Origin of the sequence: Micromonospora sagamiensis (assembly GCF_014680085.1) — a bacterium.
GTDB classification, from domain to species: Bacteria; Actinomycetota; Actinomycetes; order Mycobacteriales; family Micromonosporaceae; genus Micromonospora; species Micromonospora inyonensis.
In genome coordinates this window covers 6,302,910-6,416,808 of sequence record NZ_AP023438.1, presented here as the reverse complement: position 1 = coordinate 6,416,808, position 113,899 = coordinate 6,302,910, and the positions used below count along the sequence as shown (strand labels likewise).

Here is a 113,899-nt window from a genome sequence, read left to right as displayed (position 1 = left end):
GGATTCGATCTGCCCGTCGCGCCGTCGCCGGCTCTGCTCATGCGCTTCACCGCACCACCCGGGCTGGTCCGCACACTGGTCGCCACCCCGCACCTCGAAGTGCGTGAGGCGGCCGACGGTCATTTGCTGGTTGCCGCCGGATACAGCGGGGAGATCGACCACGACGATCTCCGGCGCGCGGGCGAGATGATGCTGCACCGGCTCACCGCCACCTTCGACGCACCGGACATCGAACTGGTCAGCGTGAGGCTCGGAACGCGGCCCATGCCTGCGGACGAACTGCCGATCATAGGTCCCGTCCCAGGCGTGGGAGGGGTCTACATCGCCGTGATGCACTCCGGCGTCACCTTGGCCCCCACCGCCGGGCGGCTCATCGCCTCGGAGATCGTGCACGGCGTGGAGGCCGGGCAACTCGCGGGCCTGCGACCAGCCCGGTTCCGCTCACGCGCCGAGTGGCGACCGCAGCGGCGGGCCGACGCATGACAACAGCCGGGCTGTTCGCGCCATCGTGACCTGGATCGAACGGACCTGCCGCCGCCGACGGCAACGATCCCTCGTCCGGTTGACCCCGTTGAGTTCGAGACCATCATGACCCCACCGGCCAGTCAGGCCGCGTGGCTGCACCTGTCACCCATCGGTGCAGCAGACCCTTTGGTACCTGGGCATGGCGAGATTGAGCGCCTCAATCGGTTGAGACTGGATCGGTCGTGGAGGGTGGCCGTTCCGGTCCCCGGCCAGCGCGGTGATCGAAGGCGGCGGGAGCGCTGGCCAACTCGGTGAGTGAGTCGAGCTGCGCCGGTTCGAGCTCGACGTCGGCTGCTGTGGCATTGGCCCGCAGTTCGTCGAGGGTCTCAGCGCCGACGATGGCGGAGGCGACGGCCGGACGGGACAGCAGCCAGGCCAGCGAGACCTGGTACGGCGCCAGTCCCCAGGCACGGCCGAGCCGGTCGACCTCCCGGCCAACGGCGATCTCGGCCTCGGTGAACCCCGCCGCGCCGAAGCGTTGGTCGCCGGCGACGTCGCGGTCGAGAACGCCGAGGTCGGCAAGCAGGCCGCCGTGCAGTGGCGCGTACGGGACGAGGGACAGCCCGAACTGCTGGCAGGCGGGCGCGAGTTCCCGCTCGGCGGCCCGATCGATGAGGTTGTATTTCACCTGGGCGGCGACGGGTGCCTGCTGACGCCGGTCGTCGGCGATCCACAAGGCATGTGTGACCTGCCAGGCGGGATGGTTGGACAAGCCGACATAGCGAATCTTCCCCTGCCGGATGAGATCGTCATACGCCGCCAGGGTCTGCTCCAGCGGCGTGTCCGGGTCGGGATCGTGCGCGTAGTAGAGGTCGATGTAGTCGGTCTCCAAGCGGCGCAGGCTCGTCTCGACCTGGCGGATGATGTGGCGACGTGACAGGCCACGGTCGTTGATGTCGAGCCCGACGATCCCGTTGGACTTGGTGGCGATCACCATCTGGTCGCGGCGACCGCGCAGGGCGCGGCCGAGGATCTGCTCGGCGGGTTCACGGTCGGCGGCGGCTGGGGCACCGGGCCGGTCGAAGACCGGCATGTTGCCGTACACGTCGGCGGTGTCGACGAAGTTGATGCCCAGGTCGACAGCCCCGCCGACGACCCGGTCGGCGTCCTGCGCGGTGGGAGCGACTCCAAACGTCGCGGTGCCCAGACAGATCCGGGACACCTTGACGCCGGTCGCACCGAGGACGGAGTACTGCATCAGCGTTTCCTTGTCTTCCGTGTGGCGGGCGGCAGCACTGGCAGAAGGCGGGAATCGGCGGGCGGCGTAGCCGCCGTCGACGGGAGGAAGACGCCGATGACGAAGGCGGCGTCGGTCGTCTGCTGCTGCCAGGCGAGGGTGTTCGCGTCGAGGGCGGCGTGGTCGAGACTGCCGCCGAGGAGGCCCGCACGTGCTCATCGGCCTGCCGGCCACGATCCCTCCCCCGACGATGAACTGTAACCGAGTGGTAGGCTTTGGTCAACGGAGCATGAGAGGGTGAGGAAGATGTCGGGCAGCACAGGGACCACCGCCCGCGGTCCCTACCGCACCGGGATCCGGCGGCGGGAACAGATCGTCGCCACCGCCATCACGGTTTTCGGCGAGTACGGCTTCGCGGGCGGATCGATCCGCACCATCGCTGACCGGGTCGGCGTCTCCCACGCCACCCTGCTGCAGCACTTCGGCAGCAAAGAAGGGCTCCTGACGGCAGTGCTGCAGGAATGGGACCGCCGAACCGTGGAAGCCAGTCTTACCGATGTCGCCGGGCTGGATTACTTCCGCCGGCTACCCGAGGTCATGACCGCACACCTGAACAACCGGGGCCTGCTCGAATTGTTCACCACGATCGCGGCAGAGGCATCCAGCCCGGCACACCCGGCCCACGCCTTCATTCAGCGCCGTTACACCGACAACCTAGCCACCCTCGCCACCCACCTGCAGCAGGCAGTCGATGCCGGCGAGGTGGCACCACTCACTCCAGCCGAAATCGAGATAGAAGTACGCCTGGTCACCGCCGTGCTGGACGGGATCGGGCTGCAATGGCTGCTCGACTCCTCCACCGACGTCACCGCCAGCGTCGAGACCTACATCAACCGAACCATCGCGGCCTGGAGCAGTGGCCACCGATAGAACCACGAAAGGGCGCGGGCGATGTCCTACGGATGAAAGTACGGTCGCACTCTGATCGGCGCGTGGGGCCAGAAGCCCGGATGGCCGCAGACCGTGCAGAGTGCCGTGGTGGCGGTCAGTCCAACGAGATGACATCCTCACCCACACGGACGAGGAGATCCGCCGCAACGTCGAGACCAACTTCCTCGGCCCGCTCTTCCTCGCCCGCGCGTTCACACCGATCCTGTCAGCGAAGGGCGGGAACACGGCGATCAAGGCTGGCCTCAGCGCCCCGCTCGAGGCCGTCTACCCGCAGCTCGCCACCACGAAGTAGCCCCTGCACAGCGATCGCCGCGGCCTCTCCGTTCCATCTGGACGTGCCCGCCGTGCTGCTGCGGCAGGACGGCCACGTGGCCTGGGCCGGCGACGACCAGGCGGATCTCCTCGCCCAGATGCCACGGTGGTTCGGCACCGCCGTCAGCGGTACGCGCAGGTTGCGGACGGCACCAGCCGGGACCCGCGCCCGCGCCGGTGCCGGCCCACAACCGTACGGAGGAGTCCGCCGGCCTGTCGCGCCTGCCCGCGTGCCGCTACCCGGAAGGCAACCCGACAGTCCCGCCTACGCTTTCCGTCAGGCGTCGTGGTGTCGCAGATAGGTGTCGAGCGCGGCCGCGCCGGCCAGCATGGCCCGACCCCGCGCCGTCAGCCGGTCACGCCACTGGCGCAGGGTCGCCCGCAGCGGCTCCGGCCCGCCCGCCGCCCGCACCTGCTCCAGCACCCGCGCGATCTGCTCGAGCCCGTGCCCGCCACGCCGGAGCTGGTGGGCCAGCAGCGTGTCGCGTACGTCGGCGGCGGTGTAGACGCGGTAGCCGGTGCGCGGGTCGCGTCGGGGCACGACCACGCCGGCCCGCTGCCACGTGCGCAAGGTCGCGGGCCGGATGCCGAGCCGGCGCGCCAGCGGCCCGATGAACGTCACACCCGGTTCCCCGGCACGGGGTGGCTCCAGGTCACGCAGTGCCCGTTCCACGGCCTCCAGGGTGCGCCGGTCGTCGGCCAACTGCGCGTGACCGTCGTCGATCAGCCGTAGCGCGTCCTCGACGGCGCCGCCGTTCACGGCGCGCATGATCGCCCCGGCGGTCGCGTGGCCGTGGGCGGGGATCAGGGTCAGGAACGTCCGCAGGGCGGCCGCGTGGTGCGGAGCGTAGACGCGGTAGCCGTGCGGCGAGCGCTCGGCGGGCGGCAGGATCCCCGCCTCCTCGTAGTTGCGCACCGCCTGCGTGGACAGGCCGTGTTCGCGTGCCAGATCGATGGGCCGCAACCGCATTTTGAGGGTATGTCCTCGTCCGCCGCTGGATATGTCGCAAAAGTTTACACCGTCAGTTCAACGATAAGGTCGAAGGGATGACGGACCTGATCCGGGGCGCCACCCGCGACGGGTGTCGGGAGCGGCGGCTTCGAGGTCGGCGATACTGCCCGACATGATCGTCCGCACGTGCGCGGTGATGTGCTCCGTGGGCCAGTCCCACCAGGCCACTGCCAGCAGCCGGGCGATGTCCTCGTCGCGGTGGCGGGTGCGGATGACACGGGCCGGGTTGCCGCCGACGATGGCGTAGGGGGGAACGTCGGCGGTGACCACGGCGCCCGCGCCGACGATCGCGCCGTGTCCGATCCGTACGCCGGGCATCACCGTCGTGTCGTAGCCGAACCAGACGACGTCGTTGCCGACGACGGTGTCACCGCGATTCGGCAGGCCGGTCAGCAGGTCGGCGTGGTCGGACCACGAGCCGCCCAGGGCGGGGAAAGGGAAGGTCGACGGGCCGTCCATGCGGTGGTTGGCGCCGTTCATGACGAACCGCACCCCGGTGCCCAGGGCGCAGAACCTGCCGATGACGAGCTTCTCCGGCCCGTAGTGGTCGAGGACGTTGCGGGTCTCGAACGCGCTCGGGTCGTCCGGGTCGTCGTAGTAGGTGTACTCCCCGACCTCGATCAACGGGGACGTCACCTCCCATGGTCGCGGTACCGCGCCGGCCAGCACACCCGACCCCAGCGCGGACACCAGCCGCACAGTAGGCACGGGTGGACCTGTCACGCCAGAAGGACGCGCCAGCGGTCGGCCGACTCGATGCCGTCCAGGCTGACCCGTTCCAGGAACGCCCCTGCCCTGGCCAGCCGCTGCCCCACGGGGCTGTCGGGCCCGGACGTCTCCGCCGCGGCCAACGCGGCCTGCGCCGCCTCGAGCGTCTGCCGCGCGCCGATCACGACGGACTGGTACCAGGCCTCGTCGTCGACCACGTAGACGTCGCGACGCCGCTGCGGATCACGCTCGCGCCGGACGTACCCGCTGCGGACCAGGTAGTTCACCGCCACGGAGACGGAGGCCGGGCTGACCCGGAGCCGGCGGGCCAGCTCGGCGGCGGTGCGCCTGCCGTCTTCGGACAGCAACAGGTCGACGTGCACGCGCGCGGTCATCCTCGGCAGTCCCGTCCGGACCGCCAGCTCGACGATCTCGTCTCCCGCCGTGCCGCCCGTCGGTCCGGCCGCGCGCGGGGGCGCCGGTGTGCCGCGCCGCGCGCGCTGGGCCGTCACCCGGTGCGCCTGCTGGGGGTGGTAGCCGCCGGGGCCGCCGTTGCGTCCGACCTCCCGGCTGATCGTCGAGGTCGGACGGTCGAGCCGCCGCGCGATCTCGGCGTAGGAGAGCCTGGCGGCGAGTCCGGCCGCGATGCGCTGGCGGTCCTGCTGGGTCAACCGTCCTCCTGGCATCCCGCGAGTATTGCCTTCGCCGCCATCCATTGCAACGCGGTATTGCGTTAGGGGACAGCGTCATTGCATCAGTTTTCGGCTGTTGACCTGCGCGAACGCTCTTTTGCCGATTGACATTCATTCCGAATGAAACGTAGCTTTCGACCATCGCTGAACAGTCACCATCGCGAGATGAGGAATGGTCATGGGTGAATCCCTGCACACCGTCCGGACGATGCCGACGGCACGTCAGCCCGGCTGTCCGTTCGACCCGCCGGCAGAACTGATCGACGCACGCCGACACGGCCCCATCAGCCGCTACACCTTCCCCGGCGGAAGAGCCGGCTGGCTGATCACCGGATACGACCTGGTCAGGTCGGTCCTGGCCGACTCCCGGTTCAGCTCACGCAAGGAGCTCATGCTCCACCCGACCATCGACTACGGAGACATCACGATCCCCCCGGCGCCGCCCGGCGAGTTCCTCCTCATGGACGAGCCCCAGCACAGCCGCTACCGAAAACCGCTGATGGGCAAGTTCACCGTACGACGGATGCGGCTGCTCACCGAACGCGTCGAGCAGATCACCACCGAACACCTGGACGCCATGGAGAAGACCGGTCCTCCGACGGACCTGGTGACCGCGTTCGCCAAGCCCATCCCCGCCATCATGATCTGTGAGCTGCTGGGGGTGCCCTACCAGGACCGGGGTTCCTTCCAGGAGCAGGTCGACTCGTTCATGAACGGGGAGACCAGCGACGAGGACCTGTTCGCCGCCTACACCGCGACCCAGGACTACCTGACGGAACTGGTGGCCACCAAACGCGCCAACCCCACCGACGACGTGCTCAGCGACCTCACCGACACCGATCTGACCGATGAGGAGCTGAAGGGGATCGCCCTGATCCTGTTGGCGGCCGGGCTCGACACCACCGCGAACATGCTGGCGCTGGGCACCTTCGCGCTGCTGCGCAACCCGGAGCAGTTGGCCGCGCTGCGCGCCGATCCCACACTCGCCGACCGGGCCGTGGAGGAGCTGCTGCGGTACCTCAGCGTCGCCAAGACGTTCATGCGGACGGCGCTGGAGGATGTCGAGGTGGGCGGCCAGACCATCAGGGCCGGCTCGCCGGTGATCCTGTCGTACCACACCGCCAACCGCGACCCCGAGCGCTTCACCGATCCCCACGTGCTCGACCTCCGCCGGCGCGACGGCGGGCACCTGGCCTTCGGTCACGGCATCCACCAGTGCCTGGGTCAGCAACTGGCCCGCGTCGAGATGCGGATCGCGTTCCCCGCGCTGGTCACCCGCTTCCCCACGCTGCGCCTGGCCGTACCGCCCGACGAGGTTGCCCTGCGCCCGGAGACCGCCGACATCTACGGGGTGAAGAGCCTCCCGGTCACCTGGGACGCGTGACCGGTGCGGATCACTGTGGACGCGGAGCGGTGCGTCGGCTCCGGGATGTGCGTGCTGACCGTCGGCGAGGTGTTCGACCAGCAGGACGACGGCAGGGCGGTCGTCCTGCGACCTGAGCCGCCGGCGGGAACGTGGGACGCGGTTCGCGAGGCCGTCGACCTGTGCCCGGCCGCAGCGATCGTCCTGTCGACCGAACGCCGACCCTGACGTGAGTCGGGACGGACCTCGCCGGAACCGGTCCTAACCGGCTCCGGTCAGCCTGCGCACGATCCCGGCGGTCGGGCCCGGCCGGGCCTCGGCATGCGCCGTGCCCGCCCACAGGTTGATCGCCTCCGGATCCTCACGGCGGGCCGCCGCTGCCCGGACCGGTGCGGTCAGGTGATGGACGGCGGGATACCCGAGCGGTGCGGTCGACGAGTACGTGTCGGTGAACCGGTTGCGCAGCGCCCGCGCCGGTTGGCCGGTGAACGCCCGGGTCACCACCGTCTCGGTGAACCGCCCCGACAGCATCGCGTCGCGCTGCACCGCCCGGGTCCCGGCCTCGTCGGCGAGCAGGAACACGGTGCCCGCCCGGACGTCCCGGGCGGTTCCGGTACCGCCCGCGCCGATGACGGGCAGACCCACGGCGGCGCGGACGTCGCGGACCACCTGCGGCGCCGTGGACGAGCCGTCGTAGTCAGCAGGTGACGTCGTGGCCGAATGACCACCGGCCGACCCTGCCTGCGCGATCAGCGCGTCCGGCCCCACAGCCGCCGCGCGTCGGGCCTCCTCGGCGTCGGTCACCGTCACCAGCACCGTGCAGCCGGCACGCCGCAGCTCCGTGACGACCGACGCCTCCGGAACCCCGAAGGTGAAACTCACCCAGGGCACCGCCGCGCCCACCGCGATCCGCACCTTGGCGGCGAAACCGTCGTCGTCGGCCAGCCGAAGCCGAGGCAGCTCGACCTCGTACCGCTCCGCCTCTGGTCGGAGAGCCTGCCGGTACTCCCGCAGTGCTCCCACGTCGACCGGTGGCGGTGACGGCAGGAAGATGTTCAACCCGTACGGCAACCGGCTGGCCCGCAACTCGGCGACCTCCCGGGCCACCAGGTCGGCCGACTTGTACCCGGCCGCCAGAAAGCCCAGCGCACCGGCGGCCGCGGCCGCCGTCACCAGGCCCGGCGTCGATGGTCCCCCGGCCATCGGCGCCACCACGACCGGGCTCCCGAACTCCCACACCATGACCCCATCCTGCCTCGCCGGCACGCCACCACGCTCGATCCCCGGACGTGACGGGCGTGGTCGGGGCCCGGCGGCCACCCCTCGCCGTCGCCCGCCAGTCAGGGCCGGGGCGTGCGGCGCCACCAGCGACGTCGCCGCGTGGGCCGAACCGCTGCGGCGGCAGGGGGGTCGCCGGCCGGCACCGGCCCGGAGCGGGCCGCCCGCCACTGCCGCACCACCGCGTCGACGTCGACCGGCCGGACCACCACCCGAGGCCCGGTCGGCGTCCGCAGCCACGCCACGATCTGCGTGTTCAGCTCCTGCGCGCACGCCCGCACCGCCGCCTCGGTGGGCAGCTCCCGGACCTCGTCGGGCAGCCGCTCGACGCGCCTGCGCAGCAGCAGGGGGGTGGGCAGGAGCGCCTCGGTGGGGATCTTCTCCCGCTCCAACAGTCCCTTGATCCACCACTGTTCGTCGTACGGCAGGTCCCGGCCGGGGATGGGCCGGCCCGCGCCGGGCAGGTTGTCGAACTCGCCGCGTTCCACGGCGGCGCGGATCTGCGCCTCGGCCGCCGCCTCCCACGCGTAGGTCATGCCGGAACCTCCCCGTGTCGTCGGCACCCGCCACCAGGATGCCCCACCGGGCGGGGACGTTCCCACCCCGGCGGGCCGCACACCGGCCGGGGGCCGCCGCGCGGTGCCCTAGACTTCGCCCTCGATGGACGACCAGGCCACCCCCGTCGACACCCGCCCCTGCGCGCACTGCGGCCGGGACGTGCCGCAACGCGCCGGCGCGGGCCGTCCTTTCCGGTACTGCCGTGACAACGACGGCGCCTGCCAACGCGCGTCGCGCAACAGCCGGATGCGCCACCGCAACGCCCCCGGCCTCGCCGGGCAGGTGGCCCGGACCTGGGAGGCGGTGGACCGCCTCGACCAGCTCGTGGACTCCCTGACCGAGACGCTGCACGCCGAGCTGTCCCCGGTGGGGGTGGAACGGCAGCTCGCCCAGGTCCGCGCGGAGGCGGCCGGGCAGGTGGCGCAGGCCCACACCGAGCGCGACGAGGCACGCCGCGCCGCCGAGGACGCGCGGGCCGCCGAGGTGGCCGCCCGCCGGGCCGCCGAGGACGCCGTCGCCCAGCGGGACGCCGCGCGCGCGGACGCGACCCGGCACGCCGAGGACGCCGCGCGGGCCGCGGACCGGGCCGCGGACGCCGAGACGGCCCGCGACGCCGCGCAACGGACGGCCAGCGCCGCGGAGGCGCTGCGGGTGCAGGCCGAACGGGACCGGGACGCGGCCCGCCACGACCTGCGGACCGTCCGCGCGGAACGGGACACCGAACGCCGTCGGGTCGCCGAGTTGACCGCCGAGCGGGACACCGCCCGCGCCGACGCCGACCGGGCCGCCTCGGCCGCCGCCGACGCGGTCGCCCGCGCCGACCGGGCGCAGGCCGACGCCGCCGCCGCCGGTCGGGACGCCGACGCGCACCGCGCCGCCGCCGACCGGGCCCGCGCCGAGGCGGAGGCCGCCCGCCGGGAGGCCGCCGAGGCGACCCGGTCGGCGGAAGCGGCCCGCGTCGACGCCGACGCCGCCCGCGCCGAGAGCGCCGCCACGGCGCAACGGGCCCGGGAGGAGATCGCTGCCCTCGCCGCCCACCGGGACCGGCTCACCACCGACGTGGCCGACGCCCGGCAGGCGGCAGCCACCGCCGAGGTCCGCCTGGCGGAGCTGACCGTACGGCTGCGCACGGCCGAAACCGACCGGGACGCGGCGGTGACCCGCGCGGCCCAGCTGGCCGACCAGGTCAGCGACCTGGCCACGGCACTGGCCCGGCTGGGGTCGCCGACACCGCGCTGACCAGCCCCGGCCGGCCCGCGCATCGGTCACCGTCGAGGGACACCGGAACGGGCCGGGTACCATACAGGTGACAGCCAGCACACTCCACCGTTTCCCACCCGGCCGGCGGTGCCCGCCGGGGGTCCGGCCAGGCCCGCCCGCCGGGCGTGGCCTCGTCACCGGGGAATGCCCCGGCGACGGCGGGCCGTTACACCGAGAAGACCAGCACCACCAACGAGGGGAAGTCGAACATGGGCGAGCGTATGCTGCGTGGTAGCCGTCTGGGCGCGGTCAGCTACGAGTCCGACCGCAACACGGAGCTCGCGCCGCGTCAGACCCGCGAGTACCTCTGCGCCAAGGGCCACCAGTTCGAGGTGCCGTTCGCCGTCGACGCCGAGGTCCCGACCACCTGGGAGTGCAAGTTCGACGGCAGCGTCGCCCGGCTGGTCGACGGCAGCGAGCCCGAGCAGAAGAAGGCCAAGCCGCCGCGCACCCACTGGGACATGCTGCTGGAGCGGCGGTCGATCGCCGAGCTGGAGGACATCCTCGCCGAGCGGCTCCAGGAGGTCCGCACCCGCCGCGGTCGCGCCTGACCATCCACGACGAGCCCCCGGGACGGATCGCCGTCCCGGGGGCTCGTCGTGTTGTCACGGGGCTTCACCGGCCCGGTTCGACGATCTCTCCCTCGATCGCGGCGGCCGGGTCGGCGCCCGGCCGGGACGGGCCCGGTTCGGTCGGCGGCGTCGCACCCCGGTACACCCGCACCCGGCGGGGACCAAACAGGTCACCGGCGACCATCGACGACACCCGCCGCTCCGTGGCCCGCTGCACGCCCGCGCCGGCGAGCCGGCGCAGCGGCGGCACCAGCAACGCCACCCCCACCACACCGCTGACCAGGCCCGGCACGGCCAGCAGCAACGCACCGGCCAGGCCGACGAGCCCGTCGGTCAACTGCCGGCCGGGCGGCTGGTGCGACTCGACGCTGGCCCGGAAGCCCCGCCAGGCGCGCATGCCCTCCCGGCGTAGCAGCAGCAGACCCACCAGCGACACGGCGAACACCACCAGCACCGCCGAGGCGAACCCGATCGCCTCGCCGACCAGCACGAACACCGCGACCTCGGCGGCCAGCCCGGCCAGCAACCCCAGCGGTACGAACCTCCACGTCCGGCGCATCACACCTCATCCGACGTCGGCGACGCTCTCCCGGTCAAGGATGCCACGGGCACCGGTCACGGCCACCGGCCCGCGACCGGCCGCCGCCGTCCCCGCCGCCGGTCCTGCAACCCCCACAGGGTGATCCGCCACAACGCCTCCAGCACGATCCACGGGCTCATCTTGCTCGATCCGCGTTCCCGCTCGGCGAACGTGATCGGCACCTCCACCATCCGCGCTCCGGCCCGGTGCAGCAGCCGCGACAGCTCCACCTGGAACGAGTAGCCCCGCGAACACACCCGGTCCAGGTCGACGGCGGCGAGGGCGCGCAGCCGGTACACCCGGTAGCCGCCGGTCGCGTCGGAGACGGGCACCCCGAGGGCCCACCGGGCGTACCAGTTCCCGCCGCGCGACAGCAGTAGCCGCCGCCACGGCCAGTTCAGGACCCGCGCGCCGCGTTGCCACCGGGACCCGATGACGACGTCCGCGTCGCGGGCGGCGTCCAGCAGCGTCGGCAGGTCCTCCGGGGCGTGCGACCCGTCGGCGTCCATCTCCACGACCGCGTCGTAGCCGCGCCGCCGTGCCCACGCGAATCCCGCCAGGTACGCCGCGCCGAGTCCTGCCTTGCCCTCGCGGTGCAGGACGTGCACCCGGGGGTCGACGCGGGCCAGCCCGTCGGCGAGCGCCCCCGTGCCGTCGGGGCTGTTGTCGTCGGCGACCAGCACGTCCACGCCGGGCGCGTGCCGGTGGACCCGGTCGACGATCCCGGCGAGGTTGTCGGCTTCGTTGTAGGTGGGCACCACCACCAGCACCCGCCCCACGTCCGGACGTCCGACCGTCCGGCCGGTCTGCTCGCCCACCTGGACCTCCCCCGGTCGCGCCGGCCCGTCCGGGCCGGTCGTCGTGCGGTTCTACCCGGGCGGCACCGGCCGGCGTCGCCGCACGGCCGCGCCGGCCAGGACGAGACCGGCGGCCACCAGCAGCGCCACCTCCGGCCACACGCCCATCCACGTGGCCGGGGTCGACCCGGTACCGAGCCGCATCTGCCGGACCACCACCGCGCCGGTGTTGAACCCGGTGGCCCCGTCTACCCGCCCGTCGGGGGACACGAACCCGGACACCCCGACCGTGGAGGCCATCAACGCGTCCCGGCCGTGCTCGACGGCCCGCAACCGGACCATCGCCATCTGCTGCAACGCCTCGGCTTCGTCGAACGTCGCGTTGTTGGTCTGCACCACCAGCAGCTCCGCGCCGCCGGTGACCGTGTCGCGGACCAGCCCGTCGTAGGCGACCTCGAAGCAGATCACGTCACCGAGGACCGCGTCGCCGGTGCGCAGCACACCCGGCGTGGCGCCGGGCACGAAGTCCGCCCGGATCCGGTCGACCTGCTTGCTGACCATCCGCGCCAGGTCCCGCATGGGCACGTACTCGGCGAACGGCACCGGGTGACGTTTGGTGTACAGCTGCCCGGTGTCGGGGCCGCTGCCGGGCCGCCACAGCAGTCCCGCGTTGCGCACCTGCCCCTGGCCGGGGCCGCGCAGCACCGCCCCGACGAGGATGGGCGCACCGATCGTGTCGGCGGCCCGGGAGATCCGCGCCCCCGCCGTGGTGTCGCGCAGCGGGTCGATGTCGCTGGAGTTCTCCGGCCACACCACCAGGTCGGGTCGGCGGGCCTGCCCGGCGGTGACCTGCCGGGCCAGGTCGAGGGTGGCCTCGACGTGGTTGTCGAGCACCGCCTGCCGTTGGGCGTTGAAGTCCAACCCGAGGCGGGGCACGTTGCCCTGCACGATCGCCACGGTGACCTGCTCGCCGCCGCCACGCACCCCCACCGGGACGGCCAGGGCGGCGGCGACGACGGCGACCAGGCCCACGGCCGGCGCGACGGTGTGCGGGCGGGGCCGCCGCCACGACCGCCACGACAGGGTCACCAGCAGCCCACCGGCGAGCGCGACGGCGACGGTGACCAGCGGGGCGCCGCCGAGCGCGGCCAGCCGCAGCAGCGGCGAGTCGCCCTGGCTGAACGCCAGCCGCCCCCACGGGAACCCACCGAACGGGGTGCGGTCGCGCAGCGCCTCCTGCCCCACCCACAGCAGCGCCGTGGCCACCGGCCACAGCGCCCGCCGCCGGTCGACCAGCGGGGACACGTAGGCGGTGGCCGCGCCGAGCAACGCCACGTAGGCGGCCTGGGACAGGCTCAGCAGCACCCACGGCAGGTAGCCGGTGTGCAGGTTCGTCCAGGCCAGCAGCGGCGCGAACAGGGTCACCCCGGTGAGGAACCCCAGGGCCGCGCCGGCGCGGACCCGCCGCCGGTGCGTCGCCGCGGCGACGGCCGCCACCCCGACCGCCGCGAGGGGCCACCACCCGTACGGGGGAAACGCCGCCAGCAGCGCCAGCCCGGCCACCACCGCCAGCGCCACGGCCGCCGCCAGGGGCAGCGGACGCGGCGACGGCGGCGTGCCGGCGGCGGCGGGGCGTACCTCGTTGAGCGTCGTCACCGGCACCTCACCCTCGATCACACCGCCGAAGGTTACCCGCCGGCCGCCGCGACGCCTCAGGGCAGCCGGTGGGCGACGAGGACGGCGTCGTGGACGGTGACGTCCCGACCGTCGGGGTCCACGGCGGCTCGCGGCCGGGCCTGCGCGACGCGGACCCGCCAGCGGGCCTCATCGAGCAGGTCGGCGGCCTGTTCGGCGGTGAACATCAACTCGGGGAAGTGCATCCGCCGGGCCGTGGTACGCAGGTCCAGGGGGTGGTGACCGACGACGAGCAGGGTGCCGCCCGGGGCCACCGCGTCGGCCAGCCGGGCCACCAGGTCCCGCCACTGCCCGGCCGGCAGGTGCATGAACTGCGCCGACACCAGCTGGTAGGCGCCCGCCTCGGGCGCCTCGACGCGCAGGTCCGCCTGGCGGGCGGTGACCCGGTCGGCGACGCGCGCGTCGGCGGCGTGCGCGGCGGTGCGGTCCACCGCGGTGGGGGCGATGTCCACGGCGGTGACCTGCCACCCCCGGCGGGCCAGCCACACCGCGTCGGCGCCCTCCCCGCAGCCGACGTCCAGGGCCCGCCCCGGTGGCAGGTCGGCGGCCTCGGCGACCAGCTGCGGGTTCGGGTTGCCGCTCCACACCGCCGGCCGGGACCGGTACCGCTCCTCCCAGGCGTCCTGCTCGAACATGGTCGCCAGGTCGTGCCGGTACGCCTCGACGGCCCGGGCGGTGTCCTCGGCGACCAGGTCGGCGTTGATCGCCCCGGCGGCGGTCACCCCCTGCGCGGCGGAGACCACGACCGTCGCGGTGACGGCGGCCGCGTTCCCGGCCACCCACACCCCGGGCACGTCGGTGGCCCCGAACGCGTCGGCGGGGATCCGGGTGCCGACGCGTTGCCCCTCGTGGTCGACGTCGACCGGGAACAGGCCGAGCGGGGCGAGCGCGTCGGCGTGGGCGGCCACCCGGGTCGCCACCACCAGCGCGTCGACGCGCACCAGCCCACCGTCGGCGAGGCGGACCCCGGTGAGCCGGTCGTCGTCGACGACCAGTCCGGTGACCGGCCCGTCGACGACGGTGACGCCCCGGGCGGCCAACTGCTCGGCCTGCGTCGGGTCGGGCGCGTCGCCGTGGTGACGCAGCAGCAGCACGTGCGGGGTCCACTGCCGCCACAGCAGCGCCTGCCGCACCCCCACCGGCCCGTCGGCGAGGACCCCGACCCGCCGGTCGCGGACCTCCCACCCGTGGCAGTACGGGCAGTGCAGCACGTCGCGTCCCCACCGGCCGGCCAGGCCGGGCACGTCCGGCAGCGCGTCGACGCCACCGGTGGCCACCAGCAGCCGCCGTGCCCGCGTCCGCCGCCCGTCGGCGAGGGCGACCGCGAACCCGTCGTCGTCCCGGTCGACGGCGGTGACCGTCGCGTCGACGACGTGCCCGCCGTAGCCGGTGACGTCGGCGCGCCCCGACGCGAGCAGCTCCGCCGGGGGGACGCCCTCCCGGCCGAGGTGGTTGTGCACCCCGCCGGCCGGGGCGTTGCGGGGCCGGCCCGCGTCGACCACCAGCACCGACCGGCGGGCCCGGGCCAGGGCCACCGCCCCGGCGAGCCCGGCCGCGCCGCCACCGATGACCACCACGTCGTACCTGTCGTCCATCACGCACCCCTGTCCGTCGTCGTCGACCGCCACGGTGCGCCCACCCGACCCCAGACGGCAACTATTGTTGCCGGTATGGCAAACGACGACGAGGCGGCGGTCCTGGCCGGCGTCGGCGCCCGGCTCCGAGCCCTGCGCACCCGACGCGGCACCACCCTGACCCAACTGGCACAGACCACCGGCATCTCCGTCAGCACCCTGTCCCGGCTGGAGTCCGGTCAGCGCCGCCCCACCCTGGAACTGCTGCTCCCCCTGGCCCGCGCCCACCAGGTACCCCTCGACGACCTCGTCGGCGCGCCCCCCACCACCGACCCGCGCGTACACCCCCGCCCGATCGTGCGCCACGGCATGACGTTCCTGCCGCTGACCCGCCGCCCCGGCGGCCTCCAGGCGTTCAAACAGATCATCCCACCGCACACCCCCGCCGACCCGCAGCCGAAGACCCACGAGGGCTACGAGTGGCTGTACGTGCTCTCCGGTCGCATCCGGCTGATCCTCGGCGACCACGACCTGATCCTCACCCCCGGAGAGGTCGCCGAGTTCGACACCCGGGTGCCGCACGCCGTCGCCAACCCCGACCCGCAGCCGGCGGAGATCCTCAACCTGTTCGGGCCGCAGGGCGAACGGCTGCACGTGCGCGCCCACCCCACCACGTCCCGCTGACCCCGGGCACGAAAATCGGGGCGCGGCAACTGCCGCGCCCCGATGCTCCCAGGCCCTCCCCGGCCGGTGGGGCGAAGATCAGGCACGCCGACCTTCGGACCGACCGGACGGTGGACTGGCTGCCCCCGTCGGGCCGTTGTCTACTGGCCGTGCACCTCACCCTGCCCGTACACCGGTAACCGCGGCCGGTTCGCGCCGCCCCGCCGACCCCCGCCCGCTGGACCTGGCCGCCGCAACCCATCCTGGTCACTCGGCCAGCGGACGAAGGGACGAAGCGAACAACAGCCGCTTCCCCGTAGTAGGACTCAAAGACGGTACGTGCCACCCCCCGGGGACTGTCAACCCGCCCCGGCCAGTCGCCCGGCGTGTCGCCCCGGCGAGTCGCCGTTTCCCCGACGTTCACCGGCCACCCGACCGGTCAGTCCACGATCAGATGCCGACCCAGCACCGCCCGCGCCACCTGCGGATGCTCACCGGCCAGCAACCCGGCGGCAGCCAGCACGTACGCCCCGTCCACCACCGCCCGCGCCGCCCGCGGCACCGCCCACCCACCCGCGTGGTCGGTCAGCACCGCCGCCAGCACCCCGGCCGCCTCCCCCGCCGCCGCATGCCGCAACACCCCACCCGAACCGACCAGCAGCCGCACGTCCCGCAGATCCCGCCCGGCCCGCTCCCCGGTCGCCGCGCCCCGCGCGTGCCGACGCACCGCCACCGTCGCCGCCAGGGCCGCGATCCGCCCCTCGGCCGCCCGCTGGGCCCCCGTGGACGGCAGGAACCCCGGATCGGCGGCCCGCACCGCCGCGGCCGCCGACAGCTCCTCCGCACCGACCCCGTCGAGCAGCCGCTCCTCCACGGCCGCCCGCACCACCCCCGGGGCGCTCCACCGCATCCCCAGGTCCCCCTCCACGGTCCGCGCCCGCCACAACGACCCCGCCACCTCCCGAGCCGGCCCGTCGGCCCGCTCGTCCGGCGTCAACACCGAATACACGTCCGTGGTGGCCCCACCGACGTCCACCACCACCAGGTCACCGCCGACCGTGTCGGCGAGCACCTCCACCCCCGTCAACACCGCGTCCGGCGTCGCCGCCCGCACCAACCGCGCGAACCGCGGCCCCCGCGACAGGCGCTTCCCGCCGATCACATGCCGCAGGAACACCTCCCGGATCGCCGCCCGCGCCGACGACGGCGCCAACACCCCGATCCGCGGCAGGACGTTCTCCGCCGCCGTCACCGGCACCCCCGCCCCGGCCAGCAGCGCCCGCACCCCGTCGCGCACGTCGGCGTTCCCGGCCAGCACCACCGGCACCCGCCAGCGGGCCCGCGCCAGCCGCGTCGCGTTGTGGGTCAACGTGTCCGCGTCCCCACCGTCGGTGCCCCCCACCAGCAGCACCACATCCGGGCGGGCCGCCCGCAACGCCGAAACATCCGCCCCACCGAGCCGCCCCGCCGCCACGTGCACCACGTGCGCCCCCGCCGACAACCCGACCCGCCGGCCCGCCTGCGCCGTGACGAGCGGCTCGTAGCCGACCACCGCCAGCCGCAACCCACCACCGGCCGACGAACACACGTACCACGGCACGTCCCCGCCACCGCCGACACCGGCGGTCGCCGCCGCCACCGCCGCGTCCAAGCCGTGCAGCACGTCCGTACCCACCGTCGTCGGCGCCGCCGCCGACCCCACCAACAGCCCACCGTCGAGATCCACCACCGCGACCTTCGTCCACGTGGACCCCACGTCGGCGCAGACGGCCAGACTCACGCCGCCGCCGGCACGACCACCGTGCCCGTCGCCGTCACCGCCACCACCGGCTCCGCCAGCACCTCCGCCGCCGACTCACCCCGATCCGGCCGCCCCCGACACACCACCCGCGCCTCGAAGTCGATCGTCCGGCTACGCGTACCCACCCGGGTCACCGTCGCCGACACCTCCAACACGTCCCCCGCCCGCATCGGACTACGGAACTGCACGTCCGAGTACGAGGCGAACAACCCCTCGTCGCCGTCCGTACGGATACACACCTCCGTGGCCACATCCCCGAACAACCCCAACGCGTACGCCCCGTCCACCAGGTTCCCCGCATAGTGGGCATGCGAGTACGGCACGTACCGGCGGTGCGTCACCGTCAACCCGACCCGCGAATCACTCATGCTCTCGCCCTCTTGTCCGTCACCAACGCGTGCACCAGAAAACTCGCCACCTCACCCGGCGTGGTGCCCCGACCGAAGATCCGGTCCACCCCCAACTCGGCGGCCATCGACTCGTCGAACCGCGGCCCACCCACCACCAGCAGCGGACGCCGACCCGCCGGCATCGCCTCCCGGAACGCCGCCGACATCTCCCGCGTGTTGTGCAGATGCGCGTCCCGCTGCGTCACCACCTGCGACACCAGCACCGCGTCCGCCCGCTCCACCCGGGCCGCCTCCACCAGCTCCGGCACACTCACCTGCGCACCCAGATTCGTGACCTTCAACTCCCGGTAGTACTCCAGGCCCTTCTCCCCCGCGATGCCCTTCACGTTCAGGATCGCGTCGATGCCCACCGTGTGCGCGTCCGTGCCGATACACGCCCCCACCACCGACAACTTCCGCCGCAACCGCCGCTTCACCACCGCGTTGACCTCCCGCGCCGACAGCAACGGGAAATCCCGCTCCACCACCTGCACCGCCGAGACGTCCACCAGATGGTTCACCCGCCCGTACACCACGAAGAAGGTGAACCCGTCACCCATCTGCTTCGCGTGCACCAGCATCGCCGGATCGATACCCATCTTGTTCGCCAACTGGATCGCCGCGCCCTCGGCCCGCTTGTCATGCGGCACCGGCAACGTGAACGACACCTGCACCATCCCGTCACCGGTGGTGTCCCCGTACGGCCGCACGACCGTCTTCCCGCTCATACCGGCTGCTCCAGGATGTCCGTCGCCGGGTTGTAGTAGTCCGCCTCGTGCACGGCCACCCCATCGAGACCCTTACCCCGGTCCGCGGGACGCTTCATGATGCCGAACGTGCCCTCGGCGATCGCCGTCAACAACGACTGCTCACCGATCCGCTCCAACAACTCCACCGCCTCCGCCAGGACCCGGTGCGCCCGCTGCTGGATGAACCCACCCGACGCCGGCACGAAATCCTCGCGCAAACCGCCCGCCGCACCCAACACGTACCGCACGTTCTGCAACGCGATGTCCCGATCCGACAACCACGGCGTCACCACCGCCTCGGTCATCATCCCCACCAACAGGATCCCCTGCCCCGTCAGCGTCCCCACCAGATTGAAGAACCCGTCCAACAGGTTCCCCCGGAACACGTCCCCGGTCATGTGCTTCGTCGGCGGCATCCATTTCAACGGCGCGTCCGGGAACAACTCCCGCGCCAACAACGCGTGCGCCAACTCCAACCGCAACGACTCCGGCACATCCGGATTGATCTCGAACGCGTGCCCCAGACCCAACTGCCAGTCCGCCAGACCCGCCTCGTGCGCGAAGAACTCGTTCAACAACTGCGACACCGTCACCGTGTGCGCCTCGTCCACCGCGTCCGCAGTGGTCAGATAATTGTCCTCACCCGTGTTGATGATGATCCCCGCCCGCGCGTGCACCTGCCGCGAGAACCGCTGATCCACGAACGTCCGCACCGGATTGATGTCCCGGAACAGAATCCCGTACATCGAATCGTTGAGCATCATGTCCAGACGCTCCAGACCCGCCAGGGTCGCCATCTCCGGCATACACAAACCCGACGCGTAGTTCGTCAACCGGATGTACCGACCCAACTCCCGCGACGACTCATCCAACGCCGCCCGCATCAACCGGAAGTTCTCCTGCGTCGCGTACGTCCCCGCGAACCCCTCCCGCGTCGCCCCCTCCGGCACGTAGTCCAACAACGACTGCCCCGTCGACCGGATCACCGCGATCACGTCCGCACCCGCCCGCGCCGCCGCCTGCGCCTGCGGAATGTCCTCGTAGATGTCCCCCGTCGCCACGATCAGATAGATCCACGGCCGACGCGCCGGATCCCCGTACCGCCCGACCAACCGCTCCCGCTCCACGCGCCGCCGGTCGATCCGCCGGATCCCCGCCGCCACCGCCCGCCGCGCCGCCCGCCGCGCCACCGTCGCCGCCCGCCCCGACGGCACCACGAACCGCACCGAACCCGCCGCCGCCTTCTGCGCCAGCAACGTCACATCCGCGATCTGCTCCCGGACCAGGGCATCGAACACCGGCACCGCCACCCCGTGCCCCAACCCCACATCCGCCACCACCGCGTCCACCAGACGGTTCACCCACGGAATACCATCCGGATCCGCACCGGACACCCCCGCCAGCCGCAACACCGCCCGCTCCACCGACACCGTCGTGTGGCTCCGCGCCAACTCCACCACCGGCTGCCCGGCACGCCGCGCCAACTCCCGCGCCCGCGCCACCAACCGCGGATCGAGGTCAAGCTTCCCTGTCAAGACGACCCTTCCTCGAAAATCACCTGACCACGCAGCACCGTGCGCCGACACACCGGCAACGGCGTCGGATCCCCCGGCCCCCGCAACTCCGGATCCTCCGCCTGCACCACCGGCAACCCACGCTCCACACCCGCCGGCGTCGACCACACCGCGAACGTCGCCGGCGCACCCAACGCCAACACACCCTCGCTGTCCAGACCCACCGCCCGCCAACCACCCCGCGTATGCGCCGCGAACGCCGCCCGCACACTCATCCGCTGCGCCGGATTGTGATGCGCCGCCGCCGCCCGCACCGACCCCCACGGATCCAACGGCGTCACCGGCGAATCCGACCCGAACGCCAACGCCACCCCCACCGAATGCATCGCCCCCATCGGATTCGACGCCAACGACCGGTCCACACCCAACCGCGACTCGTACATCCGCCCCACGCCACCCCACAACCGGTCGAACGCCGGCTGCATCGACGCCACGATCCCGAACTCCACGAACCCGGCGATCAACCGCCGACTCATGATCTCCGCGTGCTCCACCCGATGCCGGGCCGCCCGCAACCGATCCACACCCAGCCGCTCCGCCGCCCCCGCGAACCCCGCCAACACCGTGCCGATCGCCGCGTCACCGATCGCGTGGAACCCGCCCTGCACCCCATGCGCCGCACAGTCCAACAAATGGTCACGCACCTGCTCCGCCGTCAGATACCCGTGCCCACACGACCCCGACCGCGAATCCCGGTACGGCTCCGACACGTGCGCCGTCCGCGACCCCAACGCCCCGTCCGCGAACAGGTCACCCCCGGCACCCACCGCCCCCAACTCCCGGGCCCGCGCCGCACCCAGCAACTCACCCCAGTACCCGTACACCTCCGGCACCCCGACACCCGACAGCGCCAGCAGACCCGTGAAATCCTCCTCGTCGGAAATCTCCGGACCACCACACTCGTGCACCGCCGCGATCCCCAACGACGCCGCATGCCCCAACGCCGCCCGCTGCGCCGCCACCCGCTGCGCCCGCGACACCGACGCGAACGCCGCCGCCCGCACCACATGATGCGCGTCCCGACGCACCCAACCCGACGCGTCGAACCCGGCCGCCGACACCACCTCCGGACACGCCGCCAGCATCGCCCGGGACACCAACGCCGAATGGATCGACGCCTGCGACAGATACACCCGCCGCCCCCCGGCCGCCCGATCCAACGCCGCCGCGTCCGGCAGCACCGCGTCCACCCAGCCCGACTCGTCCCAGCCGTGCCCCAACACCACCGCGTCACCCGGCAACCCCGCGGCGAACGACGCCACCGCGTCCAACACCGCACCCGCCGACCGCGCCCCGGACAGATCCAACCCCGACAACACCAGACCCGTGTCCGTCGCATGCACGTGCGCGTCCACGAACGCCGGCGTCACCAACGCCCCGTCCAGATCCACCACCCGATCCGCCGACGGCGCATCCACCGCCGACCCCAACCAGGCGATCCGACCATCCCGCACCAGCAGCGCCGACGCGCCCGGATCCGCCGGACAGTGCAACACACCACCGCGGTACAACGTCGAGGGGTTCGTCATGGCCCTATCCTGCCGCCAACCGCGCCGCGAACAGCCCCCGCACCCCCGGCTCCGACCGCACCAGATCCAACGCCAACTCCGCGTGACCCGGCACGTACCCGTTGCCCACCAGCATCGTCACGTCCGCCGCCAGACCCTCCGCCCCCAACGCCGCCGCCGCGAAACTCGTCGCCATCGAGAAGAAGACCACCGTCCCGCCGTCCGCCGTCGCCAGGATCGCCCCGTGCTCACACCCCGGCACGTCCACGCACACCACCGTCACGTCCGCCGGCACCCCCAGCGCCGTGGTCACCGCCGACGACAACGCCACCGGATCACGCGCGTCCGCCAACACCACCTCCGTGGCCAACCCCGCCGCCACCAACGCGTCCCGCTCCGCCACCACCGGCACCACCCCGACCGTACGACCGGCACCCGCCCGCCGCGCCGCCGCCAGCGACAACGAACCGCTCTTCCCCGCGCCACCGACCACCGCCACCGTCACCGGCCGCGGATCCCCGTCCCGCTCCCGCCGCGCCACCTGCTCGGCCACCACCCGCGCCGTCAACGCCGGCGCGCCACACACGTCCAGCACGGCGAGGGACAACTCCGGATCCAGGTCCACCGGCAACACCGCCGCGATCGACCGCGCGAACAGGATCGCCCACCCGTCACACGGCACCTGCTCACTCCGCCCGTCCCACCGGGCCAGACCATCGGTCACCACCAGCGGCGTCAACGTCAACGACACCAACGTCGCCACCCGGTCACCCGACCGCAACCCCAACGGCGACCGCCGCCCCGCCTCCTCGACCGTGCCGATCAACATCCCACCCGACCCGGTCACCGGGTTCTGCATCTTCCCCCGCTGGGAAATGATCTCCAGCACCTCGGCGCGCACCTTCTCGCCGTCCCCACCGTGCTTCTCCGACAACTGTCGGAAACTCGCCGCGTCCAGATTCAGCCGCTCCACCCGGATCCGCACCTCGTTCGGCGCGATCTCCCGCGCGGCGTCCAACCGCCACGCCGCCTGCGGCAGCACCCCCACCGGCTCCACGACGCGATGCAGACCCACCGGTGACGTCACGGCAACCCTCCCCCTGTCCAGCCGCCCGAACCCCCGGCCAGGGACTCGCGTCGCGGGAAAACTTACGGCAGACTAATTTCTCCACCGCAGATTTTCCAGTAGCCTTCGAGGTCGCTGGCAGCACCAACCGCACCGAGGAGGGTTCGTGACACCGACACAACCGCTGGCGACGGCCACCCGTCCCAACCCGGTCGCGCCACCTTCCGCCGGCCAGCCCTACGAATACCGCCGCGCCCCACTCGTCGAACCCGACTGGACCCGCTTCCCCGGCTGGCGCCACATCACCCGCGACCAGTGGGAATCCGCCCAGTGGCAACGCGTCAACTGCGTCAAGAACATCAAGCAGCTCCGCACCGTCCTCGGCGACACCGTCGGCGAGAGCTTCTACGCCGACCTCACCGCCGACCAGCACGCCCTGGCCACCATGTCCATGCTGGTGCCACCCCAGATGCTCAACACCATGGTCCCGTTCGCCCCGATGACCACCGAGGCGTTCCTCGCCGACCCCATCCGGCGCTACATGATCCCCGTCGCATCCGACCGGCGCACCGACTGGCCCTCCCACCCCTACGCCAGCCGCGACTCACTCCACGAACACGACATGTGGGTCGCCGAGGGCCTCACCCACCGCTACCCCACCAAGGTCCTCGCCGAACTGCTCTCCACCTGCCCGCAGTACTGCGGGCACTGCACCCGCATGGACCTCGTCGGCAACTCCACCCCCGCCGTCGACAAACTCAAGCTCACCCTCAAGCCCGTCGACCGGTACGACGCCCACATCAGCTACCTCAAGGCCCACCCCGGCGTCCGCGACGTCGTCGTCTCCGGCGGTGACGTCGCCAACGTCCCCTGGCGCAACCTCGAGTCCTACCTCATGCGCCTGCTGGAGATCGAGACCATCCGCGACATCCGGCTCGCCACCAAGGCCCTCATGGGCCTACCCCAGCACTGGCTCCAGCCCGACGTCGTCGAAGGCCTCGAACGGGTCGCCCGCACCGCCGCCCGGCGCGGCGTCAACCTCGCCATCCACACCCACGTCAACCACGCCCAGTCGCTCACCCCGCTGGTCGCGAAGGCCGCCCAGACCGCCCTCGACGTCGGCGTCCGCGACGTCCGCAACCAGGGCGTCCTCATGCGCGGCGTCAACGCCACCGCACCCGACCTGCTCGACCTCTGCTTCGCCCTCCAGGGCGAGGCCGGGATCCTGCCGTACTACTTCTACATGTGCGACATGATCCCCAACGCCGAGCACTGGCGGGTCCCGGTCTGGCACGCCCAGCAGCTCCAGCACGACATCATGGGCTACCTGCCCGGCTACGCCACCCCGCGGATCGTCTGCGACGTCCCCTTCGTCGGCAAGCGCTGGGTGCACATGCTCACCGAGTACGACCGCGAACGCGGCATCTCGTACTGGACGAAGAACTACCGCACGTCCATCGAGCAGGCCGATCTGGAGGCCCTGGACAAGCGCTACGCCTACTACGACCCGATCGACACCCTGCCCGAGTCCGGGCAGCACTGGTGGACCACCCACCGCGTCGACGACTGAACCCCACCACGTCGAAGGGCCCCGGCGATTGCCGGGGCCCTTCGACGTACGGCGTGGTCACTTCGTGAACGCGTCCCGCACGTCCCGACCCGCGTCCTTGACGTGCTCACCGGCCTGACGGGCCCGCGCGTCGGTCTGCTGCGCGGTCCCCTCGGCCCGTAGGCGCTCGTTGTTCGTGGCGTCGCCGATGCGTTCCTTCGCGGCACCGGTCAGTTCGTCGGCCTTGTTCTTCGCCTTGTCGGTGAAGCTCACGTCCACCACTCCCTCCGGCTGCTCCCGGCCCGTTCGTCGGGCCTGTCCATGGACTTGCCCCGTGGTCGTCGTGGGAAACGTGCTCTGTGGCGGGCCCCACAACCCGTAAGGGCGTCCTAGGAAGATAGGTTGAGAGCGGAGAACACACTCGGATGGTTGACTGGCCGGATGGGAGAGATCCTGCTGATCCGACACGGCGAGACCGCCTGGAGCGCCAGCCGCCGGCACACCTCGTACACCGACCTGGAGCTGACCCCGGACGGCGAGCGACAGGCCACCGCGCTGCGCGACCGGCTCGCCGGCCGCCACTTCGTCACCGTGCTGGCCAGCCCCCGGCGACGGGCGCTGCGCACCGCCGAACTCGCCGGTCTCACCGTCAACGACATCGACGACGACCTGACCGAGTGGCACTACGGCGCCTACGAGGGCCGCACCACCGCCGAGATCCGCGCCGAGCGCCCGGACTGGGTCATCTGGCAGGACGGCTGCCCGGACGGCGAGTCGCCCGAACAGGTGGGCGCACGCCTCGACCGGGTGCTCGACCGGGTCACTCCCCTGCTCGACTCCGGCGACGTCGCCCTCGTCGCCCACGCGCACGCCCTGCGGGTGCTCGGCGCCCGGTGGATCGGGCTGCCACCCGCCGTCGGCGGTCGGCTGCGCCTGGACACCGCCAGTGTCAGCGCACTCGGCCACGAGCACGGACGACCGGTCATCCTGACCTGGAACGGGCGCTGAGCCCGGCTCGGCCCGCCGGGCCCACGGACCCCCGTCCCTAGATGCGCGGCGACCGCTTCTCGTACGGGGTGGAGAGCACCACCGTCGTCCGGGTGGTGACGTTCGCCGCGGTCCGGATCTCCTGCAACAGGCGCTCCAGGTCGGCTGGACCGGCCACCCGCACCAGGAGCAGGTAGAAGTCCTCCCCCGCCACCGAGTAGCAGGAGTCGATCTCCGGCAGGTGGGCCAGCCGCTCCGGGGCGTCGTCCGGCTGGGACGGGTCGAACGGACGGATCGCCACGAACGCGGTCAACGGCAGGTCGAGCGCCTCGAACGAGACCTGCGCGGCGTACCCCTTGATCACGCCGCGTTGCTCCAGCCGCCGCACCCGCTGGTGCACGGCGGACACCGACAGCCCCACCCGTTCGGCGAGGTCGGTGTACGACAGCCGGCCGTCGACGGTCAGGGCGGCGACGATGGCGCGATCGGTCTCCTCCACGCTGGGCAACCTACCGGGAAAACCCTCTCCGGGCGACGACGTCCCACCACGGCGTCCCGCGCGTCACATTCCGACCGCGGGACGCCACAGTGGACGGCCGGGTCAGCCCTTGGCCAGGGCGCGGGAGATCACCAGGCGCTGGATCTGGTTGGTGCCCTCCACGATCTGGAGCACCTTGGCCTCGCGCAGGTACCGCTCCACCGGGTGGTCGGCGACGTAGCCGGCACCGCCGAGCACCTGGACCGCGTCGGTGGTCACCCGCATCGCCACGTCCGTGGCGAACAGCTTCGCCTTGGCCGCCTCGATCGAGTACGGCCGGCCGGCGTCGCGCAGCCGGGCCGCCGCCAGGGTCAACGCCCGGGCCGCCGAGATCTGGGTGGCCAGGTCCGCCAGCATGAACCCCAACCCCTGGAAGTCGACGATCGCCCGGCCGAACTGCTGCCGCTCGCGGGCGTAGCCGACCGCGTAGTCCAGTGCCCCCTGGGCCAGCCCCACCGCGCAGGCGGCGATGCCCAGCCGGCCGGAGTCCAGCGCGGACATCGCGATGGTGAAGCCGGTGCCCTCCCCACCGACCAGGCGCTCCGCCGGCACCCGGGCGTCGTCGAAGGCGATCTGCGCCACCGGCGAGGACCGCAGCCCCATGGTCTTCTCGGTGGCCTGCGGCGTGATTCCCGGCGTGCCCGCGTCGGCCAGCAGGCAGGAGATGCCCTTCGCGCCCGGCCCGCCGGTGCGGCAGAAGACGTTGTAGAAGTCGGCGCTGTGCGCGTGGGTGATCCACGCCTTGGTCCCGGAGACGACGTACTCGTCGCCGTCGCGGACCGCCCGGGTGGTCAGCGACGCCGCGTCCGACCCGCCCTGCGGCTCGGAGAGGCAGTACGCGCCGAGCAGCTCCCCGCCGAGCATGTCGGGCAGCCGCTTACGCAGCTCGTCGCTGCCGTACTGGGCGACCGGGTAGCAGGCCAGGGTGTGCACGCTTACCGCTTCGGCCACCGCGAGCCAGCGGCTGGCCAGGATCTCCAGCACCTGGAGGTAGACCTCGTACGGCTGGGCGGCCCCGCCGTACTCCTCGGGGTAGGGCAGGCCGAGCAGGCCGGCCCGGCCGAGGGTGCGCAGCACCTCCCGGGGGAACTCGGCGCGGGCCTCGAAGTCGGCGGCCCGGGGCGCGAGTTCCCGGTCGGCGAGTTCGGTGGCGAGCTCCAACAGGTCGTGGGCCTCGTCGGTGGGGAGGATCCGGTCGACAGTCATCGTGCGGTGCGCTCCGTGGGGGTGGTGGTGAGCCGGGACGCGCCAACCGGCGGGCGGGCGCGCGGGTCGCGGACCAGCGTGAGCGCGCCCGACCCGTGCGGAGCCGGGACGCGGCGCGCGTTGGACCGCCGCTTCGGCGGATGTCCCTCGCGCGTGCCCACCCCGTCAGCTTAACGGTCGTTCGGGCCGCTCGGGTCGGTCGGTCGTCCGGCCGACCCCGGCACGGTGGCCGCCGAACCCGGCCCGTCCCCCGGTCCCCCGCCCGCTGGTTGGCCACCCGGGTCAACCCGGGATGGAGCGGGCAAGGCGGAACCCCAGGTCGTCGATCCGAAGGGTCGGATGGCTGCGGCGGCGGACCGAGGCACGGCAGCTCCAGGGTTCGTCGAACCAACCCCCGCCACGCAGTACGCGGTAGTCGCCGTAGACCTCGGCGTCGTAGACGTCCCAGCACCACTCCCAGACATTGCCCAACATGTCGTGCAGGCCCCACGCGTTCGGCTGCTTGCCGCCGACGGAATGCGGCCGCTCGTCCGAATTGCCGCGGTGTCAGGCGATCTCGTCCAACGGGCCGTACCGCGGGCCGGTCGTACCGGCCCGGCACGCGTTCTCCCACTCCGCCTCGGTCGGTAGCCGGTACCCGTCGACGTTCGCGTCGCACTCCACGCCAGCGCCGTCGCGGCGATACACGGGCGGCAGACCCTCTTGGCGGGACAGGGCGTTGCAGAACCGGACCGCGTCCAGCCACGACACGCTCTCCACGGGCAGCCTGTCACCCCGCGCGGCGCTCGGTCGCTCCCCGGCGACCTGGGCGTAGAGCGCCTGGGTCACCGGGACCACGCCGAGCTGGTACGGCGCGAACTCGACCGACCAGCTCGACCGTGTCCGTCGGTCCGACAGGATCACCGCGCCCGCTGGGATGGCAATCATGGCAAGTCTAGTGTCGGCGTTCACCGACGGGTGATCCTACCGGCGGCTCGTCCGCGCCCCTGATCTCGTGCCAGTTCCTCCAACGAGACCAACGGCTGGTCGCTCGTTTCTCGTCGCGGGAGACTACGGCTGGGCCGCGTACGCACGGGTGACCGTGGCCCGGTCGAACACCCGCCACGTCGCCGCCGTCACCAGCACCGCCACCACGAACCCCACCCAGTACGGGGCGGTCAGCCCGAACCGCGCGGCGAGCACCCCGCCGAGCAGCGCGCCGACGCAGTTGCCCCCGGCCGCGACGAACAGGTTGGCGCTGCCGACCCGCCCCAGCAGGTCCGGCGGGGTCAGCCGCTGGCGCAGCGAACTGGCGACGATCCCCCACAGGGCGCTGTGCACCCCGAACAGCGCCAGCCCGGCGCCGACGACGTACGCGTCGGACGAGACGGCCAGCGTCAGATGCAGCGCGACCTCGGTGAGCAGCCCGATCCGGATGGTCCAGGTCGCGCTGACCGCCGCGATGAGCCGGTCACCCACCAGCGCGCCGGCCAGGCTACCGACGGCCATGCAGGTGAGCAGGACGCCGTAGCCGACCGAGCCGAGGCCGAGCCGGTCCCGCGCGAGGAGAACCAGCAGGGCGAACGCGGCGGTAAGGGTGACGTTGAGCAGCCCGATCAGCAGCGCCATGGTGCGCAGCAGCCGGTGCGCGGCCAGCCACCGGAGACCCTCGACGAGGTCCGCCCGGACCGAGCGGGTGCCGGCTGCGGGATTCGCGCGGTACGTCCCGGCGATGCCGGCCAGGAGCACCGCGCCCACCGCGTACGTGGCGGCGTTGACCAGGAACGGAACGCTTGCCGCCAGGACGAACAGCACCCCGCCGAGCGGATTGGCGACCATGCCCTGAGCCACCGTCGTGCCCCCGGCGAGCCAGCCGTTCGCCCGTTCGAGGCGGTCCCGGGGCACCACCGCCGGGACCATCGCCTGACTGGCCGACCGGACGACGATCTCGCCGGTGTTCAGCAGGAACAGCACGGCGTAGAGCAGGGCCACGGTCACCAGGCCCACGCCGACGCACACCCCGAGCAGCACCAACGCGGCTACCCGCAGCCAGTCGACGACGATCATCAACCGGCGGCGGTCGACCCGGTCGACGAGGACCCCGCCGGGGAGCGCGAACAGCAGCCAGGGCAGCCACGCCGTCGCGAACGCCCCGGACACCACCACCGGGTCGTCGGTGAGCGAGGAGACCAGCAGTGGCGCGGCGACCGTGCTCAGTCCACTGCCGAGCGCCGAGGTCGTCGCCGCCGCCCACAACCGGCCGAACCGTCCGTCGAGTCGTTCCCCCACCCGTTGCGTCACCGCGGGACGCTAGCAACAGGGTCCGGGACCGGCCACGGCTTTTCCGCTGCCCCGCCGGAGGGCGCGGTAACCGTACGGTCCGGCTACCGCGCTTCCGCCATGTCACGACCGGCGGCCGACCGGCCACCGTTTCTCTGTCACCCGGTCGTGCCGCCTCCGTGACCATCGATGCCTAACCTCCGGCGTATGCGATCCCGCGCGGCTGTGGTGACGGCCACCCTCCTGTCCGTGCTGCTGGGTCTGGCCGTGCTTCTCGGCTGCCTCTTCAGCCTGGTGACCTTCGTGCCCTCGGCACCGTGTCCGAACGACACCATCGACTCGTTCCGACGGGCGATGACCATCCGGACCCTGCTCAGCGCCCTGATGACGGTGACGGCGCTCCTGTCCATCGCCGTCGCCCGGTGGGGGGTGTCGCGCCACCGCAGGAACCCCTGGCCCTGGTTGGCCGCCTCGATGCTGGGATTGGTCATCGCCGCTGCCCTGGTGGTACCGATCGATCGGTTGGGTTCCTGTTGACATGTGCGGGTCACCGGCTGCCAATCGTGGACAGTCACCGTCGCGTGGGATCGGTGACTGTCCACGATTCGCAACGGGCGGACGAAGCGGTCAGCCCTTGACGCAGACCACCTGCTTGAGGTGGGCGACCACCTCGACCAGGTCCTCCTGCTTCGCCATCACCTCGACGATGTCCTTGTAGGCGCCGGGGATCTCGTCGACCACCCCCGGGTCCTTGCGGCACTCCACCCCGGCGGTCTGGGCGGCCAGATCCTCGGTGGTGAAGGTCCGCTTGGCCTGCCCCCGCGACATCCGCCGGCCCGCGCCGTGCGACGCCGAGCAGTACGCGTCCGGGTTCCCCCGCCCACGCACGATGTACGAGCCGGTGCCCATCGACCCCGGGATGATGCCGAGGTCACCCACGCCGGCCCGGATGGCGCCCTTCCGGGTGACCAGCACCTCCACGCCGTCGTAGGTCTCCTCGGCCACGTAGTTGTGGTGGCAGGAGATCGGCTCGTCGTAACGCACCTGCGGCAGCTGCCCGCGTACCACGTCGCAGAGCAGCGCCAACATGACCGCCCGGTTGCGGCGCGCGTACTCCTGGGCCCACCAGAGGTCCCGTCGGTAGGCGTCCATCTCGGGGGTGCCGGCGAGGAAGACCGCCAGGTCGCGGTCGGGCAGGTCGGCGTTGTGCGGCAGCCGCCGGGCCACCGCCATGTGCCGCTCGGCCAGTTCCTTGCCGATGTTGCGGGACCCGGAGTGCAGCATCAGCCAGACCCGGCCGTCGTCGGCGCCGCCCTGCTCCAGGCAGACCTCGATGAAGTGGTTGCCGCCGCCGAGGGTGCCCATCTGGTGCTGCGCCCGGTCCTTCAGCTGGTGCACCCGCCGGTCGAGGTCGTCGAAGCCCCGCCAGAACCGGTCCCAGCCGCCCTGCTCCAGCCCCCGCACCCGGCGCGGGTCGACCATCCGGTCGTGCTTGGCGAACCCGACCGGGATGGCCGCCTCGATCGCGCCGCGCAGCGGGGCGAGGTCGTCGGGCAGGTCGGCCGCGGTCAGCGAGGTCCGTACCGCGGACATGCCGCAGCCGATGTCCACCCCGACGGCCGCCGGCGAGACCGCCTGGCGCATCGCGATCACCGAGCCGACCGTCGCCCCCTTGCCGAAGTGCACGTCGGGCATCACCGCGACGCCCTGCACCCAGGGCAGCGCGCCGATGTTGCGCAGCTGCCGCAGGGCCTGCTCCTCGATGGCGTACGGATCGGTCCAGACCCGGACCGGGGCCCGGGTGCCGTGCAGCGGGGTGAAGCTCATGGTGTCTCCTGTGGGTCGGCTGGCAGAGAGAGAAGCCACCGGCCGGGCACGAAAAAGCCGCCCGACCCGGCTGGGGTGGGCGGCGGACGTGCCGTCACACGGGCGTTGTCACGCGCCGCCACCCCGGGAACGTTGCGGATACCACGCGACGCGGACACGACGGACCCGCGCGGGCACCACGACCGGTCCACGCCGGCAGGGGCGTGGATTGCCGGTACGGGCCAGGCGGGTCACGGTGGCTCCTCGGAGGTCGTCGGTGGACGGTGTCGTTCACGGTAGGGGCGCACCCGGCGCGCCCGCAACACATATCGCCGGGGCGGGACCGGTCCGGTCCCGCCCCGGCGGAACTCAGTGCCGACGGACCGCCCGGTCGATGTCGACCGGCACGGCGGGCGCGCCGTCGACCGGGGCGGGATCCTCGACCGTCGGCGCGATCCCGGCGGCGGCGATCCGGTCCAGGGTGGCCAGTCCGGCCGGCTCGATCGCGCCGAAGACGGTGTAGTTCGGCCGCAGCGCCGAGTCGGACTGGACCAGGAAGAACTGGCTGCCGTTGGTGTCCGGGCCGGCGTTGGCCATGGCCAGGGTGCCCCGGGCGTAGAGCCGGCGTACGCCGGTCGGATCGGTGGGGGCCGGCGGCAGGTCGGTGGGGAGTTCGTCGGCGTACCGGTAGCCGGGGCCGCCCGAGCCGGTGCCGGACGGGTCGCCGCACTGCAACACCTTCAGCGTGGGGTACGCGGTGAGCCGGTGGCAGGAGGTGTCGTCGTAGAAGCGGTGCCGGACGAGGTGCAGGAAGCTCTGCACGGTGCAGGGTGCCTGCTCCCGGTCGAGGACCAGCGGGATCGGGCCCTGGTTGGTGTCCAGCGTGACCCGGACCGTCCCCTCGTCGGGGGTGCGTCGCGGATCCGGGGGCAGCGGCACCTTCCGGGCGGCCGGGTCGTCGGGGGTGGCGGTGTACCCGCACGGGCCGGGCGTGGTCCGGGCCGGCTCGGCCGCAGCGGCCGGCACGGTGGCGCCGGTGGCGCCGAGCAGCGCCCCGGCGACCAGGACGCCGCCGAGGAGCCGGGCCCGGACGGGGGCGGCGGATGGTGGTCGGGGTGTGCGCGACACGGGTCCTCCTGCACGACGATGGGCGAAAGATCGCAGTCTATGGACTCGGTTCGGGCTTGTCGATGCGGCCGACCACCGCGCCGGGGCGCCCACCCCGGCACGTCCGGTGACGGATAACCGACACCCGGCGGGCGTGGTGGCCGGCGCGCCCGGCGACGCAGAATCAGCCCGCCGGACGGGGACGGACGGGAGCGACCAGCGGATGCCGACACCGAGCCAACGCATGATCGAGCTGGGCATCGCCCAGGAGGGCGCGGCGGTCCTGGCCCGGCCGGCGACGACCTTCACGCTGCCCGCCGAGACGCCGGAGGCGCGGCAGGTCGTCGCCCGCCTGCGCGCCACGATGTCCCGGGTCGCCTCGGTGCACCCGTTCGCCAAGGGGATGGGGCTGGCCGCGCCGCAGATCGGCGTCGGCCGCGCCGTCGCGGTCGTCCGGACACCGGACGGCACGGAGCTGGTGCTGGTCAACCCCCGGGTGGTCGGCCAGTCCCCGGAGTCCGACGAGCAGTTCGAGGGGTGCCTGAGCTTCTTCGACGTCCGGGGGCTGGTCCGGCGGCCGACCCGGATCGAGGTGGCCCACCAGGACGTCGACGGCCGGTCGGTGGTCGCCGCGTTCCGGGACGGACTGGCCCGGCTGGTGGCACACGAGATCGACCACCTCGAGGGGCGTCTGTACCGGGAGCGGATGCCGCCGGGGGTCGAGGTGATCCCGGTGTCGGTGTACCGGGGCACCGGGAGCGACTGGTCGTACGGGGCCGCCGGACGAGCCGCCGACCAGCGGGCCGGTGATTGCCGCGCCGGACCGGCCGGCAGTGGGCCGGGCTCGGCTCCAGCGATCCAGTGATGTCCGTGGTGGGGAGATGCCGAAGTCGCACCCCGCTGCGGGACGCTCACCTTCCGCAACCTTCAGCGGAGTCGTCAGGGGAACCACGCTCACACAACCATCGAGGGAGGCAGATATGAGCAGCTGCCCGAAGTGTCGCCGGTCAAAGGACTACCCGGGCGAGTGCATGTACTGCTGGGGCCGGGAGGCGGGAGATGACATAAACGCAGGGACAGCTTTTCGACTTCCGAACTCTGATTCGAGGCACGACCTGCAGACCGGGCAGACCTACCACCCGAAGAACTCCGGTTGCCTCGTGCTCGCCGTGCTCGCACTGTCGCTGTCCGGGCTCATCCCTGGCGTGCTGCTGATGTGGCATCTGGCGATCTGACCCCCACTGCGGGCTTGGGGTCGTGCTCGTCGACGGGCGACCCCGGTCGCAGCCCGTCACGGCGACCGGGGTGCCGGGACCGTCGCCCCGGCCAGCCCCCGGGACCGGAGGTAGTCGTACAGGGCCGCCGAGGCGCCCAGTCGGGCCAGGCTGCGCCGGTGCAGCTCCTGCTCCCGCCGGGCCAGTTCGGCCCGCACCCGCTGCGGGCTCCCGGTCGTCCGCAGTTCGTCGAGCACCGACGCGACGATGTCGAACGGGTAGCCACCCCGGCGCAGCAGCGCCACGACCTGGGCCGCCCGCAGTTCGGCCTCGTCGTAGAGCCGGTACTTCGTGCCCCCTTCCCGGACCGGCCGCAGCAGTCCACGCCGCTCCCAGAGCCGCAGCAGGGACGTCCGGACCCCGACCAGGTCGGCGACCTCGCCGATCCGTACGCCCCGGCGGCGGGCCGGCACGGCCACCGTCGGGCCGGTCAGCACCGTGTCGAACGCACCGAGCACCCGCCGGATCTCGGCCCGCTCCCGGTCCAGTTCGGCGTGTCCCCGGTCCAGCGCCGCCAGGGCCGCGCCCAGGTCGCCGAGATGCACCGCGGCCATGACCTCCCGGGTGCGGGCCCACCCGTGTCCCTCGGCCATCCGCCGGACGACCACCAGCGCCTCGGCGTGTGCGGCGGTGAAGACCCGGTAGCCGGCGGGGGTACGGGTCACCGGCGGGAGCACCCCGAGGTCGACGTAGTTGCGGACCTGCTGCACCGAGATCCCGACGCTCGCCGCGAGGTCGACGGCACGCAGCCGACGCGGTTCCACCACCGGATCACCCTACCGTCTCCCCCCTGGTTGAGACTTTTCCGGACGTTCTGTCGGCGATCACCGGGGTTCGCCCGCGAAACCCTCTACGAGCTGGTCAATGGGAGAATGTAATCCCGCCAGCTCATCGCGTAGCTCGGGCGGGACGCACCCTGCCCGGAAAGGGTGACCATGCAGCAGCCGACCCACGCCGCCGACAGCCACGACATGATCGAGGTACGCGGCGCCCGGGAGAACAACCTCGCCTCGGTCTCGGTCGACATCCCCAAACGCCGGTTCACCGTCTTCACCGGGGTCTCCGGGTCCGGCAAGAGTTCGCTGGTCTTCGGGACCATCGCCGCCGAGTCACAGCGGCTGATCAACGAGACGTACACCGCCTTCCTCCAGTCCTTCATGCCGAGCATCGGCCGGCCGGACGTGGACGCGCTGCGCAACCTCAGCGCCGCGATCGTCATCGACCAGGAGCGGATGGGGGTCAACTCCCGCTCCACCGTGGGCACCGCCACCGACGCGTACGCGATGCTGCGGATCCTGTTCAGCCGACTCGGCACCCCGTACGTGGGCACGGCGAGCGCGTTCAGCTTCAACACGCCGGACGGCATGTGCCCGGCCTGCGAGGGGCTGGGCCGGGTGACCGACGTGGACGTGCACCAGCTCGTCGACGTGGAGCGCTCGCTCAACGACGGGGCGATCACCGTGCCGAACTTCGGCGTCGACTCGTGGTACTGGCGGGTCTTCGTGCAGTCCGGGCTGGTCGACCCGGATCTCAAGGTGCAGGACTACCCGCCGCAGATGTGGCAGGACTTCCTCTACCGGGAACCCACCAAGGTCAAGGTGGGCGGCAGCACGCTGAGCTACGAGGGGCTCGTGGTCAAGGTGCGCCGGCTCTACCTGGCCAAGGACCGGGAGTCGATGCAACCGCACATCCGGTCGTTCGTGGACCGGGCGGTCACGTTCACCACCTGCCCGGACTGCGCGGGCAGCCGGTTGAACGCCGCCGCCCGTTCGGCGCGGGTGGCCGGACGCACCATCGCCGACTGCTCGTCGATGCAGATCAACGACCTGGCGGCGTTCGTCCGGGCGCTCGACGAGCCGTCCGTCGCGCCGCTGGTGGCCACCCTGCGGGAGACCCTCGACTCACTGGTGGAGATCGGGCTGGGCTACCTCAGCCTGGACCGGGAGTCGGCCACGCTCTCCGGCGGCGAGGCGCAGCGGGTCAAGATGGTGCGCCACCTCGGCTCCAGCCTCAGCGACGTCACGTACGTCTTCGACGAACCGACCGTCGGGCTGCACCCGCACGACATCGACCGGATGAACGACCTGCTGCTGCGGCTGCGCGACAAGGGCAACACCGTGCTGGTGGTCGAGCACAAGCCCGAGACCATCGCCGTCGCCGACCACGTGGTCGACCTCGGGCCGGGCGCGGGACCGGGCGGTGGGCGGGTCTGCTATGCCGGCGACGTCGCCGGGCTGCGCCGCTCGGACACGCTCACCGGGCGACACCTCGACCACCGGGTCACCCTGCGCGAGCGGGTCCGCCCGCACCGGGGTCGGCTGGAGATCCGCGGCGCGGACCTGCACAACCTGCGCGACGTCGACGTCGACGTCCCGCTCGGCGTGCTGACGGTGGTCACCGGGGTCGCCGGGTCGGGCAAGAGTTCCCTGATCCACGGCTCGCTGTCCGGCCGCGACGGGGTGGTGGTGGTCGACCAGTCGCCGATCCGGGGCTCCCGGCGCAGCAACCCGGCGACGTACACCGGCCTGCTCGACCCGGTCCGGACCGCGTTCGCCAAGGCCAACGGGGTACGCGCCGCGCTGTTCAGCGCCAACTCCGAGGGTGCCTGCCCGGCCTGCAAGGGCATCGGCCTGATCTGGACGGACCTGGCGATGATGGCCGGGGTGGCGTCGCTCTGCGAGCAGTGCGAGGGCCGGCGGTTCACGCGGGAGGTGCTGACCTACCGGTTACGCGGCAAGAACATCAGCGAGGTCCTCGCGATGTCGGTCAGCGAGGCCCGGGACTTCTTTCCCTCCGGGCCCGCCCGGGTCGTCCTCGACCGGCTCGCCCACGTCGGTCTTGGCTACCTCGGTCTCGGCCAGCCGTTGACCACCCTCTCCGGGGGCGAGCGGCAGCGTCTCAAGCTGGCCATCCACATGGCCGAGCGGTCGAGTGTCTACGTGCTCGACGAGCCCACCACCGGCCTGCACCTGGCCGACGTCGACCAGCTGCTGGCCCTGCTGGACCGGCTGGTCGACGCCGGCAACACGGTGATCGTCATCGAGCACCACCAGGCGGTGATGGCGCACGCCGACTGGCTGATCGACGTCGGACCGGGAGCCGGACACGACGGGGGCCGGGTGGTGTTCACCGGCACTCCCACCGACCTGGTCAGCCGGGGCGACACGTTGACCGCCCGGCACCTGCGGGCGTACCTCGGCCGCTGACCGCCTCGCCGGACGGCCTCGCCCCGCCGGACCGTGCGGTCCGGCGGGGCGAGGCCGTCCGGGTGTCTCAGCTCGTGGCACCCGTACCGACGCGGTTGCGCCGCCGCAGCGCGAACGTCGTCAGCAGCAGTACCGCACCCACACCGACCAGACCGCCACCGACCTTGAGCGGGGTCTCCATGCTGCTGCCGGTCACCGGCAGCGGGCCCTTGCCGTGGTCGTAGGGCTTGAGGACGGTCAGGACCACGCTGGCGGTGCGACCGGAGGTCAGGCCCCGGGCCGTGAAGGTGATCTTCCCCGGGTGGCGCGCACGGAAGGCGAACTCGAAGAAGCCGTCCACGTCGGCGCGGATCCAGAACACCTGACGTGCCCCGTTGTGGGAGCCGTCCCACGGGCCCTTGCTGGGCACGTGCTCGGGCGGGTTCCCCCCGCCGGGCTGCGGCTGCTCGTCGGCGCGGAACGCCACCGGGGCCAGCGCCACGGTGCTGCCGTCGCTGCGCCGGGCGCTCTGTCCGGGCACCCCGGCGGCCAGCGGACCGGTGGTGATGGTGATCTCCACCAACTCGCGGGAGCCGAAGCCCCGGCCGGTCACCGTGGCGATCTCCCCGACGTCCACCGTGCTCGGCGAGACGGTCAGGCTCGGTACCGGCGGCTGGTACGGCGGCGGCTGCGGCTGGGACAGTGCCGCCCCCGCCGCGCCCGGGGTGGCCGCCACGGCCAGACCGACCGCGATGGTCGTGATGATGCGGGATAGCCGCATGATGGGTCCTTCCTACTGGTTACAGCGTGACGCGGTTTGGATGTGGGTGGTCCACGGAGTGGCGGTGGGGGTGAGCCGCAGCTCGGCCCCACCGGTGCCGCTCCGGTCGGTCAGCAGGTCGACCTCGAGGCTCCGGGTCTTCCCGGGGCCGGCCTCGACGGTGGCGATGGCGACCTGGCGGCGCCGTTCGGTCCCGCTGCCCAGCGCCACCTCCACGCCGTCCAGCCGGGCCCGCAGCACCGCACCGCCCGCCGGGCTGAAGACGTAGACCAGGGTCCGGACGACGTACGGGTCGCCCGTCCGGCCGACCCCCAGCACCGAGGGCGTGAGTCCCGACGTCGGTGCCGAGGAGTGCAGCGACATCCTCAGCCGGAGCTCGCGGCGACCGTCCGGTCGGCACGTGCCGACCGTCAGCTCCGCGCTCGGTTTCAGGTAGTAGCCGAGCTTCGCGCCGCTGCCGTCGTTGAGGAACACGCCGACACTCGGCTCGGTCTCCCGCTCCGGGAGCACCCCGGCCAGTCGGCTCTCGCCGAGAGTTCGCTGTTCCTCCGGGTGGGCACTCCAGAACAATATCCGGCTTTCATCAACAGATCGGTCAAATGCCGACAAAAGCTCCCTAGGTGGGACGGGCCTGGCCAGGAGCGTCTCGAACACCGTCGCCGCCGACCGGGCGAAGAACTCGTCCTGGCGGCGCAGGTCGAGCGTCAGGTAGCTCTCCGACAGCAGCGAGCGGACAGCGTTCCCGCTGCTCAGGAGCCCGAATCCGGGCACCTCGACCGGTCCGGTGACCGCCAGCAGGTACGACAGTGCGACCGGGTCGGTGGCCAGGACGCCGTCGACGGTCTCGCCGGTGCGGCGGCGGTACATCTCGTGGTAGAGCGCAGCGGCGGTCGGGAAGTGCGGAGTCAGGTTCACGTCCGCCGGCCAGATGCCGGGCAGGTCGGTGTAGAGGCCGCGCATCTCGCGGCTGACCCCCGGCAGCGGGGGCAGGAAGTGGCCCAGCTGGCCCGCCGTGCCCTGCCGGACGAGCCGGACCCTCCCCTGCTCGGCGCGGACGACCGCGTACGCGCCGAACATGCCGCCGGTGGCGCGCAGTTCGGCGAGGTTCTGGGAGACCAGCAGGTACTCCCGCCCGTCGGCGACGCCCAGCAACGGGGGCAGCAGCGCGGCCCCCCGGCTCACCGCGCCGGTGAGCCCGGCCAACCGGTCGACCTCGCCGCGCAGTTCGCCCACCGCCGCACCGACCTGCCTGGTCAGGCCGCCGGTGGGCACCGCGCCCAGCCGGGTCTGGGCCTGCCGGACGACCTCGTCGGCGGCAGCCAGCTCCCGCTCCGCCGCGCGCAGACCGGCCAGGTCGAGCCGACCCTGTCGGGGCAGGAGTGTGTCGAGGTCGACGTCGAGCAGCCGGGGGAACGCCCGCCGGGCCAGGTCGTCGACCGCGACCGCCACCTGCCGGACCGCGCTCAGGTCGTCGCCGGCGACGGGCACCCGCCGGCCGAGCGCCCAGCCGGGATCGGCGGTGGCCCGCCGGGCGGCGGCGGCCCGCTCCTGGAGGGCCGTCAGGGTGCCCCGGGCGCGGTCGACGTCCCCACCGGCGACCTGGGTGCTCAACTCGCGTGCCAACTCGGCGGCGCCGAGCAGGTGGTCCCGGGCCTGCCAGCCCCGAAAGGCGACCCATCCGACGGCGGCCAGCGACAGTGAGAGGGCCAGCAGGCCGGCGACCGCCGCCCGGCGCAGCCGCGACCGGGCGCGCCGCCGCCACCACGGCGCTTCGCGTGTGGTCACTCGACCCCCAGAAAGAGAAAAGGACGAAAAGCGCTTCCTTGTCAGCTTTCTACCCTGTCTGGGCGTCCTGTGCCGGTCTTTGCAGCGAATCACCGTTTGGGGGTTTGGTGAGACGCGTTCGGAGTCAGCGCCCGCCGTGCGCGGCCGGCGGCGACGTCGTAGAGCATCTGTTCGATCCGGTCCACACCGGCCCGCAGCGACATGTGCCGCTGGTACGCCTCCCGGCCCCGCTGCCCCATCCCGGTGCGCGCCTCGACGCCGATGGCGGCGGCCAGCCAGAACCGGTCCGCCAGCGCCGTCGGGTCCTCCGGCGGGCAGGACAGACCCGCCCGGGCCCGCTCCACCATCGTCGCCGTGTCGCCGGCCGCGGCGGCGATGACCGGCACGGCACAGGAGAACGCGGCGGGCAGCGTCGCGGGCACCACACCGCGCAGTTCGGGCAGGTCCCGCAGCGCCACCAGCTGGTAGTCGGCGGCGGCGTAGAGGTCGGCCATCGCCACGGGTGACGCCCCGTCGACGAAGCGGACGTTCCGCACGCCCCAGTCGGCCACCAGCCCCCGGATGCGCGGCTCGTCCGCGCCGGAGCCGACGAGGACCAAATCCATCCGGTCCGGCACCGCGGCGGCCGCCCGGACGGCGGTCTCCAGCCGTTGCCGTTCGCCGACGGCGTCCGCGTGCATCACCACGCAGCGCCCGGTGCCGCCGACCAGCCGGCGGGCGGCGGGGCTCGGCCGGACCGGTCGGAAGATCCGCTCGTCGGTCCACGGCAGCACCAGCCGCGCCCGGGGCGCGTCGGCACCGGCAGCGCTCACCAGGTCCCGCATCGACGGGGCACTCACCGCGACCGCGTCGGCGCCGCGCAGGAGCCGGCGCAGGACAGCGGCGGTCCCCTCGCCGCCCGGTTCCCCGGTCAGTTCCCCGCGCGGCCGGATGTCCTGCACGTGCAGCACGACCGGCACCCCGGGCAACGCCCGCCGCAGGGCCGCGGCGGCGAGCGTCACCGCCGGCTGTTGGCAGACGTGCAGGACGTCGATCCCGGCCAGGAACCGACGTCCGGCCAGCGCGGCGGCGGTGGCGAAGGTGAGCTGGCCGGCCAGCCGGGCCCGGGGCGAGGCGTCCGCGGCGTACCGGGGCACCCGCCGCACGGTCAGTCGCTCGCTGTGGGTCTCGTACCACCAGCGCTGGCGCCACCCCGGGTGGATCCGGCCGCCCGGATGGTGCGGGAAACCCGTCAGCACCCGCACCTCGTGCCCCCGGGCGGCCAGCTCCTCGGCCAGGCTGCCGGGCAGGAACGCCGGCTCCGGCGGGAAGTGGTACGTCAGGACACCGATCCGCACCGGAGCACCTCCGCCCTGCCCGTCGGCGCGGCACCCGGGCACGCCGGAGGGCGTACCGCATACGATGCCGTCATCCCCTCACCCGACCGCCGGCCGCCGCCTGGCGCGGCCGGCTCCAGGACGTGCCGTACACGAGGGGTCCCCATGACCGAACAGGTGCTGTTCGTCTGCCATGCCAACCTGTGCCGGTCGCCGATGGCCGAGTACATCGCCCGGCGGGCGCTGGAGCGGTGGCCGGTGGCCGTGACGAGCGCCGGCACCGACGCCGTCGAGGGCCGGCCGATCCACCCGTACGCGGCGGTCATCACCGCCGCCCGGGGAATCGACGCCAGCGGGTTCCGTAGCCGGCCGCTGCGGACCGACCACCTCACCGAGGCCACGCTGGTGCTGACCGCCACCCGGCGGCAGCGCGCGGTCTGCGTCGGACTCGCCCCGGCGACGGTGCACCGGACGTTCACGCTGCGACAGTTCGCCCGGCTCGCCGCGGTGGCCGACCCACCGCGGCGAGCGGCGGGCCGGCCGGTGCGGGCGGCGGTGGAGGCCGCCGTCCGGGCGCGGAGCCGGCTGCAACCGATGCCGGGCACGGACGACCTGGTGGACCCGATCGGCGGTACCGCAGCCGACTTCCAGCGGTGCGCCGAGGAGATCGAACGGTCGATCGCGCCGATCGGCGTACTCATCGCGGCAGCCGGGTGAGTTCCGGCGCGGCCTGGCCGGCGCCGGACCGGTTGCCCGCACCGTGCCGGGCGGTGGCCCGGTCGGTCGGCACGTTCCGGCGGTCCGCGGCCACCCGGTACGCCTCGTACTGGTACGCGTCGGCCTTGGCCACCCGGGCCATGTTGAGCACACAGCCGAGCGTGCGCACCGAGACCGAGTGCAGCGCCTTGGCCGCCCGGGCCACCTGGTTACGGGACGTGCGACCCTGCTGGCTGACCATCAGCGCCCCGTCGGCCTGCACGGCCACCACGACTCCGTCGGTCACCGCGAGCAGCGGCGCGGTGTCGATGATGACGATGTCCGCCGACTCGCGCAGCGTCAGCAGCAGATCGGCCATCGCCTTGGAGCCGAGCAGCTCGCTGGGGTTGGGCGGGTTCGAGCCACTGGGCAGCACCAGCAGCGAACGGTCCCCCCACCGCTGGACCACGTCGCCGACCTCGACGTCGCCGAGCAACACGTCGGTCAGGCCGACACCCCGCTCCAGGCCCAGGTAGTCGGCCACCCGGGGACGGCGCAGATCGGCGTCCACCAGCAGCACCCGCCACCCCGCCTCGGCCAGCGTGATGGCCAGGTTGCAGGAGAGCGTGGTCTTTCCCTCCCCCTGCAACGCGCTGGTGACGGCGATGATCCGGGCTGGTTCGTGCACGTCGACGAAGCGCAGGTTGGTACGGAGCTTGCGGACCGCCTCGGCGCGCGCCGAGGTCGCCGCGTCGCCGACGACCAGTGGCTCGGTCCGGGCATCCGGATCGAAGGGGATCTCGCCGAGCAGCGGGCTGCCGGTGGCGCGCTGAAGGGTGTCCCCGTCGCGCAGCCGCGTGTCGACCAGGCCCCGCAGCACTGCCAACCCGATTCCGGCGAGCAGTCCGAGCAGCCCGCCGAGCAGCAGGTTGCGGTCCATGCGCGGGGAGACGGGGTCGGTGCCGACGCGGGGGCCGCTGACCACCTCCATCTTGACCGAGGAGCGCCCCTCCGGCGGGGTCTCGACCATTCTCACCAGGTCGGCGAATTTCACCGACACCGCCTCGGCGAGCCGCAGCGCCCGGGTCCGGTCGGTGTCGGTGACGGTCGCCTCGATCAGCACCGTGCCGTTCTGGAGGGAGGCGTCCAGCCGGCTCTGCACCCCCTCGGGGGTCAGTCCCAGGGCGGAGTCGGCGGCGACGGTACGCGCCAGCCGGTCGCTGCGCAGCAGGTCGGCGTAGGACTTCACCCGCTGCTGGAGCCAGAGACTGCCCTGGTAGGCGTCGGTGACGCCCTGGGTCGGCGTGGTGACGAAGAAGGTCACCGACGCCATGTAACGCGGCTCGGCCCGGACGGTGAGCCACCCGCCCGCGCCCAGTGCGACCAGGACCGTGACCAGCACGATCCACCACTGACGGCGGACCAGCTGGAGGTAGGTACGGAGGTCCATCAGGCGCGCCTCCGCTGCCCGACCAGTACGTGGATGAACTGCACGAAAAGCCCCCAAACTGGATATAAGCCGTGACAGGATGAAGACCGCTCACCGGCCGTAGGAGTCACCTCGCCGAATGTAGTTGATGAATCGGCGCAATAAGTCGCATTCCCCTCAATGGGGCACTGACCACTACTCACCGATCTTTGAGGGCATAAGATGGACCATGCTTCTCCCACCGGACCGGAACGTCCCGTGCCACACCGGGACTGGGTGACCCGACGCACCGCGACCCTCTCCCTGATCACGTTCGACGTCCTGGCGTGGGTGGCCGGCTTCATGGCCGCCGCGTGGACCCGGTTCGAGTTCGACCTCACCGCCCCGTACACCGGTCTGGTGCTGGCCAGCGCGCTGGTCTGCGCCGTGGTCCACACCGGGATCAGTCAGCTCTGGCTCACCGTCGGCGGGCGACACCCGGTCGGCAGCGCCGACGAGGCGCGCTGCCTGGCGGCGACGGTCACCCTGGCCACCGCCGCGATGCTGGCCTGCCTGCTGCCGATGGCGGTCCGTCCCGTACCGGCGACCACCCCGTTGCTCGGCGGCGCGGTCGCCCTGCTGCTCATGGTCGCGGCCCGGGCCGGCTACCGGCACCACCGCGACCGCCGCGACCGCCCGGTCCGGTCGGCCAGCCGGACCCTCGTCTACGGCGTCGACGCGGCGAGCGAACGACTGGTACGCGCCCTGCTCAGCGACCCACGCAGCCGGTACCTGCCGGTCGGCCTGCTCGACGACGACCCCGACCGCCGGCCGCTGCGCCTGCACGGTCTGCGGGTGCTCGGCGGTCGGGCCGACATCCGACAGGTCATCCGCCGCACCCGTGCCACCACCGTGATCTTCTCGATGGCCGGCACCGACGCCGACCTGCTGCGCGACGTGCGCAGCCGGACGCTGGAGACCGGGGCCGCGTTCAAGGTGCTGCCCCCGGTCCGCGAACTGCTGGAACGGCCGGTGGCGGTCACCGACGTCCGGGACCTGCAACTGACCGACCTGCTCGGCCGGGCGCACCGGGCCGCCGAACTGACCGTCGAGGCCAGCGGGCTCGCCGGACGGCGGGTGCTGGTGACCGGGGCCGGCGGCTCGATCGGCTCCGAACTCTGCCGGCAGATCGCCCGCTACGAGCCGGGTGAGCTGATGATGCTCGACCGGGACGAGTCCGCGCTGCACGCGCTCCAGATGTCCCTGCACGGGCGGGCCCTGCTCGACGGGCCGGAGCTGATCCTGGCCGACATCCGCGACGCCGAGGGCATCGCCCGGATCATGGCCGACCGCCGGCCGGACGTGGTGTTCCACGCCGCCGCCCTGAAACACCTGACCCTGCTGCAACGGCATCCCGGCGAGGCGGTGAAGACCAACGTCCTCGGCACCCTGAACGTGCTGGAGGCGTGCCGGGACGTGGCACGGTTCGTCAACATCTCCACCGACAAGGCGGCCCGGCCGGTCAGCGTGCTCGGCTACTCCAAGCGGGTGACCGAACGGCTCACCGCACACCACGCCCAACAGCTGGGGGCCACGTTCCTGAGCGTCCGGTTCGGCAACGTGCTCAGCAGCCGGGGCTCCGTGCTCAACGCCTTCCGGGCCCAGATCGAGGCGGGCCGGCCGATCACCGTCACCCACCCGGACGTGACCCGGTACTTCATGACCGTGCAGGAGGCGGTGCACCTGGTCCTGCAGGCCGCGAGCATCGGCGGGGGCGGCGAGGCGCTCGTGCTGGACATGGGGGAACCGGTCCGGATCGCCGACGTGGCGCGCCGGCTCGCCGCCGAGGCTCCGCACCCGACCGAGATCGTCTTCACCGGGCTGCGGCCCGGCGAGAAGTTGCACGAGGACCTCTTCGGCCCCGGTGAGGCCGACAGCCGTCCGCTGCACCCGCTCGTCTCGCACGTACCGGTGCCGGCGCTGGCACCGGAGGAGCTGCACGCCCTCGACCCGTACGCGGATCCGGAGGAGCTGGTGAAGCGCCTCGACGCGCTCTGCGCCCGGACCGGCGCGGACGCGGCGCTCCCGCTGCGCCGGTGAGTCGGCCTCCCGGGGTCGGCACCCCGGCGCCCCGGGCCGGGTGAGCTTCCGGACGCTGCTCACCCGGCCCGGTGAGCAGCGTCCCAGCGCCAGCGCTCGCCCGTTCCGGTCCTGGTCGGTAAGGTCGGAGCCGGTGTGCCGGGAAGTCTGGTCGGCGATGGGCCCTGCCGACCCCAGACCCCGAGACGAGTCACGCCGATGAGCCACCGCATCCCCCCGCACCCGGACGACGAGCGCCGCCTCTTCACCCGTAGTTCCTCCTGGCCGGAGACCCGTTTCCTCGGTGACGTCCTGCGCACCGAGACGGTCGGCGGCGGGTTACTGCTGTTCGGTGCGGTGCTCGCCCTGATCTGGGCGAACTCCCCCTGGGCGGACGCCTACACCTCGCTCGGTGCGTGGGTGCCCTGGTCCGGCGGGACGACGCTGCACCTCGACCTGAGCCTGGCCGCCTGGGCGGCCGACGGCCTGCTGGCCGTCTTCTTCTTCGTGGTCGGCCTGGAACTCAAACGGGAGTTCGTCGCCGGTGAGCTGCGCGACCCCCGGCGGGCCGCGCTGCCGGTGGTGGCCGCCATGGGCGGCATGCTGGTGCCGGCGCTGTTCTACGTCGGGGTCATGCTGGTCACCGGCACCGACGGGCTACGCGGCTGGGCCATCCCGGTGGCCACCGACATCGCCTTCGCCCTGGCCGTCCTGGCGGTCATCGGCTCCCACCTGCCGCAGGGGCTGCGGGCGTTCCTCCTGACCCTGGCCGTGGTCGACGACCTCCTCGCGATCATCATCATCGCGATCTTCTACACCTCCGGCTTCAGCCCTCTGCCGCTGCTCGCGGCGCTGCTGCCGATCGCCGCCTTCGCCCTGCTGGTCCAGCGACGCAGAACCTGGTGGTGGGCGCTGATCCCGCTCGCGGTGACCACCTGGGCACTGGTGCACGCCTCCGGGGTGCACGCCACCATCGCCGGAGTGCTGCTCGGCTTCACCGTCCCGGTGCTCGGCGGAGGCACCGGCCCCGGCCTGGCCGAGCACCTGGAACACCGGTGGCGGCCGGTCTCGGCCGGCTTCGCGGTGCCGGTGTTCGCGTTCTTCGCCGCCGGGGTCTCGCTACGCGGCACCGACCTGGGCGGCCTTTTCACCGACCCGATCGTGCTCGGCATCGCGGTCGGGCTGGTGTTCGGCAAGGCGATCGGGGTGTTCGGCTCGACCTGGCTGGTCGCCCGGTTCACCCGCGCCGAACTCGACCGCGAGCTGAGCTGGTCCGACCTGCTCGGCGTCGCGTGCCTCGCCGGGATCGGCTTCACCGTGTCGCTGCTCATCGGCGAGCTGGCCTTCGGCGCGGGCACCGACGCCGAGGACAAGGTCAAGACCGGTGTGCTGGCCGGCTCCCTGATCGCCGCCGTGGTCGCCTCGGTCCTGCTGATCCGGCGCAACAAGGTCTACCGGCGCATCGACGAGCGGGACCGGCGCGACGCCGACCGCGACGGCGTCCCGGACGTCTACCAGCAGCGGCCGGCCTCCCCGAACTAACCGGCCGTCGTCGGCGTCCGGTTGTCGTTGACAGCATCCGCGCCGGCTTGTGGGGGGTGGTAGCAGGGGACCCTTGTTACCGCTTTCTGTCGTGCAGGGGACCCCTGCTGCCACCCCACCGGCGAGGAGCCCGGCCCCGTCAGCACCGGTGGGCCGGGGTCGGGGCACGCCGGTCCTCCGGTGCCCCGCCGACGGTCGGCTCGGCGACGGCCAGGGCCGCCCAGAGCAGGCGGCGCAGCGCCACGATCGCCGCCACCGCGGCGAGCGCGCCCCACCCTTGTGCCCCGCCCAGCCGCAGCAGCCCGGCAGCGGTCAACAGGTCCAGCAGGATCCGCAGGGCGGCACGCCACGATCCGGACGTCAGCAGCACCACCACGGCACAGACCGACGCAGCCACGCCGAGCGCGGTGACCGCGACGCGGATCATCGGTCGGTCCGGCCGGCGCCACCGACCTGCTGCTGCTCCTGCGCGATCTCCCGACGCAGGAAGTAGTTCAACGCGGTCCGGATGGCGGCGATCGCCGCGAGCTGCCCGATCTGGGGGAACGTCGGGGAGATCGCCGTACGCAGGATGTCGGCCGCGAGCTGGAACTCCAGCCCCAGGGTGAGGAAGCGGCCCAGAGAGAGCCGGATCGGGGTGAACACGGCGGCGCTGCGGTGCCGCGTCCCCTCGACCACGAACCGCACCGCCGCCCAGCACGCGCCGACGAAGATGACCACCGCTCCGGCGACCTCCACCAGGGCGACCAGGATCTGGTCGCCCACGCGCAGGATCTCCTCCGGGCCCACCGGCCACCGTTACCCGCCGCCGGCCCCCGTAGTCGCCGCCCGCCACCGGACCACGTCCGGAGGGCGGCCGGTCAGCTGGGCATCCTGGCCCGAAGGCGGGCCAGGGACCGCGTCAGCAGCCGCGACACGTGCATCTGCGACAAGCCGACCTCGTCGGCGATCTGCTCCTGGGTCAGGTGGCCGTGGAACCGCATGGCGAGGATCCGACGTTCGCGCTGCGGCAGGGCCGCGACGAGCAGGGAGAGCGCGAGGCGGTCGTCGACCCGGGCGAATCCGGGGTCGACCGCCCCGATGCGGTCCACCACCGTGAGGTCGTCGGTTCCGGGCCGCGGCGCGTCCAGGGACACCAGGCGGTACGCCTGCGCGGCGGTGACGGCGGCCAAGACCTCCTCGACACCCACCTCCAGGTGGTCGGCGAGTTCCACGGCGCTGGGATGGTGACCGTTCCGTTGCGTCAACTCACCCGTCGCGGCGCGAACGCTGCTGTTCAACTCCTGAACCCTGCGCGGTACCCGGATCGCCCAGGTGGAATCGCGGAAGTGTCTGCGGAGGGCGCCGAGGATGGTCGGGACCGCATAGCTGGAGAACGGCGACCCTCGGCTGGCGTCGAACCCGTCCACCGCTCTGACCAGGGCGAGAGCCGCGACCTGCGCCAGGTCGTCGTAGGGCTCGCCGCGTCCGGTGTACCGGCGGGCGAGTCGGCTGGCCAGCGGCAGACGGTCCTCGATGATCCGGTCCCGAAGCCCCGCGCGGCGGGGGTCGTCGCCGTCCAGCGCGGCAAGCTGGTGCAACAGCGGTTCCCGGGGGCCCGGTGTGTCCGGCAGCAGCGGAAGGCGGGGAGCGGTCGGGAGGGGGATGGCCATCGTGGTACGCCCCTTTGGGCTGGCAGCGGCGGAGACGGACAGCCACCGGGGGCCAGGGCGACAGCACCACCGTACGCCCTGCGGCGCGACAAGGCTCTCCGACGGCGCCTACGTGTCCGACCGCACCGCCCTGATCCGGCGGTCAGCCGACCGCCACGGCCGCCTCGCCGGTCACGAACTGCTCCGAGCCGTCGACGACGGCGCGAGCCAGGTCGGACAGTCGCCGGTTTCGACGGCGCGCCTCGGCGCGCAACAGGGTGAACGCCGCACCGACGTCCACCTGGAGGCGCTCGGCGAGCACCCCCTTCGCCTGTTCGATCAGGACCCGGCTGGTGAGCGCGGTCTGCAGCTGTTCGGTGAGGATGTCGCGGCGGTGGACGGCCCGCTGCTGGAGCAACCCGATGGTGGCCACGTCGGCCAGGGCCTGGCCGACGCGGAGCCTGTCTGCGTCGAGCGCGCCCGACTGGACGTCGAAGAGGCTCAGCGCGCCGATCACCTCGGAGCGCAGGCGCATGGGCAGGGCGTGGACCGCGGCGAAACCGACCTCGGCGGCGGCGGCCGTGAACCGGGGCCACCGACCGGCGGCGGGCAGGTCGGTCACCGACACGGGTCGACCGGTACGGAAGCAGTCCAGACAGGGACCCTGGTCGGTCTGCAGCTCGAACAGCTCCAGCAACCTGGTACGTCCGGAGGAGGCGGCCACCACCCGCAGCGTGTCCTGCTGGTCGGTCAGCAGCAGCCCGGCCGCCGAGACGCCGAGCAGCTGGACGCACCGCTCGGTCAGCACGTGCAGGAACTCGAGTACGTCGAAGTCGTCGACGAGGGTGTCGGCCGTCTCCACGAACACGTCGGACATCGCGATCTCGATCATGTCAGTCATCCTCGTCTGGACATCCAGCACGGCGGGACGGATCCCACCGCTCCGGAGGCGGCGTGAGCGCCGCGTGGGCCCCGGCGGGCACCGCCGGGGCGAACACCGGCCAGCGGGCCGGTCCGTGCGGGGCGGTCGACCGCCCCGTTCGGGCCGTCGACTCGCGGCCACACGATCGGCGCGTTGAGGGTCGGGATCAGCTCTCCGGTTCGGCTGGTCGCTGGGCGCGCGGGAACCGGTGCCCGCGAACGGAGCCCGGGTCGGGATCACCGTACTCCGGGATCACGCTTCCCGCGCGGTTCGGCCGGCGGCCGCCGACGGAATCGCCGGCCGGTGTCCGGGGGCGTACGATGGCAGTTGTCGCTCGGGACCCCGGTGGCTGACAGTCCGCCGCTGACGGACGCGACCCATCGATCGAGGTCCCCCTGCCGGCCCAGTCCGCGCACCACGCCAACCGGTCACGTCACCCCCCCCCGGGGGCCACCGGTCTCCGTAGCGACGCCTCCGGACCGCGGCGCCACGTCACCCGCCAGCAACGCTCGCATCGTCCAGCACCAGGAGAGGTGACCCATGACCGGCACCGTGCTCGTTCCGTCGTCGCTTTCACACACTCGACTGGTCCTCGCTCCCACCCGGGACCGGACCGTCCTGGACGGCGGGTGGTGGCCGCGTTCCTGGGACCCGGCGGCGGAACTCCCCGGCTTCGTCCGCGCCCTCTCGGAACGGTACGGCCGGATCCGTCACCTCATGCTGAACATCCACACCTGGGACAGCCGGATCCATCGGTTGACCGTCGGGCCGGACGTCGTCCGGATCGGCTGGTTCGACTCCCTCGACCCCGCCCTGCTGGTCGCCACCACCGCCAGCGACGACCAGGTCGACCTGCTCGTCGTGCCACCCGCGACGGCGCCTGCGGCAGCCGAGCGGGCCCTGGCCGCCGCCGCCGACCCGGCCAACCTCAGGCACGCACCGGCTCTCCTCCTCGTCGGAACGACCACGTCGGACGGGCCACCGACGACCGGCTCCGCGGCGCACGCGGTGTGGGACAACGAGGGCGGCAGCGCCGCGATCCGCTTCGCGAGGTCGTCGTCGGACTCCGGACCCGACACGACGTAGCGGGTGAACGACACCTACACCTGCCGTCCACCCCGGGGTGACGCGGGTTCGACCATCGCCGCGACGAGCGCGGCCACCGGCACGGTGGCGAACCCGACCCGGGCGTCGCTGGCCCCGTACGGCAGCCACAGCTCGTCGGCGTGGACGAGCCCACCGCAGGAGTAGAGGACGTTCGGCACGTACCCGTCGCGTTCGACCGGGTCGGGTGCCAGGAGCGCGCCGGGGAGTTCGGCGATGACCTGTTCCGGTCGGTGCAGGTCGAGCAGGATGGCGCCGATGGCGTAGCGACGCATGGGACCGACGCCGTGGGTGAGCACGAGCCACCCGGCGTCGGTTTCCAGGGGCGAGCCGCAGTTGCCGACCTGGATCAGTTCCCAGCTGTGCCGGGGAGCGTGCAGTCGCACCGGCGTCTGCCACCGGTTGTCGTCGTCCAGACAGCTGAGGCCGATGGTCTCACCGTCGGTGCGGCACAGGGCGAGCTGGCGTCCCCCGACGGCACGGGGGAACAGCGCGACGCCCTTGTTGCGGACACCCGGGCCGCGCATCGGGGTGACCTCGAAGCGCCGCAGGTCCCGGCTGGCCAGTGCCCGGGTGGCGACGCGCCGACCGTCGTAGGCGGTATAGGTGGCCCGGTACACCGGCCCGGAGTCGTCGACGAACCTGACGAACCGGGCGTCCTCCATGCCGTTGCTCTCCGCCGGGATGCCCGGCCAGAGCACCCGTTGGTGCAGCCGGCTGTCGGCGGGAAACGCCACGGCGTAGCTGGCGGCGTTGGCTCGGCGCAGTTGTTCGACGGTGCCGGAGGCGGTGCTGCGGGAAAGCAGGTCGGGCGGCAGCCCGGCGATGATCTGTTCGAAGGTGGCCTCGTCGTACCGCTCGGGCAGGGCGTCCAGCACGGTGGCGGAGACCTCGTCGTCGCAGTCGTCCTCGGCCAGCCCGGCGATGAGCAGGTCACGGCGGTGTCGTACGGCGGTCCGCTGCCCGACGACCAGCGGGCCGGACCGGCCGGTGACGGCGAGGCGGCGGCCGGGCCCGAGGACGGCACTGGCGAACCCGATCGACGACAGGTGGCCCTCGCCGATCTGGCGCAGGCTGATCGCGACCCGCAGTTGGCCCGGTTCCAGGTCGGCCTGGTCGGGGTGGACCACCATCGACGGGTTGCACAGCGCGGCGGCCTCGACCGCGTACTCGTGGCTGAAGTAGGCGCCGACCAGGAGACGGGTGGTGGGGGCGAGGTCGCGTGGCCGGGCGGCTCGGTGCCGGACGAGGTCGTAGTGATGATGGAAGGTCCCGACCAGGTCCCGGTGCCGGTCGCCGAAGCGGCGGAAGGTGTCCCGCAGCAGCCGGCCGGTTCCCTCCTCGTCGAGGTGCGCTACGCGGTCGACGAGCGCCTGGGCGCGGGAGTGGGCCACGGCGTCGTCCTCGCCGGGCACGAAGAGCTTGACGATGACCCGACGTGGGTCCGGACTGAGCGTGAGGTCGTGCCGGACGGCCAGGTTCCCGGTCACGACCACCGCCGGGCGTGTTGCAGGGTGGAGATCAGCGCGAGGGTCGACTCGGCACCCTGGTTGAGGTTGGGCCCGTGCGGGGTCAACCCGTCGTAGCCGCCCCCGGTGGCCGGGTCCCACATCGGCGTGCCGACGTCGTTGTCGCCGAGGAACCACCCGACAGCCTGCCGTACCCCGGTGTCCCAGCCGGGATCACCGGTGACGGTGGCGGCCGTGGCACAGGCGTCGGCGAAGGCGGCGACCTCGATCGGCTGCTGGTCGTGGCGCAGCCGCGCCGTACCCCGTTCCCACCCGGCGGCCGGGACGACGGACAGCCGCCCGTCGCGCAGTTGGACGTCCCGCAGCCAGGCCAGCATCCGCAGGCCGCCGTCGAGTAGTGGACCGTCGTGGCGCAGCTGGCTGGCGACGATGACGACCTCGGCGAGGGCCGCGCTGGCGTAGGTCAGGCGCCGCTGCGGCCAGGGCCAGCGCGGGTCCGTCGCCGGAGCACCGATCGTGGCGGCCGCATCGGCGAGCAGCACGGCAGCGGCGGCATGGGTGGGATGGCGGCGCAGGACCTCGCGGGCACCGAGCCCGGCGAAGGCCATGGCGTGTGGGGACGGGCTGCGGCGTACGGCACCCGCGCTGAAGGCGACCAGCGCCTCCTCCCGGATCCAGGCGGCGGGGCTCCGGGCGACGGCGGTGCCCAGGCCCCAGAGCGCCCGCCCCCACCAGTCGCCGAGACCGGGCTCGTCGGCCCAGCGCCGGTCGAAGCCGAGACGGTTGTGGAAGGCGCCGCGCGCATCCTGCGCGTGGGTCAGAAAGGCGAGGTAGGACTCCGCGAGCCGGAGCAGCGCGCCGCTCGGCTCCGGTTCCCGGCACGTGACCACCAGACCGCGCGCGACGTCGTCGGTGCAGTAGCCGTGTTCGCGGCGGACGACGGCGCGTCGGGCGTGTTCGAAGAGACCGGTGTCATCGCTCAGCCGCGACAGGTGGGCGAAGCTCGGCGGGGGCGCGTCCAGGCGGTGGCCGGTGACCGGACCATCTGCGCTGGCGGGACGGCCCGCGGTCGTGGTCACGCCGGCACCGCGCTGACCGCGAACCTGCCGGTGGCGGTGAGCCGTTCCGCGAGGACGCCGTATTGGGCGGCCACCGCCGGCCACCGCAGCTCCGCGGCCACCGGCCGGACCCGGTCGGCAGCACCGGGTTCGGCCAGGATCCGCCGGATCGCCGCGGCCAGCGCCGCCGGATCGTGATGCGGTACGACCAGACCGGAGCCGTCGGTGAGCAGCTCGACGGCGTGCGGGAAGGGCGTGGCCACGACGGGAACCCCGGCGGCCACCGCCTCGACGAGAACGCCGGACGTCACCTGCTCACGGGAGTCGTAGGGCAGCAGGACCACGTCGGCGGAGCGGATCAGCGCGCCGAGCGCGGCCGGATCGTGGTAGACCGGCTGATAGTCCACGGCATGTGTGACGCCCAACCGCGCACCGAGCTGGTGCAGGCCCGACCGGTAGGTCTCCCCCTGGTGTGCGAGCACCTTCGGGTGGGTCCGGCCCGCGACGGTGAAAGTGGGTGCCGGATCGAGGTCCTGCAACCGCGCGAGCGCCCGTAACGACCACTCGATGCCCTTGCCGGGGCCGAGCAGCCCCCAGGTGAGCAGGTGTGGACGGGCACGACGTGGGGCTGGTACGCCGACCTGATCGGCGACGCCGTGCGGGATGACCGAGACCTTCCCCGGGTCCGCGGTGTAACCGGCCAGCAGCCGGTCACGAGCCGTGTCGGTCATCGTGACGACCGCCCCGGCCGCGGCGACGATCTGCTCCAGCAGGGACTTCTGCCGGGCGCTGGGGTGGCTCAGCACGGTGTGCAGGACCACGATGCTCGGCACGGTGAGCCGGCGCAGCAGCGGCAGGACGTCCCAGCCCTCCGGGCCGGGGTAGATGCCGTACTCGTGCTGCACGACGGCCACGTCGAAGGCGTCCAGCGCCGAGGCGGCCTCCCGCCAGCCCGCCGGGGTCCGCGCCGCCCAGGTGTGCACGACACCGGGCAGGACGAGCCGGTCGTCGCCGCTGTCGGTGACCCGTACGACGCCCCCGCGCGTACCGCCGCCGATCAGGTGGGTGGCCAGCGCGGAGTTGAAGGTGGCCAGTCCGCACCGGGTCGGCGGGTGGGTACTGAGGAAACCGTAGCTGAGCATGCGTTGGGCCTTCCGGTTGTCGGCCACCGCCCAGGGAACGGGATGGGCCTCACGCGGGTGTCAGCGCACGCCGGCCAGCGTGTGTGGCCCACGGCGCGGGGATTCGCGGCGGCCGCCTCGGGTGCGGGGCCGCGACGAGCGCGGATCGAGCGAAGCGGTGACGGACCGCGGGGTCAGCGTCGTGGAGAACCGATCAGGTCGTCGTAGACGGCGAGGTAGTCGGTGACCATCCGGTCGGCGTCGAAGCGCTGTCGGGCCCGTTCCCGGCAGCCGGCCCGGTCGATGTCCCCGATTCCGGCGACGGCGTCGACGGCCTGCTCGACGGTGTGGACGAGCGACCCGGTGACCCTCTCGTCGACGACCTCCGGCATGGACCCCCGCGCGTATGCCACCACCGGTGTACCGCACGCCATCGACTCCACCACCGACAGACCGAACGGCTCGTCGAAGGCGATCGGGTGCAGCAGGGCGGCGCTGGCACCCAGGATCTCCGCGCGTCGTCGGGGGCCCACCGATCCGAGGAAGAGGACCCGTTCGCCGTCGATGTGTGGCGCCACCCGTTCCCGGAAGTACCGCTCGTCCTGCACGATGCCGCAGATGGTCAGCGGCCGGCCGGCGAGCCGGGCGATCTCGATGGCGGTGTGGATGCCCTTGTCGGGGTGGATCCGGCCGAAGGCGACCAGCCCGGGGCCGGCCACCGGAGTGAACGGCAGCCCGGTCACGTCCACACCGTGGTGCACGGTGGCGACGTAGTCGAGGCCGGCGATCCGGTCGGAGTCGGAGATCGAGACGTAGGAGGAGCGGGCCTTCGAGTACGCGGGCAGGATGCCGGTGCCGGAGAAGCCGTGGACGGTGGTGAGCAGCGGAGCGCGGCAGTGCTCGGCGAAGGCCAGCGGCAGCCAGTCGAGGTGGTTGTGCACGAGGTCGAACTCCGCTGAGCGGGCGAACGCGTGCGAGACGTGCATCGCCTCCCACACCCGCCCGTCCATGGACGGATCATCGTCGTATCCCTGCGGGCAGACGCCGTCGAGGGCGGCGGAGGTGACCGAGTCCAACGTCGCGAAGAGGGTCACGTCCACCCCTCGCGTGGTCAGTCCCTCGGCGAGCAGGCCCGTCACCTGCTCCCAGGGACCGTAGTGGTGCGGAGGTGTCCGCCAGGCGACCGGCCCGAGCAGGGCCACCCTCACGGGGACCGCACCTCGACGAGGTCGGCGGGATCGAGACGCAGCGTCCCGAGCAGCCCGGTGTGCTTGTCGGATTCCACCCACTCCGGTAGTTCGAACTCGACCCAGTCGGCTCTGATGTGCTGGCCGCGCTCGCGTAGGGCCTCGGTGATCCGGTGCCTGGCGATCCTCATCGTCTGCCTCCTCGTGTAGCCGTGGGAACGGTCGTGGCCCCTCCCCAACCTCCCCCGACCGGGATGCGGACGTGGCGGAAGTGGGTGGGACGTCGGGGGCGAAGGGGGCACGACGGTCGGCGTAACGGCGGTGAGCCGGTCGTCGTCGCAACACCCGCAATCGCGGGAAGGAAGGCTGCCGTCCTGCCGGGAACGGTGCCGAACGCCCGTCAGGCGCCGGTGGCGACGGAACTGGCGGGGCCACCGGGAGACCCCGGCGACATGGCAACCGTACGCCTCATCCGGACGAAGGGCACCCCGTGGCCCGTCGCCCGGACCGTCCGTGCTCGGCCCGACCCGAGCACCACCGCCGCCGGAGCCGTCGTCAGGTGAGCTGGTCGACCGCGTCGAGGATCAGCCAGAGACCGCAGATCGCGAAGAGGATCGCCGCGCCGTACTTGATGGTCTTCTCCGGCAGCCTGCGGCCGAGCATCCGGCCGACCAGGATGGCCAGCGCGTCGGCGGCCACCATGCCGATCGTCGAGCCGATCCAGGTGCCGAACCAGCCGTACTGGGTGGCCAGGGTGATGGTGGCGAGCATGGTCTTGTCGCCCAGTTCGGCGAGGAAGAACGCCACACCGACGGCGAACACCGCCGACTTGGTGCTCCGTTCGGCCTTGCGCTTCTCCTCCTCGGTGAGGGTGTCCCCGCGCAGCGTCCAGGCGCCGAAGCCGAGGAAGGCGAGGCCGGCGACGAGGGAGATCCACCCGGTCGGCAGGGTCGCGCCGAGGCCGTAGCCGATGGCGACCGACACGAGGTGGACCACGGCGGTGGCGACGGTGATCCCGATCAGCACCGGGACCGTCCTGAACCGCGTGGCGAAGGTCAGCGCCATGAGTTGGGACTTGTCCCCCAGCTCGGCAACGAAGATCACGCCGAAGCTGACCGCCAGCGCGACGAGAAAGCCCTCCATGGGCGTCCTTCCGGATCAGGCCGGGAGGAGGAACAGGGGCGCCCTCGACCCGGCTGTTGACAGCCTGGTCGAAGGTCTCGCCCGCCCCGGTACGGGGCCGCGTGGCCGGATGCGGAACGCATCAGTATGTCGACCACGACATTGCGGGCTACTCCCCTTCGCGGCGCCCAGCGTACCCGACCCGGGGCCGCCACCACCGGCGGGGGCGGCCCGGGGCAGCGGAAACTCAGATCGCCCGGGCGAGGGTCAGCCCGAACAGGCCGTCCGGGTCGGTCCACAGCTCCTCGACGGTGAGACCGGCGGCGGCCAACTCGGTGGCGACACCCTCCGGGCGGAACTTCGCCGACACCTCGGTCCGCAGTTCCTCCCCCTCGGCGAAGTCGACGGTGAGATCGAGCACCCGGACCCGCATCGACCGTTGCGCCCGCAGGCGCATCTCGATCCACTCCCGTTCGGCGTCCCAGACGGCCACGTGCCGGAACTCCTCGGGAACGAAGTCGGCACCCAGTTCGCGGTTGACGACCCGGAGCACGTTGCGGTTGAACTCGGCGGTCACTCCGGCGGCGTCGTCGTAGGCGGGCAGGATGATCCCCGGGTCCTTGACCAGGTCGGTGCCGAGCAGCAGCCAGTCCCCGGTCTCCAGGGCTGCCCGCGTCGCGGCCAGGAAGGCGGCCCGCTCGTCGGGCATCAGGTTGCCGATGGTGCCGCCGAGGAAGGCCACCAGCCGACGGCCGCCGGCGGGTAGCCGGTCCAGGTGGCGGGTGAAGTCCCCGACGATGCCGCGGACCCGCAGGCGGGGATAGTCGGCGGCGAGAGCGGCGGTGGACTGGCGCAGCGCGCTCACCGACACGTCCAGCGGGACGAATGTGCCCAGGGTGCCCCGGCCGCTCAGCGCGTCGAGCAGCAGCCGGGTCTTCTCCGACGAGCCGGAGCCCAGCTCGATCAGGGTCTTCGCCCCGGTCACCTCGGCGATCCGGGACGCGTGCCGCTGGATCACCGCCCGTTCCGCCCGGGTCGGGTAGTACTCCGGCAGCCGGGTGATCTCCTCGAACAGCTCGCTGCCCCGGGCGTCGTAGAACCACTTCGGGGGCAGCCACTTCTCCCTGGCGGTCAGGCCGACCCGGACGTCCTCGCGCAGGCTTCGGTCGAGGTCCCGCTCCTCCAGGTGGATCTCCAGCGGTTCGGCGCTCATGGACTTCCCTTTCGTTGGTGAACGTCGCGTCGGCCGGCGCTACCCGCTGGCGAGCGGGGTCGTACGCAGCCCGGCCGGGTCGGCCACCACCAGGTGACCGTCGGGAACCGGCCGCCAGGCCGGGTGGTCGTCGAGGGGTTCGGAGGCGAGCAGCACCGCGTCGCCGTCCACGCGGACCGACAGCGCGTGCCCGGCAGCGGTCGCCACCGCACCACGGCCGTCGGTGAGCAGCAGGTTCAGCCGGGATCCGGGAGCCGCCACGGTGACCGCCCGGACGGTGTCGGCGACCGCGTCGGCCGGGTCCGCTCCGGCCCGCAGCCGGTCCCGGACCAGTGCCCAGAGCAGCGCCGCGTCAGAGGGGGCGTCCAGGGTGAGCAGGTCGCGGACCGGCAGGGCGGCGGCGAGTTCGGCCACCGTGTCCGGCCAGCCGCGCACCACGCCGTTGTGGCTGAACAGCCACCGACCCTCCCCGAACGGGGCGACGGCCCCGGCGTGCACCGGCATGCCCACCGTGGCGGAACGGACGGCGGCCAGCGCCGCGCCGACGACCGTGGTGGCGGCCAGGCCGGGCAGTGCCGGGTCGCTCCAGATCGGTTGGGCGCTGCGGTAGCGGACCGGCTCACCGCCGTCCGGGTACCAGCCGACGCCGAAGCCGTCGGCGTTGACCGTGCCGCCGCCGCGCATGTCCGCCGGGGCCCAGGACTGCCGGACCAGCGAGTGCGGCGGATCGAACAGCAGCGCCCGCAGCGGCACCGGCGGCCCCAGGTAGGCCAGGTGCCGGCACATCAGGCGTCGCCGGTCGGCATCGGACCGGCGGCGCGTCGGGCCACCGCAGCCGGCCCGGCGGCCGGAGCGTCCCGCGCACAGCGGAAGCCGCTGAAGATCTGCCGGCGGATCGGGTAGTCCCAGTTGCGGAAGGTACCCCGGCAGGCGGACCGGTCGGTGCCGAAGGAACCGCCGCGCAGTACCCGGTAGTCGTCGCCGAAGAAGACCTCGGAGTACTCCCGGTAGGGGAAGGCGGTGAAGCCCGGGTGCCCCCGGAAGGTGGTCGACGTCCACTCCCACACGTCGCCGACGAGCTGGTGCACCCCGAGCGGGGACGCCCCGGCCGGGTACGCGCCGACCGGTGCCGGCCACAGGTGACGCTGGTCGAGGTTGGCGTGCGCGGCGGTCGGTTCCTCGTCGCCCCACGGGTAGCGGCGGGAGCGGTCGGTGGCCGGGTCCCAGCGGGCGGCCTTCTCCCACTCCGCCTCGGTGGGCAGCCGCTTGCCGGCCCAGGCGGCGAATGCCTCCGCCTCGTGGAAGCAGACGTGCACCACCGGCTCGTCGTCGCGGACCGGGGCCCACCGGCCGAACCGGCGGTACGCCCAGCCGTCGCCGTCACGCCGCCAGTGCATCGGTGCGGTCAGCCCCTCGGACTGCCGGTGCGCCCAGCCGGCCGGACTCCACCACCGGGGGTCGTCGTACCCGCCGTCGGCGATGAACTCCCGGTACCGCCCGTTGGTCACCGGCGCGGCGTCGATCAGGTACCCGGGCAGGTCGACGGTGTGGGCGGGGCGTTCGTTGTCCAGCGCCCACGGGTCGGTGGAGGTGCCCATGGTGAACGGCCCCGCCGGCACCAGCACCTCCCCGCCGACCCGGGCGGTCGGTTCGGGCGGCGGGGGCGCGGCGAGCACCGGCGGGCCGGAACGCAGCTGGTGGGTGGCGAGCATCGTCTCGTCGTGCTGCTGCTCGTGCTGGACGATCATGCCGAAGGCGAAACCGTCGGCGACCAGCGGCCGGTCGGTGAAGCGCACCCGCTCCAGCAGGTCGTGCACCTTCTCCCGGACGGTCGCCACGTAGGCGCGGGCCTCCCGGGGCGGCAGCAGCGGCAGGCCCGGTCGGTCCCGGCGGGGCTGCTTGAACGCGTCGTAGAGGTCGTCGATGTCCCGCCGGACCGGTTCCCGGCCACCGACGTCGCGGACCAGCCAGAGCTCCTCCTGGTTGCCGACGTGCGCCAGGTCCCAGACCAGCGGGGACATCAACGGGGAGTGCTGGCGGGTCAGGTCGTCGTCGTCGACCGCGTCGGTCAGCCCGGCGGTCCGGACCCGGGTACGGGCCAACTCGGCCGCGATCCGGTCGCGGAGGGTCTCCGCGTCCCACTGGGTCGATGTCACCGTACGTTCCTCTCCGCGACGGCCCGACGCCGTCGTACACCTCGAACGATCTCCTCGGACGTACCCGCCGGCAGGTCGAAGCGGGACAGGGCCGCCAACGCCAGGTCGAGCAGCTCCACCGCGGCCCGCGCCACCGGTGGATCGGCAAGCCCGTAGCGGGCCGCCTGGTACCAGCGGTCCGCCACCGGAGCGCCGCACGCCGCCGCCGCAGCGGTCGTCGCCGGGTCGCCGAACAGGGCCGCCACCACCGCGACGGGCACCATCCAGTCCCGGCCCGGCTGGGCGTCCAGGTAGCGGACCTCCAGGTAGCCCCGGGGCCGGACCGGCGGGAAGAGGGTGCTCAGGTGGTAGTCGAGGTCGTCGGTGGTGGGTGGGCGCGGTAGTGCCCCGTCGATCCAGTCGGCGAAGGTGATCCCCGGCGGGACGGTCCAGTCCGGGCCGTCGGCGCGGACGCAGAGCAGCGGAGCGGCGAGCGCGTACCCGGTCCAGGCCGCGACCGGGTCCCGGTGCCCGTCGGCGGGCTGCCACACCGGCCGGGTGCGGGTCGGGTCGATGGTGAGCCACGCGGCCATCCGGGCCGATGCCCAGCCGGTGAGCCGGCCGGCGTGCCGGTCGGCGGTGGCGAAGGCCGCCAGCAGCGGCGGGCCGACGGCATGCGCGGCCGTCCACCGGGCCGGCAGATCGGCCTCCTCCCCCGCGTCCAGGCAGACCTGGAGCCCGGCGGTGCTGAACATCATGGTCCGCCCGGCCGGTCCGCGCCGGTCGAAGGCACGGCGCATGGCGTGGTAGCGGGGGGTGTCCACGACGGGCTGGGGGACCCGATGGGGATCGATGCCGCTGCGGCCCAGGGTCAGGCCGGCGGTGTCCAACAGCCGGGTCAGCTCACCGACGTCCGCGTCGGTGCCGGTGAGCAGGGCCGCGAGCGAGGGTCGCGGCGCGGTGGAGAGTTCCACCTGCCCGCCGGGCTCCACGGTGACCGTACTGTCGTGGTGGAGCCGCTCGGCCGGGCTCGTGCTGTCCAGGGTGGTGGGGCTGTGCCGCCCCAGTGCCGCGCGCAGCCGGTCCCGGTCGACGGGACGGGCCGGGTCCGCGGCGTCGTGCACGGTCCATTCCAGCTCGACACCGGTGAGGAGCGGGGGACCGGTCTTGAAGCAGATCCGGGCGATGTGGCCGGCGGCGGCACCGGCCTCCCGCAGGATCGCCGAGCGGTCCAGCTCCGGCGACATCACCATCCGTGGTCCTTCCCCGAGCCGTTCGTCGACACCGGGCCCACCGTCGCGAACCGGGGCGGCGGCAGCCCTTCCGCGTCATGTCTAGCAGACGAACGACAGTCGTCGCTCGTCGTCGGAGGTCAGCGGGGCGGCGACGGTCGGTCGGCCGGCGGACCGGTCCGCTGGTGGGCTGTCGGCCGCCCGCCCGGGGAGGACGGGTGGCCGCCCGGGGACGAGGGGCGGTCGCCCGGGGAGGCGGGGTGCTCGCCCGGGGAGGTGGTCACCAGGCCCCGGCAGTACGCGTCGACGCGCCCGGGACCGCCGGCCGCCTCGACGAGCGGACGGAAGGTGGGACTCTCCAGTGACGTGGCCCGCTGGTCGGCGGGTTTGGCCAGGTACGCGGTGCAGAGGCCCCGCTGCGCCGCGGGGCCGGGGGGATACGGTCCGGTGGAGCGTGGATGCCCCGGGCCGGGTGGGGACCCGGTGGTGGGCGCACCGCTGCCGGTGGCCGGAGTGGGCACGGGGCTCTCCGGCGGGGCCGGGACGCCGGTGGTCGGCGCGGGTGGGGCCGGGGGTGGGTCGGACCTGTCCAGGCCGACGGCGGCCACCGCCACCCCGGCGGTCGCGGTGACCGCGAACCCGGCCAGCCAGACCGCGGCGCGGGCAGTGCGGCGCGGACGGGCCGGCACGGTTGCGGGGCGCTGCGCCCGGGCGGCCCGGAACGCGGCCAGCGCGGCGTCCTCCCCCGCCAGCTCGTCGGGGCGGGCCGGCGCGACGGCGGCGGCCAGCAGCCGGGCGACGGGGTCGTCGGATCGCTCGGCGTGACCGGTCGCAACGGTGTCGAGCAGCCGTTCGGCCGCCCGCTCGTCCGGACGGCGGGATCGACGGAAACGCATCCAGGCTCCCCTCACGTCAACCGTCCGCCGGTTCGGTTCGGGGCGGGCCCGGCAGCTGCCGGCCCCGGCCGGGACGCGGGCGGGGTGGGGTGACCGGGGACGACGCGCCGTCGGCGTCGCCGAGGAGCCCGGCGAGCCGGCGCAGGCCCCGGTGGGCGGCGGTGCGGACCGCGCCGGCCCGTCTGCCCAGCACCCGGGCGGCGGACTCGGCGTCCAGCCCGATCACCGCCCGGAGCAGGACCGCTTCCGCCTCGCGGGGCGGCAGCGTGGCGATCAGCGCGATCGCCGACTCGGTGCCGAGGGTCTCCCCGGCGTTCTCGGCGGTGTCGCTGTCGCCGGGCAGCTCACTGAGGGACTGCACCGGCACCGGTACGGACGGCCGGCGGCGCTGCCGACGCAGGTGGTCCATGGCCCGGTTGCGGGCGATGGTGACCGCCCAGGCCCGGAACTCACCGCCGGTGAAGGTGGCGAGGTCCCGGGCGACCTGGAGCCAGGTCTCCGAGGCGACGTCCTCGGCGTCCGCCCCGACCAGGGCGGTGAGGTAGCGCAACAGGCCCGGTTGCAGGGTGCGGTAGAGGAGGCGGAACGCCTCCTCGTCGCCGTTCTGCGCGGCGGCCACCACCGCGTTCAGGTCACCGGTCATCGGGGGGTCGATCCTGCCACGTGTCCACCCGGGTCCGACCGTTCGGGGTCGGTGCCGTCGACGCCGGACCGGACCTCCACCCGCACCATCAGCCCCCCGCTGGCCTCGCACCACGGCCGTGGCCGAGACGGCACGGCAACCGGGGCGGAACCGTCCGTCACGGCGGATCCCGCGCCCCGGTCGGGGCCGACCCGAGTCGGTAACGGTAGGGGGCAGGTCACCCAGCGACAAGGCAGCATCACAAGTAAAACAAGTGACATAAATCAACGAACTGCCACGGCGTGTCGACGTAACGCCTGCCGCCATCGGGACGCCCGCCGACCACAGGGCGGCGTTCCCGCAGCGTACGAGCACATCCGCCGGCGCGACCCGGGGCCGGCCGGCGGCTCGTCGGACGCCGGGACACCGCCCACCACGGGCCTTCGTCACCCAGCGTGCCCCAACCACTGCGCCCCGCTCACTTTACCCGGGATCGCGCCCGGATAGCTCCGCGCGCCGGTGGGTACGGTATTGCGGTGTTGTCTTCCGGAGTCGTGCTCAGCGGTCGGTACCGCTTGGACGAACGTGTCGCCACCGGCGGCATGGGCGATGTCTGGCGCGCGTCCGACGTGGTGCTGGGGCGGCAGGTGGCGGTCAAGGTTCTGCTGCCCGCGCTGGTCTCCGACCCCGACTTCATCGCCCGGTTCCGCGCCGAGGCCCGGATGATGGCGGCGCTGCGCCACCCCGGGATCGTGCAGGTCTACGACTGCGGCCAGGACGAGCTGCCCGAGGGCGGCACGGCCGACTACCTGGTGATGGAGTTCGTCCAGGGCAGACCGCTGTCCAGGCGCATCGAGGCCGACGGCACGCTCGGCGTCGCCGAGACCATGTCGGTGGTGGCCCAGGCCGCCGAGGCGCTGCACGCGGCGCACAGCGGCGGCATCGTGCACCGGGACGTCAAGCCGAGCAACCTGATGGTCCAGGAGAGCGGCGCGGTCGTCCTCGTCGACTTCGGCGTGGCCCGGTCGACCAACGTCACCAGCATCACCAGCACCAACGCCGTTCCGGGCACCGCGCTCTACATGGCGCCGGAACAGGCCGCCGGCCGGCCGGTCTCGGCCGCCACCGACATCTACGCCCTCGGCGCGGTCGCGTACTGCTGCCTCACCGGCGGTCCGCCGTTCACCGGCGACAACCCGCTCCAGGTGGCCGTGCGTCATCTGGACGACGAACCGCCACCGCTGCCGGCCGAGATCCCCGCGCCCGTGCGGGACCTCGTCTTCCGGGCGTTGGCCAAGGAGCCGGCCGAGCGGTACGCCTCCGGCGCCGAGATGGCCGTCGCCGCCCGGGCGGCGGCGGGCGCCGCGGCCGGCGGCACGCCCACGGTGCCGGTCCCCGGCCCGCTGCGGCTCTCCGGGCCGGACACCCGCACCGACCTGCCCGCCGTGTCGTCCACCGGTGCGACCGGTGCGCGCACCCGGCGGCGCGGTCCCCTGGTGGGCGCGGTCGCGGCGGTGCTGGTGGCCATCACCGGCCTGGTCACGGCGATGAGCCTGACCAACGACGGCTCGGCGCCGGCCACCAACCTGCGGACCACCCCGTCCGCGACGGTCCCGAGCGGCGATCCCCAGGGGCCGGGGCCGGCCGAGGAGACCACGCCGGGACCGAACCGCCCGAACCGCCCCGGCTGGCCGACCGGCCGCCCGTCGGTCGGCGCGACGGTGACCCCGAGCCCTGGGTCGAGCGGCTCGGGCGAACCGGTCCCGTCGACCGAACCGACCGGCGCGCCGACCACCACGCCACCGGTGGCGGCCACCACTACTCCGGCGACCGAGCCGACCGACCCGGCTCCCACGACCGGCCAGACGACGACCGCCCCGCCCGGAGGCGGCAACGGCGGGGCGGACGGCCCCGCCTGACCTCCGGGCGGGGTGCGACGCAGGTCAGCGGTCGAGCAGCGTCCGCATCCGGTCGATCTCCACGTTCTGCTCGACCGCGACCGCGGTGGCGAACTCCGACAGGGTCAGGTCCGCACCGACCCGGAGCAGGTCGGTGGCCATCGCGACGGCACCCCGGTGGTGATCGGTCATCATGCTGACGAAGAGCCGGTCGAAGTCCGCCCCCCGGACGGCGGCGAGTTGCCGCATCGCCTCCGGGGACTGCATGCCCCGCATGGCGCCGCTGCCGTGGCCGTGGCCGGTCGCCTCGGCAGGTAGTCCCCGGGTGGCGAGCCAGCCCCGCAACATCCCGACCTCCGGCCCCTGGCTGGCCCTGATCCGCTCGGCGAGGGCCCGCACCGCCGGGTCGCCGGCCCGCTGCCGGGCGAGATCGGCCATCTCCATCGCCTGGCCGTGGTGCGGGATCATCGCCCGGACGAACGAGACGTCCGCGTCGTTGTAGCCGGGTGAGACGTCCGGGCGCACGTCGCTGCCGGCGCGGGTCACCGCGGACTCACCGGGATGCCCCGGAACGATCACCGGTGGGCCGTCCGAAACGGGCGTGGCGGTGGCGCGGGCGGTGGGGCGGGCGGCGGGTGGCAGGGGCGCTTCGGGCGGCTCGGCGGCGAACCGCAGCAGCAGGGCGGCCGCGCCCACCACCAGCAGTACCATGGCAACGGCCAGGAACCGTCCATGTCGGACCGTCATCCACACCCCTCCCCCTCCGCATGGCGCACGAGACCGTGTTGTCCACTTTCGCCAGCCGGGCTACATCGACTGCTATCGTCAGGTTGCAAGGCGCCCTCGTACCATAGCCTTCCGTCGAAGGATGCCGCCGATGAGCAGACCCTTCCCATCCCCACGTCACCTGCGGACCCTGGGCCTGGCCGCCACCGGCCTCCTCCTGCTCGGTCTCGCTCCCGCCGCGCCCGGCGCCGCGCAGACCGCCGCTGCCCCGGCCCCCGCGTGGGCGGGCACGGAGAGCCCCACCGCCATACCGGGGGTCGACGAGATCGCCAGCAGCCCGAACATGCGGCTGGTCGCGAACGCGCCGATCGGCACACCGTTGAACACGAGCGTCAACAGCGACCTGGCCTTCCAGGGCAAGTACGTGTTCGTCGGCAACTACAACGGCTTCCAGATCCACGACATCGCCCGGCCGGAACGGCCGAAGCTGGTCTCCCAGGTGCTCTGCCCGGGCTCGCAGAACGACATCTCGGTCCACGGCGACCTGCTGTTCCTGTCGACCGACTCACCCCGCAGCGACGACTCCTGCGCCAGCACCCGGGTCAACCCGGACACGACCGCGTGGGAGGGCATCAAGATCTTCGACATCAGCGACAAGACCGCCCCGCGCTACGTCAAGTCCGTCCAGACCGCCTGCGGCTCGCACACGCACACCCTGGTGCCGGCCCGCACCCGGGGCACCGTCTACCTCTACGTCTCCTCGTACGGCCCGTCCGACACGTACGTCGGCTGCCCCCGGCCGCACGACTCCATCTCCATCGTGCGGGTGCCGGTGCAGGACCCGACGGCGGCGAGCGTGGTCGCCACCCCGAACCTCTTCCCGGACGGCGGGTACGAGGGACGTCCGGACGGGTCCGCGACCAGCGGGTGCCACGACATCACCGTCTACCCGGACAAGGACCTGGCCGCTGGTGCGTGCATGGGTGACGGCATCCTGATGGACATCGCCGACCGGGAGGCTCCCCGGGTGATCAACCGGGTACGGGACACGGAGAACTTCGCGTTCTGGCACTCGGCCACCTTCAACAACACCGGCACGAAGGTGGTGTTCGTCGACGAACTGGGTGGCGGCGTTGCGGCGACCTGCAACGCCACCGTGGGCCCCGACCGGGGCGCGAACGCCGTCTACGACATCTCCGGCGACGGGGACGCCCGGACGATGACCTTCCGCAGCTACTTCAAGATTCCGCGGGCCAACGCGGACACCGAGAACTGCGTGGCGCACAACGGCGCGCTGCTCCCGGTCAAGGGCCGGGACATCATGGTCCAGTCCTGGTACCAGGGGGGCGTGTCGGTCTGGGACTTCACCGACTCGACGAAGCCGAAGGAGATCGGCTACTGGGAGCGGGGGCCGCTGTCGGACAGCGCGCTCGTCTTCGGCGGCAGCTGGTCGGCGTACTACTACAACGGGTACATCTACTCCAACGACACGGTCAAGGGCCTGGACGTCCTGGAGATCGACGACCCGCGTACCGCCTCGGCGAAGCTGACCCGGTTCCAGGAGTTCAACCCGCAGACCCAGCCCAGCTACCGCAGCTGGTAGTCCGGCCACGTCCTCGGCCCGGCCCCGTGTGGGGGCCGGGCCGAGGCACGTCCGGGATCAGGCCGGCGGTAGCCGGTACTCGCGCCGGCCGCCGGTCGCGGTGACCACCCGGACCTCGCCGCTGCGCAGCCCGTACGTCACCGACCACCGGGTGTGCCCCTGCCGGACGTCGTCGAGCAGGTCCAGCGCCGCAGGGGCGTCCAGCCGCCCGTGGGCGGCGGTCAGCGCCTCGGCGAGCATGCGGTAGCGACGGTCGTCGCGTCGGCGCTGCTCCGGGACGTCGACCACCGGCACGTTCGTCAACGCCTGCCAGCTCCCGCCACCCGGCTGCACCCGCATCCGACCGTCGACGAACTCCACCACCGCCGACGCTCCGGTCGCGTCGGCGAGCAGGTAGTGCAGTGGCGGGCCGCCCTCGAAGTCGAGGTTGTACCGCTGGAACACCCGCACCGCCTCGGCGACCGTGGCCGCCTCGTCGAGCACCAGCCGCAGGATCCGGACGCTGCCCACCCGGGGCAGCCCCGGCACCGGTTCGGCCCGGGCGTTGTCGTCGGCGGCAAGCCCCACCGCGAGGCCGCGCTCGTTCATCCCGTCGAAGGGCAGCAACGGGGCGTCGAGCAGCCGGCGGTCGCCGGTCGGGTCGGCCCCCACGCCGAGGTAGGAGATGTCCACCAGGGAGACCGAGGCGTACCCGTCGGGCGGGTCGGTGCGCAGCACCATCGCCGGGTTGGGGTCCCAGTCGAAGTTGCGGGCGAACAGCGGCCGGTCCCGGTCGCCGAGGGCGGCGAAGAGCGAGCAACCGACCGGGCTGGGCGTGGGCCGGTCCAGGCCGGCCTGCGCGTCGTAGTCGCCGACGTAGGTCATCTCGTACAGGGGCAGGTCGTCGACGCGACGCAAGCTGGCCAGCGTCCGCTCGGCCTCGGCCGGGGTCTGTCGGGAGGCGACCGGGGTGGACGGGGCGTCGGTCGGCCCGGCCGGCGCCCCGGTGACCGGTTCCGACCCTGAGCAGCCGGTCAGTGCCAGCAGCACCACCAGACCGAGCACGAGCGCATGTCTCCGCATAGCTGGAAGACGCTAGGTCAGCGGCGGCGGGTTGTCCACGGTGGTGGACCGTCTCCGGTTTCCGGCCGCCGCGGCCGGGTACCAGGAACACCGAAGGGATGGTGAGGTGACGATGAAGCGGAACGAATACCACGTGGTGCCGGACGGTCAGGGCTGGAAGGTCGAACAGGGCGGCAAGCAGGTCGGCCGGTACGACACCAAGCAGGTCGCGGTCGAGGCGGGGCGGAAGGCCGCGCACGCCGACGAACCCAGCCAGCTCGTCGTCCACACCGCCGACGGCCGGATCGAGACCGAGTACACCTACAAGGACGACCCGTACCCGCCGGCGGGCTGACGCCCCCGTCCGCACCACCGACGGCCCGCCGGGCCACCAGCGTCGCTGGGACCGGCGGGCCGTCGGCGTACCCGCCCCGGTGCCGCCGGGACCGGATGCCACCTTCGGCACGTGCTCCCCCGCAGAACCCGCTCCGATGCCCGTCCACCGCGCTGCCGGTGGTGGACCGCCAGCACCTCCGACGTCCACAGTAGAGTCGGAGCGTCCATCGGCCGGGGCGGGACGGTGTCGGCCGACGCAGGGAGTGTGAGCAGTTTGAATCGGGTGGACCTACCCGGCCTGATCGGTGACGAGCCGCTGGGATTCCTGGCCGCCGTCGGGCTGATGGACCAGCTGATGGAGACCAGCTATCTGTGCTGGGACCGGCAGGACCGGCACGCGATCCTGTACTGCCGTCGTCACTCCAGCGTCGCCGACCTCGTGGACCACCTGACGAGACAGCTGGACAGGATCGAACACGGGGCGGCCATCCCCCACACCTCGGGCTTCCCGGTGCGACGGCGGCGAGGGGCACCTGATCCGCTGCGCGTCCGCCCAGCCGACTACCGCAGCCTGCTCGAACGCGTGAGCCGGTCCTCCGGAGGGCGCCACTGGCTCGAGGCCACGGTGACCGAGAGGGCCACCGACGAGGACGGGTTCTGCGTGGTGAATCCGCTGGTCGCCGTGCGCGGCCGGCAGACCCTCGGCAGCTTCTGGTACTACCCCATGCGGGACGTACGGCAGGATCCCCGGCGGCTGCTGACCGAGGCGCTGACGAGTTGGCGTCGGGTCGACGGCTCGGAGGGATGGCTCCTCGACCACCGCGCGAGTTACTCCACCCATCCCGGCCTGCGCGGCCCCGGCGGCAGCGGGGCGGTACCCGGCGCCACCTGGCTGGCGACCCTGGCCGTCACCACCTTCGGCTACCGCCGCCGCAACGGCGTCGAGGCCGGTCGTCCGGTACTGCCCAACGGATGGTTCCGCCTGGGCGCCGAGGACGTCTTCCTGTGGCCGCTGTGGACCCTGCCGGCAAGCAGCAACGTGCTCAGCGCCGTGTGGAACGTCGGGTGGGCCTCCGACGCCTGGAAGCTCGACCGGGAGCGTGACGGCACCTTGCGGGCCAGCATCGGCACGACCCATGGCGTGCCCGCGCCCAACTCGATCGATCACGCCGTCGACCTCGGCATCTTCACCATGTGCGCCGCCGTCCGACACGGTACGCAGGGTCCACTGACCCCGGTGCCCACCGCGACACTGCGGAGAGCCGACGAGTGGTCCAGCTACCCGGCGTGGGCGGGCTGGGACTGGAGGTACCCCGACGTCGGCGACTACCCCGGCAAGTACGGCTGGGGCTGACCCGGGCCCGCCGGCCACCGGTCCGACCCGGAGCCGGACGTCTCGGGGCGGTCTTCGTGGACCCACCGCGAGGAGATCTTTACAACGTTGTCTTCAACGTTGTAGAAAGGCACGACACCGCAGCGACGACGACCGACACCGCCCCGACCCAAGGCAGGTCTGATGGGACTTCTCCGCCGCGGCGGCGCGTGCAGCGCCGTACTCGGGCTCCTTCTCGCGGCCACCGCGTCCGCGCCGGCGCTCGCCGGCCCGGACCACCCGCCCCGCTACGACAATCCGCTCTCCGCCTCCTTCGCCGACACCTTCGCCGACCCGGTGATCGTCCGGGGGCCCGACGGCCTCTGGTACGCCTACGGCACCACCGATCCCCTTCGCGAGGGCGAGAAGCAGTTCCACGGCGTCCCCATGGCCCGCTCGGCCGATCTGCTCCGGTGGACCTACGTCGGAGACGCCTTCACCCCCGGCCAGCGTCCCCCGTACGCCGCCGAGGGGGCCGGGTTCTGGGCCCCCGACGTGCGCTGGGTCGACGGCCGCTGGGTCATGTACGTGACCGTCACCGACACCACCGTCTCGCCCGACGGGGGCGACTTCGCCGTCGGCGCGGCCACCGCCCCCACCCCCACCGGCCCGTGGACCTTCGCCGACGAGCCGGTCGTCGCCCCCCGCCCGGGTGGTGGTGGCGGCTGGCTCTGGACCATCGACCCGAGCCAGTTCACCGACGTCGACGGCACCCCCTACCTCTACTACGGCAGCTACTACGGGGGCGTATCGGTCACCGAGCTCTCCCCCGACGGGCTGCGGGCGGTCGGCACGCCGACACTGGTGGCGATCGACAACAAGTTCGAGGGCAGCTACGTGCTGCGCCACGACGGCTGGTACTACCTCTTCGCCTCCACCGCCAACTGCTGCGCCGGGCCGGCCACCGGCTACTCCGTCCACGTCGGCCGGTCGAGGAGCCCGCGGGGGCCCTTCGTCGACCGGGAGGGACTGGCGCTGACCGCTTCCCGGGCCGGCGGCACGCCCGTGTTGACCCAGAACGGCAACCGCTGGATCGGCGTCGGGCACAACGGCTTCCTCACCGACCTGTCCGGTCAGGACTGGATCGTCTACCACGGCATCGACCGGGCCGACCCGTACCTGGACGAACCGTTCGGCATCAACGAGCGGCCGATGCTGATCGACCGGCTCGACTGGGTCGACGGGTGGCCGGTGGTGAACGCGGGCGCCGGACCGTCCGACGGCGACCGGCCCGCCCCGGTCACCACCGGACGAATCGACGAGCGCTTCCAGGGCGTCGCCCTCACCGGCTGGCGGCACGACGGCGACTGGCGGGTCACCGACGGACAGCTGCGCGGCACCGGAACGCTGACCCATCACACGACCACCGGCGGGGACGTCCGTGCCGAGGTGGACCTGCGCCCGGCCGGTGCCCGCGCCGCGGGTGTCACCCTCGGCGACCGCGTCGACGTCCGGGTCGACGTGGCCGGGGGCCTACTGGTGGCCCGTGACGGCCACCGGACGGCGACCGCGCCGCTGCCGGCCGGCTTCGTCCCCGGCCACCGGCACCACCTGGCCGTCGAGGTACGCGGTGACCGGCTGGTCGCCACGCTGAGCCCGGCCCGCCTGGGTGACCAGCTCGCGGTGGTCACCCTGCGGCTGGACCGATCGCCGACCGGCCGGCTCGGGCTGGTCGCCGCCGGTGGCGTCGCCGAGTTCGACAACGTCAGCGTCGCCCGCCTGCACCGACCGGTGCGGCGGACCGTGCCCGCGCCCCGCGTCGGCGGGATCCTGCCGCAGTTCTCCGACGAGTTCGACGGCGACCTCGGCACGCCCTGGCAGTGGGTGCGGCCCGACCCGGGGGCCACCGTCGCCGACGGGGCGCTGCGCTGGCCGGTGCGCTCGGCGGACCTGACCGGCACCGGCAACGACGCCGGAGTGCTGCTGCGCGACGCGCCGACCGGCGACTACGTCGTCGAGACGAAGGTGACCCTCGACCTGGGCGAGGAGACGGTCCGCAACTACCAGCAGGCCGGCCTCGTGGCGTACGTCGACGACGACCGCTTCGCCCGGCTGAGCCAGGTGGCGATCTGGAACACCCGCCAGGTCGAGTACGGCTACGAGCTGCCCTTCGCCGGCCAGCCGGTGTACGGCGGGAACATCGTCGGCGCGCCGGCCGCCACCACCTGGCTGCGGCTGGCGCACCGGGTCGACCCGGTCACCGGCGAGCACGAGTTCCGGGCCGGCTCCAGCCGCGACGGCCGTACCTGGACCTGGGGTGGCGTCTGGACGTTCCCGGCCGACACCACCCCCCGGATCGGCCTGGTCGCGCACGGCGGGGCCGAGCCGGCGGTCACCGCGGAGTTCGACTACCTGCGCTTCCACCGGTAGTCACCTGGACGGACGGTCCACGGGGTGCGGCGTCGGACCGCCCAACCGGGCCCCCTGCCCCAACGGGCGGGGGGCCCGCTCACGTGTCGGGGACCGCGCGGCCCAACGCGGTGACCGTCCGGTCGGCGCCGTCGTAGCTGCGGGCGGCGACGAACGCACCGGTTGGGCGGTCGGCCGCGGCCACCGCGCGGGCCCGCCGGCGGTCGGCGTCGCGGAAGCGCAACGCCAGGCTCAGGTGCGGGATCCACCGGCCCGGCGCGTGCCAGGGCAGCAGCCCGTCGGCACCGGCGAGGGCGTCCCAGACGGCGGCGTGCAGCGCGGTGAGTGCCGGAGACGGACGGACCAGCCACACCAGTGGGGCGCTGCCGTCCAGGACGGTGATCCGGTCCAGCCGCACCGGCAGGGGCAGCGCGGCGTCGACCAGGGCGGCGAGGCGGGCCTGCGCCCCGGGCGGGAACTCGTCGACCGAGGCCAGGGTCAGGTGGGGGCGGTTGGTGGGGTGCGTGTTCCGGGCCAGGCTGGGCAGGCCGGCCTCGGCGAGCCGGTGTCAGGCGCCCCGGACGGCGTCCTCCAACGGCGGGGAGCAGAGCAGCTCGACGGTCCGCACGCCGCCCAGGTTAGCCGCCTGCGGTGGTGGTGCGTCACAGCCAGCCGTTGTCATGGGCCAGACGGACCGCATCGGCGCGGCTGGCCGCCCCGAGCTTCTGCACGGCCGAGGCGAGGTAGTTGCGCACCGTGCCGCTGGACAGGTGCGCGCGGCGGGCGATCACCGCGACCGGTGCGCCGTACTCGGCCAGCCGCAGCGTCTCCAGCTCCCGTGGGGTCAGCGGGCAGGGCGGGATGCTCAACGCGTCGGCGGCCAGCGCGGGGTCGACGTACCGGCCGCCGGCGCGTACCCGTCGGATCACGTCGGCCAGCGCGCCGGCTGGCGAGCCCTTGGCCAGGAAGCCACGCGCCCCGGCGGTGAGGGCGCGGGGCAGGTGCGCGGGCCGACCACGGCCGGTGAGGATCACCACCGCGCAGTCGGGCAGTACCCGGGCCAGTTCGGCGATGACGCCGAACCCGTCCAGGCCGGGCATCTCCAGGTCGACCACGGCCACGTCGGGGCGGTGAGCCCGGGCGGCGGTCACCGCGGCCGGCCCGTCGGCGGCCTGCGCCACCACCGTCAGGTCCGGTTCCAGATCGAGCAGTGCGCCGAGGGCCGCCCGGATCAACTCCTCGTCGTCGGCGAGCAGGACGCGGATCATGCGGGGACCGGCACGGTCGCCTCGACGGTGAAGACGTCGCCGTCATGCCGGACGGCGAGCACGCCGCCGACGGCGGCCAGCCGTTCGCTCAGCCCGTCCAGGCCGTGACTGCGGTCGTCCGGGCCGACCGCCGGGGCCCCGTCGTTGGCGACGGTCATCCGGGCCACCTCGTCCTCCACACTGATCTCGATCCGGCACCAGCCGGCCCGGCTGTGCCGGAGCACGTTGGTGCTCGCCTCCCGCAGCACCGCCGCGAACTGGGCGGCCGTCCCCGCCGGCAGGGCGCCGTCGGGCAGGAGCACGGTGGACCGTACGCCACAGGACCGGAGCACCTGCCCGACGGCGGCGGCCTGGTCGGCGAGGTCGACCCGCCGGTACCCGTGCACGGCGTCGCGGACCTCGTCCAGGGCGGCCGCAGCCAGCCGGCGCACCTCGTCGGCTTCCCGCCCGGCACGCTCGGCGTCCACCGGGGCGAGCCGGGCGGCGAGCTCGGCCTTGAGGGCGATGACGGTCAACGCGTGTCCGAGCACGTCGTGCACGTCCCGCGCGAACCGCAGGCGCTCCTCGGTGGCGGCCAGCCGGGCTCGCGCCTCCTGGCCCTCCCGGGCCCGCAGCAGCAGATCCCAGAACCAGAACTGGAGACCGTTGACGGCGGCGATCCCCAGGCCGACGCCGCCGGTGACGGCCAGGTGCCGGACGACGGAACCACCGGTCGCCCCGGCCACCGTCACGGTGACGAGCAGCGCGCCGGCGGTGACGGGCAGCAGGGCCCGTACCGGACCCAGCAGCGGGACGGTGCCGACCATAGAGGCCCCCAGCCACGCCCAGCTCGGCCAGGAGCCGGCGGCCAACGGCGCGACCAGCGGCACGCTGAGCACCGCCGCGCCGACGAAGGCGAGACGGCGACGGCGCCGGGCCCGGTCGTCCAGCCAGGGGGTGACGGCGGCATGCACCGCCACGCCCTGCGTAACGGCGAAGAGGACGATGCCGGCCGCTCCCCCGGCCAGCCGGAGCCCGTCGGTCTCGCGGAACATCCCGATCGCGGGCAGGAGCAGACCGGCCCACAACCCGCCGGCCAACGACACCAGGGTGACCGTCCGGGCCCGGCGCAGCCAGCGGTCCGGGTCGGCGGGAGTGGTCGGCACGGCCCCGATGCTAGGAGAACGACGGCCCGCCCGTCAGGCCCGGGACGCACGGGTACGCCGGGCGTTTCGCACGGCCGACCGGTGACACCGCGCGGATGGGCTCCGGGTCCGGGTACGCCGCAGGCTCGACACATGAGCGAAACGACGACGGCAACGCCTCCCGTGGCCCGGACGACGACCGGGACACCCCTCGTGGCCGAGCCGGTGGCGGGTCGACGCCGGCTGCTCCGGCCCGTACTGGAGATGCTCGCCGCCATGGTGGCGGGGATGCTGCTCCTCGACCCGCTCTGGGCGGTGGCCGCCGACCGCCTCGGCCGACCCGACCTGCTCGCCCGGCCGGACGTGGGCATGCTGGTCATGGCCCTCGACATGGCGATCGGGATGACGGTGTGGATGTGGCACCGGGGGCACCCGTGGTCCGGGGTGGGCGAAATGGTGGCCGCGATGGTGCTGCCGCTGCCGCTGCTCGCCGTACCGTGGTGGGCCGGGCTGATCGACGCGGACGTGCTGACCCTCGGCGCGCACCTGCTGATGGTGCCGGCGACCGTCGTCGTGGTGTGGCACCGCCGTGGCGAACACGTCCACGCGGGCGCTCCCACCCCGGCGGCGGGTCCCCTGCTCCGGCTGCTGCGGCACCGCTGGCCGACCCTGCTGGCCTTGCTGGTGACGGTCGACATGGTGTTCGCGCCGGTCGTGCCCAATCCGTGGTTCGTGCTGGTGCTGCCGGCGGGTTACCTGGTGATCGGCGCGTACCGGCGTCGGCTGGGTGACCGCCGGATGCTCGCCGTGCAGGTGGCCGGGATGCTCGCCTGGGTTGGCCTGGCGGCCGCCGCGGCGACCGCCGCCGAGCCGCTCGCCACCTGGCTGGTGGCGGCCGGCTGGCTGGCCCACTCGGCGTGGGACGTCGTGCACCACCGCCTGAACCGGGTGGTGCCACGCGGGTACGCCGAGTGGTGCGCCGTCTTCGACACCGGGGTGGGAATCGCGGTGCTGCTGGCCCTCTGAGCCGTCCGTCCCGGCTGCCTGATCGGGGGCGTCCGGACCCAGATCGTGGTCCGGATGGCAGCGGGACGCCGTGGCCTCGTCGAAGGGGCCACGGCGGTGCGGGCGACGCCTGAACGGGCGTCGTCCGCACCGGCGTACCGGAAGGTGTCGCCGATGTGGCCCGGTCGCCGCAACGTGACCCCAGGGGTGATGGAAGGCTTGTCGCATGAGTTCCGCACCTGTACTGCCCGAACCAGCGTCCGCTTCCACCGGTCCGGGCGACCCCGATCCGGCGAGCCCCTTCTCCGACCTCGGTCTGCGACCCGAGTTGCTGGGCGCGTTGTCGTCCCTCGGCTACGAGGAGCCCACCCCGATCCAGCGGGAGGCGATCCCTCCCCTGCTGGCCGGTCGTGACCTGCTGGGTCAGGCGGCGACCGGCACCGGCAAGACCGCCGCCTTCGCGCTGCCCCTGCTGAACCGGCTCCCGGCCGAGCGTGCGTCGGGTGACCCGGTGGCGCTGGTGCTGACCCCGACCCGGGAGCTGGCCGTGCAGGTCTCCGAGGCGCTGCACCGCTACGGGCGGGAATTGGGGGTCCGGGTACTGCCGATCTACGGCGGGCAGCCGATCGGGCGGCAGCTGCGGGCCCTGGACATCGGGGTGGACGTGGTGGTGGCGACGCCCGGCCGGGCGCTGGACCACATCGCCCGGGGCACGCTGCGCCTGGGCGGGTTGGCCACGGTGGTGCTCGACGAGGCCGACGAGATGCTCGACATGGGTTTCGCCGAGGACATCGAGGCGATCCTGGAGCACGCGCCCGCGCAGCGGCAGACGGTGCTCTTCTCGGCCACGATGCCGGCGCGCATCGACGGGATGGCCCGGCAGCACCTCACCGACCCGGTCCGCATCCTCATCGCCCGGGAGCCCACCGTGGCCGGGGAGACGCCCCTGGTGCGGCAGCGCGCGTTCATCGTGGCGCGGGCCCACAAGCCGGCGGCGCTGGGACGTGTCCTCGACGTGGAGTCCCCCACCGCGGCGATCGTCTTCTGCCGCAGCCGGGAGGAGGTCGACCGCCTCACCGAGACGATGAACGGCCGGGGCTACCGGGCCGAGGCGCTGCACGGCGGGATGAGCCAGGAACAGCGGGACCGGGTGATGGGACGGCTGCGCGCCGGCACCGCCGACCTGCTGGTGGCCACCGACGTCGCGGCCCGGGGGCTGGACGTCGAGCAGCTGACCCACGTGGTCAACTACGACGTCCCGTCGGCACCCGAGTCGTACGTGCACCGGATCGGCCGGGTCGGCCGGGCGGGACGGGAGGGCGTGGCGATCACCCTCGCCGAGCCGCGTGAGCACCGGATGCTCAAGACCATCGAACGGGTGACCGGCCAGCGGATCGTCATCGACAAGATTCCCACGGTCGCCGACCTGCGTACCAGGCGGTTGGAGCTGACCCAGGCGGCGCTGCGGGAGAGCCTGCTGGAGGACGACCTCGATCCGTTCCGGGTGATCGTGGAGTCGCTCAGCGACGAGTTCGACCTGATGGAGGTCGCGCTCGCGGCGGTGAAACTCGCGCACGAGGCCGCCGGGCCGGGTGCCGACGACGAGGAGGAGATCCCGCAGGTTCCGGTCCGCGCCCCCCGCGAGGCCCGGCCGGGGTACGACGCACGCGGCGAGCGCCGCCCGGCCCGTTCCCGCACGGGCGGGACGACCCAGGTCTTCATCGGGCTGGGCCGGCGGGCCGGGGTCCGCCCGCAGGACCTGGTCGGGGCGATCACCGGGGAGACCCAGCTCAGCGGACGGGACATCGGCTCGATCGAGATCGCCGACCGGTTCTCCCTGGTGGAGGTGCCCCAGTCGGTCGCCGACGAGGTGATCGCCGGGCTGCGTGGCAGCACCATCAAGGGGCGCAAGGCCACCGTGCGCCGCGACCGCGACAATCGCTGACCCCCCTTGTGGGGTGGTAGCAGGGGTCCCCTGTTACCGCTTTTTGTGGAGCAGGGGCCCCCTGCAGTGCTCAGCGCACCGCAGGGGGCCCCTGCTACCACCCCATCCGCGTCAGGCGGCGGCGAGGGCGGGACCGGTGCGGGTGTCGGTGTCGGTGTCGGCAGGGCGCAACGCCACGGCGAGCACGTCCGCCACGTCCGCCAGCGTGTGTACGGTCAGCGCCTCGCGGACCTCGTCCGGCAGGTCGTCGAGGTCCGGCGCGTTGCGGGCCGGGACGACCACCTCGGTCAGGCCGGCCCGGTGCGCGGCGAGCAGCTTCTGCTTCACCCCGCCGATGGGCAGCACCCGACCGGAGAGGGTCACCTCGCCGGTCATCCCGACCTCGGGACGAACCGGTCGGCCGCTGACCAGCGAGGCGAGCGCGGTGACCATGGTGATGCCCGCGCTCGGCCCGTCCTTCGGCACCGCGCCGGCCGGCACGTGCAGGTGGATCCGCCGTCCGGCGAGGGCGTTCGGGTCGAGGCCGAGCTGGCGGCCGTGCGAGCGCAGGTACGACAGCGCGATGTGCGCGGACTCCTTCATCACGTCGCCGAGCTGTCCGGTGAGGGTCAGCCCCGGTTCGCCGTCCATGCTGGTCGCCTCGACGAAGAGGACGTCACCCCCGGCTCCGGTGACCGCCAGGCCGGTGGCCACACCCGGGACGGCGGTCCGCTCCGCCGACTCGGGGGTGAACCTCGGGCGACCCAGGTAGCGGGTCAGGTCCTCGACGTCGACGTGGACCGGTCCCGCCTCGGTCGCCAGCGTCACGGCGACCTTGCGCAGGATCCTCGCCAGGGCCCGGTCGAGCTGCCGGACACCTGCCTCGCGCGTGTGCTCGGCGGCGATGCGGGCCAGCGCGGTGTCGGTGACGGTCACCTCCTCGGCGGTGAGTCCGGCCCGGTCCCGCTGCCGGGGCAGCAGGTGGTCCCGGGCGATGGCGACCTTCTCCTCCTCGGTGTAGCCGTCCAGGGTGACCAGCTCCATCCGGTCCAGCAGCGGGCCGGGGACGTTCTCCACCACGTTCGCGGTGGCCAGGAAGAGCACGTCGGACAGGTCGAGGTCGACTTCGAGGTAGTGGTCGCGGAAGGTGTGGTTCTGCGCCGGATCGAGCACCTCCAGCAGGGCGGCGGCGGGATCGCCGGCGTATCCGGCGGCGAGCTTGTCGACCTCGTCGAGGAGCACCACCGGGTTCATCGAGCCGGCCTCGCGCAGGGCGCGGACGATCCGGCCGGGCAGCGCGCCGACGTAGGTGCGCCGGTGGCCACGGATCTCGGCCTCGTCGCGGACGCCACCGAGGGAGACCCGGACGAACCGTCGCCCGAGGGCACGGGCCACCGACTCGCCGAGGCTGGTCTTGCCGACGCCGGGCGGGCCGGCGAGGGCGAGTACGGCGCCGGAGCCGCGTCCGCCGACCACGCCGAGGTTGCGCTCGGCGCGCCGGTTGCGCACCGCCAGGTACTCCAGGATGCGGTCCTTGACGTCGGCCAGGCCGGCGTGGTCGGCGTCGAGCACCGCACGGGCCGCCGCGAGGTCGGTGTCGTCCTCGGTACGGGTCGTCCACGGCATCTCCAGCACGGTGTCCAGCCAGGTACGGATCCAGCCGGCCTCCGGGGAGGCGTCGCTGGCCCGCTCCAGACGGCCGACCTCGCGCAGCGCCGCCTCACGGACCTTCTCGGGCAGCTCGGCGGCCTCGACCCGGGCCCGGTAGTCGGCGGAGCCGTCCGGCTCGTCCTCGCCGAGTTCCTTGCGGATCGCGGCGAGCTGCTGGCGGAGCAGGAACTCCCGCTGGGACTTCTCCAACCCCTCGCGGACGTCGTTGTTGATCCGCTCGCTGACCTCCTGCTCGGCGAGGTGGTCGCGGACCCAGCCGACGAGCAGGTCGAGTCGGGCGGTGACGTCCGGCGCGGCGAGCAGTTCGGTCTTCTGGGCCAGGGTGAGCCAGGAGACGTAGCCGGCGGAGTCGGCGAGTTCGGACAGGTCGGTCATCCGCTCGATCGCGTCGATGACCTGCCAGGCCCCGCGCTGCTGGAGCACCGAGGTCATCAGCGCCCGGTACTCGCGGGCGAGGTCCCGGGCCCGGCCGGCGGGGGCGGGTTCGGTCAGTTCGGTCGCCTCGACCCAGAGGGCGGCGCCGGGTCCGGGGACGCCGGAGCCGATCCGGGCCCGGGTCAGGCCCCGGATGACGGCCGCCGGTTCCCCGCTGGGCAGCCGACCGACCTTCTCGATGGTGGCGACCGCGCCGACCGGGCCGTACTCGCCGTCGATCCGGGGCACGGCGAGCAGCTTCTGGTCGCCGGTGGCGCGGGCCGCGTCGACGGCGGCCTGGGTGGTCGGGTCGAGGGTCACCGGGATGACCATGCCGGGCAGCAGGACGGTGTCGGTCAGGGGCAGTACCGGAAGAGTTGCCATCGCACACCTGCCAAAAGCGTTGACTTGAGCGTGCCTGACTCAAGTCGCGCCACGTCCGCCCTGTTCCACCGTGTGACCCACACCACGACCGCCGGGAGACGCACCGAGCGGCTCCCCGGCGGGCGGGACGCTCGCAGGAGCAGCGGGCCCGAGGAGCCGCTGAGGAGCGGCACGTTCCGGAACGAACCGTCAAGCGGACGGCCGTCTCGGCGTTGCGTAAACTCCGGGTGACCAACCGGACGGAGGCCGCCGCACTCGCCGGCCAGGCCGGGCTGCCCGGCACCGGAACCGCATTCGTCGCCATGCGGGTTGCGCGGCGCGTCCGGTGGGTTCGGCGACGGCCGGGCCCGACCGCCCGACTGGCAATTTCCATGCCAGGGCGAGTTTTCACCCGCTTGGTGTGCGCCATGGAATGCCGAGGGCCACGCATTGTTGCGGATTTGCGGTGCGATACGTCAAACTCTTAGCCACACCCCGCCACGCACAAGGAGTAATGGACGATGGCCAGGAAAGTAATCACAGTTCTCACCGACGACCTCGACGGCGGAAAGGCCGACCGGACGGTCGAGTTCGGGCTCGACGGCGTCATGTACACCATCGATGTGTCGGACGAAAACGCCGGGGTTCTGCGCAAGGCCCTGGACCCGTACATCACCGCTGGCCGTCGCATCGGTCGGGGCGTCGTGGAGAGCAACCGGGGAGTTCGCCGTCCGGGTCGTCCGGCGACGTCCGGAATGGATCGTGAGCAGAACCGGGCGATCCGCGAATGGGCGGTGAAGAACGGCTACGAGATTTCCGAGCGTGGCCGCATCCCGGTGTCGGTGGTCGAGGCGTACAAGAACCGCTGACCGACCGTCGATTACCATCCGGAGCCCGGACGTCACGCTGGGGAATCACCAGCGCCGGCCGGGCCACCCTTTCCGCCCGTCCCCCGAACCCGCGCCCCTGCTTTCCACGCGTGCTGACCAGGGCCGACCTGGCGCGGTCGCCGCCCTACCGGCGTCGGCGGTCGGCCACCGGTCAGTCTCCGGTGGGCGACGGGTCCGGACGGCGTCGTGGTCGGTGCGGCCGCGGGTCCACCGTGGCGGGATGTCCGCGTCGACGACGGGGATCCGCCGGCCGGCAAACGGCGGGAGCGCCGACCGGGACGCACCGGCGACCGTGAGCGGTATTCCCGTTCCCGGGAAAGATGTCGATTACCGACGATGTCCTTTCCCGTCACCGCTCCGACCGGCTCGGGACGAGCCGATCCGGCCCATTCCCCGCACGGCCCGACGCCCGGGGATCGAGATCCCACGCGCCCGGCGGCCGGAAAGGGATCAGTCGAAGGTGAGATGGTCGAAGTCGAACCCGTGCGCCATCTCGTCCCGGCGGGACCGCAGGCGGTCGACGTCACGTCCGAGGTCGATCCGGGGCACCAGGTCCGGTTCGTCGGTGTCGAGCTGGCGGAGACGCTCACCGATCGCGGTCACCGCCAGGTCCCCGGCCAGTCGTGCGGCGTCGACCCCGCACGAGAAACGGTGTTCCCACAGCAGGACCCGCTCGACCAGGCACCGGCCGGGACGCACCTCCACCCAGGCCCAGCCCTCGGTGGAGCCGTTCGTCCAGCGCACGTGCAGGCCACGGACGATGGGGTCGACGAGCTGCCGGGCCACGTACGCCTCGACCGCGGCGGCACGGGCGATCGCGCCCAGGTCGTTGACGGGGCCGTCACGCCCGTCGGGCAGCCGACCGACGATGTCCCGGAACCCCACGGGCTGCTCGGCCGCCGGATCGTCCTGTTCCGGAAGGCCGGCGGCGTAGCGACGGGCGTCGATCAGGTACTCCGCCACCCGTCGCCCGTGCGGGCCGGGCCGCAGGGTGGCGGACTGGATCCTGAGCACCTCCAGGCCGACGGCCGCGCTGACCGCGTCACGCATCCGCATCTCGCGTCGGGCCTCCGGCGTGGCGACCGGAGAGGTGAACTCGACCGCGAACACCGGCCGGCCGGTGGCGCCGTCACAGACCACGACGTCGAGAGTGGCCCGACCGGCCGTGTTCCACTGGTGGCCGGTGACGCCCGGCGGACGACCGGACACCAGCTCACCGAGGCGGCGGGCGGTGTACACGACGTGCCCACCCCGCTCCAGGAGCGGACCGCGTCCGGCGGCGAGCGGGCGCAGCCGGGCGTCGTCGTCGAATCCGGTGCTCGTCATCTGTCCCACGTTCCATCCCTCGGTGCCGGGGCCAGAGTCTAGGACGCGGCCGGGGCCCGCCGCCGGGCGGTCCACCCGACGGCGGACACGCCGGGCGGACCCGGTGGACGCGTCGTGGGACCGGGTGCCGTCCGGTGGCGGAGGCCGCCGGTCCCGGGCTCAGACGCCCATCACCAGTCCCTCGATCGTGTGCTTCTGCCGGATCGGGGTCAGGGTCTCCACCACCGGGCAGGGCAGGTGCTCGCGGACCAGCGGCGGCAGGCGCTCCCAGTAGCCCCGGGTGACGGCCATGTCGTGCCGGGCGGCGTTGCCCGCGCCGGGAGCGTCGACGCCGAGCACCAGCACCGGTCGGGCCACCGTGGAGACGTTCGGGGTGCCACGGTGGATGGTCAGCGCCGACCGGGCCGAGACGTCGCCGCGCTTCGGGTACTTGCGCACCGCGCGTCGCTCGTAACGGGGGTAGCGCTCCCGGGGCGGGAACATGCCGTGGTCGAAGTCGGCGTGGTCGTCCCACTGGGTGCCGGGGGCGATCTCGAACGGGCCCATCTCCTCCACCGTGTCGACGGTGGTGAGGTTGAAGGCGAGTGAGGTGAGCCGCCGTTGCTGCCGGGTCTCGCCGGGCATCGGGAAGTCCCGGTGCCAGGGCTGGTAGGCGGCCCCGGGGAACGGGGTGTCGAAGCCCAGCTCGACGATCTCGTAGCGCGGCCCGAGCACCGCCCGGCAGACCCTCACCACCCAGGGATGGGTGACCAGGTCGACGAAGCCGCGCAGCTGCTCGGGATGGATCTCCACGTACCAGCGCTGCGGGCCCCGGCCGACCGCGCCGTCGGGGCGGGACCTGGCCTCGGCGAACGCCGTGTCGACGTCCTCGCGGACCTGGTCGACCCACTCGGCCGGGAACGCGCCCCGACAGGCGGTGATCCCGTCGCGGTAGAGGTCGCCGAGCGCCTCCACCGGTGTCTCGTCGACCTCCGCGGCGTCGCGCGCCGGGCCCGTGGACGTCGTCTTCGCTTCGTGTCGCATACCGCCTCCTCGGGGTGCCACCGGGAGTATTACAACGTTGTAGAAGCGGTGCAACGGGCCACGATCGGATCGGGCATCATCGAACCTGGCGAGTGGTCGGGATTCGGGAGGTACGCACGTGCGGGTGGTGTCCCTGGTGCCGTCGCTCACCGAGGCGGTGGCGGTCACCCTGCCCGGGGTCCTGGTCGGCGCGACCGACTGGTGCACCCACCCCGCCGGTCTGGCGGTCACCCGGGTCGGCGGCAGCAAGTACCCCGACCTCGACCGGGTGCTCGCACTCCGTCCGGACGTCGTGCTGCTCAACGTCGAGGAGAACCGCCGCGAGGACGCCGACGCGCTGGTCGCGGCCGGCGTGCCGGTACGGGTCACCTACCCGCGGACCGTACCGCAGGCCCTCACCGAGCTGGGCGACCTGCTCGCCGCCCTCGGCGCGTCCGGCGAACCGGCGTGGCTGGCCGCCGCCCGCCACGCCTGGGCGACGCCACCCGCCCCGGTCGGGATCCTCCGCGTGGTCGTGCCGGTCTGGCGCCGGCCCTGGGTGGTGCTGGGCGGTGACACCTTCGCCGGGGACGTGCTGCACCGGCTCGGCCTGCGCAACGTCTACGCCGACCATCCGGAACGCTACCCACGGCCGGGTCTGGAGGAGCTGCGCGACCATCGGCCGGAGCTGGTGGTGCTGCCGGACGAGCCGTACCGGTTCACCGCCGAGGACGGCCCGGAGGCATTCCCGGGCGTGCCCTGCGCGCTGCTCTCCGGCCGGCACCTGACCTGGTACGGGCCGTCGCTGGCCGAGGCACCCGAGGTGCTCGCGGCGCAGCTCGCCCGGCGGACGACGCACCCGGGGCGAACGGTCGACGGGGCCGGCACGGCCGGTCGGCCGAGCCGGCCCCGACCCGACTGAGCCGTCGAGCGAGCCGGTCCGTCGAGCCCGTTCCGGTCGACCCGCCGACCAGGTGTCCGGGCGCGGCCGGACGACGGTCACGCCACCGGGGTGATCCCGGCCTCCTGCTCCAGGGCGACGGTGTCGTCCTGGTCGTAGCCGAGCGTGCTGTTCACCCGGGTCACCCCGCTGACCTGCCCGGCGAGGCGGACCGCCAGGTCGGCGGAGCTGCGCCGGTCGACCCGACCGTCGAGGGTCACCTCGCCGTGCCGCACCCGGACGGTGACCAGCCCGTCCTGGACGGCGAGCACCCGGCGCAGCACCTCCTGCACCACGTCCTCGCGGATCTCCGCATCCTGGCGCAGGTGCACGCGCAGCAGGTCGGAACGGGTGACGATGCCGACGAGCCGGCCAAGGTCGTCCAGCACCGGCAGTCGCTTGACCTGTTCCCGGTCCATCAGCCGGGCAGCGGCCGGCAGGGACGTCTGGGGGGAAGCGGTGACCGCCGGAGCGGTCATCAGCTCACCGGCCACCATCGCGTCGGCCTTGATCCGCGCGTCGCGGCGGCGGCGCCCCTCGAAGATCCGGCGCTCCTCCGGACGGCCGGCCCGCTCGACCTTGTGCAACAGGTCCGCCTCGGAGACCACACCGAGCACCCGGCGGAACCCGTCCACCACCGGAACCGCGCTGATCCCCCGCCGGATCAGCAGATCGACGATCTCCCGGTACGGGGTCTCCTCGCCGACCGCCGCGACCTCCGCGGTCATCACGTCGCTCACCTGCCACGTCCTCATTGCGACCTCCCTGTCGTCCGTGCCGACGCTACGGCGGCCGCCCGGGGGCGGGCAGAGGCTAAGGGACCGCAGGACACCGGGACCTCCGGCCCGCGGAGGTCCCGGCGGAAGAGGGCGAAGGTCCCGCCCGGCCAGGGACCGGTCGACCCTGCTCCCGACACCCCGGCCGGAGTGGAATGGAGATGCCACCGGGAAGCGGTGCGAGGCACGAGGAAGGACGTGGACACCATGACCGCGACGATCGAACGGGACACCGCCCGCACCACCACTCCGGTGACGCCGACCCGAACCCACCAGGACGGGACCCCGACGCCGGGGACCGCCCGGGCCCGGGCCGCCCGGTTCGTCTTCGCCGGGATCCGGATCGCGCTGGGCTGGACCTTCCTCTGGGCCTTCCTGGACAAGACCTTCGGTCTCGGCTTCGCCACCGAGGCGAAGAACGCCTGGATCGACGGTGGCAGCCCGACCAAGGGCTTCCTGGCCTTCGGCGCCGAGGGACCGTTCCAGGGCCTCTACCACGACATCGCCGGTGCGGTCTGGGCCGACTGGCTGTTCATGGCGGGCCTGCTCGGCCTCGGCGTGGCCCTGCTGCTCGGCATCGGGATGCGGATCGCGGCGGTCGCCGGCGGCCTGCTCTACGTGATGATGTGGACCGTCGTCCTGCCTCCCGAGAACAACCCCTTCATGGACGATCACCTGATCAACGCGGCCCTGCTCGCCGGTCTCGCGCTGGTCGCCGCCGGTGACACCCTCGGCCTCGGCCGGGCCTGGGCGAAGCTCCCCCTCGTCCAGCGGTTCCCCTGGCTGCGCTGACCGCAGACCGGCACCACGGCGGACGTCACCACCCGGTGACGTCCGCCGCGTCGTGTCCGCACCGTCCTGCCGGACATCGGCCGCTGACGATCCGGCAGGATCGACCGGGACAGTGATCCCGCGAGGCAGGAGAGCCAGGATGAACAAGCCCGAGGTAGGCCCGATCGAGGGTGCCCCGCCCGCCGATCTCGTCATCGAGGACATCACGGTGGGCGAGGGCCCCGAGGCGGAGCCCGGGCAGCTGGTCAGCGTGCACTACGTCGGAGTGGCGCACTCCACCGGTCGCGAGTTCGACGCGTCCTGGAACCGTGGCGAGACCTTCGACTTCGGGCTCGGCGCCGGCCAGGTCATCGCCGGCTGGGACCGGGGCGTGGTGGGGATGCGGGTGGGCGGCCGGCGCCGGCTCACCATCCCGCCGCACCTGGGCTACGGCAACCGGGGTGCCGGCGGCGTCATCAAGCCGGGCGAGACGCTGGTCTTCGTGGTCGACCTGCTCGGCGTCCGCTGACCTGGGGGTCGGGGCCGTCGGCACGCCGGTGGCCCCGACCGTCCGCGGGTCGGGGTGGGCCGCCGGTCAGACCGCCGCGAGGGGCCGGTACGACAGGGCCGGGTACGTCCGGCCCACCGGTACCGGGTCCGACGGTCGCCGGTCGACCGGCACCCGGGAGCGGGACACGTCGGTGGCCGCCCAGGACCGCCGCCCCGGGCCCGCGCTGGAGGGCACGGCGTCGGCCGGCGGGACCGGGACGTCGGCACGGCGGCCTTCCCGCGCCGCGTCCACGGCTTCCGCCGGTGGTCGCCCGGCCGGCAGCGTGAGTCGCGGCGTGGCCTCGGCCACCGGGATGACCCGGTGCAGGCCGGCACCGCGCAGCACGCGCAGGATCATCGGGTGCGGATCGACCAGCACCAGTTCCCCACCCCGGGCCCGGACGCCCAGGTGGGCGGCGACCAGGGTGCGGATCGCGGTGGCCGAGAAGACCGGCACGGCGGAGAGATCGAGCCGCAGCACCGGCCGGGATGGCTGGGCCCAGAGGACCGACCGGAACTGGGCCACCGTCGCGATGTCGATCTCGCCGGCCACCCGCACGTCGACCGCCCGCTCACCGATGCTGACCTCGACCTCGAGCCGGTCACTGCGCTGCCTCATGACCCCGAATCTATGCGGTGGGACCGACACTTTCCTCCTGCCGCGGGCCGATCCCCGGGTACGCCCCGGGTCGGGTCCGGGGAAACCCCTCACCCTCCCGGAGGAGGAGGCCCGACCGCCGGCCCGGACCGCCGCGACGTCAGCCTCCGACGGTGTAGTCGAAGGTGAAGCCGTGTTCACCGTCGACCAGCAGGATCTCCATGGTGCCCGTCAGCCCGGTCAGCTCCCCGGTGCCGGTGTCCGGGACCACCTGGATGGTCAGCGAGCCCCTGCCCCGGTCCATCACCCCGCAGTGCTGGAGGACGAAGCTGCCCGGCCGGCCGTGCAGCGTGCCCACCACCCGTTCGAGGCCGACGTACCCGCCCGAGCCCGGCCGGGCCGACTCGGCCTTGAGCAGGTGGGCGACGCTGGAGGCCTGGAGGTCGCCCTGGAACTCCTTGGTCACGACGACCCGGGCCAGCCGGCCGCCCGCGCGGTCGTCGTAGGGCGGTTGTTCGTCCCAGATCAGGTCGACGGCACCGACGGCACGGACACTCATGGCGGGCTCCCTCCGGTGGTACCGGATGAGATCATCATGCCGCACCGGAGGCGTCGCCGCAGGTCCGCCACCCGCTCGGACCTGCGGCGGAAGCCCCGGTGCGGGTCGGACACCACCGGCGCGGACCGGCATCGCCGGTCCGCGCCCACCGGGCCGCCAGACCGGATCAGCCGCCGCTGCCGGTCGAGGTCGGCGCGGGCGTCGCGCCGGCCGCCGGTGCCACCGGGCTACCGGTCGGTGCCGGCGCGGGCCGCAGGTTTCCCGGTACGGGCAGGGCGCTGCCCTTCACGAACTCCTCCCAGGTGACGTTCCAGGCGGTCCAGCCGTTGCCCGGCTGGAGCCGCACCTCGGTGCCCTTGACGGTGATCAGGTCCCCCACCTGCGTGATCCCCATCAACCAGTCGGCGGCGCGGGCGGAGACGTTGGCGCAGCCGTGCGAGACGTTCGTGTTGCCCTGGTCCCCCTCCGACCACGGGGCGGAGTGGATGAACTCGCCGCCCCAGGTGTAGCGCTGGGCGTCGTCCACGTCGACCACGTAGCCGCCGTCCGGCTCGCCCCGGGTGTCGAAGGTGGTCCGCTCGTGCTTCTCCATGATCACCATGCGGCCACTGGAGCTGGGCGTACTCGGCTTGCCCAGGCTGACCGGGATCCTGCGCAGCAACCGGCCGTCCTGGAACACCGACATCTGCTTCGTGGCGTTGTCGATCTCCAGGGACACCTGGCGGCCGATCCGGGAGGTGGCCCGCCGGTCGGCGTCCCCCACGCGGTCCCGCCCGATCGGCAGGCCCTCCAGCGCCGCCCGGACGCTGATGCTGGTGCCGGGCCGCCAGAAGTCCGGTGCCCGGTAGTAGACCTGGCTGCCGTCCTCCAGCCACGACCAGGTGCCCGGCTGGGGCGGGTCGGTCGTGACGAACAGCCGACGCTGGACCTCGTCCCTGGCCGCTTTCGGAATCGGCGGGTCGAATGCCACGGTTACCGGCATGGCGGTTCCGTACGTCCGGTTGCCGGCGAAGTAGAGCGTGCTGGTAATTGTCGGCACGTTCGATTTCGCGGCAGTGGTGAAGGTCGTGGTACGCGTGGCGGTCTGGCCGGTGTCACCGGTCGCGGTCACCTCGGCGGTGTACGTCCGGCGGTGTGCCAGGGGCTCGGCCGGCACCCAGGCCGACCCGTCCTCGCGGGGCTCGGCGCGGACCTGCACCCCCCGGTCGTCCCGGATCCGCACGTCCCTCACCTTGCCACCGCGGACCGCGACGCCGACCTCAGCGCTGATCGGCACGTCCCGGGCCCGGTCGGCGGGCGTCACCGTCAGGTCCAACGGTGCCCTGGCCACCGCCTCCTTCTTCGCCGGTGCCCGGTCCGCCGTGCACCCGCCGAGTGCCAGCGCGGTCGCCGTCAAGGTCGCCGCAGACAACGTGAGCCGCCGCCTCCACTCCATGATGCTCCCCCCGTCACCGTTTCCCTCCGGCACATTGTCACCATCTCGACTCACCCACTGGCGCAATTTCCACAGAATTGTCCGCGCAATTTTTCACCGTCATTGGGCGTGATTTACCGAATGGGGCGAACGGGTCGGTCGGCCGCCGAGTGCCCGGCGCGCGAGGAACGTCCCGTCCGTCCCACCCATGGGTCGGCGGGCGGTTCGCCGCACCCGCGCGCCGCGGCATGAACCGACTCGGGCGGGTTCGCCGCACCCGCGCGCCGGCGTGGACCGACTCGGGCGGGGAGCCGGGTGGACGGAAACGCCCGGTCGGCCCGGGAGACGGTGCCGGGCCGACCGGGCGGGTGCGGGGTGGTCAGACGTTGGCGATCAGCAGGGCGGGCTGTTCGACGCAGTCGGCGACGTGCCGCAGGAAACCGCCGGCCACGCCCCCGTCGCAGACCCGGTGGTCGAAGGTCAGGCTGAGCTGGGTGACCTTGCGGACCGCGAGCTGCCCGTCGACCACCCAGGGCTTGTCCACGATCCGGCCGATCCCGAGCAGCGCCGCCTCCGGGTGGTTGATGATCGGGGTGGAGCCGTCCACGCCGAACACCCCGTAGTTGTTCAGGGTGAAGGTGCCACCGGTGAGCCGGGCCGGTGGGAGGGCTCCGGCGCGGGCCGCCGCCGTGGTCTCGGCGAGCGCGGCGGCGAGTTCGGCGGTGGTGAGCCGCTGGGCGTCGCGCAGCACCGGGACGATCAGTCCCCGGTCGGTCTGCGCGGCGATCCCCAGGTGCACCCCGGCAGACTGGACGATCCGCTGCGCATCGCCGTCGACCCGGGCGTTGAGCTGCGGGAATCGACGCAGCCCGGACAGGCAGATCCGGGCCATCAGGGCGAGGATGCTGACCGGCTGGTCCGGGCCGGCGGCGTTGATCGCGGCCCGGGTGGCCAGCAGACCGGTGGCGTCCACGTCGACCCAGATGGTCACCTCCGGGATCTCCCGCCGGCTGCGGGAGAGCTTGTCGGCGATGACCTTGCGGACCCCGGTCAGCGGGATGACCAGGTCCTCGACGCCGGAAGCCGGACCCGGATCGGGCACGGCGGTGACCGTGGTCGGGGACCCGGTGCCGGCGGCCGGCCCGGTGGCGGCGAGCGCGGCCTCCACGTCCGCCCGGCGGACCACCCCGCCGGGGCCGGTGCCGCGCAGGGCGGTGGCGTCGATGCCGTGCTCCCGGGCCAGCCGCCGGACGATCGGCGAGATGACCGGGGACCCACCGCGGGTGACGGGGTCACCTCCGCCGGGCACCGCCGGGGCGGTGGCGACCGGGGCCGCCGCCGGAACCGGTGCCGGCCGGGTCGGTTCCGGTGCCACGGTCAGCCGGGAGCGGCGACGACGCCGGCCCGGACCGTGCCCGGTGCCGTACCCGATCAGCACGTTGCCCGACCCGGCGCGTTCCTCCTCCCGGTAGGTCGCGTGGCCAGCCGGCTCGGTCGGGGCGGCGTCCAACGGCGCCACGGTGACCAGGGGCTGGCCGACCGGGCGGACCTCCCCCGCCGCGCCGTGCAGGGCGACCACCCGGCCGGCGTACGGGCAGGGCACGTCCACGACCGCCTTGGCGGTCTCCACCTCGACCACGATCTGGTCCACGGTCACCTCGTCGCCGACGGCGACCCGCCACTGCACGATCTCCGCCTCGGTGAGCCCCTCCCCCAGGTCGGGCAGGAGGAACACCCGGGTGCCGTCCACCGTGGTCATGCCGCGCTGCCTTCCAGTCGGGGCAGCCAGCGGGCGTCCGGCTGGTCGTCCCACTGCAACCGGGCCACGGTGTCGAGCACCCGGTCCACCGACGGCAGGTGGGTGTGCTCCAGCATCGGCGCCGGGTAGGGGATGTCCAGCCCGGTGACCCGCAGCACCGGCGCGTGCAGGGCGTGGAAGCAGCGTTCCTGCACCCGGGCGGCGATCTCCGCGCCCACCCCGGCGAAGCCCTGCGCCTCCTGGACCACCACGCAGCGGCCGGTGCGGCGCACCGAGGCGGTGACCGTCTCGTCGTCGAACGGGACGATGCTGCGGCAGTCGACCACCTCGAGGTCCCAGCCCTCCTCACGGGCGGCCTCGGCGGCCTCCAGGGCGACCGGCACCGACGGGCCGTACGCGACCAGGGTGGCGTCGCGGCCCGGCCGGCGGACCACGGCCCGGCCGATCGGCGGGGCGGTCGCCGGCAGCGCCGCCTCGGCGCTGGAGAAGTAGAGCTTCTTCGGTTCCAGGAAGACCACCGGGTCGGGGTCGTCGATCGCCGCGCGCAGCAGCGCGTACGCGTCCTCCACGGTGGCCGGCGTGACCACCTTCAGCCCGGGGGTGTGCGCGTAGTACGCCTCGCTGGAGTCGCAGTGGTGCTCCACTCCCCCGATGCCCCCGGCGTACGGCACCCGGATGACCATGGGCACGCTCAGCGCGCCGCGGGTGCGGTTGCGGATCTTCGCCACGTGCGAGGCGATCTGCTCGAACGCCGGGTACGCGAACGCGTCGAACTGCATCTCCACCACCGGCCGCAGCCCGGACATGGCCAGGCCGACCGCGAAGCCGACGATGCCGGCCTCGGCCAGCGGGGTGTCGAAACAGCGCTTGTCACCGAAGCGGGCCAGCAGCCCGTCGGTGATCCGGAAGACCCCGCCCAACTGGCCGACGTCCTCGCCGAAGACGAGCACCCGGTCGTCGTCGGCCATCGCGTCGGCGAGCGCGGCGTTGAGCGCCTTCGCCATCGTGGTGGCGGCCATCAGTTCTCCCCCTGCCGGTCGGCGTCGGCGGCCAGCTCGGCACGAACCTGCTCGCGCTGCTCCCGTAGCTGTGGCGTGGGCTCGGCGTAGACGTGGTCGAAGAGGCTGAGCGGGTCGACGGTGGGCTTGTCGTGCATCCGCGTGCGCAGGTCCGCCGCGTACGCCTCGGCCTCGGCGGCCACCGCGGCGACCGCCTCGTCGTCGAGCACCCCGCGGGCGCGCAGGTACGCCTCCAGCCGCACGATCGGGTCCCGGTCGCGCCACACCTCGACCTCGGCGCCGTCGCGGTAGCGGGTGGCGTCGTCGGCGTTGGTGTGCGGCTCCATCCGGTAGGTGTGCGCCTCGACGAGGTAGGGGCCCTTGCCGGCGCGGGCATGCGCCACCGCGCGGGTCAGCACCGCGAGCACCGCGACCGGGTCGTTGCCGTCGACCTGCTCGGCCGGGACGCCGTACCCGACGCCCTTGTAGGCCAGCGACGGGGCGGCCGTCTGCCGGGACAGCGGGACGCTGATCGCGTACTTGTTGTTCTGGACGAAGAAGACCACCGGAGCCTTGAAGACGGCGGCGAAGTTGACCCCCTCGTGGAAGTCACCCTCGCTGGTCGCGCCGTCGCCGATGAAGGCCAGCGCGACGGTGTCCCGCCCCTGGTACGCCTCGCCGTAGGCCAGACCGGCGGCGTGCACGCACTGGGTGGCCAGCGGGGTGCACTGGGGTGCGGTGTGCCGGACGGCGGGGTCGTACCCGCAGTGCCAGTCACCGCGCAGCAGGGTGAGCACCTCGACCGGGTCGATGCCCCGGGAGACCAGGGCCGTCGACTCGCGGTAGGTGGGGAAGACCCAGTCGGTGTCCCGCAGGGCGAGCACCGCCCCCACCTGGCAGGCCTCCTGCCCCCGGGAGGAGGGGTACACGGCGAGCTTGCCCTGTTTGGTCAGGGCGGTGGACTGGGCGTCGAACCGGCGGCCGACGACCATCCGCCGGTACATCTCCCGCAGCTGGTCGACGGCGGGTTCGGCGAGGGTGGTGGGCAGTGGCGTACCGCTGGGGTCGAGCATGCGGACCGGCTCCGCGCTGGGCAGCAGCTCGCGCGCCGGGTCGGGCGGGGTGGCCGCGCGACGGGAGGGCGACGGTGCCCGGCGGACCGCCCGAGATGTGGTCGTCACGGCGGAACCTCCTGGACGTGTGGTGGCCCTATGCTCGACCGTGCGGATGGTTGACTCAAGATCAACGGAAAAGCCGGGACGTTTGGCCGCCAGGAGGCCCGATCATGAGCCAGGATGACCGACCGGACGCGGAGTTGGCCGCCGGCGCGGGACGAACGGCCCGGCCGTTGGACGAGGTGGACCGCCAGATCGTCGCTGAGCTGGTGCGCGACGGCCGGATGTCGATCCGGACACTCGCCGAACGGGCGCACGTGTCGCGGACCAACGCGTACGCCCGGGTCGAGCGGCTGCTGCGCAACGGGGTGATCACCGGGTTCGCCGCGCAGGTCGCCCCGGAGCAGGCCGGGCTGGGCACCTCGGCGTACGTCGCGTTGACGATCGAACAGAACACCTGGCGGGAGGTGTCGGCGCGGCTGGCCCGGGTGCGCTACATCGCGCACGCGGCGTTGCTCGGCGGCGACCACGACGTGCTGGCGCTGGTCCGCGCGCCGGACAACGCGACGCTGCGGGACGTGGTGCTGGGCCAGGTGCAGAGCATCCCGGGGGTGAAGTCCACCCGCACCTGGCTGGTCTTCGAGGAGTTCGACGGCACGCACAGCCCGTGGGCCTGAACCGTGTCACACCCCGCCCCTATCCTGGCCGGATGGAGCTGGAGTTCAGCGGCGAGGTGCGGTACTGGCGTGGCCCGGCGCCCTACCACTTCGTCGGGGTGCCGGCACGGGAGAGCGCGGCGCTGAAGGCCGCCGCGGCGGCGGTGACCTACGGCTGGGGGATGATCCCGGTGGCCGCGCGGGTCGGCGACACCCGGTGGACGACTTCGCTGTTCCCCAAGGACGGCCGGTACCTCGTGCCACTGCGGGACGCGGTACGCCGCGCGGAGGAGATCGAGCCGGGCGAGGTGGTGACCGTGCACCTGACCGTCGGCGGCTGATCCGGCGCGCGCGACGGCGCGGGCGGTCGCCCGGCCCGCGCCGCCGCGCGCGGTGCTATCCCTTTTCCTGCCGCATCCGCTCCATGAGCATCTGTTTGCCCTGTTCCCCCGCCTTGCGGTTGTTCTCCTGGATCCTGCGGAACCAGGAGGCGAGTTCCTTGTCGCCCCGCTCCTCGGCGTCGGCGATGTAGGTCTCCATCCGCCAGATGTGCTCGAGCGAGAGCTGGAGCGTGTGGATCAGGTCGTAGTTCTTGTCCTTGACCGGGCTCATCGGCTCCCTGATCATGGTCGCCACGGTGCACCTCCCCTGGTTCGCCGCAAACGGTCGGCCCGCGCTTACCCGCCGGCCGGCCGTTCACGCGTGCGCCGCGCGGACCGCCACCGGATCCGGCCCGGGTTACCGCGGCGGGTCGCCGGGTAGGGAGGCGCGCATGGCGGAACTGGAACGGCTCTGGATCATCAGGCACGGGGAGAGCACCGGGAACGTCGCGGCGGCCCGGGCCGAGGCGGCCGGGACCGACCTGGTCGACATCACCGAACGGGACGCGGACGTGCCGCTGTCGGCCACCGGGCGGGAACAGGCCGAGGCCACCGGGCGCTGGCTGGCCGCGCTGCCCGACGGTGAGCGCCCCGACGTCGTGGTGGTCTCGCCGTACCGACGGGCCGCGCAGACCGCCGAGCTGGCCCTGGCCGGGCTGGACGTGCCGGTACACCGGGACGAACGGCTGCGGGACCGGGAACTGGGCGTCCTCGACCTGCTCACCTCGCACGGCGTGGCGAGCCGGTTCCCCGACGAGGCGGAGCGCCGGGCCCGGCTCGGCAAGTTCTACTACCGGCCGCCGGGCGGCGAGTCCTGGGCCGACGTGGCACTGCGGCTGCGCGCGCTCCTCGGCGACCTGCGCCGTGACCACGCCGACCGGCGGGTGGCCCTCTTCGGCCACGAGGCGCTGGTCTTCCTGCTGCGGTACCTGCTGGAGCCGATCTCCGAGCCGGAACTGGTCGAGCTGACCCGCCGGCACCGGCTGGGCAACTGCTCGGTCACCGGGTGGCGGCGCGGCCCGGACGGCGGGCTCGACCTGACCGTCTTCAACGACGTCACGCACCTGCGGGAACAGGGCACCGAACCGACCCGGGAGGAGGGCGTCGATGCCGAACCGGTCTGAGCCGAAGGTGATCACGCCAGGGCTGCTGCGGAACTGGGCGCTGCCCGTGCCGACCGGCGGGAAGGAGACCCGGGGCACGGTCCTGGTGGTCGGCGGGTCCCGGGTGACCCCCGGGGCGGTGCTGCTGGCCGGGGTGGCCGCGCTGCGGGCCGGGGCCGGGGTGCTGCAACTGGCCGCCGCCGAGTCGACCGCGGCGGCCCTGAGCATCCAGGTGCCGGAGGCACTGGTGGTGGGACTGCCGGAAACCCGCGACGGCGCGGTCGCCGGAGCGCGCGCGCAGCGGCTGGACGAGCTGGTCGCCGAGGCCGACGTGGTCGCCGTCGGGCCCGGACTGCACGACATCGACGAGACCCGGGCGGTACTGCACCGGGTGCTGGACGCGGCGGGACCCCGGACGGCCCTGGTGCTCGACGCGTACGCCCTCGGTGCGCTCAGCCACGAACCGGAGCTGCTCACCGGGGCGGACCGGACCGCGGTGCTCACCCCGAACCTCACCGAGGCCCGCCACCTGCTCGGCCGCGACCCCGGCGACGACCTCGACGCCGAGGCCGCCGAGCTGGCCGGGCGCTACCGGGCGGTGGTGTCGCTGTACGGGCACATCGCCAGTCCGGACGGCCGGCGGTGGCGGGAGGAGAGCGGCGACACCGGGTTGGGCACCTCCGGCAGCGGTGACGTCCGGGCGGGGCTGCTGGCCGGGCTGCTGTCCCGGGGCGCGGGTCCGGAACAGGCCGCCTGCTGGGCGGCGTTCGCGCACGCGGTCAGCGGGCAGCGGCTGATCCCCCGGTACGGCCGGATCGGCTTCCTCGCCCGGGAACTGCTCGACGAGATCCCCCAGGTGCTGGCGACCGTCTGAGGACCGGTCACCGTCTGACGGGTCGTGCCTGACCGAACGGATGTGTGTAACGCCACATCCGCCTCCCTACGCTGGTCAGTCGAGGGTGGGCATCCCGCCCGCCCCCGCCGGACGCGCTTGCACGCGGAGCGCGACCGGCGGGAACAGCCCCTGGGAGTGTGTGTGAAGTTCATCCGTCGCAAGACACTTGCCGCGGCCTCGACCGTGGCGCTCGGTGTCGGCCTCGCCGTCACCGGTGGGCTGGCTCCGGCGTCCGCGGCAGGTCCCGAGACGACGTTCCTGGTGCTCGCACCGCAGGGCGCGTCGACGGACCGGGCCGTGGCCCGTGCGACCGCCGCGCAGGGCACCGTGGTCGCCACGTACGACCAGATCGGTGTGCTGGTGGTCCGCTCGACCAACCCCGACTTCGTCCGGCAGGTGGCCGGCGCCGGGGTCGAGTCGGTGGCCTCCACCGCCGGCCTGGGCGCCGCGCTGGACGAGGGTGAGACGGTGGAGCTGACCGGGCTCGCCGCGACCACCGCGAACCCGACCGGCGAACCGCTCTTCGCCCAGCAGTGGGACATGCCGATGATCAAGGTGCCGCAGGCCCACGCGATCAACGCCGGCAGCCCGGACGTCGTGGTCGGGGTGCTGGACAGCGGCATCTCCAGCAGCCACCCGGACCTGGCCAGCCAGATCGCGCGGGACAAGAGCGCCAGCTGCATCGGCGGCGCCCCGGACACCACCGAGGCGTCCTGGAACCCGACCACCTCCGACCACGGCACGCACGTGGCCGGGACCATCGCCGCCGCCGTCAACGGCGTCGGCGTCACCGGTGTCGCCCCGGGCGTCAAGGTGGCGGCCGTCAAGGTCGTCAACGACGACGGCTACATCTTCCCCGAGGCGGCGGTCTGCGGCTTCCTCTGGGCCGCCGAGCACGGCATGCAGGTGACCAACAACAGCTACTACATCGACCCGTGGGAGCTGAACTGCCGCAACGACGCCCGGCAGCGTCCGGTGTGGCAGGCCATCCAGCGGGCCATCCGGTACTCGCAGAGCAAGGGCGTGCTGCACGTGGCGTCCTCCGGCAACTCCAACTACGACCTGGCGCACAAGAACGTCGACTCGGGCAGCCCGAACAACGGGACGCCCGAGGTGCGTGAGGTCAACAGCGCCTGCCTCGTCCTGCCGGGCGAGGCGCCGGGCGTGGTGACCGTCTCGGCGGTCGGCCCGACCGGGGCGAAGAGCTACTACTCCTCGTACGGGCAGGGTGTGGTCGACGTGACCGCGCCCGGTGGCGACACCCGCTTCCGCACCCAGGGTGCCCGCTCCACCACCTCCGACGCGATCCTGTCGACCACGTTCAACGTGGTGACCCGGACCAACGGTTGGGGTTACAAGCAGGGCACCTCGATGTCGAGCCCGCACGCGGCCGGCGTGGCCGCCCTGGCCGCCTCGGCGCACCCGGGCATGAACCCGGGTCAGCTGGCGGCGTTCCTGGAGAGCACCGCCACGCCGCTGTCCTGCCCGGCCGGGGTGTACAACCCCGTACCGCTGCTGGGCAGCGACTACGACGCCACCTGCTCCGGCGGGGCGCGTAACGGCTTCTACGGCGCCGGCATGGTCGACGCCCACGCGGCCGTCCGGTAACAGCGGGACCGCACCACGTGAGGGCCCGGCGCGGGAACGCGCCGGGCCCTCACCCGTCCGGGTGAGGTCTGTTTTGCCCGGCCGGGTGAGGGGGTAGCAGGGCGGGCACCAGCCCACCCGAGGAGGTCAACGGTGTCCACCGATGCCATCGTGCTGCTCAAGGAAGACCACAAGGAGATGCGTCGCCTGTTCCGGGAGTTCCAGGACGCCCAGGAGGGGCCACCGCGGCGACGGCAGGAGCTGGTGACCCGGATCCTGGCGGCGCTGACCGTGCACACGTACCTCGAGAACGAGGTGATGTACCCGGAGGTCCGCCGGCTCCTGCCCGACCTGGAGGACGACATCCTGGAGTCGTACGAGGAGCACCACGTCGCCGACGTGCTCTGCGCCGAGCTGGCCACCATGGACGCCGACGACGAGCGCTTCGTCGCCAAGACGACGGTGCTGATCGAGAACGTGACGCACCACGTCGAGGAGGAGGAGCAGGAGTGGTTCCCGAAGGTGCGCGAGGCGCTCGGCCGCAAGCAGTTGCAGGAGATCGGTGAGCGCATGCTGGCGCTGCGCCCGGACGCCCCGCGTACCCCGACCGCGCCGAAGGCGCTGAAGAAGGCGCTCGACGCGCTGACCGCCTGAGCCCGACTACCGGAGTGGCTGGATCGCCGGCCACTCCGGTAGGTCGCCGGGCGGGGTGGGCAGGATCTGCCGCAGTCGAGGGGGGTTCGGGCGGCGTTTCCACTCGCGCGGATATCCGAGGGAGACCTCCTCGAACCGCACCCCGTCGTGCACGCTGGTGCGGGGGATGTGCAGGTGGCCGTAGACGACCACGGCGGCCCGGTAACGCAGGTGCCAGTCGGCCGTCGCGGTCGTGCCGCACCACTGGGCGAAGATCGGATACCGCAGGATCCGGGTCGGCTCCCGCACCAGGGGATAGTGGTTGACCAGCACGGTCGGCATCGGGTCGAGCGCGTCGAGCCGGGCCCGGGTCTGCGCCAGCCGGGCCTCGCACCACGCCTGCCGGCTCGGGAACGGGTCCGGGTGCAGGAGGTACTCGTCGGTGCAGACGATGCCCGTGCGGTGCGCCTCGGCGAGCGCCGCCGCCCGGTCCATCCCGTCGGGCAGGAACGTGTAGTCGTAGCCGAGGAAGAGCGGCACGATCCGGACCGGCCCGTCCGGGCCACGCCAGATCTCGTACGGGTTCTCCGGGGTGACCACGTCGAGCTGGCGGCACAGGTCGACCAGGTGTCGGTAGCGCTCCTCACCCCGCAGGGTCACCGGATCCGTTGCCGGGGTCCACAGCTCGTGGTTGCCGGGCACCCAGATCACCCTGGCGAAGCGCTCGCGCAGCTGGGCGAGCGTCCGCTCGATGTGCGAGACCGTCTCGCCGACGTCCCCGGCGACGAGCAGCCAGTCCTGCGGCGACTCCGGACGCAGCTCGTCGACGATCCCCCGGTTGTCCGCGTACCCGACGTGCAGATCACTGATCGCGACCAGACTGCCGCCGTCCTCCCCCACCATGGCCCCGATCTTACGGACACCCCGGTGGGGCCAGCGTCCCCGCGTACGCGCGCCCGGCGTCGACACTCGTGGCCCGCTCCAGCCCCGGCGGAGGCGCGCCGGAGGCCGGCCACCGCCACCCGGTAGGATCGCCGGTGGGCCGTGACTGGCGCGTGGGGATGGAGCACCATCGGGAAGCGGTCCCGTCATGAGGACGCACGCCGAGCGCCTGGGCCTTCCGCACCGTACTGGAGGTCGCATGCCGTCGTCGTCGAACGCCGAGTCCACCGCTTTCCGTAGCGCCCTTGAGGTGATCCGCGCCGTCGAGCCCCGGGTCGCCGACGCGATCGGTGCCGAGCTGGCCGACCAGCGGGAGTCGCTCAAGCTGATCGCCAGTGAGAACTACGCCTCCCCGGCCACCCTGCTGGCGATGGGTAACTGGTTCAGCGACAAGTACGCCGAGGGCACCGTGGGCCGGCGGTTCTACGCCGGCTGCCAGAACGTCGACACGGTCGAGGCGCTCGCCGCCGAGCACGCCCGGGAGCTGTTCGGGGCCGCGCACGCGTACGTGCAACCGCACTCGGGCATCGACGCCAACCTGGTCGCCTTCTGGGCGGTGCTGGCCGACCGGGTCGAGGCCCCGGCGCTGCGGAAGGCACAGGCCCGGCACGTCAACGACCTGACCGAGGCCGACTGGTTCACGCTCCGCCGCGAACTGGGCGACCAGCGGATGCTCGGCATGTCGCTGGACGCCGGTGGGCATCTCACCCACGGCTTCCGGCCGAACATCTCCGGCAAGATGTTCGACCAGCGCAGCTATGGCACCGACCCGGCCACCGGGCTGGTCGACTACGACAAGGTCGCCGAGGCGGCCCGCGAGTTCCGGCCGCTGATCCTGGTCGGCGGCTACTCCGCGTACCCGCGGAAGGTGAACTTCCGGATCCTGCGGGAGATCGCCGACGAGGTGGGCGCCACCTTCATGGTGGACATGGCGCACTTCGCCGGGCTGGTCGCGGGCAAGGTCTTCACCGGTGACTTCGACCCGGTGCCGCACGCGCACATCGTCACCACCACCACCCACAAGTCGCTGCGCGGTCCGCGCGGCGGCATGGTGCTCTGCGGCCCGGAGCTGGCCGAGCAGGTGGACCGGGGCTGCCCGATGGTGCTCGGCGGCCCGCTGCCGCACGTGATGGCCGCCAAGGCGGTGGCGCTGGCCGAGGCCCGCCGCCCGGACTTCGCCGACTACGCGCAGCGCATCGTCGCCAACGCGCAGGCCCTCGCCGAGGGGCTGCTGCGGCGGGGGGCCACCCTGGTCACCGGGGGCACCGACAACCACCTGGTGCTCATCGACGTGACCGGCTACGGGCTGACCGGCCGGCAGGCCGAGCAGGCCCTGCTGGACTCCGGCATCGTGACCAACCGCAACGCCGTGCCGCAGGACCCGAACGGCGCCTGGTACACCTCCGGCATCCGGATCGGCACCCCGGCGCTGACCACCCGGGGCCTCGGCACGGACCAGATGGACGAGACCGCCGAGCTGATCCACACCGTACTGAGCCAGACCCGCCCGGGGTCGAACGCCGACGGCACGCCGTCGAAGGCGAAGTACACCCTGGAGCCGGCGGTGTCCGAGCGGATCGCCAAGCAGGCCAGCGACCTGGTCGCCGGTTTCCCGCTCTACCCCACCGTCGACCTGGGCTGACGCGGCGGACGCGCGGGGGCGGTGCCGGTTCCGGCAGCGCCCCCGACGCGCGTCAGATGGTGATCGGCCGCTTGAGGTGGTAGCGGTGCACCTCGGTGCTGCCCTGGACGTTGTTGACGTCCTCGGCGGCGGCGACCAGTTCCCATCCCTCCCGGCCGACCCGGTTCAGGTGGGCGATGGCGGTGTCGCCGTACGGGGTGACGTCCCGGCGTGAGCCGTCCGGTCCGTACCAGATGAACGTGACCTCGAAACTGCGCCCCTGCCCTTGGTAGCGGCGGACCAGTAGTGCGTACTCCCAGGCGACCATCGCTCCATTATCGCCGTCCACAGCGGAGCCCGCCGACCGCCGGGGACGTGTCGCACCCGCCGTCAGGTCACCGACACGCCGCGTCGGTCCATCTCGTCGGCGAGCAGGGCGGCCAGCCGGTCCAGGCCCAGGTCGATCTGCTCGCGGGTGACCGCGCTGACCGACAGCCGCAGCGCGTCGACCGCGGCGGTGTCGTCGTAGAAGTGGGCCATCGGCGTCCAGAGCACGCCGAACTCCTGTGCCGACCGGGCCAGCAGCGCGTCGTCGACCGGGAACGGCACGGTCACCACCGCGAAGAAGCCGCCGGAGGGGACGTTCCAGCGCACCGGGGACGGCGGCGGGAACCGCCGGGCCAGGCCGGCGGCGAGGTGCCGCACGTTGCCGGCGTAGACCGCGCGTTCCCGCTCGTTGGCCCGGGCCAGACTGCACCCGTGCGCCAGCAGCCGGCCCCCGACGACCGCCTGGGCGATCGGCGAGGTGTTCACGGTGACCATACTTTTGATCTTGGCCAGCTGGTCGGCGAGCAGCCCCACCGTCCCGTCGGCACCCCGGACCCGCTGGTCGGCCAGGACGTAGCCGACCCGGGCGCCGGGCAGCACGGTCTTGGCGAACGAGCCGAGGTAGACCACCCGGCCCCACTCGTCGAGCGCCTTGAGGGTGGGCAGCCGGGTCGTGCCGTCGGCCGGGAACAGGCCGTACGGGTTGTCCTCGATCAGCAGCAGGTCCTCCGCCTCGGCCAGGTCGAGCAGCCGGCGGCGGTCGGCGAGGCCGATGCTCACCCCGGACGGGTTGGCGAAGTCCGGCATCAGGTAGCAGGCCCGGGGGCGTTCCCCGGCGGCCCGGGCCCGGGCCAGCTGGGCACGCAGGTCGGCCAGGTCGATGCCGTCCGGACCGCCCCGGACCGGCCGGACCGGGAAGTCCAGCAGCCGGGCCGCCCCGGTGAGCCCGACGTAGGTGGGCGCGACGGCGAGCAGGACGTCCCGGGGGTCGGCGCGCAGCGCCCGCAGCACCAGGAACATCGCCTCCTGGCAGCCGACGGTCACCACGACCGCCTCCGGGTCGACGGTGACACCCTCGTCCACGGCCAGGTTGCGGGCGACCAGCTCGTGCAGGATGCCCTTGGTGCGGCCGTACTGGAACAGGGTGCGCCGGACGCCCGCCTCGTCGTAACCGAGGTCGTCGGTCAGGTAGCGGCGGAACCGGTCCAGGTAACGGGGCAGCGCGTCGGCGTCGAAGTACTCCTCGTACGGCCGCCCGGCGGCCAGGCTGACCGCGTCCGGGTACCGCTGGGCCACCTCGTTGAGGAAGTTCATCGAGTTCAACGCGGGGTCGTCGACCGCCGGGTGCAGCGCGGCGACGTCGATCTCCACCGGTCGGCTCACCGGTCCCCTCCGGTCAGCACGCGCAGCTCCCGGGCCTCGGCCGGATCGGCGCACCCGGCCAGGGTCAGGGCGTCGCGCAACTCCCCGGCCAGCATCGACAGGGCCCGCTGCGCGCCGGAGCGCCCGTCCACGGCCAGGGCCCAGAGCATCGGCCGGCCGACCAGCACGCCGCTCGCGCCGAGCGCCAGGGCGCGCAGCACGTCGGTGCCGCTGCGCACCCCGCTGTCCAGCAGCACCTCGCCGCGGCCGCCGACCGCCGCCAGCACCTCGGGCAGCATGGTCACGCTGGCCGGCGCGCCGTCGAGCTGCCGGCCGCCGTGGTTGGAGACCACCACCGCGTCCGCGCCGACGGAGGTCGCCAGGGCGGCGTCACGCGGGTCGAGGATGCCCTTGACCAGCAGCGGAAGCCGGGTCTCCGACCGCAGCCACTCCAGGTCCGACCAGGTCAGGGCGGGAGCGAACACCGCGCCGGTGTGCGCCGCCACCGCCGACACCCCGGGGGTGCCCTGGTGGGCGAGGTCGTCCCGGCCGCTGGGCAGGTTCGCGGCCACCACCTCGGCGGGCAGGCGGAACGCGTTGCGCAGGTCGCGCAGGCGGCGGCCGAGCACCGGCACGTCCACGGTCACCATCAGCGCCGAGCAGCCGGACTCCTCGGCGCGGGCCAGCAGGTCGACGACCAGGGCCCGGTCCCGCAGCCAGTACAGCTGGAACCAGACGTCCGCGCCGGTCGCGGCGACCTTCTCGATCGGGCAGCTACCCAGCGTGCTGGCCACGTAGGGCACGCCGGCATCGCGCGCCGCCGTGGCCAGGGCCAACTCCCCGTCGGGGTGCACCAGCCTCTGGTACGCCATCGGCGCCACCGCCACCGGCAGCGCGGACGGTCGACCGGCGAGCACGGTGTCCAGCCGTGGGGCACCCGACCCGCGCAGCACCCGGGGCAGCACGGCGACCCGGTCCAGGGCCGCGCGGTTGGCGGCGAGGGTGGTCTCCGCACCGCTGCCGCCGGAGACGAAGTCCCACACGTCGGCCGGCAGGACGGCGCGGGCTGCCGCGGCGAAGTCGGCCAGGCAGACCAGCTGGTCGTCGGCCGGCCGTCCGGCGGTGGCCTCCGGGTCGGCCCCGGCCACGAACTCAGCCATCGGCCCGCCTCGCACCCACCGGCCGCCGGTCCGCACCGGTGGACTCCGCCCCGCCCGTCGGGGTGAGCAGGCGCGCCCGCAGCCAACCGGCCGCCTGGTCGAGGGCACGCCGGCCCCCGTCGAGGACCCCGGACATGGCGAAGAACCCGTGGATCATGCCGGCGTAGCGGGTCAGCTCGGTCGGCACGCCGGCCTCGCGGAGCCGTTCGGCGTACCGCTCCCCCTCGTCGCGCAGCGGGTCGTACTCGGCGGTGACCACCAGCGCGGGAGGCAGGCCGCCGAGGTCCTCGGCGAGCAGGGGCGAGGCGAGCGGGTTCCGCCCGTCCGCCGGGTCGGCCAGGTAGTGCCCCCAGTACCAGTCGACCGAGGTCCGGTTGAACAGGTACGGGTCCTCGGACTCGCGCATCGACTCGGTCTCGCCCCGGTGCAGGGTGTTCGGGTAGACCAGGAGCTGACCGGCCAGCGTCGGCGCGCCGTCCCGGCGGGCGAGCAGGGTGACCGCCGCGGCGAGGTTCCCGCCGGCGCTGTCCCCGCCGACGACCAGCCGGGCCGGGTCGACGCCCAGTTCGTCGGCGTGCGCGGCGATCCAGGCGGTGGCGGCGTGGCAGTCCAGCACCGCCGCCGGGAACCGGTGCTCCGGGGCGAGCCGGTAGCCGACGGTGATCACCTGGCAGGGCACCGCGTTGGCCAGCCGGCGGCAGATGCCGTCGGCGGTGTCGATGCTGCCGAGGGTCCAGCCGCCGCCGAAGAAGTAGACCAGGGTGGGCATCGGCCCGTCGCCGGCCGGCCGGTAGATCCGGATCGGCAGGTCCCCGTCCGGGCCGGGGACGGTCCGGTCACGTACCTCGTGCACCGGCTCGGCGTCACCGCCGCCGGCCCGGATCGCGGCCAGGTCGGCGGCGCGGGCCTCGGCGAGGGTCTGGGTGTAGAGCTGGGGCGTACCGGACGCCGCCCGGCGGGCGCGGTACGCCAGGACCTGTGGGTCCAGTGGCATGTCGGTCTCCTAACCGCCGGTGGTGACGAGCAGCCGGTCGATGCCGCGCAGGAAGAGGCTGCCACTGTAGGTCGGCTCCTCGACGACGGACATCCCGGGGAAGCGGGCGAGCAGCCGGGGCAGCGCGAGCCGCCCCTCCAGCCGGGACACGGCCGCGCCCAGGCAGAAGTGCAGGCCGAGGCCGAAGGCGAGCGACGCCGGCCCGGGGCGGCGCGGGTCGAACCGGTCCGGGTCAGGGAAGCGCCCCGGGTCCCGGTTCGCCCCGGCGATCAGCAGCAGGACGTTCTCGTCCCGGGCGATCGGGACGCCGTCCAGTTCGAGGTCACGGGGCGCGGCGCGGGCCAGGAAGTGCACCGGGTTCTGCATCCGCAGGATCTCGTCGACGCACCCGGCCGCGAGGGTGTCGTCACCGGGCAGCGCGGCGACCGTGTCGGGGTGGTCCAGCAGGATCGGCAGTCCGTTGCTCAACATGTAGACCGTGGTGACGAAGCTGGCGTTGAACAGGACGACGAGGTTGCTGATCAGCTCGTCCTCGGTGAGCCCGACGTCGCCGGCGTCGACCGCCTCGACCAGGCCGCTGATCAGGTCCTCGGCGGGGGTGGCGCGGCGGTGGGCGATCAGGTCGCGGTAGAACTCGCGCAGTTCGGCGGCGGCGGTGTTCGCGGCGGCCAGCCGCTCCGGGGTCTTGCCGGCCACGTCGAGGAACGCGTCGATCGACTCCACCCGGTCCCGGTACCAGGCCAGGTCCCGCTCGGGGATGCCGATGAACTCCGCCATCACCCGGGCCGGCACGGGATGGGCGAAGTCGGCGACGAAGTCCACCGCCGTGCCGCCCGCGCCGGTCTCGGCCATCTGGTCGAGCAGCGTGTCGACGACCCGCGTCACCACCGGTTCCAGCGCGCCGAGACGACGCGGGGTGAAGGTCTTCGCGAAGACCTGCCGCATCCGGGTGTGGTCCGGCGGGTTGACGAACATCATCGAGGTCTGGAGGGTCCGCAGCACCTCGTGGTCCCGCCAGGTCGGTGGCGGCTGCTTGTAGAACTCCGGGTCGCGCAGGACCCGGGCGACCGCGTCGTAGCCGACCGCGACGGCGGTCACCGAGCGGTGCTCGCCCCGGTCCGGTACGGCGGTGACCGGCCCCAGCCGGTGCAGGGCGGCGTAGTACGGGTACGGGTCCTGCCGGCCCTGCTCACTGTAGAGGCCGGTCAGGATCTCTTGGACGTCCACGTGTGGTGCTTCCTCCCCAGGAATGACGGCAGGAAGCGGCGGGGGATCACCCCGCCGCTTCCGACGTGCCGTTACAGGCCGAGCAGCCGCAGGTTGACGGCGTCGGCCATCGCCTTGTTGCCCAGGTCGTTCGGGTGGATGTGGTCCCCCGAGTCGTACGCGGGCAGCAGCCGGCTCGGCTGGGCCGGGTCGCGGAGCACCCGGTCGAAGTCGAGCACGCCGTCGAACTCGGTGCTGCTGCGCAGGTACGCGTTGACCGCCTGCCGGGTGGCCTCCTTCTCCGGCGTCCAGACGCCCTCGGCCCCGTGTCCCTCGTACGGGGTGAGCGTCGCCACCAGGCTGGTCAGCCCACGCTGCTGCACCTGCTGGTTGATCTGCCGCAGGCTGGCGATGATGCTCTCGGCGGAGTCGCCCGACATCCAGATGTCGTTGATGCCGAGGTGGGTGACGACGGTCCGCGCGCCGGTCTGGGCGAAGACGTCCTCGTTGAGTCGGGCCAGGGCGTTCGGGCCCAGCTCGTGGTAGCCGGGGAAGCCGCCCGCCCCGGACTCGGTGCCCTCGTGGTTGAGCCGGTTGCCGGCGAGGCTGGCGTTGAGCACGCCCGGCGTGCGCACCTCGGAGCGGGTGTCGATCAGCCGGTCGGCGAGGAAGTCCGGCCAGCGCTTGTTGGCGTTGACCGTGCTCGCGTTGCCGTCGCCGATCGAGTCGCCGAGGACCACCACCGCGCCCGGGCTCCGACGCCGCTCGACGTCCACCCCGGAGAGGAAGAACCAGCAGCAGTTCGGACGCAGGGTGAAGCCCGCACCGCCGGCCGCGCCGGTCAGGTCGGTGGCCCCGATGTACGTGGTCTGCCGCGACTGCCCGTGGAAGGTCACCGGCCCGGTCGAGGTCGGGAAGTGCAGGGTCACCACCAGGTCCTGCTGCTCGCCGACCGGCAGGTCGACCGGGTCGCTGAGCAGTTCCCCGCCCCGGTTCATGGTGACGGTGGTCGAGCCGCCGAAGGTCAGCTCGCGCAGGCTCGTGGTATCGATGTCGGACAGGTCGTCCGGGGTCCCGGTGTTCGGCATGGCGACGGTGGCCCGACCGAGCTTGACGGCCTGCTCACCGAAGATGTTGCTGAGCCGGATGCGCAGCCGGTCACCACCGACGGTGGTGTGCACGACCATCCGGACGCTCTGGTTGTTCAGCCCGGTGTTGGTCAGCCCGGCCGAGTTGCCCCGCGTGACCGCGGCGGCCCAGGTTCCCGCCCACACGTCGCGGGACCGGTCGTCGCGGTTGGTGTCGGCCGACGGGCCGGCACTGGCCACGACGGCGGGCGTGGCCGTGACCAGCAGCGCCGTGGCGGTGGCCACGACGTGCCATCTTTTCGGGGTCGACATTGAACCTCCATTATCGGCAGCCCGGGGCCGTCCGCTGGTCGGCCAGCGCCCGGACGATGGTCCAGAAACCTAACGGCGCTGGTGACGGGGGTCAATCAACCGGACCGGCATGATCAACTACTGCCCGGCCGGTGCCCTCCGACGATCGGCTCTGGTCCGCACCGACACCGTCCACCTAGGCTCGACGAGCGGCGGTACGGGTGGTCGGCGGCGGTCGCCGCGGTCCCGCCACCGGCCGACACTTCCGGACGCGCCCGTCTCCGGCCCCGGTGGAACGCGCGCGTCCGGCGACCACCCCGCACGGATGGGAGCTGCCGCATGACCGACGGGTCCACGCACCGGACGAGCTACGTACACGACGCCCTGACCCTCTTCGCCGGGTTCGGTGACCGGGAGGCACTGGTCGCCGACGGACGGCGGCTCTCCTACCGGGACGTCGCCGACGCGGTCCGGTCCCTCGCCGGCAACCTGCACCGACACGGGGTGCGACCGGGCGCGGCCGTCCTGGTGATGGCCGGCAACGTGCTCGAGGCGCCGCTGCTCCAGCTCGCGCTGCACCTGCTCGGCTGCCGGTCGATGTGGATCGCGCCGGTCACCTCCCGTCGGGAGGTCGAGGAGTTCGCCCGGCTGTCCCGGCCGGACGTCTTCGTCCACGACGCCCGCGACGGCCGGTTCGCCGCGGAGATCGCCGCCGCGCTGCCCGGCGTACCGCTGCTCTGCCTGGGTGCCGGGACCGGACCCGACCTGACCGCGCCCGCCGATCCGGCCGACGTCGCCGCGCTGCCGGTGTCGGTGCCGGAGCCGGAGTCGTTCCTCCAGACCAGCGGCAGCACCGGCACGCCGAAGCTGGTGCACCACCGGGAGAGCTTCTACCGGCAGGTCCTCGCCATCGCGGAGGCGATCCGCAGCAGCGGCGCGCCGCTGCTGCGGCACCTGTCGCACTCGCCCATGTGGATCGCCAGCGGACAGGTCACCACGCTGGTCAACCTCTTCACCGGCGGGGTGCTCTTCCCGGCCGACGGGTGGGATCCGGCCCGGTTCATCGCCACCGTCCACGCCGAACGGGTCAACTCGACCTTCCTCACCCCGCCGATGCTCTACGAGGTGCTCGACCACCCGGCGCTCGCGGATGCGGACTTCTCCGCCATGTTCATGTTCAACGTGGGCGGCGGTCCGGCCGCGCCCGCGCGGCTGCGCCAGGCCATCGCCCGCTTCGGTCCGGTGATGCGCATCGTGTACGGGCTCAGCGAGGCCGTGATCGTCACGGCGCTGCCGCAGTTGACCGAGGACCCGGCGCACCCGGAGCGGCTGCGCTCCTGCGGCCGCCCGTACGGGGATGTGTCCGTGGAGATCCGCGACAGCGACGGACAGGTGCGTCCCCCGGGCTCCAGGGGCGAGGTGTGGGTTCGCACGAAGCTCAGCTTCGTCGGATACTTCGGCCAGCCGGAGCTGACCGCCGACACGCTGGTCGACGGTTGGGTCCGCACCCGCGACGTCGGGTACCTCGACGCCGACGGGTACCTCTACCTCGTCGACCGGTTGTCCGACCGGATCCTCACCAAGCGGCGGGCCTGGCCGATCTACAGCCGCCCGATCGAGGACGTGCTCGCCGGACACCCGCAGGTCGCCGCGGCGGCGGTGGTCGGGGTGCCCGCCGAGGACGGCGCCGAGGCGCCGTACGCGTACGTGGTGCCGGCACCGGGGGCGACCGTGACCGGGACGGACCTGGTCGACCTGGTCACCCGGGAGCTGAGTGACCTGTGGGCGCCGCAGGCGGTGGAGTTCGTCGACCGGTTGCCGCTGAACCGGTCGAACAAGGTGGACAAGCGCGCCCTGCGCGACCGGTACGCCGCCGGCCGGCAGGCGATCGGCACACCCCGGTGACCCCCCGGGCCAGGCTGGCCACGCTGGTCACCGCCGACATCGTCTCGACGCTGGGCAGCCGCGTGTCGCTCGTGGCCATCCCCTGGCTGGTGTTGGAGACCACGGGCAGCCCGGCCCTGATGGGGTTGGTCGCGGCGGCGGAGACCGTCCCGTACATGCTCTCCAGCGCGCTGGCCGCGCCGCTGGCCGACCGGGTCGGGCTCCGCCGCAGCTCGGTGGTGGCCGACGCGGGCAGCGCGGCCGGGATGGTCGCGGTCGCGCTGGCCCCCTGGTTGGGCCTGGCCGCCCTCGTCGTCCTGGTCGCGGTGGTCGGCGGGCTGCGCGGCATCGGTGACCGGGTCAAGCACGTGATGATGCGCCCGGTCGCGGAGGCGGCCGGGGTACGCCTGATCCGGCTCACCTCCGTCTATGAGGGACTCAACCGGGTGGTGACCCTGCTCGGCGCCAGCCTGGGCGGGCTGCTCATCTTCTGGTTCGGCACCACCACCGCGCTGCTGATCGACGCGGCCACGTTCGCCGTGTGTGCCCTGCTGATCGGGCTGCTGGTGGCGCTTCCGGCCCCGGCCGCACCGGCGGGCGACGCGGCACCGGCCCGGGAGGGCTACTGGACGGCGCTGCGCGGCGGTTTCCGCTACCTGCGCACCGACCGGTTGCTGCGCAACATGCTGCTGGTCGTCTTCGCGCTGAACATGGTGGCGAACGCCAGCATCGCCGTCTTCGTGCCGATCTGGGTCAACGAGGTGCTCCGCTCCCCCACCGGGCTCGGCCTGGTGCTCGGCGCGTTCGGCGGCGGGGCGCTGCTGGGCAGCCTGCTCTTCACCTGGCTCGGCCCCCGGTTGCCCGCGTTCGCCACCTTCGTGCTGGGTGCCGCGCTCAGCGGTACGCCCCGACTGTTCGCCCTGGCCGCCACCGACGACCTGACGATCGTGCTCGGGGTGACCTTCGTGTCGGCCATCGGCGTGGGCGCGATCAACCCGCTGCTCGGCGTCGCCCTCTACGAGCGGGTGCCCCCGGCGTTGCAGACCCGGGTGATCGGCATCGCCGGGGCGGTCGGCTTCGCCGGGCTGCCGGTCGGCGCGCTGCTGGCCGGCTGGGGGGTCAGCACGCTCGGGTTGACGCCCACCCTGCTGCTCTCGGGCCTCGTCTGCCTCGCGGTGACCGCCGTGCCGCTGCTCACCGGCCCTCCCTCGGCCCGTCTCGGCACCCCGGAGAAGGTCACCGCCACCGCCTGACCACCGACCCGGTAACCCCTCACCGTCACGATCGCGCTCGCCCGACGCGGTGCTCGACCCTGCCGGCGAGCCGGAGCGGCTCGGCGAGGGTGGCGGACGGATAGGGTGGGGCGGCCGTTCCACGTCCGCTCTGGAGCCCCCGATGACCATGCCCGCCGTTGACCTGCCCGGCCTACCGACCGCCAAGGCGGACCAGCCGCTGCTGACGTACTACGACGACGCGACCGGCGAGCGGACCACACTGACCGCGACGGAACTGGGTGAGTGGGCCGCCCGGACGACCGGGCTGCTCCGCGACGGCTGCCGGCTGCGGGCCGGTGATCGTGCGGCCGTGCTGCTGCCGCCGCACTGGCAGACCGCTGCCGTGCTGCTGGGCTGCTGGGCGGCCGGGGTGGCGGTGTCGTTCCGGGGCCGGGCCACCGCCGGACTGCCCACGCTCGGGCCTGGCGGGCACGAGCCGCTGGACGCCAGCTTCGTGCACCGGCCCCGGGTCGACGACTGGCTGGACAACCCACCCGAGGCCACCCACCGGTTCGTGCTCGGGCTGGGGCCGCTCGGGGCGCCGACGCCGCCCCCACCCACCGGTTACCTGGACTTCCTCACCGAACTCGACCTGCACTCCGCCGACCCGCCCCCGGTCGCGGTGGTCCGGCGGTCGGACGCCGCCAGCGTCGACGGCACCAGCTACGCCCAGTGGGGCGAGGTGGCCCGCGCCGTCGCGGAGGCCGGCGGCCTGCGACCGGGCGACCGGATCCTGGTCGACTCGGCCGTCCACGACGAGCCGGTGAAGTGGCTGCTCGCCCCGCTGGCGGCCGGCGCGTCCGTGGTGGTCTGCGCCAACTGCTCCCCCGAGCGCCGCACCGAACTGGCCGCCGCCGAACAGGTCACCCGGGTGCTCTGAACCCCGGTGACCGGTCGCCGGGCGGTACGGCCGTAGCCACGCCGCCCGGCGTCCTCGACGGATCAGAAGACCGCGACGCCGTACTTGCTCAGCGCCTCGGTGACCGGCTGGAAGAAGGTCGTCCCGCCGGTCCGGCAGTTCCCGCTGCCGCCGGAGGTGAGGCCGAGGGCGGTGCTGCCCGAGTAGAGCGGGCCACCGCTGTCGCCCGGCTCGGCGCAGACGTTGGTGGCGATCATGCCGCGCACGGTTCCCTCGGCGTACCGGACGGTGGCGTTGAGGCCGGTCACGGTGCCGCTGTGGGTGCCGGTGGTGCTGCCCCGCCGGGTCACCGACTGGCCGACGACCGCGTTGCCGGCGGAGGTGATGTCCTGCGACCCGACGCTGCCGTCGATGGCGATCGAGGTGTTGGTGTACCGGACGATGCCGTAGTCGTTGCCCGGGAAGCTGGTGCCGGTCCGGTCACCGAGCTTGGTGCTCTGCGCGGAGTTGGCGTACCAGGCGCTCACCGCGTCGGTGCAGTGGCCGGCGGTGAGGAAGAAGTACTCGCTGCCCTTGCGCACGTTGAAGCCGAGCGAGCAGCGGTAGCCGCCGCCGTAGATGGCGTCGCCACCGGAGATCCGCATGCTGAGCGTGCCACCCAGCTCGGCGAGGCGGGCCGCTCCGCCGGAGGCGGCGACGGCGGCCTTGACCCGGGTCAGCTTCGCGCCGGTGACGGTGCTGTCCACGCCGACGACGACCTGGTTGGTGGCCGGGTCGACGTAGAGGGCGGTGCCGGTGACGCCGAGGTCCACCTGGGACTGGGCGCGCTCCAGGGCGCGGGCGCTGCGCTCGACCACCCGGGCCACCCCGCCGGCAGCGCGGACCGAGGCCGCCGCGCGGGTGTCGGTCACGGTGACGACGGTACGGCCGGCGGCGTCGACGTACGTGCCGGCGGTGCGGTCGGACCCGAGGGAGGCGGCCAGCGTGGCGGCGCGCTCGGCGGTCAGGGTCTGCGGGGCGGCCTGGGCCGGCGACACGGCGACCGCGCCCAGCATCATGGTCGCGGCGGCGGTGGACATCATCGCGCGTCGGGTGAGTCTCACGGGTTCCTCCTGGGAGGCCGAACCGATCCCGGTTGATCGATAGTTCGACATACTTACACCTGGCGGGTCCGGCGTCCAGGCTGTGCCGTGGTCCTGGCCGGGCCACTCGGCCGCTGGTGGGCGCGGCCACCGTCCACTACGGTGCCGACATGCCGTCGACGTTGACCGAGTCCACCGATCCCTACTGCCTGCGCGACGGGGAGGGTGCCGCGCTGCTCGCCGGGCACCCGTGGCGACGGTTCGTGGTGCTCGGCGACAGTGTGGCCGAGGGGCTCTGCGAGCCGGTGGACGGGTACAGCACCCTCCAGTGGGCCGACCGGATCGCCACCGAACTGCGCGCGGTCCGGCCCGAGCTGGCGTACCTGAACCTCGGGCGGCGCGGGCTGCGGGCGCACGAGGTACGGGCCGAGCAGCTCGGCCCGGCGGTGGACTTCCGCCCGGACCTGGCGCTGGTGGTGTGCGGCGGCAACGACGCGTTCCGCCCGGCGTACGACGCGGAGGCGGTCGACGCCGAGCTGACCGAGATGGTCACCACGTTGCAGACGGCCGGGGCGGACGTCATCACGGTCGGCATGTTCGACGTGTCGAACAGCCCGGCGGTGCCGGAGCGGGTTCGGCCCGGCCTGCGGGAGCGGATGCGCCGCCTGTCGGCCCACACCGCCCGGCTCGCCGAACGGCTGGGCACGCTGCACGTGGCGTTGACCGACCACCCGCTCACCGCCGATGCGTCGATCTACAGCAGCGACGGGCGGCACGGCAGTGGACGCAGCGACGCGATCGCCACCGCCGAGACCCTGCGGCGGCTCGGGGCCACGCTGCGGAACTGACCGCCGACGCGCCCTGTCAACCCGGCTGACCCCACCCGGCGAAGGTGGCCCGCTTGAGGAAGACGACGCCGTCGATCATGTCGAGCTGGGCCGGATCCAGCGGGAAGTAGGCGAAGTCCCGGGAGATGCGCCCAGCGGCGTCCGTGACGACCCGGGCCAGGCGGTGGGCGTCGACGAGGGAGTGGTCCCACGGGAGCGTGGACAGGAGGCCCTCGACGGTGTCCGGGGGCGCGGTGTCGCCGCCGGCCGTGCCGAAGGCGGAGGCCAGGAAGGCGTACCGGTCGCCCAGACGTGTCGCGGTGATCGCCCCCGCGCTCCACCACTCCACCTGCTGGTCGCCGAGCGGCATGGAGCTTTTGTTGCGTTGCAGGTGGAGGTTGGAGGCGTAGACCATGGCCGGGCCGTGCTCGGCGACGGCACACAGGTTGGCGGCCATCATCGCGTCCCGCAGGCCCGACAGCCTCGATATCCGGGCCGGGGACGTGTCGGCCATCCAGTGGTGGTAGCGGAGCAGGCCGACCGCGGTGCGCCCGTACAGTGCCGCCCGCTCTCTGTCCCGCGCGCTCAGCCGTGGGGCCTGTGTGTCGAGGAGGGCCACCAGGTCGTCGGCGAGCACCCGCAGCCTCTGGGCGTCGGCGGACTGGCCGATCGACTGGGACGGGTCCATGACCGTGGCTTCGTTCGTCCACCGGTCGTCGGAGCCGAGCAGTGCGTCGAGGGTCTCCCTCGTGCACGGCAACGGGCCGTCGAGGAGGCCGTGAAGGGCGGTGAGCGCCTGGCGCGGGCTCTCGGCCCAGTACTCGAGCGGCCCGTCGAACCCGTAGAACCGCAGCTTCTCGTCATGCCCCTCGTTGTACGCCCGCATCCAGCGCACCAGCTCACGGTTGGCCGGGATGCCGCCGAAGCGGTGACTGAAGCCGTGTTCCATGACGTCGTCGAGCGTGCCCGTGCCGGTCGTGATGTGGTCGTCGACCACGAGTCCCCTGAGGCAGTCGCTCTCGATGGCGAACGACCGGTAGCCCTCGTGCTCGACCAGATGCCGGAAGATCTCGTTGCGCACCTCGCCCAGCTCCTCCACGAAGTGCCGGGCTTCGCCGAGGCCGAGCAGCGAGGGCTTGGCGGGAAGTGACCGGAGGAAGGCTGAGACGCCCGCGCCGTCGAGCGGCCGGGCCGTGTCCTTGATATCCACTCCTTCAACAGTATCGTTGAACCCACGGTGTGAACTTTTCCTCGTCAATGCTGCTCTGATCGCGACAGACCCTCAAACGGCGATGCCTCCCTGAGGCCGGTCGACCCGACGTGCGAGACGTCCGGCTGGTCCACCGGCTCAGGCGGGAGCGCCCCAAGCCACCACCGGGGGTTACCCGTCGCCCCCACGAACGGCGCGGGCCGGTCTCAGTCGACGAGCAGGATGCCGGAGAGCAGGACGCCCCGGGAAAGGTTGAGCACCCCCTCGCAGCCCGGGAACCCGGAGCGGACGCAGGCGTTCGCCGGCTGGTGCCCGAACAGGTACGGCGCGATGCTGTACGGCACCTCCTCGGTCACCGTCTCCCCGGTCTCGATGTGCACGAAGTCCATCGGCACCACGTCGGCGTGGGCGTACTCCTGGAGGATGTGACCACCCCGTTCGATCCCCCGGCCCAGCGCCTCGCGCCAGGTCTGGGCGTCGGACTCCCGGCCGATGACGACGTCCACGCCGGCCGACCCGTCGGCGGGCTTGCAGACCAGGTCGTGCCGACCGGCCACAGCCGCGTCGTACCGGTCGGCGGTGAGCAGCTCGGTGCGGGGCAGGTGCCGGCGGACGATCGCCTGGTCGTTCGGGTCCAGGCCGTCCAGGTCGGACCAGAGCCAGGCCAGCAGCTGCTTGTTGCCGAGCAACCAG

General features: G+C 73.2%; 108 protein-coding genes, 2 pseudogenes and 1 riboswitch (2 of these 111 only partly in view). Of the genes and pseudogenes, 40 read left to right on the top strand and 70 right to left on the bottom strand.

Going from position 1 to position 113,899, the window contains the following annotated elements; translation table 11 throughout:
- Positions 1-483: the end of an NAD(P)/FAD-dependent oxidoreductase gene (locus IGA62_RS27500; RefSeq protein ID WP_190289223.1), read on the top strand. 600 nt of this gene lie to the left of the window's left edge; only the last 483 of its 1,083 coding nucleotides appear in the window; its start codon lies beyond the left edge, outside the window; it ends in the stop codon at positions 481-483.
- A 199-nt stretch (positions 484-682) separates the two neighbouring features.
- Here IGA62_RS27500 and IGA62_RS27495 read toward each other — a convergent pair whose 3' ends face one another.
- Complete coding sequence (locus tag IGA62_RS27495) at positions 683-1,936, bottom strand: aldo/keto reductase (RefSeq protein ID WP_198501133.1); 1,254 nt, start codon at positions 1,934-1,936, stop codon at positions 683-685.
- Between the two features lie 72 nt (positions 1,937-2,008).
- Here IGA62_RS27495 and IGA62_RS27490 point away from each other — a divergent pair, with 72 nt between their 5' ends.
- From IGA62_RS27490 to IGA62_RS31045, 3 genes and pseudogenes are all read left to right on the top strand, one after another.
- Positions 2,009-2,632 (top strand): TetR/AcrR family transcriptional regulator, encoded by a 624-nt coding sequence (locus tag IGA62_RS27490; RefSeq protein WP_145821970.1) that lies wholly within the window; start codon positions 2,009-2,011, stop codon positions 2,630-2,632.
- Positions 2,633-2,732: 100 nt separating this feature from the next.
- Complete coding sequence (locus tag IGA62_RS29750; RefSeq protein ID WP_198501131.1) at positions 2,733-2,945, top strand: hypothetical protein; 213 nt, start codon at positions 2,733-2,735, stop codon at positions 2,943-2,945.
- A 37-nt stretch (positions 2,946-2,982) separates the two neighbouring features.
- Positions 2,983-3,081 (top strand): annotated as a pseudogene (locus IGA62_RS31045) (aromatic-ring hydroxylase C-terminal domain-containing protein); the annotation flags it as partial.
- A 161-nt stretch (positions 3,082-3,242) separates the two neighbouring features.
- Here IGA62_RS31045 and IGA62_RS27480 read toward each other — a convergent pair.
- The 3 genes from IGA62_RS27480 to IGA62_RS31005 are packed head-to-tail and all read right to left on the bottom strand — an operon-like array spanning position 3,243 to position 5,356.
- Positions 3,243-3,935, bottom strand: coding sequence for a TioE family transcriptional regulator (locus IGA62_RS27480; protein ID WP_145817987.1), 693 nt, complete (start codon positions 3,933-3,935; stop codon positions 3,243-3,245).
- Between the two features lie 57 nt (positions 3,936-3,992).
- Positions 3,993-4,658, bottom strand: a complete 666-nt coding sequence (locus tag IGA62_RS27475) for a CatB-related O-acetyltransferase (RefSeq protein ID WP_269780486.1) — start codon at positions 4,656-4,658, stop codon at positions 3,993-3,995.
- Positions 4,659-4,696: 38 nt separating this feature from the next.
- The gene (locus IGA62_RS31005) at positions 4,697-5,356 is read right to left on the bottom strand and encodes a helix-turn-helix domain-containing protein (protein ID WP_145817989.1); all 660 of its coding nucleotides are present in this window, start codon (positions 5,354-5,356) and stop codon (positions 4,697-4,699) included.
- A 199-nt stretch (positions 5,357-5,555) separates the two neighbouring features.
- Between IGA62_RS31005 and IGA62_RS27465 the strand changes: the two genes are divergently transcribed.
- Both IGA62_RS27465 and IGA62_RS27460 read left to right on the top strand, forming a co-directional pair.
- Complete coding sequence (locus IGA62_RS27465) at positions 5,556-6,761, top strand: cytochrome P450 (protein ID WP_145817991.1); 1,206 nt, start codon at positions 5,556-5,558, stop codon at positions 6,759-6,761.
- Positions 6,762-6,764: 3 nt separating this feature from the next.
- A complete protein-coding gene (locus tag IGA62_RS27460; RefSeq protein ID WP_145817993.1) occupies positions 6,765-6,968 on the top strand; it encodes a ferredoxin in 204 nt (67 codons plus the stop codon).
- Between the two features lie 33 nt (positions 6,969-7,001).
- Here the strand turns inward: IGA62_RS27460 and IGA62_RS27455 are convergent, their stop codons facing one another.
- Together IGA62_RS27455 and IGA62_RS27450 are read right to left on the bottom strand one after the other, a co-directional pair.
- Entirely contained in the window at positions 7,002-7,982 is a 981-nt protein-coding gene (locus tag IGA62_RS27455) for a nitronate monooxygenase (RefSeq protein WP_145821971.1), read from the bottom strand.
- Positions 7,983-8,080: 98 nt separating this feature from the next.
- The gene (locus tag IGA62_RS27450) at positions 8,081-8,554 is read right to left on the bottom strand and encodes a DnaJ family domain-containing protein (protein ID WP_145817995.1); all 474 of its coding nucleotides are present in this window, start codon (positions 8,552-8,554) and stop codon (positions 8,081-8,083) included.
- Positions 8,555-8,678: 124 nt separating this feature from the next.
- Here IGA62_RS27450 and IGA62_RS27445 point away from each other — a divergent pair, with 124 nt between their 5' ends.
- Positions 8,679-9,815, top strand: a complete 1,137-nt coding sequence (locus IGA62_RS27445) for a hypothetical protein (RefSeq protein WP_186499840.1) — start codon at positions 8,679-8,681, stop codon at positions 9,813-9,815.
- 230 nt (positions 9,816-10,045) lie between these two features.
- Positions 10,046-10,387 carry an RNA polymerase-binding protein RbpA gene (locus IGA62_RS27440; RefSeq protein ID WP_046564157.1) on the top strand — a complete coding sequence of 114 codons (342 nt, stop codon included), beginning with the start codon at positions 10,046-10,048 and terminating at the stop codon, positions 10,385-10,387.
- Between the two features lie 64 nt (positions 10,388-10,451).
- Here IGA62_RS27440 and IGA62_RS27435 read toward each other — a convergent pair whose 3' ends face one another.
- The 4 genes from IGA62_RS27435 to IGA62_RS27420 are packed head-to-tail and all read right to left on the bottom strand — an operon-like array spanning position 10,452 to position 15,075.
- Entirely contained in the window at positions 10,452-10,967 is a 516-nt protein-coding gene (locus IGA62_RS27435) for an FxsA family protein (RefSeq protein WP_145817997.1), read from the bottom strand.
- Between the two features lie 56 nt (positions 10,968-11,023).
- Positions 11,024-11,806: a polyprenol monophosphomannose synthase gene (locus IGA62_RS27430; RefSeq protein ID WP_145817999.1), complete on the bottom strand. Its 783-nt coding sequence runs from the start codon at positions 11,804-11,806 to the stop codon at positions 11,024-11,026.
- Positions 11,807-11,857: 51 nt separating this feature from the next.
- On the bottom strand, positions 11,858-13,441 hold the full coding sequence (gene lnt, locus IGA62_RS27425) for an apolipoprotein N-acyltransferase (RefSeq protein WP_377464309.1): 1,584 nt from the start codon (positions 13,439-13,441) through the stop codon (positions 11,858-11,860).
- Between the two features lie 56 nt (positions 13,442-13,497).
- Positions 13,498-15,075 carry an FAD-dependent oxidoreductase gene (locus IGA62_RS27420; protein WP_145818001.1) on the bottom strand — a complete coding sequence of 526 codons (1,578 nt, stop codon included), beginning with the start codon at positions 15,073-15,075 and terminating at the stop codon, positions 13,498-13,500.
- Between the two features lie 75 nt (positions 15,076-15,150).
- Between IGA62_RS27420 and IGA62_RS27415 the strand changes: the two genes are divergently transcribed.
- The gene (locus IGA62_RS27415; RefSeq protein WP_145818003.1) at positions 15,151-15,738 is read left to right on the top strand and encodes a helix-turn-helix domain-containing protein; all 588 of its coding nucleotides are present in this window, start codon (positions 15,151-15,153) and stop codon (positions 15,736-15,738) included.
- A gap of 418 nt (positions 15,739-16,156) precedes the next feature.
- Here IGA62_RS27415 and IGA62_RS27410 read toward each other — a convergent pair whose 3' ends face one another.
- From IGA62_RS27410 to kdd, 6 genes are read right to left on the bottom strand one after another with little or no spacing between them, the layout of a single operon-like run.
- The gene (locus tag IGA62_RS27410; protein ID WP_145818005.1) at positions 16,157-17,497 is read right to left on the bottom strand and encodes a glutamate mutase L; all 1,341 of its coding nucleotides are present in this window, start codon (positions 17,495-17,497) and stop codon (positions 16,157-16,159) included.
- Positions 17,494-17,886, bottom strand: coding sequence for a 3-aminobutyryl-CoA ammonia lyase (kal, locus tag IGA62_RS27405; protein ID WP_145818007.1), 393 nt, complete (start codon positions 17,884-17,886; stop codon positions 17,494-17,496). Before kal ends, IGA62_RS27410 begins: the two co-directional genes overlap by 4 nt.
- Entirely contained in the window at positions 17,883-18,635 is a 753-nt protein-coding gene (gene kamE / locus IGA62_RS27400) for a lysine 5,6-aminomutase subunit beta (protein ID WP_145818009.1), read from the bottom strand. Before kamE ends, kal begins: the two co-directional genes overlap by 4 nt.
- The gene (gene kamD, locus IGA62_RS27395; RefSeq protein ID WP_145818011.1) at positions 18,632-20,191 is read right to left on the bottom strand and encodes a lysine 5,6-aminomutase subunit alpha; all 1,560 of its coding nucleotides are present in this window, start codon (positions 20,189-20,191) and stop codon (positions 18,632-18,634) included. The genes kamE and kamD overlap by 4 nt, the downstream gene beginning before the upstream one ends.
- Entirely contained in the window at positions 20,188-21,759 is a 1,572-nt protein-coding gene (locus IGA62_RS27390) for an amidohydrolase (RefSeq protein ID WP_145818013.1), read from the bottom strand. The genes kamD and IGA62_RS27390 overlap by 4 nt, the downstream gene beginning before the upstream one ends.
- A 4-nt stretch (positions 21,760-21,763) precedes the next feature.
- Positions 21,764-22,825: an L-erythro-3,5-diaminohexanoate dehydrogenase gene (gene kdd, locus IGA62_RS27385; protein ID WP_145818015.1), complete on the bottom strand. Its 1,062-nt coding sequence runs from the start codon at positions 22,823-22,825 to the stop codon at positions 21,764-21,766.
- A gap of 145 nt (positions 22,826-22,970) precedes the next feature.
- Between kdd and IGA62_RS27380 the strand changes: the two genes are divergently transcribed.
- On the top strand, positions 22,971-24,374 hold the full coding sequence (locus IGA62_RS27380; RefSeq protein ID WP_145818017.1) for a KamA family radical SAM protein: 1,404 nt from the start codon (positions 22,971-22,973) through the stop codon (positions 24,372-24,374).
- A gap of 57 nt (positions 24,375-24,431) precedes the next feature.
- Here IGA62_RS27380 and IGA62_RS27375 read toward each other — a convergent pair whose 3' ends face one another.
- Positions 24,432-24,626: a CsbD family protein gene (locus IGA62_RS27375; RefSeq protein WP_145818019.1), complete on the bottom strand. Its 195-nt coding sequence runs from the start codon at positions 24,624-24,626 to the stop codon at positions 24,432-24,434.
- Between the two features lie 168 nt (positions 24,627-24,794).
- Here IGA62_RS27375 and IGA62_RS27370 point away from each other — a divergent pair, with 168 nt between their 5' ends.
- Positions 24,795-25,361 (top strand): histidine phosphatase family protein, encoded by a 567-nt coding sequence (locus tag IGA62_RS27370; protein WP_145818021.1) that lies wholly within the window; start codon positions 24,795-24,797, stop codon positions 25,359-25,361.
- A 37-nt stretch (positions 25,362-25,398) separates the two neighbouring features.
- Here the strand turns inward: IGA62_RS27370 and IGA62_RS27365 are convergent, their stop codons facing one another.
- From IGA62_RS27365 to IGA62_RS27350, 4 genes and pseudogenes are all read right to left on the bottom strand, one after another.
- Positions 25,399-25,839, bottom strand: a complete 441-nt coding sequence (locus IGA62_RS27365) for an Lrp/AsnC family transcriptional regulator (RefSeq protein WP_145818023.1) — start codon at positions 25,837-25,839, stop codon at positions 25,399-25,401.
- Between the two features lie 102 nt (positions 25,840-25,941).
- Positions 25,942-27,084, bottom strand: a complete 1,143-nt coding sequence (locus tag IGA62_RS27360; RefSeq protein ID WP_145818024.1) for an acyl-CoA dehydrogenase family protein — start codon at positions 27,082-27,084, stop codon at positions 25,942-25,944.
- A gap of 282 nt (positions 27,085-27,366) precedes the next feature.
- Positions 27,367-28,011, bottom strand: a pseudogene (locus IGA62_RS27355) (formylglycine-generating enzyme family protein).
- A 123-nt stretch (positions 28,012-28,134) separates the two neighbouring features.
- Entirely contained in the window at positions 28,135-29,364 is a 1,230-nt protein-coding gene (locus IGA62_RS27350) for an MFS transporter (protein ID WP_232624795.1), read from the bottom strand.
- 186 nt (positions 29,365-29,550) lie between these two features.
- On the opposite strand from IGA62_RS27350, the gene IGA62_RS27345 reads away from it, so the two are divergent.
- Positions 29,551-29,880, top strand: coding sequence for a hypothetical protein (locus tag IGA62_RS27345; protein WP_145818026.1), 330 nt, complete (start codon positions 29,551-29,553; stop codon positions 29,878-29,880).
- A gap of 90 nt (positions 29,881-29,970) precedes the next feature.
- Here IGA62_RS27345 and IGA62_RS27340 read toward each other — a convergent pair whose 3' ends face one another.
- Both IGA62_RS27340 and IGA62_RS27335 read right to left on the bottom strand, forming a co-directional pair.
- On the bottom strand, positions 29,971-31,170 hold the full coding sequence (locus tag IGA62_RS27340) for an RtcB family protein (protein ID WP_145818028.1): 1,200 nt from the start codon (positions 31,168-31,170) through the stop codon (positions 29,971-29,973).
- 348 nt (positions 31,171-31,518) lie between these two features.
- Positions 31,519-32,199: a peptidylprolyl isomerase gene (locus IGA62_RS27335; protein WP_377464308.1), complete on the bottom strand. Its 681-nt coding sequence runs from the start codon at positions 32,197-32,199 to the stop codon at positions 31,519-31,521.
- Between the two features lie 280 nt (positions 32,200-32,479).
- Between IGA62_RS27335 and IGA62_RS27330 the strand changes: the two genes are divergently transcribed.
- Positions 32,480-33,121 carry a peptide deformylase gene (locus tag IGA62_RS27330; protein WP_145818031.1) on the top strand — a complete coding sequence of 214 codons (642 nt, stop codon included), beginning with the start codon at positions 32,480-32,482 and terminating at the stop codon, positions 33,119-33,121.
- 426 nt (positions 33,122-33,547) lie between these two features.
- On the opposite strand, the gene IGA62_RS27325 is transcribed toward IGA62_RS27330, so the two are convergent.
- Positions 33,548-34,297: a MerR family transcriptional regulator gene (locus IGA62_RS27325; protein WP_145818033.1), complete on the bottom strand. Its 750-nt coding sequence runs from the start codon at positions 34,295-34,297 to the stop codon at positions 33,548-33,550.
- 168 nt (positions 34,298-34,465) lie between these two features.
- Here IGA62_RS27325 and IGA62_RS27320 point away from each other — a divergent pair, with 168 nt between their 5' ends.
- Positions 34,466-36,736 (top strand): ATP-binding cassette domain-containing protein, encoded by a 2,271-nt coding sequence (locus IGA62_RS27320; protein ID WP_145818035.1) that lies wholly within the window; start codon positions 34,466-34,468, stop codon positions 36,734-36,736.
- Positions 36,737-36,803: 67 nt separating this feature from the next.
- Here the strand turns inward: IGA62_RS27320 and IGA62_RS27315 are convergent, their stop codons facing one another.
- The 3 genes from IGA62_RS27315 to IGA62_RS27305 all read right to left on the bottom strand — a co-directional run bounded on the left by IGA62_RS27315 (position 36,804) and on the right by IGA62_RS27305 (position 40,618).
- Entirely contained in the window at positions 36,804-37,496 is a 693-nt protein-coding gene (locus IGA62_RS27315) for a hypothetical protein (RefSeq protein ID WP_190289222.1), read from the bottom strand.
- A 12-nt stretch (positions 37,497-37,508) separates the two neighbouring features.
- Positions 37,509-39,281: a DUF4012 domain-containing protein gene (locus IGA62_RS27310; RefSeq protein ID WP_145818037.1), complete on the bottom strand. Its 1,773-nt coding sequence runs from the start codon at positions 39,279-39,281 to the stop codon at positions 37,509-37,511.
- Between the two features lie 89 nt (positions 39,282-39,370).
- Positions 39,371-40,618 (bottom strand): glycosyltransferase family 4 protein, encoded by a 1,248-nt coding sequence (locus IGA62_RS27305; RefSeq protein WP_145818039.1) that lies wholly within the window; start codon positions 40,616-40,618, stop codon positions 39,371-39,373.
- Positions 40,619-40,762: 144 nt separating this feature from the next.
- Between IGA62_RS27305 and IGA62_RS27300 the strand changes: the two genes are divergently transcribed.
- Complete coding sequence (locus tag IGA62_RS27300) at positions 40,763-41,314, top strand: arsenate reductase/protein-tyrosine-phosphatase family protein (protein WP_145818041.1); 552 nt, start codon at positions 40,763-40,765, stop codon at positions 41,312-41,314.
- Here the strand turns inward: IGA62_RS27300 and IGA62_RS27295 are convergent.
- Positions 41,295-42,743, bottom strand: coding sequence for a polysaccharide biosynthesis tyrosine autokinase (locus tag IGA62_RS27295; RefSeq protein ID WP_145818043.1), 1,449 nt, complete (start codon positions 42,741-42,743; stop codon positions 41,295-41,297). The genes IGA62_RS27300 and IGA62_RS27295 overlap by 20 nt on opposite strands.
- Before the next feature lie 255 nt (positions 42,744-42,998).
- Between IGA62_RS27295 and IGA62_RS27290 the strand changes: the two genes are divergently transcribed.
- Both IGA62_RS27290 and nhaA read left to right on the top strand, forming a co-directional pair.
- Entirely contained in the window at positions 42,999-44,801 is a 1,803-nt protein-coding gene (locus IGA62_RS27290; RefSeq protein ID WP_232624794.1) for a polysaccharide biosynthesis protein, read from the top strand.
- 198 nt (positions 44,802-44,999) lie between these two features.
- Complete coding sequence (gene nhaA / locus IGA62_RS27285) at positions 45,000-46,322, top strand: Na+/H+ antiporter NhaA (protein WP_145818047.1); 1,323 nt, start codon at positions 45,000-45,002, stop codon at positions 46,320-46,322.
- Positions 46,323-46,461: 139 nt separating this feature from the next.
- Here nhaA and IGA62_RS27280 read toward each other — a convergent pair whose 3' ends face one another.
- The 4 genes from IGA62_RS27280 to IGA62_RS27265 all read right to left on the bottom strand — a co-directional run bounded on the left by IGA62_RS27280 (position 46,462) and on the right by IGA62_RS27265 (position 48,845).
- Positions 46,462-46,749, bottom strand: a complete 288-nt coding sequence (locus tag IGA62_RS27280) for a hypothetical protein (protein ID WP_145818049.1) — start codon at positions 46,747-46,749, stop codon at positions 46,462-46,464.
- Positions 46,746-47,087 (bottom strand): DUF1622 domain-containing protein, encoded by a 342-nt coding sequence (locus IGA62_RS27275; RefSeq protein ID WP_377464300.1) that lies wholly within the window; start codon positions 47,085-47,087, stop codon positions 46,746-46,748. Before IGA62_RS27275 ends, IGA62_RS27280 begins: the two co-directional genes overlap by 4 nt.
- A gap of 95 nt (positions 47,088-47,182) precedes the next feature.
- Entirely contained in the window at positions 47,183-47,974 is a 792-nt protein-coding gene (locus IGA62_RS27270; RefSeq protein WP_145818053.1) for a SigB/SigF/SigG family RNA polymerase sigma factor, read from the bottom strand.
- 142 nt (positions 47,975-48,116) lie between these two features.
- A complete protein-coding gene (locus IGA62_RS27265; protein ID WP_145818055.1) occupies positions 48,117-48,845 on the bottom strand; it encodes a GAF and ANTAR domain-containing protein in 729 nt (242 codons plus the stop codon).
- A 570-nt stretch (positions 48,846-49,415) separates the two neighbouring features.
- On the opposite strand from IGA62_RS27265, the gene IGA62_RS27260 reads away from it, so the two are divergent.
- Complete coding sequence (locus tag IGA62_RS27260; protein WP_145818057.1) at positions 49,416-49,961, top strand: DUF5994 family protein; 546 nt, start codon at positions 49,416-49,418, stop codon at positions 49,959-49,961.
- Positions 49,962-49,975: 14 nt separating this feature from the next.
- Here the strand turns inward: IGA62_RS27260 and IGA62_RS27255 are convergent, their stop codons facing one another.
- The 12 genes from IGA62_RS27255 to IGA62_RS27200 all read right to left on the bottom strand — a co-directional run bounded on the left by IGA62_RS27255 (position 49,976) and on the right by IGA62_RS27200 (position 62,055).
- On the bottom strand, positions 49,976-51,469 hold the full coding sequence (locus IGA62_RS27255) for a glycoside hydrolase family 130 protein (protein WP_145818059.1): 1,494 nt from the start codon (positions 51,467-51,469) through the stop codon (positions 49,976-49,978).
- Positions 51,466-52,527 carry a glycosyltransferase gene (locus IGA62_RS27250; RefSeq protein WP_377464299.1) on the bottom strand — a complete coding sequence of 354 codons (1,062 nt, stop codon included), beginning with the start codon at positions 52,525-52,527 and terminating at the stop codon, positions 51,466-51,468. The genes IGA62_RS27255 and IGA62_RS27250 overlap by 4 nt, the downstream gene beginning before the upstream one ends.
- A complete protein-coding gene (locus IGA62_RS27245) occupies positions 52,524-53,675 on the bottom strand; it encodes a glycosyltransferase (protein ID WP_377464298.1) in 1,152 nt (383 codons plus the stop codon). Before IGA62_RS27245 ends, IGA62_RS27250 begins: the two co-directional genes overlap by 4 nt.
- 146 nt (positions 53,676-53,821) lie before the next feature.
- Positions 53,822-54,835, bottom strand: coding sequence for a glycosyltransferase family 4 protein (locus IGA62_RS27240; protein WP_145818061.1), 1,014 nt, complete (start codon positions 54,833-54,835; stop codon positions 53,822-53,824).
- Positions 54,832-55,005, bottom strand: a complete 174-nt coding sequence (locus IGA62_RS27235; RefSeq protein WP_186499841.1) for a hypothetical protein — start codon at positions 55,003-55,005, stop codon at positions 54,832-54,834. The genes IGA62_RS27240 and IGA62_RS27235 overlap by 4 nt, the downstream gene beginning before the upstream one ends.
- A 364-nt stretch (positions 55,006-55,369) precedes the next feature.
- Positions 55,370-55,957 (bottom strand): TMEM165/GDT1 family protein, encoded by a 588-nt coding sequence (locus tag IGA62_RS27230; protein WP_145818063.1) that lies wholly within the window; start codon positions 55,955-55,957, stop codon positions 55,370-55,372.
- A 226-nt stretch (positions 55,958-56,183) separates the two neighbouring features.
- Entirely contained in the window at positions 56,184-57,149 is a 966-nt protein-coding gene (egtD, locus tag IGA62_RS27225; RefSeq protein ID WP_145818065.1) for an L-histidine N(alpha)-methyltransferase, read from the bottom strand.
- A 39-nt stretch (positions 57,150-57,188) separates the two neighbouring features.
- Positions 57,189-57,935, bottom strand: coding sequence for an ergothioneine biosynthesis protein EgtC (egtC, locus tag IGA62_RS27220; protein ID WP_145818073.1), 747 nt, complete (start codon positions 57,933-57,935; stop codon positions 57,189-57,191).
- Entirely contained in the window at positions 57,935-59,305 is a 1,371-nt protein-coding gene (gene egtB / locus IGA62_RS27215; protein ID WP_145818081.1) for an ergothioneine biosynthesis protein EgtB, read from the bottom strand. The genes egtC and egtB overlap by 1 nt, the downstream gene beginning before the upstream one ends.
- Positions 59,302-60,537 (bottom strand): ergothioneine biosynthesis glutamate--cysteine ligase EgtA, encoded by a 1,236-nt coding sequence (gene egtA / locus IGA62_RS27210; RefSeq protein ID WP_145818088.1) that lies wholly within the window; start codon positions 60,535-60,537, stop codon positions 59,302-59,304. The genes egtB and egtA overlap by 4 nt, the downstream gene beginning before the upstream one ends.
- A gap of 119 nt (positions 60,538-60,656) precedes the next feature.
- Positions 60,657-61,412: a hypothetical protein gene (locus IGA62_RS27205; protein ID WP_190289221.1), complete on the bottom strand. Its 756-nt coding sequence runs from the start codon at positions 61,410-61,412 to the stop codon at positions 60,657-60,659.
- Between the two features lie 16 nt (positions 61,413-61,428).
- Positions 61,429-62,055: an RNA polymerase sigma factor gene (locus IGA62_RS27200; protein ID WP_145818095.1), complete on the bottom strand. Its 627-nt coding sequence runs from the start codon at positions 62,053-62,055 to the stop codon at positions 61,429-61,431.
- 515 nt (positions 62,056-62,570) lie between these two features.
- Between IGA62_RS27200 and IGA62_RS27195 the strand changes: the two genes are divergently transcribed.
- The gene (locus IGA62_RS27195; protein WP_145818101.1) at positions 62,571-63,953 is read left to right on the top strand and encodes a serine/threonine-protein kinase; all 1,383 of its coding nucleotides are present in this window, start codon (positions 62,571-62,573) and stop codon (positions 63,951-63,953) included.
- Between the two features lie 24 nt (positions 63,954-63,977).
- On the opposite strand, the gene IGA62_RS27190 is transcribed toward IGA62_RS27195, so the two are convergent.
- Complete coding sequence (locus tag IGA62_RS27190; RefSeq protein WP_145818104.1) at positions 63,978-64,679, bottom strand: DUF305 domain-containing protein; 702 nt, start codon at positions 64,677-64,679, stop codon at positions 63,978-63,980.
- 130 nt (positions 64,680-64,809) lie between these two features.
- Between IGA62_RS27190 and IGA62_RS27185 the strand changes: the two genes are divergently transcribed.
- Entirely contained in the window at positions 64,810-66,261 is a 1,452-nt protein-coding gene (locus tag IGA62_RS27185; protein WP_145818107.1) for an LVIVD repeat-containing protein, read from the top strand.
- Between the two features lie 57 nt (positions 66,262-66,318).
- Here IGA62_RS27185 and IGA62_RS27180 read toward each other — a convergent pair whose 3' ends face one another.
- Positions 66,319-67,323 (bottom strand): carcinine hydrolase/isopenicillin-N N-acyltransferase family protein, encoded by a 1,005-nt coding sequence (locus IGA62_RS27180; RefSeq protein ID WP_145818109.1) that lies wholly within the window; start codon positions 67,321-67,323, stop codon positions 66,319-66,321.
- Between the two features lie 112 nt (positions 67,324-67,435).
- Here IGA62_RS27180 and IGA62_RS27175 point away from each other — a divergent pair, with 112 nt between their 5' ends.
- From IGA62_RS27175 to IGA62_RS27165, 3 genes are all read left to right on the top strand, one after another.
- Positions 67,436-67,657 carry a DUF2188 domain-containing protein gene (locus IGA62_RS27175; RefSeq protein ID WP_141714257.1) on the top strand — a complete coding sequence of 74 codons (222 nt, stop codon included), beginning with the start codon at positions 67,436-67,438 and terminating at the stop codon, positions 67,655-67,657.
- A 246-nt stretch (positions 67,658-67,903) separates the two neighbouring features.
- Positions 67,904-68,992, top strand: a complete 1,089-nt coding sequence (locus IGA62_RS27170) for a type I-G CRISPR-associated protein, Cas3-extension family (protein ID WP_145818111.1) — start codon at positions 67,904-67,906, stop codon at positions 68,990-68,992.
- A 162-nt stretch (positions 68,993-69,154) separates the two neighbouring features.
- On the top strand, positions 69,155-71,380 hold the full coding sequence (locus IGA62_RS27165; protein WP_145818113.1) for a family 43 glycosylhydrolase: 2,226 nt from the start codon (positions 69,155-69,157) through the stop codon (positions 71,378-71,380).
- Positions 71,381-71,459: 79 nt separating this feature from the next.
- Here IGA62_RS27165 and IGA62_RS27160 read toward each other — a convergent pair whose 3' ends face one another.
- The 3 genes from IGA62_RS27160 to IGA62_RS27150 form a co-directional block, all read right to left on the bottom strand.
- Complete coding sequence (locus IGA62_RS27160) at positions 71,460-71,897, bottom strand: 2'-5' RNA ligase family protein (RefSeq protein WP_280526204.1); 438 nt, start codon at positions 71,895-71,897, stop codon at positions 71,460-71,462.
- 124 nt (positions 71,898-72,021) lie between these two features.
- Entirely contained in the window at positions 72,022-72,627 is a 606-nt protein-coding gene (locus IGA62_RS27155) for a response regulator transcription factor (RefSeq protein WP_145818115.1), read from the bottom strand.
- Positions 72,624-73,772, bottom strand: a complete 1,149-nt coding sequence (locus IGA62_RS27150; RefSeq protein ID WP_232624793.1) for a sensor histidine kinase — start codon at positions 73,770-73,772, stop codon at positions 72,624-72,626. Before IGA62_RS27150 ends, IGA62_RS27155 begins: the two co-directional genes overlap by 4 nt.
- A 132-nt stretch (positions 73,773-73,904) precedes the next feature.
- Here IGA62_RS27150 and IGA62_RS29745 point away from each other — a divergent pair, with 132 nt between their 5' ends.
- Positions 73,905-74,777, top strand: coding sequence for a hypothetical protein (locus IGA62_RS29745; protein WP_198501128.1), 873 nt, complete (start codon positions 73,905-73,907; stop codon positions 74,775-74,777).
- Between the two features lie 205 nt (positions 74,778-74,982).
- Positions 74,983-76,701, top strand: a complete 1,719-nt coding sequence (locus IGA62_RS27140; protein ID WP_145818117.1) for a DEAD/DEAH box helicase — start codon at positions 74,983-74,985, stop codon at positions 76,699-76,701.
- A 111-nt stretch (positions 76,702-76,812) separates the two neighbouring features.
- Here IGA62_RS27140 and lon read toward each other — a convergent pair whose 3' ends face one another.
- Entirely contained in the window at positions 76,813-79,149 is a 2,337-nt protein-coding gene (gene lon / locus IGA62_RS27135) for an endopeptidase La (protein ID WP_145818120.1), read from the bottom strand.
- Positions 79,150-79,649: 500 nt separating this feature from the next.
- Between lon and IGA62_RS27130 the strand changes: the two genes are divergently transcribed.
- Positions 79,650-79,997, top strand: coding sequence for a histone-like nucleoid-structuring protein Lsr2 (locus tag IGA62_RS27130; RefSeq protein ID WP_091461984.1), 348 nt, complete (start codon positions 79,650-79,652; stop codon positions 79,995-79,997).
- A gap of 471 nt (positions 79,998-80,468) precedes the next feature.
- Here IGA62_RS27130 and IGA62_RS27125 read toward each other — a convergent pair whose 3' ends face one another.
- Positions 80,469-81,344, bottom strand: a complete 876-nt coding sequence (locus IGA62_RS27125) for a hypothetical protein (protein ID WP_145818122.1) — start codon at positions 81,342-81,344, stop codon at positions 80,469-80,471.
- A 159-nt stretch (positions 81,345-81,503) separates the two neighbouring features.
- Positions 81,504-82,367: a phytanoyl-CoA dioxygenase family protein gene (locus IGA62_RS27120; RefSeq protein WP_145818124.1), complete on the bottom strand. Its 864-nt coding sequence runs from the start codon at positions 82,365-82,367 to the stop codon at positions 81,504-81,506.
- Positions 82,368-82,485: 118 nt separating this feature from the next.
- Between IGA62_RS27120 and IGA62_RS27115 the strand changes: the two genes are divergently transcribed.
- Positions 82,486-83,268 carry a helical backbone metal receptor gene (locus IGA62_RS27115; RefSeq protein WP_222433316.1) on the top strand — a complete coding sequence of 261 codons (783 nt, stop codon included), beginning with the start codon at positions 82,486-82,488 and terminating at the stop codon, positions 83,266-83,268.
- A gap of 77 nt (positions 83,269-83,345) precedes the next feature.
- Here IGA62_RS27115 and IGA62_RS27110 read toward each other — a convergent pair whose 3' ends face one another.
- Entirely contained in the window at positions 83,346-84,026 is a 681-nt protein-coding gene (locus tag IGA62_RS27110; RefSeq protein ID WP_232624792.1) for a CBS domain-containing protein, read from the bottom strand.
- A gap of 234 nt (positions 84,027-84,260) precedes the next feature.
- Between IGA62_RS27110 and IGA62_RS27105 the strand changes: the two genes are divergently transcribed.
- A complete protein-coding gene (locus tag IGA62_RS27105; protein ID WP_186499844.1) occupies positions 84,261-84,854 on the top strand; it encodes a DoxX family membrane protein in 594 nt (197 codons plus the stop codon).
- A gap of 139 nt (positions 84,855-84,993) precedes the next feature.
- Positions 84,994-85,362: an FKBP-type peptidyl-prolyl cis-trans isomerase gene (locus IGA62_RS27100; protein WP_091461995.1), complete on the top strand. Its 369-nt coding sequence runs from the start codon at positions 84,994-84,996 to the stop codon at positions 85,360-85,362.
- Positions 85,363-85,428: 66 nt separating this feature from the next.
- Here IGA62_RS27100 and IGA62_RS27095 read toward each other — a convergent pair whose 3' ends face one another.
- The 6 genes from IGA62_RS27095 to pdhA all read right to left on the bottom strand — a co-directional run bounded on the left by IGA62_RS27095 (position 85,429) and on the right by pdhA (position 91,891).
- A complete protein-coding gene (locus IGA62_RS27095; protein WP_145818130.1) occupies positions 85,429-86,001 on the bottom strand; it encodes an anti-sigma factor antagonist in 573 nt (190 codons plus the stop codon).
- Between the two features lie 139 nt (positions 86,002-86,140).
- A complete protein-coding gene (locus IGA62_RS27090) occupies positions 86,141-86,539 on the bottom strand; it encodes a DUF3224 domain-containing protein (RefSeq protein WP_145818132.1) in 399 nt (132 codons plus the stop codon).
- Between the two features lie 166 nt (positions 86,540-86,705).
- On the bottom strand, positions 86,706-87,974 hold the full coding sequence (locus tag IGA62_RS27085; protein ID WP_145818134.1) for a L,D-transpeptidase: 1,269 nt from the start codon (positions 87,972-87,974) through the stop codon (positions 86,706-86,708).
- A 358-nt stretch (positions 87,975-88,332) separates the two neighbouring features.
- The gene (locus IGA62_RS27080) at positions 88,333-89,712 is read right to left on the bottom strand and encodes a dihydrolipoamide acetyltransferase family protein (RefSeq protein ID WP_145818136.1); all 1,380 of its coding nucleotides are present in this window, start codon (positions 89,710-89,712) and stop codon (positions 88,333-88,335) included.
- On the bottom strand, positions 89,709-90,731 hold the full coding sequence (locus IGA62_RS27075) for an alpha-ketoacid dehydrogenase subunit beta (protein WP_145818138.1): 1,023 nt from the start codon (positions 90,729-90,731) through the stop codon (positions 89,709-89,711). The genes IGA62_RS27080 and IGA62_RS27075 overlap by 4 nt, the downstream gene beginning before the upstream one ends.
- Positions 90,731-91,891, bottom strand: coding sequence for a pyruvate dehydrogenase (acetyl-transferring) E1 component subunit alpha (gene pdhA, locus IGA62_RS27070; RefSeq protein WP_145818139.1), 1,161 nt, complete (start codon positions 91,889-91,891; stop codon positions 90,731-90,733). The genes IGA62_RS27075 and pdhA overlap by 1 nt, the downstream gene beginning before the upstream one ends.
- A gap of 104 nt (positions 91,892-91,995) precedes the next feature.
- On the opposite strand from pdhA, the gene IGA62_RS27065 reads away from it, so the two are divergent.
- Both IGA62_RS27065 and IGA62_RS27060 read left to right on the top strand, forming a co-directional pair.
- The gene (locus tag IGA62_RS27065) at positions 91,996-92,502 is read left to right on the top strand and encodes an Lrp/AsnC family transcriptional regulator (protein WP_145818141.1); all 507 of its coding nucleotides are present in this window, start codon (positions 91,996-91,998) and stop codon (positions 92,500-92,502) included.
- A 32-nt stretch (positions 92,503-92,534) separates the two neighbouring features.
- Positions 92,535-92,822 (top strand): DUF1905 domain-containing protein, encoded by a 288-nt coding sequence (locus tag IGA62_RS27060; RefSeq protein WP_145818143.1) that lies wholly within the window; start codon positions 92,535-92,537, stop codon positions 92,820-92,822.
- 55 nt (positions 92,823-92,877) lie between these two features.
- Here the strand turns inward: IGA62_RS27060 and IGA62_RS27055 are convergent, their stop codons facing one another.
- Complete coding sequence (locus tag IGA62_RS27055; protein WP_145818145.1) at positions 92,878-93,108, bottom strand: hypothetical protein; 231 nt, start codon at positions 93,106-93,108, stop codon at positions 92,878-92,880.
- Positions 93,109-93,253: 145 nt separating this feature from the next.
- Here IGA62_RS27055 and IGA62_RS27050 point away from each other — a divergent pair, with 145 nt between their 5' ends.
- The 4 genes from IGA62_RS27050 to IGA62_RS27035 all read left to right on the top strand — a co-directional run bounded on the left by IGA62_RS27050 (position 93,254) and on the right by IGA62_RS27035 (position 97,100).
- A complete protein-coding gene (locus IGA62_RS27050) occupies positions 93,254-93,985 on the top strand; it encodes a histidine phosphatase family protein (protein WP_145818147.1) in 732 nt (243 codons plus the stop codon).
- On the top strand, positions 93,969-94,838 hold the full coding sequence (locus IGA62_RS27045) for an NAD(P)H-hydrate dehydratase (protein WP_145818149.1): 870 nt from the start codon (positions 93,969-93,971) through the stop codon (positions 94,836-94,838). The genes IGA62_RS27050 and IGA62_RS27045 overlap by 17 nt, the downstream gene beginning before the upstream one ends.
- Positions 94,839-95,000: 162 nt before the next feature.
- Positions 95,001-96,467: a S8 family peptidase gene (locus IGA62_RS27040; RefSeq protein ID WP_145818151.1), complete on the top strand. Its 1,467-nt coding sequence runs from the start codon at positions 95,001-95,003 to the stop codon at positions 96,465-96,467.
- A 132-nt stretch (positions 96,468-96,599) separates the two neighbouring features.
- Positions 96,600-97,100 carry a hemerythrin domain-containing protein gene (locus IGA62_RS27035; RefSeq protein ID WP_145818153.1) on the top strand — a complete coding sequence of 167 codons (501 nt, stop codon included), beginning with the start codon at positions 96,600-96,602 and terminating at the stop codon, positions 97,098-97,100.
- 6 nt (positions 97,101-97,106) lie between these two features.
- Here the strand turns inward: IGA62_RS27035 and IGA62_RS27030 are convergent, their stop codons facing one another.
- Positions 97,107-97,982, bottom strand: coding sequence for a metallophosphoesterase family protein (locus tag IGA62_RS27030; protein ID WP_145818155.1), 876 nt, complete (start codon positions 97,980-97,982; stop codon positions 97,107-97,109).
- A 131-nt stretch (positions 97,983-98,113) separates the two neighbouring features.
- Positions 98,114-98,203, top strand: a riboswitch (ZMP/ZTP riboswitch).
- Positions 98,204-98,220: 17 nt separating this feature from the next.
- On the opposite strand from IGA62_RS27030, the gene IGA62_RS27025 reads away from it, so the two are divergent.
- Entirely contained in the window at positions 98,221-99,663 is a 1,443-nt protein-coding gene (locus IGA62_RS27025; RefSeq protein ID WP_145818157.1) for a glycine hydroxymethyltransferase, read from the top strand.
- A gap of 52 nt (positions 99,664-99,715) precedes the next feature.
- On the opposite strand, the gene IGA62_RS27020 is transcribed toward IGA62_RS27025, so the two are convergent.
- The 6 genes from IGA62_RS27020 to IGA62_RS26995 all read right to left on the bottom strand — a co-directional run bounded on the left by IGA62_RS27020 (position 99,716) and on the right by IGA62_RS26995 (position 106,064).
- The gene (locus IGA62_RS27020) at positions 99,716-99,970 is read right to left on the bottom strand and encodes a hypothetical protein (protein WP_091462037.1); all 255 of its coding nucleotides are present in this window, start codon (positions 99,968-99,970) and stop codon (positions 99,716-99,718) included.
- Between the two features lie 62 nt (positions 99,971-100,032).
- On the bottom strand, positions 100,033-101,352 hold the full coding sequence (locus tag IGA62_RS27015) for an aminotransferase-like domain-containing protein (RefSeq protein WP_377464296.1): 1,320 nt from the start codon (positions 101,350-101,352) through the stop codon (positions 100,033-100,035).
- Positions 101,349-102,491: an alpha-hydroxy acid oxidase gene (locus IGA62_RS27010; RefSeq protein WP_145818161.1), complete on the bottom strand. Its 1,143-nt coding sequence runs from the start codon at positions 102,489-102,491 to the stop codon at positions 101,349-101,351. Before IGA62_RS27010 ends, IGA62_RS27015 begins: the two co-directional genes overlap by 4 nt.
- A complete protein-coding gene (locus IGA62_RS27005) occupies positions 102,484-103,485 on the bottom strand; it encodes an alpha/beta hydrolase (RefSeq protein WP_145818163.1) in 1,002 nt (333 codons plus the stop codon). The genes IGA62_RS27010 and IGA62_RS27005 overlap by 8 nt, the downstream gene beginning before the upstream one ends.
- A gap of 9 nt (positions 103,486-103,494) precedes the next feature.
- Positions 103,495-104,712, bottom strand: coding sequence for a cytochrome P450 (locus IGA62_RS27000; protein WP_145818165.1), 1,218 nt, complete (start codon positions 104,710-104,712; stop codon positions 103,495-103,497).
- Between the two features lie 71 nt (positions 104,713-104,783).
- Positions 104,784-106,064, bottom strand: coding sequence for an SGNH/GDSL hydrolase family protein (locus IGA62_RS26995; protein WP_186499845.1), 1,281 nt, complete (start codon positions 106,062-106,064; stop codon positions 104,784-104,786).
- Positions 106,065-106,409: 345 nt separating this feature from the next.
- Between IGA62_RS26995 and IGA62_RS26990 the strand changes: the two genes are divergently transcribed.
- The 3 genes from IGA62_RS26990 (at position 106,410) to IGA62_RS26980 (ending at position 110,108) form a co-directional block, all read left to right on the top strand.
- Entirely contained in the window at positions 106,410-107,975 is a 1,566-nt protein-coding gene (locus IGA62_RS26990) for a class I adenylate-forming enzyme family protein (RefSeq protein ID WP_145818170.1), read from the top strand.
- Positions 107,972-109,207 carry an MFS transporter gene (locus IGA62_RS26985; protein ID WP_145818172.1) on the top strand — a complete coding sequence of 412 codons (1,236 nt, stop codon included), beginning with the start codon at positions 107,972-107,974 and terminating at the stop codon, positions 109,205-109,207. The genes IGA62_RS26990 and IGA62_RS26985 overlap by 4 nt, the downstream gene beginning before the upstream one ends.
- 142 nt (positions 109,208-109,349) lie before the next feature.
- Complete coding sequence (locus IGA62_RS26980) at positions 109,350-110,108, top strand: TIGR03089 family protein (RefSeq protein WP_232624791.1); 759 nt, start codon at positions 109,350-109,352, stop codon at positions 110,106-110,108.
- Between the two features lie 62 nt (positions 110,109-110,170).
- Here IGA62_RS26980 and IGA62_RS26975 read toward each other — a convergent pair whose 3' ends face one another.
- Positions 110,171-111,169 carry a S1 family peptidase gene (locus IGA62_RS26975; protein ID WP_145821978.1) on the bottom strand — a complete coding sequence of 333 codons (999 nt, stop codon included), beginning with the start codon at positions 111,167-111,169 and terminating at the stop codon, positions 110,171-110,173.
- 170 nt (positions 111,170-111,339) lie between these two features.
- Here IGA62_RS26975 and IGA62_RS26970 point away from each other — a divergent pair, with 170 nt between their 5' ends.
- Complete coding sequence (locus IGA62_RS26970) at positions 111,340-112,017, top strand: SGNH/GDSL hydrolase family protein (RefSeq protein WP_145818174.1); 678 nt, start codon at positions 111,340-111,342, stop codon at positions 112,015-112,017.
- A 16-nt stretch (positions 112,018-112,033) separates the two neighbouring features.
- Here IGA62_RS26970 and IGA62_RS26965 read toward each other — a convergent pair whose 3' ends face one another.
- Positions 112,034-113,206: an erythromycin esterase family protein gene (locus IGA62_RS26965; RefSeq protein ID WP_145818176.1), complete on the bottom strand. Its 1,173-nt coding sequence runs from the start codon at positions 113,204-113,206 to the stop codon at positions 112,034-112,036.
- A 206-nt stretch (positions 113,207-113,412) separates the two neighbouring features.
- Positions 113,413-113,899 carry the end of a hypothetical protein gene (locus IGA62_RS26960; protein WP_145818178.1) on the bottom strand. Its footprint extends 872 nt past the window's final position, so 487 of the gene's 1,359 nt are visible here — the last part of the coding sequence; its start codon lies beyond the right edge, outside the window — the gene reads right to left on this strand; the stop codon is at positions 113,413-113,415.

Coding starts and splice junctions, on each gene's coding strand:
- IGA62_RS27490 (WP_145821970.1), top strand. CDS start 2,009: ATGTCGGGCAGCACAGGGACCACCGCCCGCGGTCCCTACCGCACCGGG.
- IGA62_RS27480 (WP_145817987.1), bottom strand. CDS start 3,935: ATGCGGTTGCGGCCCATCGATCTGGCACGCGAACACGGCCTGTCCACG.
- IGA62_RS27465 (WP_145817991.1), top strand. CDS start 5,556: ATGGGTGAATCCCTGCACACCGTCCGGACGATGCCGACGGCACGTCAG.
- IGA62_RS27455 (WP_145821971.1), bottom strand. CDS start 7,982: ATGGTGTGGGAGTTCGGGAGCCCGGTCGTGGTGGCGCCGATGGCCGGG.
- IGA62_RS27450 (WP_145817995.1), bottom strand. CDS start 8,554: ATGACCTACGCGTGGGAGGCGGCGGCCGAGGCGCAGATCCGCGCCGCC.
- IGA62_RS27445 (WP_186499840.1), top strand. CDS start 8,679: ATGGACGACCAGGCCACCCCCGTCGACACCCGCCCCTGCGCGCACTGC.
- IGA62_RS27440 (WP_046564157.1), top strand. CDS start 10,046: ATGGGCGAGCGTATGCTGCGTGGTAGCCGTCTGGGCGCGGTCAGCTAC.
- IGA62_RS27435 (WP_145817997.1), bottom strand. CDS start 10,967: ATGCGCCGGACGTGGAGGTTCGTACCGCTGGGGTTGCTGGCCGGGCTG.
- IGA62_RS27420 (WP_145818001.1), bottom strand. CDS start 15,075: ATGGACGACAGGTACGACGTGGTGGTCATCGGTGGCGGCGCGGCCGGG.
- IGA62_RS27415 (WP_145818003.1), top strand. CDS start 15,151: ATGGCAAACGACGACGAGGCGGCGGTCCTGGCCGGCGTCGGCGCCCGG.
- kal (WP_145818007.1), bottom strand. CDS start 17,886: ATGAGTGATTCGCGGGTCGGGTTGACGGTGACGCACCGCCGGTACGTG.
- kamE (WP_145818009.1), bottom strand. CDS start 18,635: ATGAGCGGGAAGACGGTCGTGCGGCCGTACGGGGACACCACCGGTGAC.
- IGA62_RS27390 (WP_145818013.1), bottom strand. CDS start 21,759: ATGACGAACCCCTCGACGTTGTACCGCGGTGGTGTGTTGCACTGTCCG.
- IGA62_RS27370 (WP_145818021.1), top strand. CDS start 24,795: ATGGGAGAGATCCTGCTGATCCGACACGGCGAGACCGCCTGGAGCGCC.
- IGA62_RS27360 (WP_145818024.1), bottom strand. CDS start 27,084: ATGACTGTCGACCGGATCCTCCCCACCGACGAGGCCCACGACCTGTTG.
- IGA62_RS27345 (WP_145818026.1), top strand. CDS start 29,551: ATGCGATCCCGCGCGGCTGTGGTGACGGCCACCCTCCTGTCCGTGCTG.
- IGA62_RS27340 (WP_145818028.1), bottom strand. CDS start 31,170: ATGAGCTTCACCCCGCTGCACGGCACCCGGGCCCCGGTCCGGGTCTGG.
- IGA62_RS27330 (WP_145818031.1), top strand. CDS start 32,480: ATGCCGACACCGAGCCAACGCATGATCGAGCTGGGCATCGCCCAGGAG.
- IGA62_RS27320 (WP_145818035.1), top strand. CDS start 34,466: ATGCAGCAGCCGACCCACGCCGCCGACAGCCACGACATGATCGAGGTA.
- IGA62_RS27315 (WP_190289222.1), bottom strand. CDS start 37,496: ATGCGGCTATCCCGCATCATCACGACCATCGCGGTCGGTCTGGCCGTG.
- IGA62_RS27300 (WP_145818041.1), top strand. CDS start 40,763: ATGACCGAACAGGTGCTGTTCGTCTGCCATGCCAACCTGTGCCGGTCG.
- IGA62_RS27295 (WP_145818043.1), bottom strand. CDS start 42,743: ATGGACCTCCGTACCTACCTCCAGCTGGTCCGCCGTCAGTGGTGGATC.
- nhaA (WP_145818047.1), top strand. CDS start 45,000: ATGAGCCACCGCATCCCCCCGCACCCGGACGACGAGCGCCGCCTCTTC.
- IGA62_RS27280 (WP_145818049.1), bottom strand. CDS start 46,749: ATGATCCGCGTCGCGGTCACCGCGCTCGGCGTGGCTGCGTCGGTCTGT.
- IGA62_RS27270 (WP_145818053.1), bottom strand. CDS start 47,974: ATGGCCATCCCCCTCCCGACCGCTCCCCGCCTTCCGCTGCTGCCGGAC.
- IGA62_RS27265 (WP_145818055.1), bottom strand. CDS start 48,845: ATGATCGAGATCGCGATGTCCGACGTGTTCGTGGAGACGGCCGACACC.
- IGA62_RS27260 (WP_145818057.1), top strand. CDS start 49,416: ATGACCGGCACCGTGCTCGTTCCGTCGTCGCTTTCACACACTCGACTG.
- IGA62_RS27235 (WP_186499841.1), bottom strand. CDS start 55,005: ATGAGGATCGCCAGGCACCGGATCACCGAGGCCCTACGCGAGCGCGGC.
- IGA62_RS27230 (WP_145818063.1), bottom strand. CDS start 55,957: ATGGAGGGCTTTCTCGTCGCGCTGGCGGTCAGCTTCGGCGTGATCTTC.
- egtD (WP_145818065.1), bottom strand. CDS start 57,149: ATGAGCGCCGAACCGCTGGAGATCCACCTGGAGGAGCGGGACCTCGAC.
- egtC (WP_145818073.1), bottom strand. CDS start 57,935: ATGTGCCGGCACCTGGCCTACCTGGGGCCGCCGGTGCCGCTGCGGGCG.
- egtA (WP_145818088.1), bottom strand. CDS start 60,537: ATGGTGATGTCGCCGGAGCTGGACCGCTCGGCGATCCTGCGGGAGGCC.
- IGA62_RS27205 (WP_190289221.1), bottom strand. CDS start 61,412: ATGCGTTTCCGTCGATCCCGCCGTCCGGACGAGCGGGCGGCCGAACGG.
- IGA62_RS27200 (WP_145818095.1), bottom strand. CDS start 62,055: ATGACCGGTGACCTGAACGCGGTGGTGGCCGCCGCGCAGAACGGCGAC.
- IGA62_RS27190 (WP_145818104.1), bottom strand. CDS start 64,679: ATGACGGTCCGACATGGACGGTTCCTGGCCGTTGCCATGGTACTGCTG.
- IGA62_RS27185 (WP_145818107.1), top strand. CDS start 64,810: ATGAGCAGACCCTTCCCATCCCCACGTCACCTGCGGACCCTGGGCCTG.
- IGA62_RS27180 (WP_145818109.1), bottom strand. CDS start 67,323: ATGCGGAGACATGCGCTCGTGCTCGGTCTGGTGGTGCTGCTGGCACTG.
- IGA62_RS27175 (WP_141714257.1), top strand. CDS start 67,436: ATGAAGCGGAACGAATACCACGTGGTGCCGGACGGTCAGGGCTGGAAG.
- IGA62_RS27165 (WP_145818113.1), top strand. CDS start 69,155: ATGGGACTTCTCCGCCGCGGCGGCGCGTGCAGCGCCGTACTCGGGCTC.
- IGA62_RS27155 (WP_145818115.1), bottom strand. CDS start 72,627: ATGATCCGCGTCCTGCTCGCCGACGACGAGGAGTTGATCCGGGCGGCC.
- IGA62_RS29745 (WP_198501128.1), top strand. CDS start 73,905: ATGAGCGAAACGACGACGGCAACGCCTCCCGTGGCCCGGACGACGACC.
- IGA62_RS27140 (WP_145818117.1), top strand. CDS start 74,983: ATGAGTTCCGCACCTGTACTGCCCGAACCAGCGTCCGCTTCCACCGGT.
- lon (WP_145818120.1), bottom strand. CDS start 79,149: ATGGCAACTCTTCCGGTACTGCCCCTGACCGACACCGTCCTGCTGCCC.
- IGA62_RS27130 (WP_091461984.1), top strand. CDS start 79,650: ATGGCCAGGAAAGTAATCACAGTTCTCACCGACGACCTCGACGGCGGA.
- IGA62_RS27125 (WP_145818122.1), bottom strand. CDS start 81,344: ATGACGAGCACCGGATTCGACGACGACGCCCGGCTGCGCCCGCTCGCC.
- IGA62_RS27120 (WP_145818124.1), bottom strand. CDS start 82,367: ATGCGACACGAAGCGAAGACGACGTCCACGGGCCCGGCGCGCGACGCC.
- IGA62_RS27100 (WP_091461995.1), top strand. CDS start 84,994: ATGAACAAGCCCGAGGTAGGCCCGATCGAGGGTGCCCCGCCCGCCGAT.
- IGA62_RS27095 (WP_145818130.1), bottom strand. CDS start 86,001: ATGAGGCAGCGCAGTGACCGGCTCGAGGTCGAGGTCAGCATCGGTGAG.
- IGA62_RS27090 (WP_145818132.1), bottom strand. CDS start 86,539: ATGAGTGTCCGTGCCGTCGGTGCCGTCGACCTGATCTGGGACGAACAA.
- IGA62_RS27085 (WP_145818134.1), bottom strand. CDS start 87,974: ATGGAGTGGAGGCGGCGGCTCACGTTGTCTGCGGCGACCTTGACGGCG.
- IGA62_RS27080 (WP_145818136.1), bottom strand. CDS start 89,712: ATGACCACGGTGGACGGCACCCGGGTGTTCCTCCTGCCCGACCTGGGG.
- IGA62_RS27075 (WP_145818138.1), bottom strand. CDS start 90,731: ATGGCCGCCACCACGATGGCGAAGGCGCTCAACGCCGCGCTCGCCGAC.
- IGA62_RS27065 (WP_145818141.1), top strand. CDS start 91,996: ATGAGCCAGGATGACCGACCGGACGCGGAGTTGGCCGCCGGCGCGGGA.
- IGA62_RS27060 (WP_145818143.1), top strand. CDS start 92,535: ATGGAGCTGGAGTTCAGCGGCGAGGTGCGGTACTGGCGTGGCCCGGCG.
- IGA62_RS27055 (WP_145818145.1), bottom strand. CDS start 93,108: ATGATCAGGGAGCCGATGAGCCCGGTCAAGGACAAGAACTACGACCTG.
- IGA62_RS27050 (WP_145818147.1), top strand. CDS start 93,254: ATGGCGGAACTGGAACGGCTCTGGATCATCAGGCACGGGGAGAGCACC.
- IGA62_RS27045 (WP_145818149.1), top strand. CDS start 93,969: ATGCCGAACCGGTCTGAGCCGAAGGTGATCACGCCAGGGCTGCTGCGG.
- IGA62_RS27030 (WP_145818155.1), bottom strand. CDS start 97,982: ATGGTGGGGGAGGACGGCGGCAGTCTGGTCGCGATCAGTGATCTGCAC.
- IGA62_RS27025 (WP_145818157.1), top strand. CDS start 98,221: ATGCCGTCGTCGTCGAACGCCGAGTCCACCGCTTTCCGTAGCGCCCTT.
- IGA62_RS27020 (WP_091462037.1), bottom strand. CDS start 99,970: ATGGTCGCCTGGGAGTACGCACTACTGGTCCGCCGCTACCAAGGGCAG.
- IGA62_RS27010 (WP_145818161.1), bottom strand. CDS start 102,491: ATGGCTGAGTTCGTGGCCGGGGCCGACCCGGAGGCCACCGCCGGACGG.
- IGA62_RS27005 (WP_145818163.1), bottom strand. CDS start 103,485: ATGCCACTGGACCCACAGGTCCTGGCGTACCGCGCCCGCCGGGCGGCG.
- IGA62_RS26990 (WP_145818170.1), top strand. CDS start 106,410: ATGACCGACGGGTCCACGCACCGGACGAGCTACGTACACGACGCCCTG.
- IGA62_RS26980 (WP_232624791.1), top strand. CDS start 109,350: ATGACCATGCCCGCCGTTGACCTGCCCGGCCTACCGACCGCCAAGGCG.
- IGA62_RS26975 (WP_145821978.1), bottom strand. CDS start 111,169: ATGATGTCCACCGCCGCCGCGACCATGATGCTGGGCGCGGTCGCCGTG.
- IGA62_RS26970 (WP_145818174.1), top strand. CDS start 111,340: ATGCCGTCGACGTTGACCGAGTCCACCGATCCCTACTGCCTGCGCGAC.